Source organism: Acinetobacter sp. YH12021 (assembly GCF_013420145.1).
In the GTDB taxonomy this organism is placed as follows: domain Bacteria; phylum Pseudomonadota; class Gammaproteobacteria; order Pseudomonadales; family Moraxellaceae; genus Acinetobacter; species Acinetobacter towneri.
The window spans coordinates 1-83,715 of the sequence record NZ_VOYT01000011.1; the positions used below are offsets into that span (position 1 = coordinate 1).

An 83,715-nucleotide genomic window follows, 5' to 3' on the forward strand; every position below is an offset into this window, starting at 1 on the left:
TTGTGCTGGCGACCATAGCAAGAGTGAACCACCTGATCCCTTCCCGAACTCAGAAGTGAAACCTCTTCGCGCTGATGGTAGTGTGGGGTTACCCATGTGAGAGTAAGTCATCGCCAGCTCATTATTCAAACACCCTCAACTAGCGTTGGGGGTGTTTTTTATGTGGGAAAGAAAATATTAAGAAGAAAAGTAGAAAAAGAAAGGAAAATAAAACCATCTGAGGATGGCTTTAATTCAACGGGTATTGGCTACTTTATTAAGCTAGTAAGTCAAAATTAAAGTGCATCTTTTAAGTTTTTTTGGTGCTGTTTGACTTGTTTCGCGTAGCGTTTACCTTGCTTTTTCATTTTTCGATTACTATTGTAGCCAGTAGGTCCCACATTGTAATAGGCCAAAGCTTTAGGCCATTTACCCGACTGATTTTTATAATGATTTAAAATAAATGTACCACAGTTGATATTGGTATGTTCATGGAATAAATCGCCAGGACAAGTCTGCTGCCAATAACGTGGAATAATTTGTGTGAACCCAACTGCACCTGAAGGTGAAACAGCATAGGCACGATAATTCGATTCTTGTCTAATAACTGCAGCGACAAGCAGAGGATCAACATTATGTTGTTCTGCACTTTGTACAATGATTGGTGCTACACGATTTGCTGTATCAGGATGCACAGCATAAGCCTTTTGGATCCCTGTAGAAAGTTTAGCTGAGCGTTTTGCAAGAGAGCCACCTCCTAGTGGAGAGCAGGCTGCTAACGTTAAAACAGTACAACCAATACTGAATATTTTTATAGATGGATATTTTCTAAATGCATTAAAAATCATATTAAAACTATATCTGTCATTTTGGCGTATGTGAGTATATATACTGATTTTGAGGTGAGCGATTGGTTCAGTCAAGTGAACTGAAGATTTGAATTGTATCGTGTCAGCATAATACAGAGGTTTCGTTTTGTTTTATCGAATGATTGGATAAACCAATGGAGTCTGATCTATCCTTAGGTTTTAATAATATGTCAAATTGATGACAAGTTTTTTATTTAATATAAACTATTGGAATAGAACAAATAAACTGCAATTTTAAGATAAAAGTACGTACAATATCGGCTTTTTAGCACTTTGAAAATTGCTTATTGCACAGGGAGTAAGTGTGTTAGAAGTCTTTGTACAATTATGTGGTGGTATTGGCCTATTTTTGATTGGTATGACCATGATGACGGACAGCTTAAAAGATATGGCAGGGGAAACCTTGCGTATTTGGTTGTCTAAGTTCACAGGTTCACCCATTAAAGCTGTGCTTTCAGGCATCGGTTTAACTTTAATTGTACAGTCTTCTATGGCAACAACTTTAGCCACGATTGGTTTTGTTAGTGCGGGGATTCTTACTTTTGCTCAGGCAATTGGTGTCATTATTGGTGCGAATATTGGCACAACCAGTACGGGTTGGATGGTGGCATTTTTAGGTGTTAAATTTTCCATCACCAGTTTTGCATTACCTTTGCTGGGTTTGGGTGCAATGCTCAAATTATTTAGTCAGGGGCGAGTTGCATTATTTGGAATGACATTGGCAGGTTTTAGTCTGATTTTCCTTGGCATTGATATGTTGCAAGTTGCCATGTCAGGTTTTGCTGAACGTGTCGATTTATCAGTATTTTCAAGTAGATCTTTGATTGCGCAACTCAGTTTGGTTTTGGTCGGTATTATCATGACCATTCTGTTGCAATCTTCAAGTGCTGCAATTACCGCGACCTTAGCAGCATTGGCCAGTGGTGCGATTGATTTGCAACAGGCTTTAGGTTTGGTGATTGGACAGAATATTGGTACGGTGGCGACAGCCATTATTGCTGCAATTGGTTCAACTGCAAATGCCAAACGTACTGCAGCGGTTCATGTGATTTTTAACATCATTTCAGCCATTTTTGCTTTTATTATTTTAAAACCGTTATTTCTTGAGCTAACACAAAATCAACGTCTTATGGCAACATGGGACAATGTGGTGATTGTTGCTGCATTTCATACAGCATTCAGTATTTCTGGTACTTTGATTATTTTGCCTTTTATCCGTCAGTTCGAAAAACTGATTATGAAAATTATCCCAGATCAAACTCAATCGGTTTTATGTTATCTCGATCAAGCGAGTTTATCTGTGCCCGCCTTGGCTATTCATGCTGCATCTAAGGTGATTTACCATAGTTTGTATGACGTTTTGGTGATGCTAAAACTGGCTATCCAAGAGGGAAGATTACCTTCAAAAGTACGTTTATTACAGCTAGATGAAGTACTCATTCAAGTCCAACGCTATTTGGAAGAAATGTCGATTTCAGAAAATGAAGCCGATCAACAGCGTTTAATGGCGATGCTTCGTTTGATGGTGTATTTACGTGTTTTACGAAGTGATTTGGAAAATATTACTTTAGCAAAAGAAATACGCACCCAACCTGCAATTTATCAAGTTGGCTTAGATTTTGTACAAATTCTTGATGAACATCTAAAAGAAATGGATGATTTTGATGTGCATAAACATGTACTAAGTCTAAATACCGAATTATCTAATTTGAAAAAATGGACAGAAGATCAACGTGCCGAAAACCGTGAAAAAGTGCTGCAATATATTGCCGTGAATCAGCTCAATGCTGCGACAGGTTTAGAGTTGTTGGCGGCACAACGTTGGTTGGATCGCGTGATTGCGCATGCACAGCGCTTAGCTAACGTGTTGGTTGAAAATTCACGTAAACCAAGTTAATGATTTTAGGCTATTTTTTCGATAGTTACTTTTATATTTAAAAATAGCCTAAGCGAATTCACTTTTAATCTCAATCAAGCGTATAATTTGAGCATCGTTTTTTACAGTATTTTTTCAATGACTCCAGCAGCTAAACTTTTAAAAGCCAAGAAAATTCAATTTTCTATGCATGAATATGAACATGATCATAATGCTAAAAGTTTTGGTTTAGAAGCTGCGGAAAAGTTAGGTTTAGATGTCACAGAAGTATTTAAAACTTTATTGGTTAGTGATGATAAACATTTCTTTGTGGCGATTTTACCTGTCCATCACCAATTAAATCTAAAAAAAGTTGCGGCTGCTTTTCAGTGTAAAAAAGTACACATGGCTGATCCTAAAGATGCTGAGCGTTTGACAGGTTATTTGGTTGGAGGCATTAGTCCAATCGGGCAGAAGAAACAACTGAAAACAGTGATTGATGCATCCGCTCAACAGCTTGCAACTATGTATGTGAGTGGAGGGAAGCGTGGATTAGATATTGGTTTAACACCAAGCGATTTGGCAAAAGTTTTAAATGCTAATTTTGTAGATATCGTAGATGCATGATATGTTGCAATTTACATTGAATGGCGTCCAAATTAAGCAATAAATAGGGTAATTAAAAACTCGTATTGATGATTTTTTAACAAACTAAATTTTATGTTATATTAGTGAAAGTTAAGAAATTCTGAGAGGTGTAGTATGGGTAAGCGTCTTAAAGACTACACAATCGAAGATCGAAAAGCTCGTCCAATGTGTCCAGCTAAACCTATTGACTTTGGTGATGATGAGACTACCAATCGCATTATGTTAGATGCTGCTAAACGTGTAATTCGTCGGCATAAAAAAGAACTTATTGCGCTTGCTCACAAATGAGTCTAATGCCCTCAACTTTTGTCGTTGCTGTCTATTTTGATATATCTTTATTACGTTATGAGGCAGTCATTTAGAATGACTAAATTTTCTGCCTTATGACTTAATATCAGCCAAAAACTTGCGAAATCTCTCTCACATCGCAAACATAGACGAATAGTCAGATGAAGTTTACAAAACTTACAAGAGAATAGTTGAATAATAATTACAATAATATATTATAAAAACATATATTGTTTTGGGTGTTCAAAATGCATGATTATCTGCTGGCATTAATCGGTGGTGGATTGCTTGGTCTTGCAGTCGTGGGCTATTTATATGTTCATGGTCGTATTGCAGGCATTAGTGGTTTACTGGCTCAAGTATTAAATCCGCAAACGCTGTTCAAAACGCCTGCATTGTGGTTTGTGTTAGGTATTTTCATTGTGCCTTTTTTCTATGGCATCGTGGCTCAACCTAAAGTTGAATTGAATGCAAGCCCATTGATGATGATTGTGGCGGGATTGTTGGTTGGTTTCGGTACTCGTTTGGGTTCGGGTTGTACCAGTGGACATGGTATTTGTGGCATGAGTCGTTTATCTAAGCGCTCCATTGCAGCAACAGCTACCTTTATGTTAGCTGGCTTTATTACCGTTTATGTTATCCGCCATATCACAGGAGCATTCTAAATGAAAAATTTCTTAGCCTTTGTTTTCGGTGGTATTTTTTCAGCTGGATTGATTCTTTCTGGTATGTCGAATCCTGAAAAAGTTTTAAACTTCCTCGATCTTTTCGGTACATGGGATGCAAGTCTGGCATTTGTTATGATGGGTGCAATTGCGGTTGCCTTTATTCCATTCCAAAGAATTATGCGCCAAGCTGAACCAAAAACCATTTTAAATGAACCAATTGATTTGCCTAAACAAACTCAAATTGACTCTAAACTGATCACAGGTAGTTTTATTTTTGGTATCGGTTGGGGCGTTGCAGGAATTTGTCCAGCGCCAAGTCTAACCTTGATTGGTTTAGGTTATTATCAAGCAATCTATTTCATTGTTGCAATGTTGGTGGGGATTCTCATTCATCGTAAGGTTGCAGGAGCATAAGATGCACGCAGATATTCAGCATTTTTTTGATGAAAATACTAATACATTCAGTTATGTGGTAAGTGATCCTGTAACGCGTCAATGTGCCATTATTGACAGCGTGTTGGATTATGACCCTGCATCTGCGACTACTTCAACAATTCATGCCGATGAAATCATTGCTTACATCCAAAAAAATGAATTAACGGTTGAATGGATTTTAGAAACGCATGTGCATGCCGATCACCTGACAGCTTCTCAATATTTAAAAGAGCAGTTGGGTGGTAAAATTGCCATGAGCCATAAAATTTCGATTGTGCAAGAAACATTTAGTGCTATCTATAACTTGGATATCAAGTATTTCAATTCACATCAATCATTTGATTATCTGTTTGACGATCATGAAACTTTTACGATTGGTGAATTACAAGCCTATAACATCCCTACACCGGGGCATACGCCTGCTTGTTTAAGCTATGTGATCGGTGATGCTGTATTTGTAGGTGATACTTTGTTTATGCCTGATTATGGTACGGCACGTTGTGATTTCCCGAAAGGCAGTGCAGGGCAGTTGTACGATTCTGTGCAAACGCTATACGCATTGCCTGAAGAAACACGAGTGTTCTTATGCCATGATTATCTACCAGAATCACGTGAACAATATGAACATGAAACACTGCTCAAAACTCAAAAAGAGCAGAATATTCATATTCATACAGGGGTAAGCAAAGCTGAATTTATTGAGATGAGAACTCAGCGTGATGCTACTTTAACGATGCCTAAATTGATTCTGCCATCAATTCAAATCAATATGGACGCAGGTAAGTTCCCACAACCTGAGGCCAACGGCATTCGTTATTTGAAGTTGCCTTTGAATTATTTTAAATAAAATTTTAAGAAAAGTTCATCTTGTATGTTATTGCTTAGGCTCACACAAATAGCCTAAGTGATATTATAAGTTTCACCGTAAAAAGCACATATAAAATTTGATTTATAAACTCAAAACTCATTAAATAGATTAATCATTTGTATTCAAGTTTAGAGTCTATTTTATGTTATTAAATTATCAAATCACGCAAAATCAGCCTGAATCTACGTTGCCATCTTTGGTTTTTATTCATGGTTTATTTGGTAGTTTGAGTAATTTAGGCATGCTCGCACGTGCATTTCAAGAACAGCGCACCGTAATTCAATTAGATGTGCGCAATCATGGTAAGTCTGCGCATTGTGATGACATGAATTATGCAGCAATGGCACAAGATGTTTTAGAAACACTGAACAGCTTGAATATCGAACAGTTTTCTGTGGTTGGGCATTCAATGGGCGGTAAGGTTGCAATGACTTTGGCGCCTTTGGCTGCCGAGCGTTTACAGCAATTGGTTTTATTGGATATCTGTCCTTTTGCTTATCCTGAAAATCGTCACGATCAAATTTTTACAGCTTTGTTTGCTGTGCAAGATGCACAAGTTGAAAGTCGCCAAGCGGCGATGGAAATTATGCGTGAGCATCTTCAAGAAGAAATGGTCGTGCAATTTTTGATGAAGTCATTTAGCAAAGGGCAATGGTTATTTAACTTAAATGCATTACGTGAACATTATGCAGAAATTTTGTCATGGCAGACGGTGCAGAGTAATGTAGATACTTTGTTTATTCGTGGTGGTAATTCGCCTTACATTGAAGCGCCTGAGCATTATGCCGCTATTCAAGCACAGTTTCCTCACGCAAAAGTTGAAACAGTTGCTCATGCAGGGCATTGGTTGCATGCTGAAAAAACCGCAGAAGTATTGGCATTAATGACTGAGTTTTTAGATTAATCTTGTCTAGTATTTTGCATCATTCGATGATCTAAAATGATCTCAGTTTTTAAATCAATTTTTAAACCAATACTCCATTTGGAGTATTGGTTTTTTATTCATACTGATCTGCATAGATTAACGGTTTAGCTTTTATTCTCAACAATAAAAAAGAGCTGACGTTGAATCATCAGCTCTTTATTTTAAACTTAAGCAACCTTAATTACTTATGCTTTTTCTTCTTCATTGCCAGCAAGTTGCTTTAGCAAATGCTTTTCAAGATAGTGAATATCCATTGCTTGTTTGCAGAAGTTTTTATCTTGCAGAATCAAGTCTTTGTGCAAAGGAATGTTGGTTTTAATTCCTGTTAAGATAGTTTCATCCAAGGCTTGACGCATACGCGCAATACTGGTTTCACGATCTTTACCATGCACAATCAGTTTAGCAATCATTGAGTCGTAATACGGCGGAATGCTATAACCTTCGTAGATGTGTGAATCTACACGAACACCTGCACCACCTGGGGCATAGAAGTGTTCAATTTTACCCGGTGAAGGTACGAAGGTGGTTGGGTCTTCTGCGTTAATACGACATTCGATTGCGTGACCACGAATTTCAACCTGATCTTGCTCAATGTCTAAACCTAGACCTGCAGCAATACGCAATTGTTGTTCAATGATGTCAATGCCTGTCACCATTTCAGTTACAGGATGCTCAACCTGAACACGTGTATTCATTTCAATGAAGAAGTATTCATCATCTTCAAATAAGAATTCGAAAGTACCTGCACCACGGTATTGCATTAACTTACATGCATTAACACACGCTTCTAAAATATCGGCACGTGCTTGTTCTGGTAAGTTAGGTGCTGGCGCTTCTTCAAGAACTTTTTGGTGACGACGTTGTAAAGAACAGTCGCGGTCATAAAGGTGAATCGCGTGACCATTACCATCAGCCAATACTTGTACTTCTACGTGACGTGGCTTTTGTAAGAAACGTTCCATATAGACCGTGTCATCACCAAACCACATTTCTGCATCACGTTGAGCCGCTTGAACTGATTCAAGCAGGGTGTCTACGCGCTCTACAATACGCATACCACGACCACCACCACCAGCAGCAGCTTTTACAATGAGCGGGAAACCAATTTCTTTGGCTTCAGCTAAAGCATTGTGCGGTGTAACGGCGTGTGCTGAACCTGGTACAGTTGGTACGCCAGCTTTACGCATTGCAGTAATTGCAGAAACTTTGTTACCCATTAAGCGAATATGCTCAGGGCGTGGACCAATGAAAATGAAACCTGAACTTTCTACAATTTCAGCAAATTCGGCATTTTCGGCAAGGAAACCATAACCAGGGTGAATGGCATCTGCACCTGTAATTTCTGCTGCAGTAATAATTGCAGGAATATTCAGGTAACTTTCACTGCTCGCACCCGGACCAATACACACGGCTTCATCACAAAAGCGTAAGTGCATCAGGTCTTTATCGGCATCTGAATAGATACCCACGGTTTTGATCCCTAAAGTTTTGCAAGCTCGGGTGATGCGCAGGGCAATCTCACCACGGTTTGCAATTAAAACTTTTTGCAACATTGTGAATCCCCGAGGTCTTAAGCGCGGTAGCGGAAGAGTGGTTGACCAAATTGAATCACTTCGCCATTTTTAACTAGAATTTCTTCAATCACGCCACTTTGAGTTGCTTCAATTGGGTTCATGATTTTCATTGCTTCGATAATGCCAAGCGTTTCACCAGCAGAAACAGTTTGACCCACTTTAATAAATGGTGCTTCACCTGGGCTTGGTGCTGCATAGAACACGCCAACCATTGGAGAAGTTTCAACAGCACCACGTGGTGAAGATTTAGGTGCAGATGGTACTTCTGCAGAAGGTGCAGGCATTGCAGGAACTGCTGCCGCTACTACTGGACTGCGACGAGTTAATGCAATCGACTGATCGCCTTCTTTAACTTCAATCGCTTGTAAGTCAGATTCAATCATCAAGTCGATGAGTTTCTTGATTTTACGAATATCCATGGACAGTATTCCTAGTTTAAGATTGTGTAGTAGGTTGAATTTTTTCAAGAACAAAGTCGAGTGCTGCGGCATAGCCTTTTGCGCCTAAACCGCAAATCACACCAATGGCTTTGTCTGATAAATATGAATGATGTCTAAACGCCTCACGTGCATGCACATTCGACAAATGGACTTCAAGAAATGGAATAGCGACCCCTAACAAGGCATCACGTACCGCAACAGAGGTATGCGTTAATGCAGCAGGGTTAATAATGATATATTGTGTGCCATCTAACGCGGCTTGATGAATTCGGTCTACAATTGCGCCTTCCCAATTACTTTGGAAAGTATCTATAGAAATTGATGCTTTTTGCGCTTGTGAAATGAGCTGTTGATTTATATCCTCAAGAGTGAGGTAACCATAAACTTCGGGTTCACGCTTTCCTAGCAAATTTAGATTCGGTCCATGAATAACCAAAATGGTCGAACTCATTCCGCTTGCTCCAATAAATAATTGCAATAATACTTTGCAAGATGTCTGCAAAGTTTGCTAATTATGGCATAAAATTCCACATTTTTTTTGTAATTTGTTTAATTTGACGTAGAAAGCGTGTGCCAAAATGAGGCTCTATAATGAAAACTTTGCAGGGAATTCGCAATGTTAAAAAATTACATTTTTAGTTTTTTTTGCTGATTTTTATATTCTAAAACAACTGACCAAATCTATTCATTTGTTTTCTGTAACGACTGATCAAGCGAGTGACTTGAACTGGTTTGATTCGGAATGTCAAAGCCAGAAAACAACCAACATCAATATCGCATTTCTTTATAGCATGATATTTCGTTGCTGTTTATAAAAAATGGCGATTCCATTTTTTCAGTTCATTCAAAGTAGATGACCACACAAACTGCAGTGGATCATCTAATACGTTTTGTGATCATCGTTCAAGTGGTTATGGATTCGATAGAAAGATCATTTCGATAATAAGATATTTTAAAAATTCAACTTTATTTAAATAAAACATGAGCTTAAATGGAATGCTTTGATTGATATATTTATCTATATTTTAGTCTGGAATAGATGCTCCTACGCTGCGTATTATATTTTGAGTGGGGTGCTGTTGGTTTTATGTACACTTTAATTAAGTTGTAGATTGATCACAAGACCAAGCACATGCACGATCTGCACGGATATCTACCTCATTTAAAAATATGACGTGGTATCGAACAAAAAAACGGTGATGAAAGTTTCAGCAATTTTTTTCTAGCCAATGTTCTTCTACTCAATAGCCCGCAGCATCTACATCATAGATAAAATTTTAGAACGCATTGACCTTTTATTTCAAAAATCACCTTAAAAATGGCGTTATCGTAAAGTAGAGCAATATGTTCGGTATTGGCAAAAGTTAAGTGATCTTGTTCTGAATCTTGCTTTATTTGCTGTTAAAGCTCAGAAAAGCTTAATCCGTCTGTTGTTTCTCTGTTGCAGAAGGTGCTGCATCAAAACTGACAATCACTTTTAAACCTTGCGGTTGGTTAGCCTGAAATTGAAGTAGGTAGCCATATTGCTCTAATAATACTTTGACTAGAGTTAGACCTAAGCCATAGCCTTGTTTATGCGCAGATTTACGCCAAAAACGCTGAGTCAGAATGGTAAAATCATCTTCATTCAGGCTTTTGCCTTGGTCTGCAATGATCAATTGCAGGTCTTGCATATAAATTTGAATGTTTGGCGCATCCTCTGCATGCAAATAAGCATTTTGAATCAAGTTTTTCAGTACCATGTGCAACGCAGGCGCTGGAATATTAATGTGTTGTGCTACCAAACTCGCCCAATCAATCTGTAATTTCGCTGATAGATTGGGATATTCCACAGTCAGTTCCGACAAGACTGTTTCTAATACGCTACGCATATCTGCATGGCTATGTGCCGCTTGAATACCTGCTTCAGTTTGACTGAGCAATAACAGTTGTTCCAAAAGTTGTTGATAACGTTGGATGCTGCGTTCTGCGTGTTTTAAATTGTCGATGACTTTGGCTGTATCTTGGGCAGATGCGGTTTGATTCAACATCAATTGGCTCAGTTGCACATGCGTTTTAATAGCCGTTAACGGCGTGCGCAGTTCATGCGCAGCAAATGCACTAAAGTTTTTTTCGTGTTCCAGACTTTTATGTAGGCGTTCAATCAGCATCAATAAGTTATCGACAAAAGGCTGAATTTCTTTAGGAATTTTTTGTGATCTCAGTTCAATTAAATAACGAGAAGCTTCATCTAAAGATTGTTTTTTCTGAATTAAGTGGCGGGTGATGTGATCGAGCGGTAAAAACTCCAGACGGATAATCCACAAAATTAGCAAAATACAAATAATCAAAGTAAGCAGTAAAGGAATCAGTACCGACTGTAAAATTTGTTTAAGTAGGTTTTGCCGTAACTGAATTTTTTCAGCCACCACCACCTGAACTTCACCTTCACGCAGTACATAACTACGCCATTGCAGTCCATTTTCTGTCCATGTGCTGAAACCGACTTGTTGGTTTTTTAAATTTTTCGGTGCGCCTTGAGTGCGTGCAATCACATGCTGTGGTAATGAAACATCGGCACGGAAAATAGAGACTTCACAAGCAATTAAACTATGTAGCAAGCCATTTTCTGATTCGGCATGCAAACTTTCTGTGAGTTGTTCTAGGGGCAGTTGCTGAATCAGGCGGGCGACCATACGGGCTGAGGTAGAAAGTCGTTCATCCAGCGTATTTTGTAAGCGTTGTTCCAAGTCATGGTAGAGCCATGCAAAGACAATCACCCACAGCAAAATAAATGCACAGCTGATGGTCGATACCAAACGCCATTTCAGACTGTAGTTTTTCATGTCAGCAGCTCAGGTTTAAAGATGTAGCCGACACCACGCACCGTTTGAATAAAATCGGGGTGGATTTTATGCCGTAAATGGTAGATATGCACATTTAAGGCATTGCTTTCGATACTGTCTTGAAAGCCATACACTTTATCTATCAGTTCTTCATTTTTTAAGATTTGGTTCGGATGCCGTAAAAAGGTTTCCAATAGGCTATATTCACGGCGTGAAAGCTGAATGTTTTGTGAATGCCAACTGACTTCTTGTGTATCGAGGTTCATGTGTAACTGACCACTTTGCAGTTGGTTCGATGAATAACCACGATGACGGCGGCTTAATGCATATACACGGGCAATCAGTTCATTTAATTCAAAAGGTTTAGTTAGGTAGTCATCTGCTCCTAAGTTGAGCGCCTGTACGCAGTCTTGAGTATGATTCCGCGCGGTTAATACCAATACTGGAATATGAATGGCATCTTTACGCCAGTTTTCGAGTAACTGTAAACCATCTTGGTCAGGCAGACCTAAATCGAGCAGGCACAGATCTACCGCACTATGACGTATGAAGTAATCGGCATCGCGCGCGTTATTCACGTGTTCGACTGAAATACTTAAAAATTCGAGTGCTGCCACAATACTTTGGGCAATATAAGGATCATCTTCCACCAAAACGACGAACATATTTGCTCCTATACCACAGTCAGCCCAATATATGACACATCTCGATCACGCCACAAATTTAGATTAGGCACCTACAATGCTCAAGTTTACAAAGAAAAATCTTTATTAATGTTCTCTTAATCTACACTTACCGATAATACAGTCAGTTTTTTAATTTTTAGTATAAATACATGATTTTTATTCGCGTCATTGCTTATTTTGTGTTGAGTCTGTGTGCGGTGTGGGTCAATGCTGCCAATGAATTTTTAGCGTCCGATCAAGCTTTTAAGTTTCAGGCGACGTCATTGTCTGAACAAACGGTTGAACTGAAATGGGATGTCGTACCGCATTACTATTTATATCACGATCAATTCAAAGTCAGTCAGGCTCAAAAGCCGCTTGCTTTTAAATTGCCTGCAGGGCAGGAAAAAGATGATCCGACTTTCGGGCTGACACGTGTGCATTATGGGCAAGTGACAACACAGATTCAGGTGAAGCCTAATCAGCAATATCAAATTACTTGGCAAGGCTGCGCTGAAGATGGTTTGTGTTATCCCGTACAGCGTAAAACGATTCAAACCGATGCCGATGGTTTATTGCCACAGCATAATTTAAGTGCGGGCAAAGGTAATTTACTTCAGCAACTCAATCAGAATAATCAGGCTGCTTTAAACACTAACTTAAATGATGCAGATAAGCATCAAGCCAATGGTTCTAGTACACAAAAACAAGTTACGACAACTGCAAATACTGTAACGACAAAAGAACTCAAACTTGAACAGCAAACGCTAGAAAACAAAGCACAGCTTGCTGAAAATGCGGTTGCTGTAACACAAGCTGATCCTAAACTTACCCCTGAACCAGTAGAAAACGTTGATTTAGCAAATTCCTTAGAGATTGAAAATACAGATACGGCGTTGACAGACAATACATTCGCTGCATCAGCCAATTCAAGCAATACGGAAACAGCCAGTAGTACGAGTCTGAATCAGCAATGGAACAATGATCAATTTTTCCTGAATTTATTGTCTGGGCAAGGGTTGTTACTGAATGCGTTTATCTTTTTAGGTTTTGGGGTATTACTGGCTTTTTTACCGTGTTCATTGCCGCTGATTCCAATTCTTTCTGGCATTTTGGTGCAGCGCAATACAGGCTATAAAGCTGCAGCAATTGCGATCACCTTTATCGTCAGTATGGCGCTAGTCTATGGCTTGATGGGCGTTGTTGCGTCACACATTGGTTATAGCGTACAGCGTTGGTTCCAAAATCCCGTAGTGATTGCAGTTTTTGCTATGTTGTTTGTGCTCTTTGCTTTAAACCTGTTTGGACTGTATCAGTTGTCATTACCACAAGCAGTGTTACAGCGTTTAGATCGTATTCAGCAATATCAAAAAGGCGGTACTTTATTGGGTGCGGGCGTTATGGGGGTGATTTCTGCACTGATTGTCGGGCCATGTATGAGTGCGCCTTTAGCGGGAGCATTGCTGTACGTCTCACATTTGGATCAAGCAGCATTGGGTGGTTTATATTTGTTCCTGCTTGGTTTAGGTATGGGAATTCCTTTACTTATTGCCAGCGTGTTTGGCGCGAAATATTTGCCAAAGCCAGGTTTGTGGATGGAACGGCTAAAATTTAGCTTTGGTTTTATCATGTTGGCAATGGCTTTGTATTTTGCTCGTCCGCTATTTTCTGTGACTTGGTACTATGTTGCTTTTGCTGTGGTGTTATTTGCCTTCGCTGCATATTTAATTGCAATTTTGCGCCACGTGTTACATCGTCCACAGCGTTTTTCGTTATTGGCTTTGGCGGCAGTAATCGCCAGTAGTGGAATTTGGCATGTCAATCAGAGTATTGCCAGTGTCAATGCGCAGGTACAAGCAGACCAATTACAGCCATGGATCAAAGTACGCACAGAACAAGAGTTGAATGCAGCTTTGGCCGCACATGCTCATCAAAAGATTGTGATTGATGTCTATGCCGATTGGTGTGTGGCGTGTCAGCCGATTGAGCGTGATGTGATTCCTCGTACCGATGTGCAAGATGCTTTAAAGCATGTGGTGCGGATTAAACTCGACTTAACCGAACAGCATCCTTCACAAGATGCCTTATTGAAAAAATGGCAGATTTTAGGGCCGCCAACGTTGTTATTTTTGGCAGATCCACAACGGGAACAACGTGAATTGCGTCTAACAGGTGCTTATAACGCAGCGCAATTGATTCAAAATATTCATCAACTGCAAGAGGCTGCGCCATGATTCAATCCGCAGTCTTGCAGTTAGGCATGTTGATGATTCCATGGCCATTGGTGTTTTTATTGCTAGGACTGATTGTCGTCTTTGCAATGGGTAAATTTTTTCAGCGTCGTTATACATGGAATGCACAGACTTGGACAGGTTATCAGGATGCATTATGGAATGCGCTGTGGATTGGTGCTTTAGTTGGGCGGGCAGTTTTTGTGTTGCAGCATTATGAGCTGTACTTTGCCAACCCGATTGATATTTTAAAAATTCAGGACAAAGGCTTTCATCTGATTGTCGCAGTTATGGCAGGTGTGGCGTGGTTTGTCTGGAAAAATCGCGCTATTCAACGTGTTGTTCTGGCATGGGCAGTTGCGCTCTTTATTACAGTACAAGTTGTAGGTTGGAGTCTTATCCAACCTTTGCAGACGCAGCATGCCTATCCCAATCTAGTATTGCACAACCTAGCGCAACAACCTCAAGATTTAGCTCAATTTTCAGGGCAGCCCACGGTGATTAATCTCTGGGCGACTTGGTGTCCAGTTTGTCATCGTGAAATGCCTGTTATGCAACAAGCACAGCAAGATTTCCCTGAGGTCAATTTTGTATTTGCCAATCAAGGCGAATTTGCAGCAGAGATTCAAGCCTATTTACAGAAACATCGATTTCAGTTTGAACACGTGTTATTAGACCCTGCAGCTCGTTTAGGACAACACTTCAATATGTTCGGTTTGCCAAGTACTTTGTTTTTTAATGCACAAGGAGAATTGGTCGATCATCACATGGGTGAATTGACTAAGCCGATGCTGCAGCATTATCTGAAAAAAATACAAGCGAATCCATAAACGCGCTCTTAACGATTTGAAAGAAAACCCGCCGTGAAGCCAAAATTAAGGACAATCAATATGACATCAAACATCAAAAATAACATGCTGAAACTGGCGATAGGTATGAGTCTTGCCAGTAGTGTGAGTATGCTGCAAGCACAGGACAACCTCAAACAGCACATTGAAAAAGAAGGTTTTAAGTTTGTGCAACAAATTCAAGCACCTGCACAAATGACAGGTTGGGCAGGGCATATTGAACAAAGTCCTGCGACAGTGTTTATTTCCAATGATCAGAAAATACTATATTGTAGGCACTTTGTTTGATGCACAAGGCAATAATTTAACCGTCGATGCTTTAGACCGTTATGTGAAAAAGTCGGTACTTGAAGATGTGTGGCAAAGTCTGGAACACGCTACTTGGATTCAGGATGGGCAAACCAGTGCTGAAAAAATTGTCTACGTGTTTTCAGACCCGAATTGTCCGTATTGCCATACCTTTTGGAAGCAGGCACGTCCGTGGGTAGAATCTGGCAAAGTTCAGTTAAGACATATTATTGTGGCGGTGATCCGACCTGAAAGCAAAGGGCAGGCCGCGACTTTATTAATGGCGAAAAACCCACAGCAGACCTTTAATGCGTTCCATCGTCAATACGGACAAAAAAAGCTGATCGAGCAAAAAACTGTGCCTGTACATGTAGAAAAAACCTTAGAACAGAATCAGGCACTGATGGATAAATACGAGTTCTTTGCCACACCTGTTGTGCTTTGGAAAAATAAACAGGGCGAATTACAGTCGGTACAAGGAATGCCAAAATCTATGAAAGATGTGTTTGAGTGATTTTAAAAATTTCCGAGCAAATATCTAACTGAATATTCAAATCTAAAGCGCAAAAAAGCTTGCTCTAATTGCATTGGAGCAAGCTTTTTGATGTAAAAGATTCAGTCTTTTATTTCTGTATACGAATCGCAAATTGAATGACGTGGGATTTGCCCTGATGCAGTTTGCCTTCTGAGCGTTCTACATCGCCCACAAAGAAATGAATCAGATGATCGTGTTTAAAATGGCTTAAAAACTCGATAGGATCGTACAGCATTTCTACTGCACGTGGGCCGCCCGTTTTATATTCTAGCTGACGAGTAGAATACAGCTCACCAACAAATAAACCACCGTTAACCAAAGTTTCGCGCACGCCATTTAACACTTTTTGCTGTGTTTCAGGGTTAAAGTGACCAAATACGCAAATCACGTTGTCATATTGATTCGCTGGCCAATTCACCTGACTTAAATCTTGCTTTCGTGTATTTAAACTTAAACCACGTTGCTGTGCATAGCCTTGAGCCTTATCTAAAGCAACTTGCGAGTAGTCCCACAAATCTGCTTCAAATGCTTGCTCATTGGCTTGTGCCAAAGCGGCCAAATATAACAAGTTACGACCTTCACCTTCGGCCAAGCCCAAAGTTTTGCCGTGAATAGACAGTTTTTGCGTAATGTCCTGAATGAACGCATTGGCTTGTTCACCATAAATATGGTCATGTTGGCTGTAGCGTTCATCCCATTCATTATGGATATTTGACATAGTTTCGACTCGGTAAATAATTTGATGCTGTTATTCGGCTGTAGATGGAGAAAACTCTTTAAATGCTGCCACGGCGTTTGCGGCATACATGAGTGATGGGCCACCGCCCATATAAACAGCAATACCTAAAATTTCATTCAATTCTTCAAAAGTCATACCCATTTTGACCAAAGTTCTGACGTGAAAACCGATACAACCATCACAGCGTTGTGCCACGCCAATTGCCAGTGCAATAAATTCTTTGGTTTTGGCATCAATTACGCCGTCTTTCATCGCAACTTGTGACAGGGCATTAAAACTTTTAAGTAAATCGGGAGATTGTTCTTTAATGGATTTGATGTTAGACGAAATTTCAGCAGTGAGTTCGGTATATTTCATGTTGTTTCACCATTAAGCAGATTAGAACCTAAAGACAATATAACATATATTTAAATATATTATGTTTGTATATATTAATTAGCAACTTTGCTTAAATTCAGTAAATCTGTATTTATAGCATTATCAATTCACCCAAATCACTTTATAATGTTGCCGCATATTCTGGAGTCGCTGTTAAATAGTTGCGATGACTTCAAACCTCATTTTTTAAGTCTTATTCTCCCTCTTGATTCGGCTTATAAATCAATATTTTATAATTTTGTGTCTGAGTAGGCACATACAATAGGTGCCTGCATGGAAATTAAAGTCAATTATTTAGACAACTTGCGTCTTGAAGCTAAATTTGACGATTTTACCGTCATTGCCGATCAGCCCATCCGTTATAAAGGCGATGGTTCTGCGCCAGGCCCATTTGATTATTTCCTTGCGTCATCTGCATTGTGTGCTGCGTATTTCGTGAAGGTTTATTGCCAATCACGTGATATTCCAACCGATAATATCCGCTTATCTCAAAACAATATTGTCGATCCTGAAAACCGTTATAAACAGATTTTTAAAATTCAGGTGGAATTGCCTGCAGATATTTCTGAAAAAGACCGTCAGGGGATTTTACGTTCTATTGACCGTTGTACCGTAAAGAAAGTCGTGCAAACAGGCCCTGAGTTTGTGATTGAGCAAGTTGAAAGTATTGATGCCGATGCACAAGCTTTGCTGATGCCGAACTTGACTTCATCTCAAGCGACCTTTATTGCAGGTAAAGATTTACCGCTTGAAGAAACCATTGCCAATATGTCAGGTATTTTGGCAGGTTTGGGCATGAAAATTGAGATTGCCTCATGGCGTAATATCGTACCCAATGTCTGGTCATTGCATATTCGTGATGCGCAATCGCCAATGTGTTTTACCAATGGTAAAGGCGCAACTAAAGAAAGTGCATTAGCATCTGCTTTGGGTGAATTCATCGAGCGTTTGAACTGTAACTTCTTCTATAACGATCAGTTCTGGGGCGAAGAGATTGCCAATGCCGAGTTTGTGCATTATCCAAATGAAAAATGGTTTAAACCTGGCCCAAATGGTGAATTGCCTAAAGAAATTTTAGATGAGTATTGCCTAGAAATTTATGATCCTGAAGATGAGTTGCTGGGCACACATTTATATGACACCAACTCAGGCAATACTGAACGTGGTATTTGTTCATTGCCATTTGTGCGTCAATCCGATGGTGAAACGGTATATTTCCCATCAAATTTAATTGAAAACTTATATTTAAGTAACGGGATGAGTGCAGGTAACACGCTTGCAGAAGCTCAAGTGCAGTGTTTATCTGAAATTTTTGAACGTGCAGTGAAGCGTGAAATTATTCAGGAAGAAATGAGCCTGCCTGATGTACCGCAAGAAGTTTTGGCAAAATATCCAAGTATTGTGGCAGGTATTCAGGCTTTAGAAGAACAAGGTTTCCCAGTATTGGTGAAAGATGCGTCTTTAGGCGGTCAATTCCCTGTCATGTGTGTGACCTTAATGAACCCGCGTACAGGCGGTGTTTTTGCTTCGTTTGGTGCACATCCAAACTTTAAAGTCGCTTTAGAGCGCAGCTTAACTGAACTATTGCAAGGGCGTAGTTTTGAAGGTTTAAATGATTTACCACAGCCGACCTTTAGCACGAATGCGGTAACTGAGCCGAATAACTATGTTGAACACTTTATTGATTCTAGTGGTGTAGTGTCTTGGCGTTTCTTTAGCGCGCAGGCAGACCATGAATTTGTAGAGTGGGATTTCACCAACAATGGTCAATATAGCAATGTCGAAGAAGCTGAGGCTTTATTTGCGATTTTAGAAGAAATGGGCAAAGAATCCTATATGGCGATTTATGAACATTTAGGTGCAACTGCTTGCCGAATTTTAGTCCCTGATTATTCAGAAGTGTATTTGGTGGAAGACCTGATTTGGGATAATACCAATAAAGCTTTGCTGTACCGTGAAGACATTTTAAATCTGCACCGTTTGGATGATGTACAACTTGAAGCTTTAGTTGAGCGTTTGGAAGAATGTGAGCTAGATGACTATACTGAAATCAAAACCTTAATTGGCATTGAATTTGATGACAATACCGTTTGGGGACAGCTCACTATCCTTGAATTAAAATTGTTGATTTATTTGGCATTAGAACAGTTTGAAGAAGCTAAAGATTTAGTCGAAGCATTCTTACAATACAACACCAATACCGTAGAACGTGGCTTGTTCTATCAATGTATGAATGTCGTGCTTGAAGTTATTTTAGATGACGAAATGGATATTGCCGATTATGCTGTCAATTTCCGCCGTATGTTTGGCAATGAACGTATGGATGCAGTCATGGGTTCTGTTGAAGGCACAGTACGTTTCTATGGTCTAACCGAAACCAATATGCAGCTTGAAGGTTTAGATCGTCATTTACGTTTAATCGACAGCTACAAAAAACTGCATAAAGCACGTGCCAAGTTTGTTGGGCTGAATAAAGACTAATCTTGCAGAAGTAGAACGCTGTTCTGATTTGAATCACCGTCCAAGAAAAAGACTCGGCTTTAAAAGTCCGAGTCAGGTATTATGGCAACAACATGGTGTTGCATTTCAAATGCTATCTAAGATTTGCTGTTGCTATAGGAAAGGCAAAATAATAACCCTCGTTGTTGAGGGCTATTTCATTTAAGCGAGATGGTCACGAACAAATTGAGGATCTAAAATAAACAATTTAATCAGTGATTGAGCTGCTCCTGAAGGTCTTCTAACACCTTGCTCCCAAGATTCCAATGTACGTTTAGAGATACCTAAAATTTTAGCAAATTGATCTTGAGTGAGTTCAGACTTTCTTCGTGCTAAAGCAACATCTGTTTCATTGATCACAGTTTTTCTTGCTGCGTTATTAGCAAGCATTTGTTTAACGCCTTCTAATAATTCAACATTTAAGTCTCGTTTTGCTTCTCGAGCTTCCAATTCTTTGTCACTTAATAAACGACTCATTTCAGTAACTCCGCTAATTGTCTAAGTGTCTTTTTCTCAAGTTGGGTAATTGTGTCTTTACTATATAAGGTCAATAACCAAATTTCGCCATTTGCTAAACGGTTGTAATAAATTACACGAACACCACCTTGTTTACCTTTACTCTTTCCACCCCATCGAATTTTACGAACGCCGCCAGTACCAGGTTCTACATCTCCTGCTGTAGGGTTCTCGGCAATGAAAATTTTAAAGTCATTGTATTGTTCTTCAGTCCAATAGTAGGGATATTCATTGGTAAAAAAAGTAGTCTCACAGATGGTATACATCAAACACCTTTATACTACTTTGTAGTGTTTAATTGTATACTACTTTGTAGTACTTTTAAGCATTAAATTAGGTCTCATATTGTGAGCTTTTTTAGCCCAATCAAATAACTGCTAATCACCAAGCGCCAATAAACCTTCCCAGCTAAAATAATTCGGGCTTAAATGGCTGCGCTGCATCGCCCAAGTTCGATCTTGCAATTTACATGCTCCAATGGCGAGTTTTTGCACACCAAATTTATTTTTCACGGTATCCAACACTTGCTGTAATTGTTCCTGTTTTTCAATGGCGTCAGTATCTGTAAGCAGGTCGTGAATATAGCTTTGTTTGGGTTCAAGTCCCGTTAAAATCACACCACATTTTTTAAAGGCAATCCCTTCCTGAAATAGCGTTGTCACATGCTTCATCATGGCTTTGTTCATGAGCAAAGCAGAATCTGTTGGCTCATTGAAAGCAATAGTGACCGATTGATTGTAAAAAACTTGGCGCGGATCAAAATGGTTAGATTGCGCAAAAATGATCATACAACCACATAAACTTTTTTCAGCTCTGAGCCTTTGCACAGCAGATTGTAAATAATCGCTCAAAGCTTCTGAAAGCGCATGAATATCTGTTACACGCTGCCCAAAAGAACGTGAGCTGATGATTTGCTGCTTACTTACGGTATTGTGCTCCAGTTCAATACATGCTGTACCTGTGAGTTCAAGAATGGTTTTTTTCATTAAAATTGAAAATTTACGTTGCATTTGCTCAGGATCACTAATTGCTAAATCAAATACAGAATGAATCTTTAAAGCATGCAGTTTTTTGGCAAGTTTTCGACCCACACCCCAGACTTCAGCAACATCAATGTGTTGAAATAAGGCTTCTTTGCTACATAAGTCCATATGGAGTAAATTACACACGCCGTTGAAATAGCTATTTTTCTTGGCGATATGATTGGCCAGTTTGGCTTCAGTTTTACTGTGACCAATACCGACACACACAGGCAGAGCCAGCCATTGCCATAAAGTTGCTTTAATTTCTTGTGCCAATTCATTTAAGTCGGTCTGAGAATATGAACTCAGTTCAATAAAGGTTTCATCAATTGAATAAATTTCAATGTCTTTGGCACTAACAAATTCTTGAATCGTATTATTAAAACGTCTGGACATTTCCGCATAGAGGGCATAGTTACTTGAAAAGACAGCAACATCATGTTGTTGAATCAATTCTTGAACTTGGTAAAAGGGCACAGCCATTTTAATGCCAAGTTGTTTGGCTTCTTCGGAACGTGATACCACGCAACCATCGTTATTGGAGAGCACCACCACAGGACGATTATTCAAATGTGGTTGAAACAGCCGCTCACAGCTCACATAACAATTATTGATGTCAATTAGCGCAAAAATTTGCTTTAAAGGTTTCATGACTATTCTACTTATTCGGCTTTTTTATGCGTTATTGTGGGTTTAAACCATCAGGTTTTTTAAATTCCACGTGACCACAGCAAACACTTCAAAAGTTTGCCCATCTTTCAGGTAAATGCTGTCGTAGTCGGGACTTTCTGCTTTAAGCCAAGCTTCAGGCAAAGTGGCAGGGTCATAGTCTTCACCAAAATGTTCGGCCAATTCACTTTTGGACATTTTGGCTGTAATCATCAGGCGTTTAATAGTCAGGTCTTTTTGGTCAATTAATGCGACCACAATACTGCGGTGTTTGGCTTCTTTGCTGCGATCTACCAGTACAATATCGCCGTATTCAAGCCCAGCATTCACCATAGAGGTGGTGCGTACCACATTTAAAAAGGTCGCATTTTCATTGGAAATGAGATATTCATTCAGATCAATATTTTTATCAATATAGTCTTGAGCAGGCGAAGGAAAACCTGCAGGAATGGATTCTATTGTTACGGGAAGATGCAGTGTTTTTCTTTTAGAAAGTGCTTGAAAATCATGCTGATTCAGCAATTCAATTTGTTCAAGCAGGGCATTCAGGCTAGGGCTGGGTTTACCATCCGCACCCATGATTTTTTGTAATGACGCCCAAGCAGCGTCAGAGAAGTAAATAGGTAACTTCTTAGACATGAGATTACTCCTACGCAACGAGGCGTGTTTGAAGTGAAATTTGATGTGTTGATAGCATAGCTGAAAATATGATTAAGATTCAATCTACGTGGATAATTGATTGCTAGATATAGATCACACTCTACGATTGCATAGCTATACAAACACAAGCCTTTCCGTTAGGATTTTTCTATCGCAGCAGCATATTTAGAGATTGGCATGCATATTGTTGAAGACATTTATTTAACGAAAGAAGAAGTTGAATCTTTACTGTTGGGATTAATTAATTCACAACTTGAACCTGAGTTTTTAATGCAGGATTTCATTAAACATCAGGTTTGGTCTTTGGCTGAATATTTTAAGCAAAATACTGAACATGAAATTGACTTTGCGCAAATCAGTTGCCCGATTAAAGTCAAAGCAGAATATCAAAATCATCGTTTGAAACGTCATTTGCTGGTTGAATTTCATCTGACCACCACACCTTTTTTTAATTATGAGCCAGAAGAAAATAGCGTGGCTTACTCCTACATGATGAAAGATTTTTATCTGACCGATATTATTTTTTATGATGCCTATACGGGTGAAAATTTGCAGGCTTGGATGCAAAGAAGATTCGTGATTTTGCAGGGTGAACGTGAAATAGAAGTGAATTCATTGTCATGGTATGCAGATTACAATTTACCGCAAGTTACGCAAAATATGGTGTCTTTTGTGAGTGAAGCCGCTTATGACACGGGTTTAGATCAGATTGTAGATGAAGTCAATTTACGTTTACGACAAGCCAAAACAGTTAATTAAATAGCTATCATCTATCTAAAAAATGGTTGTTTGAGATAGATGATGGGGAATATACGATTACACAATACTGATCAAGTTAAGGAATATCTAAAATGACCACAATCACACATGATTTAGGTCATGGCATGGGGAATGACTGGGAACATAAAGATTGGGCACATCTGACTGTCTCAGAATTACACAACCTGCAACCGTATTACCCATGTTTGCAAGGGAATATTCAAATTTTGTGGTGCAGTCCGCGCCCATTTTCATCTGCCGCAGTGATTGAAGTCACGCAGGATGCAGCCAGTACAGATAAAATAGGAAGTCGCTCGTATTTCATTAAACGCAGTCATCGTTCATTTCGTAATGCGCAAGATATTTTGCAAGAGCATGCTTTTTTGCGACATTTAGCCAGTAAAAACATTCCTGTTGCGACATTAATTGCCTCGAATTGCGGACTGACCGCTTTAGAAATGGGCGACTGGACTTATGAAGTCTACGAAAAAGCAGCAGGTTTTGACTTATATGTCGATCAGCAATCTTGGACGCCGTTTTTCTATACAGAACATGCTGCAAAAGTGGGAAGTTTGCTTGCCAAATTGCATGTCGCCATGCAGGATTTTCCTGAGTTACATGGCAGATCGGCGCGATATTTAGTATCAAATCAGCAGCTTTTAGAAAGTGAAAATATTGTAACGGCTATTCAGCAACGTATTCAAAATAGCCCTGAATTGAGCCGTTATTTTGCCGATAAAAACTTAGACGCCGTTTTTTTAGAGCGTGTATCTCAGACGCATCATAAAATTAAGCATGTATTGCAGCAGGTCACTAAAATTTGGACGCATAATGATTTGCATGCTTCTAATCTGTTTTGGTCTACGCAAAGTGCCGATGCCAATATTACCGCGGTGATTGATTTTGGCTTATCGGATCGAAATTCAGCGCTTTATGACCTTGCGGTCACGATTGAGCGTAACTTTATAGATTGGCTGGCTTTAGAACATACATCACAAATCAATATTGACGAAGCGGGTTTAAGCGCGTTTTTACAAGCGTATTTTGCAGAGATACATCCACAACAAGACTTTAGCATTTTGCCCGAATTGCTAAAAATTGTGCATTTGGATTTCGCATTTTCAGAGCTTGAATATTTTGTCGGAATTACCCAAAACCTGAAACATGCCGATGCTGCTTATTATGATTGGATTGTTGGGCATGTAAATTGGTTTTTTGCAGAGCAAGGACAGCAATTTACCCAGACTTTTACTCGATTAATTCAACGCGAATTGTCATAATCTGCACAGCTAAATGCAGGGTGCTGTCTTCAGATATCTTATTTAACATAATATAGATTATACGCAATTGAATTGTAACTCCAAAATAGAAATGTCCGGTTTCTCCAAAGTAAAAATGTCCGCTTTTAGAATACGCACTTTTGCGATTTTCTTAGCGGACGGTTTGTTATGTTGGTATCTATGTCGGATAAAGAACTTAAAAGATTGTCGGTCTTGCAGGAAATCTGTGATCAACGCATAACCCAGTCCCAGGCTGCTCAGTTATTACATATCTCAGAACGTCAGATCAGACGCTTATTGCAAAAATATAAAGCTCAAGGTCCTGCTGCATTAGCACATGCTGCTCGTGGTTTCGGTCCCACTTTAGCACATGAAAAGCTGACTACCATTCATGGATTTGATATTTCGGTAGAAACCCTGCGTTCTTGGATGATTGCAGCCAATTTATGGATTCCTCGTCATAAACGTCTGAAACGCCCGTATCAGCCTCGTTATAATCGAGACTGTTATGGTGAATTGGTCCAAATCGATGGCTCACATCATGACTGGTTTGAAGGACGAGCACCTAAGTGCTGTTTGCTGGTATTTATCGATGATGCAACTGGTAAATTGCAGCATTTACGCTTCTGTGAATCAGAATCAGCCTTTGACTATATGATTTCAACACGCCTGTATGTCGAACAGCATGGTAAACCTTTAGCATTTTACAGTGATAAGCACTCAGTTTTTAGAGTCAATCAAAGCAGCAAGAAAGACACCAAGATTACGCAATTTGGACGCGTACTCAGTAGTCTCACTATTGATATTATCTTTGCCAACTCACCACAGGCCAAAGGACGTGTGGAACGCGCCAACAGAACTCTGCAGGATCGCCTGATCAAGGAAATGCGTTTGGAAGGCATCTGCTCAATTACCGAGGCCAATGCTTGGCTGCCCTGCTTCATTGAGCAGTTCAATCAGAAGTTTGCCAAGTGTGCGAGAAACTCGAAGAACTTGCATCGACCTTTAACGGAATCTGATGCTGAGCTAGAGGATATTTTTACCTGGCAGGAACCGCGTAAGGTCACGAAGAATCTGACTATCACGTATGACAAGTGTATTTATATGCTTGAGCCAACACCACTGAACCACAAACTTGTTGGGCAATACATAACATTTTTAGAGTATCCAGATGGTACTGTGGCCATCATGCACGAAGGACGGAAGATCAACTACAGTATTTTCAATAAACTGGCTAGACTGCAGCAGAATGAAGTAGTTAAGAATAAAAGATTAGGTGCGGTTCTGGCCCATATCCAGCAACAACATGAAGAGTTGGAAAAACAAAATAAAAGTTCCCGTGCCAAGAAAAGTATGCCGAGTCGTAAAGCTCAGAAAGTTGTTATTGAACAAAGAAATTTAAATCCTGTTCTTGACTCTTGCAGTTAAAAACAGGCCATTTTAAATGGTTTATCGCATAGACATTTTAATTGGTGAATAACATGAATATATTAAGCAATTGATATATATGGATTTATTTTGAGTGTTCGGTGTCTCAATTTATCTTATCATTCACAAAAAGACAAAAAGCTACTCAATCTTTCAATCAAGTAGCTTCAAAAATACGCCGTACAATCTGTTAAAGTTTTTTCCAAGTCATCGTGCTAATCGCATTCGCGCTCTTGGCTTTGCCATATACTTTCATTTGATTATTCGCCGCATTTAATTGAGCATCAATTTTATAGACATAACCATCTTTCGGGTTAATCCATTGTCCTTGCGAAAATTGTTTTGGATTTGAATTTGCTACCAAGCCTTCTAATGCCTGCATGCCTTTTATGGGCTGATTCTTTAAGTTGCCTTGGCATTTACTGCATACCTCTAATTGAATTGTGCCTACCGATAACAAATTTCGAGTAATTACAGCACTATATTCCGAAGTTTTAGAGTTCTTACGAATCACAATTTCTGCAACATAATGCCCTGTATGATCATCAATGACTTTCCATGTACCAATCAATGGATCAAATGGCATGGCTTGAGCAGGAAAAATAAATCCCAAATATAGTGCAATTGCACCTAAAAAATTACGCATCATAAAAATATCAACTTAAAACCAATTTACAGCACGGTTGTGCTAAAAATGGGCGTGATTATAGCAATCAATGTTGAATTTAAATTAATTTTTTCATTAAAATTAAATGTTTATATGCTATTGGCTCGATGAAATATCATTAAAAATGTGAACCAATACGCTTTTTGTGGATGGATAATTTTTGATGTGTTGCAGCTTTATGTATAAAAGTGAATCTATAACGTGATTTTGTATGCAAATTAATCATCTATATTTCTATTTTCAACATTTGCTGTGTTATGGCGTAAACTAGACCTACAAGCTGTATCACTATAAGTTAAGAAATATTCACAGGAATGCTCTTAACTTTATCCTAAGTTTTTTGTTTTTACTGTCTTAAATTTATCTATCTTTAAATTTAGGTTTAGTCATCAAGGTAACATCGTATGCTCAAGTGGTTCGAGAAACTTATAGATCCTTATCCAAATAAAGGTTTGACCGAACCCTTGCCAACCACGTTTTTTGCCTTTGTTTGGCAAGCAGCTTCAGGTGTACGTCCATATTTATTGTTATTGGTTTTATGTACTGCAGGCGCTGCCAGCTTTGAAGCTTTGCTATATGCAAAAATTGGCGATTTAGTCACATGGCTTAGTCAAAGTCAGCCAGATACTTTCCTTGCGCAACATCAGCAGAACCTTACTTTGCTGTTTTGTATTTTATTGGCCAATATCTTTTTTGCCAGTGCGCAGTCAATTGTGAAGCATCAAATGTTATACAGTGGTTTTCCAATGCGTTTGCGTTGGGGTTTCCACAATTTAATGTTGCAACAAAGTCTGGATTTTTTCCATAATGATTTTGCAGGAAGACTCTCTGCCAAAGTCATGCAAACCGCCTTAGCAGTACGTGAGTTTTGGGTCATTTTGGGCGATATGCTTGCCTATGTATTCATTTACTTTATTACGATTAGTCTGGTATTGGGCGCAATTTCTCCAATGCTCATTTTGCCGTTATTGCTATGGTTGGCTTTATTTATTCTTGCAGCAGCTTATTTTATTCCGCGTTTGAGCAAAGTATCTAATGAACAAGCCGATGCACGTGCGGTGATGACAGGACGCGTGACCGATGCTTATACCAATATTCAAACCGTAAAATTATTTGCGCATGCAGGTCGCGAAAGCCAATATGCCAAAGCGTCGATGCAAGAATTTATGTTGACGGTTTATAAACAAATGCGTTTGGGCGCTCAATATGAAATCAGCATCAATTTATTAAGCGTGGTGTTGTATGTGGGCGTTTTAGGTACAGCAATTTGGCTCTGGTTAAATGGCCGTGCAGAATTGGGGATTATTGCTGCCACTACAGCCATGATTCTTAAACTCAACAGTATTGCCGAGTTTATGATGTGGCAGACCTCTGCCCTGTTTGAAAATGTCGGCACCATTCAAGATGGTATGAAAACTCTCGGACGTCCAATTGCGATTCAAGACAAAGCCGATGCAAAACCATTACAAGTTGCTCAGGGCGAAATTCAGTTTAAAGATGTCAGTTTTGCTTATAACAGTAAAAACGTGATTGATCAGTTTAATCTGCATATTCGTGCAGGCGAAAAAATTGGTATCGTGGGACGTTCAGGCGCAGGTAAATCGACCTTAATTCAATTGCTTTTACATTTTTATGAGCTTAAACACGGCTCAATTATGATTGATGGGCAAAATATTGAAGATGTGACCCAAGACAGTTTGCGTAAAAATATTGCACTTGTGACTCAAGATACTTCGCTATTACACCGTACTGTGGCTGAAAATATTAAATATGGTCGCCCTGACGCGACTGATGCAGAAATGTTTGAAGCTGTACGCAAAGCCAAAGCCGAAGAATTTATTCCACAATTGACCGATTTACGTGGCAAAAAAGGCTATGAAGCCTACGTGGGCGAACGGGGTGTTAAACTTTCAGGTGGACAACGTCAACGTATTGCCATTGCCCGTGTTTTCTTAAAAGATGCACCTATTTTAATTTTAGATGAAGCCACCAGTGCGCTCGACTCTGAGGTTGAAGCGGCAATTCAATCGAGCCTCGATGAACTCATGCAAGGTAAAACTGTAATCGCGATTGCACACAGACTATCTACCATTGCACAAATGGATCGTTTAATTGTGCTCGATCAAGGACGTATTGCAGAACAAGGTACGCATGATGAACTGGTGGCTATGAACGGAATTTATGCACAACTTTGGCAGCGTCAAACAGGTGGTTTTTTAATTGAACAAGATAAAATCGTAAAACCATCGACTGATAAAAATTAGCATCTCCAGCAACTTTGCTGTAACTCAGGCTTTGATGAAATGCAGATTTATCGCATATAGTCAAAGCCTGTTTTGTCTAACAATTTCCATAGAATTTCTTTAATTTTCATGCCAAGATGCAATATGTCATCTACGTTCTTATGTCGCCGTTTGGCAAACTAAGATATGCATAGATGACAGTCGCTAAGGCAAATTAAAATAAAATTAGCAAATGCAATGGAACATGCATGAAAACAATATCAGCACGTCAGGAACAAGGTGTTCCAGGGGTTTATGGCTTATTGGTTTTGGATGTTGTATCCCGTTGGGGTTATAACGCAGATACCTTATTTGCACCATTTCAACTCAATAGCGAAATGTTGGCAGACCCAGAATGTCGTATTCCTACACCTATTGCCAATGAGTTGGTTAAACATGCTTTAAAACTTACAGGCGAATCGACGCTCGGTTATCATCTTGGTACGCAAATGCGCATTTCCATTCATGGCTTTATTGGCTATGCGATTATGACTGCGCATGAAATTAGTGATGCGTTGATTTTAGCCAATCGTTTTATTCAACTGCGTATGCCCTTTTTACAATTGTTTTTCTCAACTTTTGGTGAAAAAGCCAGTCTGCAATTGCAGTGTGATATTCACATGGAACCTTTACGCACAGAAATTGCCATCGCTTTAATTATTGGCATGATTACCATGAGTAAAGCCATGACAGGTACCGAACACTTTACAGGTGAAGTCGATTTTGACTTTCCTAAACCTGCAGGTTTTGATCAGTATTTTTCGAAATTTCCTTATCATCAATTCCGTTTTGATCAGCCGTATTTAGGTTTAAGTTTTGACAAGCAATATCTAGGCTTAAAAATGATTAATGCCGATCCTATTGCCAGTCAAATTGCGATTAATCAATGTGAAGCCGAACTTTCTGCTTTAGGTGAACGTCGCCGCATTTCTATGCGAGTACGTGATATTTTAACCCACGCAGAACAGCATTATTTAAGCATTGAAAATGTTGCCGACTATCTACACATGTCCGACCGCACACTCAAACGTCAACTGGCTGCAGAAGGTACTTCATTTTCAAACTTGGTCGATGAAGTACGTTATCGGCATGCAACTTCCCTGCTTTCCCGTACAGACTACACGCTAGAACAAATTGCCGATGAATTGGGTTATAGCGATGTGGCAAATTTTAGTCGTGCTTTTAAACGCTGGAGTGGACGCAGTCCGAGCAATTGGCGTAAAGATCCGTATTTATAAACTTTTGTTTTTGGCAAAAAGCATGTATAAAACATGGCAAAAAGATTCGATACAATTTAAGGAGTTATCAAATGAATCACCCAGCGGAATTAAAATATGCAAGAACACATGAATGGGTGCGTATTGAAGGTGATTTGGTCGTCACAGGCATTTCAGACCACGCACAAGATGCTTTAGGCGATTTGGTCTATGTAGAAGCACCTGAAGTTGGTCAAAAAGTAATTGCGGGTGAACAAGCAGGTGTGGTTGAGTCTGTTAAAACAGCTTCAGATATTCACGCCCCTGTTTCAGGCGAAGTAGTTGAAGTAAATAGCAATTTAGACGATGACCCTGACTTTGTAAATGATGAACCGTATGGCAAAGGCTGGATTTATAAAATCAAGCCAGACAATATGGCAGATGTGGAACAGCTTTTATCAAGTGCGGACTATGAATCTGGCTTATAAGCCTTAAATTTGTAGTGTTTAATCGCTCAAATTCAAAGAAATCAGCTTCGGCTGATTTTTTTTGCATTGCAATTTGCGAAATAAATAAAATTATCTTTATTTGATAAAACAATTAAAAAAATAGAATTAAAATCTAATTTTAGTTTTAATTTTATTAAATAACTATACTTTTCACATAAATAGGTTTATTATTTTTTGCATGATCTTACTGTGTGATGACTTCCAATAACAAAGCATCTGTATAACAAAGTACACATTGCACGCTACTCCACTCACCATATATAGGTTTAAGTTATGTCAGCTATAAATGTCGAACATTTATGGAATAAGTCGTTTATTCTCTGCTTATTCAATAACTTGTTCTTATTCATATTTTATTTTGCGCAAACGACAATTTTGCCTATTTATATTGTGAATGAGTTGGGTGGTAGCTTGTCACAGGCAGGTTTAGCCATGACTTTGTTTATGTTATCTGCAATCGCGATTCGCCCATTTAGCGGTTTGATTATTGAAAAATTTGGTGTAAAGAAAACCTTATATGTTTCTGAAATCATGTTTTGTCTGTGTAGCGTGGCATACATTTTTGTAGATAGTTTACTGTTTCTACTCGTACTGCGTTTTTTACATGGGATTTGGTTCAGCATTGTCACCACAGTTACCGTCCCTATTGCCAATAACTTTATTCCAGACAGTCGCAAAGGTGAAGGTATGGGCTATTTTTTGGTGTCAGTAAATTTAGGGATTGTATTGGGACCTTTAATTGGTTTAAGTCTGATTCAAAGTGTTTCTTATGCCAGTATTTCTACCTTACTATCCGTCAGTGTTTGGGTAGGTTTCGCCTTCTGTTTAATGATTCCAATTGCGACCCAAAAAGTAAAAACTGAAACAACACCTAAACGTAAATTAGGGCTTCAAGATTTTGTAGAGAAAAAAGCAATTCCTGTATCACTCATGGCGATGATGGTTTCTTTCGCGTATGCCAGTATTATGTCATTTATTTCCACCTTTGCAGAATCACGCAATATGCTGTCTTATGCGAGTTTATTCTTCGTGATATTTGCAGTTTCGATGATGATTTTGCGCCCAATTACAGGCAAAATTTATGATCGTAAAGGGGCGAGTTATGTGATTTATCCTGCAATTATATTATTTGCTTTAGGATTAATTGTCTTGAGTCAGGTACACAGTGTATTCGGTTTTATGTTGGCTGCTGCATTAATTGGTGTAGGGTTCGGGTCTGCCCAACCTTGCCTGCAAACCATTTCAATTCAACGCTCCCCTAAAGATCGTATTGGTCATGCCACATCTACGTATTTTTGTTGTTACGATATTGGTATCGCCTTAGGCGCGTTAATTCTAGGTTGGATTATTGCGGGTTATGACTATACCGCAGCGTATTTGCTCTGTGCTGTTGTGACCTTAATCAGTTTAATTTTCTATAAATTTGTTGTGGCTAAACAACCTAATGCAGATATTCAGGCTTAGTTTTTAATAGCAGCAAAAGAATTGTTATTTTAAAAACTAATCTAAGAAGAGTTGATTTTTAAATACTCTCCCACCCAAAAAACCTGAAATTTCAGGTTTTTTGGGTTTCTGGAGTTTTATTTTTTATGCAGTTTTAGCCAAAACCTGACGATTTAAGCTTTCAGCGACCTCAATAAGCAGTTGTTCAGTCTTATCCCAACCCAAGCAGCCATCGGTAACAGATTGACCATAAGTCATCTCGCAAGAAATCTTTTGATTTCCATCCACCAAATGACTTTCTAACATGATGCCACGGACTTGCGTCTGTTCACGTTCTGCCACAATGGTACGCAAGACTTGCAGTTGTTGTTGTGGGTCTTTATGGCTGTTACCGTGACTACAGTCAATAATCAATGCAGGCAACTGCCCTTTGGCTTTGTGCTGAATTTTCTCAATTTCTGCCAATTGATAATTTGGCCCTGAATTTGCACCACGTAAAATTAAATGCGCGTGTGGATTACCTTGTGATGACAAAATAGCAGGTAAACCCGACTGGCTCATTCCCATGAATTGATGTGGATGACTTGCCGATTGAATTGCATCTAATGCAATTTGAATTGAGCCATCAGTTCCGTTTTTGAAACCAATGCTATACGGCATGGCGCTAGAAATTTCACGGTGAATTTGTGATTCACTGGTACGTGCGCCAATTGCACCCCAAGCCAGTACATCATCAAAATATCCCGTTGCCATTGGGCTTAAAATTTCAGAAGCAATTGGTAAACCCATTTCTATAATTTGTAGATACAGTTCACGTGATTTTTCTAAGCCTAATTGCATGTTTGCAGAGCCATCTAAGTCTGGGTCATACAAAAAGCCTTTCCAGCCTACCGTAGTACGTGGCTTTTCGATATAGGCGCGCATCACCAAGAAAATTTGATCTGAAACTTGGCTTTGTAATTGTTTTAATTTTTCTGCGTATTCGAGTGCTGCTTGCGGATCATGAATTGAACAAGGTCCTGTAATGACCAATAAGCGAGGGTCTGTGCCCGCTAAAATGTTCTGAATAATCTGTCGATGTTGTGCGATTTGTTGTTTTAGCGCAGATGAAAGTGGGAGTTGCGCTTTGAGTTGATGCGGTAAACTTAAACTAATTTCAGTATTGTTGGTCTGTTGTTGTAAAGCAGTATTTAAAGCATTCATTGGTCTGTTCCTTTGGACTGTTTCTCTTTTTTACAGTCCGATCATTTATTTCAGCGTTATGGGTCTAATGGATTGCAAGGTTTGAGTCATAGATTGACTAAAGTAAAACCAATAAAAGTTGCTAAAGTATGAATAATTAACGTTGTACATGATTAAATCTCCGAAAAACCTATAAAATTCAAAACACCAGACATAAAAAAACCTGATCAGGGTTGCCGATCAGGTATCAACTGGTGGGCAACCTTTTGCCCGAACGCGACTCAGGCAATCATTGAAACTGCCAAAAGTAATAGTAAGCGTTTGCGATTAAAGGTTGCTTTAACATCTTGTTTTCATCAAAAAATGAGCTGTTAAAATTAAAATACGCTGTATTGTTCCGTTTGGCAATCCTTTTTGTAAAATAATTTTTATTGGATGTATTTATTAAAATTAAGCTGCTGTTTTAGCGAATCCAGGGGTTAAAAAAACCAAGCCGAAGCTTGGTTTTTGTTGGGTCTTTATTTAAGCGCGTTACTCATCATTGATCAAAATGAATCACACTACGAATAGATTTACCCTCATGCATTAAATCAAAGGCTTCATTAATTTGGTCTAGCCCCATGGTGTGCGTTACAAATGGTTCGAGTTGAATATCACCCTTCATGGCTTCTTCAACCATGCCTGGCAATTGCGAACGACCTTTTACACCACCAAACGCAGTTCCTTTCCAAGTACGACCTGTCACCAATTGGAATGGACGAGTTGAAATTTCCTGACCTGCACCTGCAACACCAATAATAATGGATTGTCCCCAACCACGATGCGCACATTCCAAAGCGGAACGCATCACATTGGTATTTCCAATACATTCAAAAGAATGATCTACGCCCCAACCTGTTTTTTCCACAATGACTTCCTGAATTGGGCGGTCATAATCTTTTGGATTTAAGAATTCGGTTGCACCAAATTGTTCTGCCAATTTGAATTTCTCTGGGTTGGTATCAATGGCGATAATACGGCTGGCTTTGGCTTTATGCGCACCTTGCACAACTGCTAAACCAATACCACCTAAGCCAAATACCGCAACGGTATCGCCTTCTTGGACTTTTGCAGTATTTTTAACTGCACCTAAACCAGTTGTAACACCGCAACCTAATAAGCAAACTTGCTCATGATTGGCTTCAGGATTAATTTTTGCTAAAGATACTTCAGCAACTACCGTATATTCACTAAAGGTTGAACAGCCCATGTAGTGATAAATCGGTTGTCCATTATAAGAAAAACGTGTCGTGCCATCAGGCATTAAACCTTTACCTTGTGTCGCACGTACGGAAACGCATAGGTTGGTTTTACCAGATTTACAGAATAAACATTCGCCACATTCTGCTGTGTAAAGCGGAATCACATGATCGCCTGGTTGAACACTGGTCACACCCTCACCAACTTCAACCACAATACCTGCACCTTCATGGCCAAGAACTGCAGGGAAAACACCTTCAGGATCTTCACCCGATAAGGTAAATGCATCGGTATGGCATACCCCTGTGTGGGTAATTTTGACCAAGACTTCTCCAGCCTGCGGCGGTGCAACATCAATTTCAACAATTTCAAGCGGCTGACCTGGGCCGAATGCGACGGCTGCACGTGATTTCATGAGCAAATTATCCCTAAAAAATACATTAACAGATGATAAGGGGCTGCTGACAATTCGTCTATGTTTGCGATGTGAGAGAGATATCTCGCAAGCTATTTATAAAATATCAACAGACTCTCACAATACCCTCTTTCTATTCAGAGTTTCAAGCATTAACATGAGGATAATCTCCATGTATAAATACAGAATGACTTAAGAATAATCATGAAGATCCAAAGACCTTGTTACTGGCTTGGAATGTTGGCTTTTTTCGCTATTTTACTGACAGGATGCAGTTTACCGATGAATCAAGCGAGCAAAGATAGCCCTGTTGAGCATTATGTAGATCATTGGCTGAATGGTCAGGAAATTGATGCACATTTATCCCAAAATTTAACAGCGTATCTTTCTCTAAATGATGCCTTTAGTAGCATCGCCTCGCGTTTATATTTGATTCAAAAAGCACAGCACCATTTAGATTTACAATATTACATTTGGGAAGATGATTTAATTGGTCAGTTGATGTTGGCTGAACTGCTCAAAGCAGCAGATCGTGGTGTAAAAGTTCGTTTATTAATTGATGATCAAAATGGTACGCAACTTGATCCAACCTTAAAACGGCTTGCTCAGCATCCTAATTTTGAAATAAAAATTTTCAATCCGTACAAATATCGGCATTTTCGTGTGATGGATTATTTGTTTCGTTTTAAACAAATCAATCGCCGTATGCACAATAAACTAATTATTGCCGATGGGGCGATTGCCGTGACAGGTGGGCGTAATATTAGCCGTGAATATTTTGATGCCAGTGAAAATTTTCAATTTACTGATATGGATATTCTATTCTATGGCAGTGCTGTCCCCCAAGCCAATGCCGTGTTTTTAGAGTTTTGGAATGACGAACTAAGCTATTCAGTAAAGCAATTATTAGGCACAGGCAACGCGTTGCAATTGAGAGAATTGCGTAATCGCTATGAATTAAATGCCAAATATAAAGATAAAATTCGTGAACGTGTGGCTAACGCGCAAGAAAAAGTCAGCATCAAATTAGAACAACATCCTGTACAGTGGGTATGTGCGCATTTTGTGGCAGATTCTCAGAATAAAATTCGGGGTACAGCTCAAGGCGAGCAACTGATTTACAAACAAATGTTAAAGTTAATGGGTGAGCCCAAACAACATTTAGAACTGGTTTCTGCCTATTTTGTCCCAACAGAAGATGGTCTTAAAACACTCACTCAACTGGCTGAAAAAGGAATACAGATACGTGTATTGACCAATTCATTTTTAGCCAATGATGTGCCTTTGGTACATGCATTTTATCAGCAGTATCGCGTAGATTTACTTAAATCAGGTATTCGTTTATATGAATTTAAGCCTTATATTGAACGAAAAAAGCGTACTTGGTATGAAGTTGCAACGGGTAACGTAATTCCTGCCAAAGGCAAAAACGCCTCGAGTTTACATGCCAAATTCTTTGATATAGATGGCATGGTCTTTGTAGGTTCTTTTAACCTTGATCCTCGTTCTGCAAAATTAAATACCGAAGTTGGCTTGGTGTTAGAGTCTGAACAATTGCAAAACGATGTTTCTCAATCTTTAGACCGCTATTTGCCACAAATTGCGTATGAACTGCAATTAGACGAAAACGGTCAAATTATTTGGTTAGATCATCAGGCAGATGGCAGTATTCAAACGTATCATCATGATCCTGAAACCACACAGTTTCAGCGTTTTATGATGAAAACAGTTTCATTATTCCCTATTGAATGGATGATGTAATGACAATAGATAGACATTAATTATGGAAGCGTATTTTTCTTTCTCTGCCATCACTGTCTACAATTATTCAAAGTTACTTATAGTAAGCCTATTTCTTTAAATAAGTTAAAATACGCTTCTGCCTTTTTCTCTAAAGCTAAAGGATAGGCTCGTGAAGATGAAGGCATCCGATATAAATGCAGCTCACGCTTGGCAAAATAGCAATGTGTCGCCTGCCCAATTTGAGGTTTTTCGGCAGATTCAGGCATAGATAACATGAGTGTATCAGTCGCTTTATCGCCTGTGGTCATAATGCTTTGACATAAAGGTATCTTGCTTAAAAGTGCTGCAATATCCATTGGTTTTTCAATCTGTAAAAATTTGTCTGATGCATTGCCTTTTAAGCGAATCACCTGCTGCGCCGTATCTGAAATAGCAATGCCAGTGGTGTTTAAAAAATCAATAATTTTATGAAGATGAAAATTTTTAGCTTCTAAATCTAAAAAGTAGTTTTTATCTTGAAAAAAGCATAAGCCCAAAATTCGCCACATATCATTTTGATAATTCGGATAATAAAAATCCATTTTCCAACGGCTTTTAGGGGGTGGAAAACTCCCAAGCATTAACAGCTTGGCATTGGCTGGTAAAAAGGGTTCGAGTGGATGGGTTTCTATTTTAGAATCAGACATTTATAGATTGAACCTTTGGTCTTTAAATTAAGCTAAGACATTGCAGTACGAGCAACTTCATAATGATTTTTATGTAACTTCCCTTGATTGAATAACCATGTCGCAACTTCTGGCCAAAAATACATTGCAGATCTAGATGCAAGTCCATACATCGGACGTGGAAAGTTTCCGTCACCACGTTTATTTTGCGCATATAAAGATAATGCTTGACGAGTCATTCCAGCACGTTCAGCCATTACTGCCAAAGTTGAATAACCTTGCTCTTCTACTATCAGATCATGAAATCCTAATGAGCGAATATTGTCTAATGCTGAGTGAATCGCTTGTTCTGCATTTTCAGCTTCACGGTCAAACTCAAGATAAATTGTATCGTTATAACTGCAAACTAATGCATCATCACAACCCGCTTCAAAGAACTTATCTTCTAGCACAGACAGATCAGAACGTGCGTCACGTACCACAACAGTAAAGTGATAGTTATTCATAGTTCATCTCTATGACATTGCTTTACTTTACGCAAGATTTGTTTTGCATGTGCTGATTTACCTGAATCGACAACATCCCAGCCGTTTTCAATCGCATATTCAATTGCTTCGCGAATATGTTTATTGGGATGTTTCTTCATATTTTCATTCTGCTTGATGATTTAATTATAATTTAGTGTTGACGATTGTTAACACTATACCATTATTTAAGTTAATTTACCTAAAACCACTCCAAAATCCTATCCGAGACTTCTTTCCCCCAAATCTGGTAAATTTCTTTACTTGGATGAAAACCATCTTTTGCCATTTCTAAATTCATGGATTGATATTTTCGAATATCATATTCAATCCACTGCATATCTTCTTGTTGTGCAATCATTTTTTCTAATTGTAAGTTCATTTGTTTTGCGTATTGTCCAAATAGCCAAGACAAGGGATTAGGTAATGCAGGAAATAAATGCATTGGTGGAACCCCCGTAGCAATGATTAATTCAGGTTGGAATTTCGCTTGAATAAGTTGATAAAAATGTTGCTGTTGTTTAATCCAAGTCTGTGCCGACATTAAGCGTGTTACATCGTTGACACCAACAGAAGTAACCACAACATCATATTTTTGATTTACCAGTTTTTTAGTTTTTTGAATGACTTGTGAGGTAGTATCTCCAGACTGCGCCTCTAAACGCCAATGTACTTGGTACTGATGCTGCAAAGCAGAAATCACCGCACCTAAAAGCGCATCATTTTGATGTGCTACCCCAACGCCTGCAGCGGCAGAATCGCCTAAAATCAATAATGACAGCGTTTGCCCTTGCCCTGTAATACCTTCTCGTGCGCCTTCGGCTTCAGGCAATCGGATCGTGTTCTTTTTAACACGACTTCCCTGAATCACCAAAGCGGGAATTAAGGCAAGGGTTGCTGTTCTAAGCCACATCACATTTCACTCTTAAATACGAAAACCGAAAATACAAATTTTAAACCCAAACAAAAGTAGAGACTCAAATATAAAAATAGCATCGTGTCATTTAAAAGTGATTGCATTCATCATCAGCTTTAAATTTCAGGATGCTATTCAAATACTATGATATCGCTGCTATTTAGCCGAGTTTATTGACCAATTTTAATGGTAAAACTTTCATAGCTAAGCCCAATGGCAACCATGGCCATTTAGGTACATAGGCTTTAATTGGCGCTTTTTCAATTTCTGCAGCAAGTAAGCGTGAACCTGTTTTTTCATCAACTTCAAAAGGCAGTTTTTTTGCACCTTCGTTGATTTCGGTACGAATATAACCAGGGAAAATAGTCGTAACTTGAATAGGTGTATCAATTAATTCTGCACGAATTCCTTCTGCTAAATGTGCTACTGCAGCTTTACTTGCACCGTAAGCAGTAAGATGTTTTGGCATACCACGAATGGCACTCATAGATGAAATCATCACCAAATGCCCTGAGTTTTGCTCACGGAAAATTTCAACCGCGGCTTCACACTGCGCCAAAGCTGAAATAAAGTTGGTTTCTACTGTGGCTTTGTTGATGGCAAAATTACCTTTACCAATGCGACGTCCTTCGCCCACGCCTGCATTGACAATAATGCGGTCAATTTGTCCAAAATCTTGTTTAAATTCACGAAACACCTGAAACACCTGATCATAATTGGTGACATCCAGCGTTTTTGCAATAACACGAATACCAAACTGGCTTTCCAGTTCTTGTTTCAGCGTTTCCAAACGCTCTAAACGTCGGGCGCAAATTGCAAGGTTATAACCCATTTGAGCAAATTCACGTGCCATACCCGCACCAATACCTGAACTTGCACCTGTAATTAGAATTGTTTTTGTCATGGTTTGATCCTTAAATCCAAGTCAATAAATTTGAGTTTTCAGCTTTAATAAAATGATGTTCATTCAAGCTTAACAGTTGTGGTTCACTGCCGACCAAACGTAAAGTGGTGATACTTGAGTTAGTAATTGCCCAGTTCAATGCAAAGGTTTTATTGGGCGTTAAGCCTAAAATTTTACCTGCAGCCACAGAAATCACACCACCAGAAGTAAATACCACAGCATATCGTGGTTGTTTTTGGGCTAAGTCATCACATAAATGCTGCAATGCATCTTCGACACGCTGTTTAAAATGCGGCCAAGATTCTTCATATTCATGGTGATATTCACCGCCCGTCCAGCGTTCTATCGCACCTTCAAAAATTTTTGCCAAATATGCACGAGGATTGACCTCTTTGGCGACATCTTCTTTCATCAATTCAGGTTGATTAAAACGCGGTTCATACTGCGCGAAAACCTGTTGATGATTAAACTCGTTCCATACACTGTCGGTATGAATTTCGACCTCAGGAAAACATTCTGCCAAAGCCAGTTGTGCAGTTTGCTGATGGCGCTGCATTGAACCAGCCACCACATAGGGTGCTTCTTTTAAAATGCGATCAAAATAACGTCCGAGCAATTTGGCTTGTAACTCACCATTAGGCGAAAGTTGATCATAACTTTCTGCCCCAAAAGATGCTTGCCCATGACGAATTAAATAAATGGTGGTCATTTCGGCATCAATTCCTTAAATTTGGCGATATATTTTTGTGCTAGTTCATTTGCTTCCAGTTTTTGTAAACCAATTAACTTTAAGGCACGAATATGCAAAGCATGAATGACAATCCAGAAATCCTTAAATGCAGGATTATTGGTTTGCTTGTGGAAATAACGATAATAAATTTGCTGAGCGATCACCGCTAAACGGAAAATTCCAAACACTTCATAGAATGTCCAGTTATCGGTGCTCAAGCCTGTTTTTTGCAAATAATAGTCCACCACTTGCTGACGTGTGAACATGCCTTTTAAGTGCGTTGGTTGACGACGGGTGGCTTTAAAAATTTGATTATCGGTATCTTCAACCCAATATGCCAAAGCCGAGCCTAAATCCATGAGTGGATCGCCCAGTGTTGCCATTTCCCAGTCCAAAACGCCAATCACTTGAGTCGGATGTTTCGGGTCTAAAATCACATTATCAAAACGCCAGTCGTTATGAATAATGCAGGTTTTTGAATCTGCAGGAATATGGTCTAACAACCATTTACGCACATATTTAAAAGATGGCACGTTGATGGTATGTGCTTTGGCATAGCGTGCATCCCAACCTTCTACCTGACGTCGGCAATAACCATCACCTTTCCCTAATTTTTCTAGCTCAGTTCCTGCATAAGGTACTTGATGCAGCTCAATCAGTTTATCAATGACATTTACACAAAGTTCATGTACTTGAGTTTCGCTAAAATCAAGCTCTGGTGGCAATTTTGCACGTGGGATAATGCCTTCAATACGTTGCATCACGTAAAAATCGCAGCCAATTACAGCTTCATCCTGACACAACGCCACCATTTCAGGTAACACAGGATAAAACGGGGCTAAATTCTTTTGCACATGATATTCACGCGCCATGTCATGTGCAGATTTAGCTTTAGTACCTTTGGGCGGACGACGCAAAATTAAATCAGCATTGCTGTACTTAAGGCGATATGTCCAGTTCGATGCACCGCCTGAATATTGTGTGACTTCTACAGGTTCTACGACATCGACATTTTGTTGTTTTAACCATGCTGTCACTGCCTGAATATCGAGTTCTTCGCCTTCGCGTACTGTGCCGCCTACATCAATAACTGACATTATTTTTCCCTAATTTTCCAATTTTTTTAATCTAACATAGATTTTCTGTGTTCTCTTGAGATGTATCGGCAATATCAGAAATATTGCCGAATACACTACCAAGTGACACAATAAAAAATTCGCAACTGACTTATTTTTTGCGGCTGCTACGATAACCACGTTTAGCCAACTCAAGTTTGGCAATCATGCCTTTGTGTACTTCGTCTGGTCCATCGGCAAGACGTAAACTACGCGCTTGGGCAAAGAAACCTGTCAACGGTGTATCTCTAGATACGCCTGCACCACCATGAATCTGCATCGCCATATCAACTACTTTTTCCAAGACACTTGGTGCAACCACTTTAATGGCAGAAATTTCGGTAAGTGCTGCCATATTGCCTAAAGTATCCATTTTATAGGCTGCATAGAGAGTTAATAAACGTGCTTGGTCAATCGCCACACGTGCTTCCGCTACACGCTCCAAATTGCCACCGAGTTTCAGAATTTCCTTGCCAAATGCGGTACGACTCATGCCACGGTCAATCATCAACTCCAAAGATTTTTCGGCTGCACCAATACAACGCATACAATGGTGAATACGCCCCGGACCTAAACGACCTTGTGCAATTTCAAAACCTTGTCCTGCACCGCCAATAAAGTTGGCAACAGGCACACGCACGTTATCAAAACTGACTTCGCCATGACCGTGTGGCGCGTCGTAATCACCAAATACAGGTAACATGCGTTGAATTTTAACGCCCGCAGTATCCACAGGGACTAAAACCATAGAGTGTTGATGATGACGGTCTTTGGTTTCATCGGGTGTATGCGCCATAAAAATAATAATTTTGGCATTTGGATCGCCCAAACCTGAAGACCACCATTTACGACCATTCAAGACAATTTCATCGCCGTCTACGACTGCTGTTGCCTGCATATTGGTCGCATCACTTGAAGCCACTGCAGGTTCAGTCATACAAAACACAGAACGAATTTTACCTTCAAGCAGCGGTGTCAGCCATTCTGCCTTTTGTGCTTCAGAACCATAGCGCCATAAAACTTCCATGTTGCCGCTGTCGGGTGCATTACAGTTAAATACGGTTGGCGCAATCAAACTGCGTCCACTCAACTCTGCAATGTGTGCATATTCTTGTACCGACAAACCTTGTCCTAATTCTGGACAAGGTAAAAACATATTCCATAAACCTGCAGCTTTGGCTTTGGCTTTTAATTGTTCTAATTGTGCTGGCCATTGCCATTTAGTCCAGTCACCACCCTGATTTAATTCGTGAACTTCTGCCCAGAATTCAGCTTCAATCGGCTCAATTTCTTTGGCAATAAAGGCTTTGGTACGTTCTATATAGTCTTTGGCGCGTGCAGATAGCTCAAACATGGTTCAAATCCCTTAAAATATTGTATTCATTGCTTTACAACACCTTAACTTGAAAAGTAATATGAACAAAATGATTTAATTCAATAAAACACTATGAATCATGTTCATAACAATGCAAAAGTTGATCTTGCCGTTTTTCATCGTTTAGACATCAATTTATACCCGATGTTTGTTGCAATTTATGAGCAGCGCAGTATTTCCAAAGCTGCACAAATTTTGTGTATTAGCCAATCTGCCGCCAGTCATGCTTTGCAGCGTTTAAGACAACATTTACAAGATGATTTACTGGTGCGAAGTGGCAATAAAATGCTGCCTACGCCTTTTGCCGAGCAAATTTATCCGACTATTAAAAATGCCTTGTTGGCGATTCAAAGTATTGCAATACAGAAACAGCAATTTGAGCCGAATATGTTGCAATCGCTCAAAATTGCTATCCATGATGAAATTGAACCGATTATTTTTCCTAAATTGGTGGCACATTTTCAAAAGTTGAACTTGGATATTCAATTTCTGAGCCACAAATTAGACCGCAAAACGGTTTTGGCAGATTTAGCAACACAACAAATTGATTTTGTAATTGATTTAGAACAAAACTTTGGCGATAAAATTCAGTTTCAATCCTTAGTTCAAGACCAATTTGTGGTCTGTAGTTCACAACAAGAAATGAATACTGCACTTTATTTATCTTCTGCACATATTGGGGTTTCATCACGGCGTACTGGTATGTTGCTAGAAGATATTTATTTGCATCAAAAGCAATTATCACGGCAGGTTTTTTTACGTTGTCAGCACTATTCTACGGCGTTACAGATTTTACAGCAGCATCCTCAAGCCATACTAACTATTCCTAAAATGATTTTAAAGCATTTGAATATGAGCCAAAAATTGAATATTTTTGATGTGCCTGTAGACTTGCCTGTAATTAATATGGGGATGTATTGGCATAAAGATTTACAGGAAAATTCAAGGCATTATTTCTTAAGAGAGGAAATTTCTAAAATCTTTGCTTAGGCTATTTTGAGTTAATCTTGAATTTGCAAGTGGTTGCTAATCGTCTTGTATGATTCTATAAAAAATAAAAGCCGCCGAGACAGCTTTTTAATATGGGTTTGTTCTTAAAACTTCGCTTCCAATACTTTTGTAGATACTTTGCCTTTCCATAAATCACGCAAAATTGGCAAATAGAACTTTTCACCTACTTCTACCAATTCAGCATCAATTAAGGCATGTGTTTCATGCATAAATAAGTAATCTAGCTCCACAGTTTGTAATTGTTGTTGTGCTTTCGCGAAATCTTTACGTTTTTGTTGGGCTTGTTTCACTAACTGATCTGCAAATGTCTTGCCCTTGAACTGACTGAGCGCATTTAAACGTAATTCAATCACGCCCCACCCACTGAGCAGCAATTTAAATAACTCTAAATCTGCAGTGGTTGATTCCCACGTCATTTCTTCCAGATTTTCATTTTCAGGCAATACAGGTAGTAAAAGCTCCATTACACTTGGAAAAATCTTTTTAAAATTCAAGATAAATTTAACAGGCTGCTCACCCGGGTAATCTTTAAATTGCACGTGTTGCTGAACATCTGTTAAATAAATTGAGAGCATTGAAAATTTCCGTAGTTAAGATATTGAGTTGCTTATAAAAAAATTAAATTTTGCAAAATAAATGCAAAACTTTAGCAAAACAGTATTTTGAAGTATTGCGTATTCTAGCAATTATGGCAGCTTAATCAATGTAAGTTGAATAAGGAACGGACATAAAAGAAAGCATCTAAAAGTGGTTAATGCGACTAAATGACGGGTTTTTAACTATTACATTTAGATAGCACCTTGTAGCAGCCTATTCTGCCGTTATGCAAATTATGTCTTTAAACCAACACATAAATTTAAAATCGTATTAGGATGAATTACCCCACTGCATTCAAATTAGGTGCAATAGAAAACCCAGCATTTAGGCTGGGTTTAGTATATTTTACTTGATTAATGCAACGCCATTTCCGCGCTTTTAGCTAAGAATGCCGAACGGCTTAAATGTTGTTTTTTTGCAACAGCATCAATACGTTTCACTAAAGCTTCTGGCATGCTGATATTAATACGAATAGACTTTGTATTTACTTTTGTTGTATCAATATCAACTAACAACCAAAAACCCCCCTCAAATCGCTCATCACCTAACCATTGCTCTGGGCTTGATGGTTCTGGTAACGGAATATCTTCACCATCAAAGTGAACTTCAACCGCTTCCTGTGCCATGCGCTGAATATCTTGCATCTCATCTGCTGCGCTAAAGCATCCATCAAAGTCAGGAAAGGTTAAACCGTATGCGCTATCTTCATCTTTGTGAACATATACTGGATATAACATTTTTACCTCCACTCCCAACCAGCCTGTTTATATATATTGCGTAGAGTTCCTATTGGCATATCTTTACGTGGATGTGGTACCACAACATGTCCAGGCTTTTCAGGATGCTTATACTTTTCATGGTCGCCTTTACCACCCACTTTGTACCAGCCTTCCTGCTCAAGACGCTTAATAATGTCTTTGCTGTTCATTGTGTAATTATACACAACATAATTTTAATAAGGAAGGATGCCCAAAATTTTCCCTGATTTTCATAAACAAAGTCTGTGTCTACCTCGCATCATGTGCAGACAAACACAGACCTTGAATTTGTTTAAAACTGATTACTTGGTATTCGGTGCAATCATTTGTTCAGGACGTACCACTTCATCAAACTGCTCTGCTGTGACCATATTCAGCTCTACTGCAACTTGCTTTAAGGTTTTATTTTCCTTATAAGCTGTTTTAGCCACCTTCGCTGCATTCTCATAACCAATTACAGGATTCAAAGCGGTCACTAACATGAGTGAATCATGCAAAAAGTGATCTATTTTTTCACGGTTTGCTTGAATGCCAACGGCACAATGCTCATTAAAGCTATTGCAGGCATCACCCAAGAGTTGAATAGATTGCAATAAGTTATATGCGATCACTGGCATAAATACATTCAGCTCAAAATTGCCCGATGCACCTGCCACGTTAATCGTGGTGTCATTGCCCAATACCTGTGCAACTACCATGGTCATCGCTTCGCTTTGTGTTGGATTAACCTTACCCGGCATAATACTTGAACCAGGTTCATTTTCTGGAATACGCAACTCACCAAAACCACAACGCGGGCCACTGGCTAACCAGCGAATATCATTGGCAATTTTATTTAAACTCACCGCCAAAGTTTTTAATGCACCCGAAGCAAATACTGCAGCATCACGCCCTGCCAAAGCCTCAAACTTATTTGGTGCAGTCACAAAAGCTAAGCCTGTAAGCTGTGCCAATTGCTCCGCTGCCTGTACCGCATAATCAGGATGTGCATTTAAGCCTGTACCGACTGCTGTACCACCAAGCGGCAACTCATACAAGCCTGTTAAAGCCTGTTCCAAACGCTTTAAACTATGATCTAATTGAGATACATAGCCACTAAATTCCTGCCCTAAAGTTAATGGCGTTGCATCTTGTAAATGTGTACGTCCAATTTTGACAATTTCAGAAAATTCTTCACTTTTCGCATGCAACGTATCGCGCAAACTCTTTACTGCAGGAATGAGCAGTTCATTAATTTGCAAACTCGCTGCCACATGAATTGCAGTTGGAAAAGAATCATTGGTCGATTGGGCGCGGTTGACATGATCATTCGGATGTACAGGCTTTTGTGCACCTAAAGGATTCCCCAGTTTTTGATTGGCGATATTGGCAATCACTTCATTACAGTTCATGTTACTTTGCGTACCCGAACCTGTTTGCCACACCACCAAAGGAAATTGACTGTCCCACTGCCCTGCAATGACTTCATCTGCTGCACCGACAATGTACTGCGCCAACTCTTGAGGGATTTGCCCTAAGTTTGCATTGGTTATTGCCGCAGCTTTTTTAACCAAACCCATAGCGCGAATCATGGCGCGTGGTAAACGCTCATTGCCGATTTTAAAATTTTGTAAGGTGCGCTGAGTTTGTGCGCCCCAAAGCGCGTCATTCGGAACTTCAACCTCACCCATGGTGTCATGTTCAATACGTGTTTGCATGTTCAGCCTCATTCCTTCGTGATTTCAATGATGTCATGTGCTCTTATCTCGATCTTATAAAAAACAGACAGCCTAGTAAATGATAATTATTATCAATAATTCCGTTGCATTGTATCTGTTTCAGCTATGAGGCTTCGTGAATCGCATCTCAACGAATTTTATAGCGCTTACTTTTAATGCTTAAGCGTATTTTGATAAAAACGCCATTCATCCTCTAGCATTTTTTCCAGACTACGTTTTGGCTGCCAGTGTAAATATTGTTGTGCCTTATCTACGACTGCACCTAACTGATCTAACTCAGGATATTCATAATGAATTGCAGGAACTGTAGCAATTTCAGTGTCAGTGACTTCACTAATACGTGCAAGTAATTGTTGAATTGAAACCACTTCTCCCGCAATATTAAAAGCTTCACAGCTATGCGTTTGCTCAAATAACCAATGCAGGCTTGCAATCACAGCATCACAGGCATCGAGTACGTGCACAAAGCTACGTTCTACAGTTTGATCTGCAGTATTAGCTTGCTGACGTAATTCAATCGCTTCACGCTGCTGTACTGCGACTTGCATCGCCAAAGGAATAATATTTTTAGGTAACGGAGCAACGACTTCACCTAAAATGCCGTGTTCAAATGCACCTGCTATATTACTCAAGCGCAAAATAGCAATATTCCATTCATTATCGGTTCTAAAAGTATCTTGGATGATTTCTTCAACCATCTGCTGAGATTTCACATACGGATTGGCATAGGTGTAATTAAAACTCTGGCTTTCTTCCAGATTCAATCCTGACTTGCCATAGACCGCTATACTTGAAAGATGCACTAAACGACGCACACCTGTACGTTGCATGGAACGCAATAAACTCATAATACAACTGACGTTATCGTTATAATATTCCAGTGGTTTAAGCACCGATTCTTCTAAAGATTTAAACCCTGCACAATGCACCACCGCAATAATCGAATATTGTTCAAAAACTTTGTTCAGCGCAGGCGTATTTCTTACATCCAGTTTGGCAAAAGGCACATAACGCCCTGCAATATATTCAAGTCGCTCTAAAGTCTGCATACTTGCATTGGATAAATTATCTACAATAATGACCTCTTGCCCTTGAGCCATTAGGCTTAATGCAATGTGTGAGCCTATAAAGCCTAAACCACCAGTCACTAAAATCATTTATACTACCTTTTTTTATAAAGTCTGAATGCGCCTTGGCACATTGCATTAGTGAATTTTGATGAGCACCTTATTACTAATAACCTCCGCACCAACCTCTATTCATGCATGGCATGCACTCGGTCTTGCTCAAGCCTTACAACAGAAAAATGAGGCTTTTCGTGTGTTTTTTTATCAAGATGGCGTTGCTGTAGCGAATGAGTTGCAATGGGTACCCGATGATCAACGCAACCTCAAAACAGAATGGCAAAAATTGTCTATTCGTTTACCCGTATGTGTAAGTGCCGCACTGGCACGTGGTATTAGCGATGCAGACAATGCCAAACGCCATCAACTGAGCCAACACAATTTAGCCGCAGGCTTTGAATTGGTTGGCTTGGGCGAACTGGCCGATGCAGTGCAAAGCACAGAACGCCTGATTCAATTTTAAGCGATTCATTTTGTAAATCTGTTGCATTTAAAAGGTAAATTGTGTGAAAACTGTACTCGTGGTTTTACGTCAGGCCAATTTAAACAGCTTACAAGTGCATGAAAGCTTGTCTGCAACAATGGTACTGGCAACTTTTGGTTGTGAAGTCAAAGTGTTATTACAAGATGCGGCATTAAGCCTATTACAGTCGGAACTGGCATTTGATTCACTAAAACATGCTTTTAAAGTGGCATCCAATTTGGTCGATAGCTTTGAGTTTTATGACCTCAGCCCAATTTTGATTGAAAATAAACATGCTAACTCGCCGTTTATCAAAAATACGGTACATGAAATTGAATGGGTGGAACTGAATCGGGAGCTGATTCAAACCTTTGATCGAGTTTTATATTGGTAGGTTGATCGGTGGTTTAACAATATGATTGATCATTTGACCATATCTAAACATCTAAAGAGAAAAGCATGTCTGACGCAAATTTATATTTAATCCAAGCGAGCTTTGATAGCACCGCAACAATTTTAGCAGAGCTAAATGCCTTGTATGCTCCGCAAGACAGCGTTGTACTTATGGGTGATGCGGTATTGCATCAGCAACATCCACTCTGTGCCCAGCTAGACAAAATATATGTACTGGAAAATGATGCAGAAATATTGAATGGTCATTTGGCGGAAAATGTACAGCCGATTAATTATGCAGCTTTTGCAACGCTGTGTTTAGCACATCAGCGCTGTATCAGCTTAAAATAGCAAGCCGTAATGATATGAAACCAATGCAAAGCATTTTTAAGGGTGAATGAAACAAGAGATGACACTAGAATTAGATCAAGATGGACATTTGCTGGATTACACTGTCTGGAATGAACAAGTGGCGCAAGAATTGGCGCAAAGTTTAGAGCTTGAACTCACAGCTTGGCATTTTGAAGTTTTGCACGCTGTACGCCAATTTTATCAGCAATTTGGACACTCACCTGCAACCCGTCCTTTAATCAAATTTTTAATGAAAACTGTAAGCCCAGAGATTAACAACGCTGTTTTGCAGGAAAAATTTAATACAGGTTTGGTGGCACGGCATTTAAGTCGTTTAGCGGGTATTCCTAAACCAGCCAACTGCTTATAGACAAACTGTTGCTGATTAATACAGCACTGATTTAGGCTTGTTTTAAATTCTGCTGTGCTTGGATGTACTGATAATACACTGGGGTAAAATGTGGTTTTACTTGCTTGGCATGCAGTTCTTCACCACATTCCGAACATACCACGACAGGTTGAAACGTCTTAGCACAATTTTTATGGATGTATTCCACAGGCTTACCTAAACCTTGATCCATCCATTTATCTGCCCAATTTGCCATAGACAGCATTAAGGGATAAAGCTCCAAGCCCTTCTCTGTCAATTTATATTCAAAACGTTCTTGGCGCTCTACATAAGGCACTTTGACTAAAATTTCATGTTCCACCAAACGCTTTAAACGATCTGACAATACATGCCGCGTTACGCCCAAATGTTGTTGAAAATCATCAAAGCGACGCATGCCCATAAAGGCATTACGAATAATCAGCATCGTCCAACGGTCACCAATCACCGACAAGGTTCGTGCAATCGAACAAGGCTGCTCGCCAATTTCATCCCATTTCATCTATGTCGCCTATCCCTCAGTTCACTACCTGCAAGTTAAAAGATTCTACAGTCTTTGCAAAGTTAGTTTTGCATGAAAATTGATAAAAAATGAAGTATGACTTCACAATCTGCTTAAAAGGAATCCCCAGTTTTTGGGGTTTTATACGCCTGCATCTTCAATCTTTAAATTTGCTATTCACTTATAAGGCAGATCACACTATTTAGATGTAGCTCCTGCACAAAAAACTTGTTCAGTCATACCTGAAGCCGTGAAACTGTTGTGCTGCTGTTCTAAATAACGCTTTGCCACCATTAACATCACAGGTGCAGGATACAAGTTTGGATTGTACTCGGAAATTTCAGCAATATTTTTATAGGCGTGATAGCGTGCACAAAATGCCTGTTTTTGTTGTTCTGCCGTTGCTTGGCTCGTAGGATCATCCAATATTTTTTTGCTGTCATTCACAATTTGCGTGTATTGATTTAACAAATCTTGATATTGTGTTTGGGTCAACCCATTGGCTGTATGTGGAATTGTAATAGGTGTAGATGATGCTTCAAGTGCCAACTGCTGCGCTTGAATACCTTGTGCCATTACGCTCAGACTTTGCAGTCCAAGCATAATGCTCACCGATATTTTTGCCATGTTCGACATGCGCATAAGCTTAAGACTCATCGCCTTCTTTCCAGACATCTTCATAGTCATCAGCATCAATCATAAAGCGGTAGCCTTGTTCTAAAGCCAGATATGGAAGCACGTCAGGCAAAATATCTTGCAACTCGCGCACAGGCATGGTTTCAAAGTTCACTTCATCTTCACCCAATTCACCGCCATAAATGTACCACGCGACTTTTTCTTCACCTTCTGGCGCTTTACGCAAGCCCACAATTGGGTCTTTATTTAAGGTCTGGACTGCAACTGCGACAACATCATCGCCACTCACTGCAATATAGGCTGAACCAAATTCTTCACAGAGCAGTTTTTGTTCTTCTATCAATTCTGCCAAGGCTGAGTTTTTTTGCTTTTGCTGTGGTTTAGACATGACAATTCTCTAAGATAAGCTGTGAGTATTCTAACGAGATTGTACGGATAGAAAATCTTTATTTTTATATTTCTGAGATGCTCAAATGAAGTGCAACGGATATGACATGAATTTGAAATTACTTAGCTTTGAAATATGATGCTACGCCCAAATAACCAACATTGCCGCAAGCACGACCAATCCCAATCCCCAATGATCGGTACGAGCAAGTTTTTCTTTAAAGAAATACGCTGAAATAAGTAAGCTGAATAATATTTCAATTTGTCCGAGTGTTTTCACAATCGCCACAGTTTGCATACTCATGGCATTAAACCAGCCCAATGATGCTAAAAAACTGCAGACGCTCACTTTAAAAGTTAATCCAACCCGCTGCCACATGGCATATAAGGTATGTCGTTTAAATATGCCTAAAAAAGCCAATAAGATAAAACATTGTAAGCCAATAACCCACACCAAAACCCATGCAGCACGATGAATAAACGGTAAGAAATCGAGTTCTAGACTGGCTTCACGCACCAATAAAGAAGTCACCGCGAAGCTGAGTCCACTACCGATTCCAATGGCTAAAGTCGTGAATGAAAAATCACTGCGTTGATTGCCTTTACTGAGTAGAAATACCGCAATACCGCCTATCGCAACGCCGAACCACGCCAATGCACTTAAATGTTCTTGTAAGAAAATCACGCCTACAATTGCGGCTAAAACTGCTTCACTTTTGGCAAGCCCGACACCTACTGCGTAATTTTTTTGTTGAAACAGTTTTACCATTAAAGCCGTGGCTAAAATCTGACACACTGCTGCAATAATGATATACAGCCAAAACACCGAACTAAAATGTAGTTTGGCTTGAACAGGCTGCTGCCATTGTAAAATGCTTAAATACGCCAATGCAAAAGGCAAGGCAAAAATAAAACGTGCCAAAGTCACGCCATAAACATCTACACTTGTGCTGAGTTGTTTTTGAAAGGCATTGCGCCATGCCTGCATAAATGCAGCCATTAAGGTAAAGAGCACCCAACTCGAAATCATTGCAACCACAAATGCTTTACTGATAAAGTTATAATTTACGCCTATTCCGTTATTTTTGCGATCTTTATTGCTTTTGAGTTATGCGCTTACGATCTCTTTTATAAACAAAAAAAACATTCATTAAAATTCAAATGAATGTTTTTCATATCTTGAAGCGATTATAGGTGTGCTGTTATTCAAAAACTGTTTAGAACTTATCTAAATTCACCACAACAGCCACGCCGATACAAAATAAAGCTACATACACGGTAAACCAAATAATCATGTGCTTAAATGCTTTGTCTGAAATACTGCTATCGGCATATTTCTGTGGTTTGCGTGAGTTATCTTCTTGCATATCGACTCCAATCTAGCCAGATTATGGGGATATACAGATTATGTAAAATTCTAAAGCATTGCTGTAGATACAAAATATTCATTAAAAACTATAACAGTTGATTTTAGATACATGCCAATCTGTTATAAAAACAGAAATTATTTAATGTTTTAAACCTAAAAATAGATCAAAATAAGTAACAGCTGCAAAAAATGCTTGAGTCATACCATGTATAAATCTGAACAATTGGCGTTGAACATTCGGCAACTCATTGAAAATGGTGCATGGAAAGCACATAGCAAGTTACCTTCGTTAAGAGAACAATCACAAATCAGTGGTTATAGCTTAATGACCGTGCTAAACGCTTATCAAGAACTTGAAGCTCAGGGATTGGTTTACGCTAAACAAAAGTCGGGGTTTTATGTCGCAGAACGTCTCAATCAAACTGAACGACCTGTACCAAGCAGTTTGAGTTTAAATGCACATATTCAAATGAACTCTTTGGTCTTTGGCTATTTAAAATCAATTCAGTCTGCAGATGTCAGTCCTTTAGGCTCTGCCTTTCCCAATGCAGAATTACTGTTTAACCCAAAGTTAATGCAAATTTTAGCGCAGCACGCCAAGCGAAAAAGCAGTTATTTTAGCCACGACCACATGCCACCGGGCAATTATGAATTAAGAACCATAATTGCAAATCGCTACTGTTTACAAGGCATACCCACCCATGCAAATGACATTGTCATTACATCTGGCGCATTAGATGCGCTCAATTTGTCATTACAAGCTTTGACCAAACCTGGAGATTTTATTCTATTACAAGAAACTATTTTTTATGGTGCATGGCAAGCGGCTGAACGTCTTGGTTTACAGGTGATTACCATTCCAGAACACCCTGTTTCAGGTTTCGATTTAGACTCATTTGAACAAGCCTTAAAACAATACCCAATTAAAGTCTGCTGGTTGATGTTGAATATTCATAACCCTATTGGCTTTAGTGTCAGAGATGAAATTAAGCAACGTATTGCGAGTTTGCTTGAAGAATATCAAGTGTATTTAATTGAAGATGATGTCTATCAAGAATTGTATTACGGAACGCAAAAACCGCTACCCATGAAGTATTTTGACCGACAACAACGGGTACTGCACTGCGCTTCTTTTTCTAAAACTTTGGGTTCTGCTGTGCGGGTTGGTTGGGTTTATGCAGGACAATTTTCCAATGCTATTCAGCATTTGCAACTCATGAGCACGGTTTCTGCAAGTCCCTTACTGCAAAACACTTTGGTCGATTTTCTGTCACATCATCATTATGAAAAACATTTGCGTCAATTACGCAAGCAATTAGAAAAACACAAAAAAGTGTTTTATCAGCAGTTGAAACAACGCTTAAACCCAACCTGCAAAATTCACTACTATTCTAGTGGATACTTTTTATGGATTGAACTGCCTGCATATATAGATGGCTATACGATTTATCAGCTATTGATTCAAAACAAGATTGGCATTGCGCCAAGTCAGTTATTCCGTTCTGAACAGGTCAGCCAGAACTTTATCCGTTTAAACTGCTCTTTTGCTTGGAACAGTGATATTGCTGCTGCATTGGATGTTTTGTCTGAGGTGATACAACAGCACATCACGCAATATACTCATGCCTAATTGCCAAGCCGATCACCCGGCAATAAAAAAAGAGCTGAGTTTTTGGCTCAGCTCTTTTGTGGTTTACAGTACAATTTTAGAAGTTATAAATTGCGACTGCATTGATTCGGTTATCTTCACCTGTTTTGCTGCCATTTGCTGCTTCACCAAATGCTTCACGCTCACCATAAACATATTCTAAACCAAAGCTTAACGGTTTACGTGGGCTATAGAATACGTTTGCCCAAGCTTGCCATAAGTCTTTGTTAATCGTGGTTGTGTCTTTCGTTGCTGCAATGTAGTTAGGGTCTTTGTCAAAACTCATATAACCATAACCCAAAGTGCCATGCACTTTGTCACCAAACTTTTGTGTAATACCGACCATAATTGAATCGAATTCACTTTGCGCTGCGATAGCACTCGTTGCAGTAATCGCACCTTTGTCATCAAGGTTAGTAACAGCAACACCTTTGTTGGTAAATGATACAAAGCTGCTATCACCTTTTACATGGTAATAATCGGCTTTTAAAGTCGTGCCCGGTACAACATCGTATTTAGCACCTACACCGACACCCCATGCCATTTCTTCATCAGAATTGACACGTTTTTCATGTCCCATCGCACGTACGCTGACATTTAAATTATCTGCAAATTGATGATTTAAACGCGCAGTTAATGCAGGTAAACGCTGGTTGATTGAACTGTCTTTAGGGTCTTCAGCTGCAACCACCAAATTGGTTTGTGGGCTAAACTTTGTTGTATAGCGTACTTGTGGTGTACGTTTCACCGCACCACCAACATACGCCAAAGCATCAATGGTTTCTGGCATATAGTCTGGAATCGCAAAGTTTGACCAAGTTTGACCAATTAACCAGTTGCCGTAGTTCAAGTAAGCATGACGAATACGTAAGTTATCAAGATTTGCTCCACCCAAGAAGTCAACTTCAAGTTTACCTTTTACGTCTTGTTCACCCACAGGGCTTTTAAAATCTAAACCTAAACGGGTTGCAGAAAGTGTTGATCTTAAACGATCACTTTGTTCTTTATTGCCTTCAAGTGGTACACCGTTAATTTGGTTATACGGCATATCTTTAGCGCCACCTTCTACCTGATAAGAAGCATCTAAACGCACATTACCATATAGATTAAATTCGGCACCTTTGGCAGTTTTTAACACAGGATTAGCAACTGGCGCTGCTGCAGTACGTTGCACATTGGCAATTGCTGTTGCAGTTTGTGCATTTTGTACTTTTTGCTGCTCAATCAAACCACGTAAAGCCTGAACTTCTTGTCTAAGTTGTTCAATTTCTTTTTGCTGTTGAGTTTGCGCTTGTGCTGCAACACTCATACCGCCCATGCTCAATGCAATCATGCTCATCATGAGCGTACGCTGCATTGTTGGTCGAACCGTTGTAGATTGAAAATGTGTAGATTGGGTTAATTTTTTCGCGTTCATCCTAAACTCGCTTGTTATTGTGCCATCAAATTCTAGCAACAGATCACCATCTCTTACGATGGCGATCTATATCATTGATGACTGTAGATTAATGGAAAGGTAAAGAAATTATTGGGTTGCTTTTTGTGCGACTGGATTGCTTTCTACAGCAGGCTCCGCAGCGGCTTTAGCTTCTACAGACGTTTTTAAATTCACCATGAAGATTGCTAAGGCAGCAATTACACCTGGAATCGCAATAGCAAAGAAGTTCATTTGGTGCGGTAAATTCATGGTTAATAGTGCACCTGTGAGTACTGGCCCAACGATTGCACCGATGCGACCAATACCTGACGCCCAGCCCATACCTGTAGAACGTACAGTAGATGGGTAATATTGTGCGACGAAAGTATAAAGCAAGATTTGTGAACCAATTGTCGCTGCACCTGCAACTGCAATTAAGGTATACAACACGATTTGCGGGCTGTTGAAACCAAGTAGAATTAACGCTGCTGCACCACAGATAAACATAATGGTCAGTACTTTTTTGATATGGAAACGGTCAGCCAGCGCACCACCACCAATCGCGCCAATCATCCCACCAATGTTCAAGGCGAATAAGAAGATCATACTTGCACCAAGTGAGTAACCTGCTTGGATCATCAATTTTGGTAACCAGCTGCCCAAAGCATAAACCATTAACAAGCACATGAAGAATGCGATCCAGAACATGAACGTACTGAACATACGGCCTTGCTGGAACAATGCTTTTACAGGTGCTTCATCGCCTTTAGTCACTTCATTCAGTACAAACTCAGTGTCACCATTTAATTGTTGGCTTGGTGAAATTTTTTGCACAATGCTGCGAGTTTGCTCAATTTCTTTCTTGTTGGTCAAATACATGAGTGACTCAGGCAAGAATTTCCAAATTAATGGTAAAGCCACCAATGGAATAATTGCGATGTAAAACATGATTTTCCAACCAAACTCTGGCACTAACCATGCACCCAACAATGCTGATGTCATACCACCAATCGCATAACCACTGAACATAAGTGCAACTAAAGTACTACGAATACGCTTTGGCGCATATTCAGTCATTAATGCCACTACGTTTGGCATTACACCGCCAATACCTAAGCCTGCAAGGAAACGTAAAATACCAAATTCAACAGGGTTAGTCGCAAATGCGCCAAAGAAGGTAAAGCCACTAAAAATAGCCACACAGATCATAATGGTTTTTTTACGACCCAACTTGTCCGATAACGTACCGAAGGTCATGGCACCAAACATCATGCCAAACAATGCCGTACTGGCCAGTAAACCTGCTTGTACCGCACTGAGCGCCCACTCTTGCATAAGTAATGGTAATGCAACCCCATAAATGACCAAATCGTAACCGTCAAAAATAATGATCATCAAACACCAAAACAATACGCCCCAATGGAATGGCGTGAACTTGGCCTCGTCAATCAAGGTATTAATATTAATTTTATTGCTTTGCATCTTGCTTCACCTCCTAATTGTGAAGTCCGTTACTCCAACTCAGATGCACACAATGAATAATAAGTTAAAATTTGTCCAAAACTGAATAGGCATGGATACATACCTAAAAAGTCTATAATTTGTAAGATATTGATTTTAAAATAGATAAAAATAACAAGGCGAAAAAAATACTGTAATGTGATGCTTAAAAAAGTTTTTTCAGGCAATTCACATAACAGTATTTTGTTAAAAATATCTGTGCTTTTATATAAAAAATATAGTTATAAATATTTGTTTTATATGGCTTTACTAGAATACATTGCGATCATAAGTAAATGCTTCCAAATCATAAACTTGATAAATGCAGTCAAACAAAGATCGAATGTCTTCACTTTCATCCATATTACGAATTGCCATAAACACAGGACTTACAGCCGAGTCATCTAATAAAGGTATAAAGTGCAAATGTGCCAAATGAATACTTTGTGCGCTTTCTGGCACGATACACAAGCCCTCACCTGCAGCAACAAAACCCAACGCCAATTGTAATTCACGCACTTCACGAATTTTGCGAGGTTCTAAACCATACTCAGAAAACACGCCACGAATTTGGGTAGAGAAGTTTGGCTTGTTGTGATTTGGATATAAAAATACTTGTTGATCAACAACATCCGCCAAATATACACCTTCTTTTTGTGCCGCAAATGGGTGGCTCGAATGTACTGCAACCATCAAGCGTTCTTCACGTAATAAGATACGTTTAACTGCAGGATCAGAAATTCTTAAGCGTCCAAATCCAACATCTATGCGCCCTTCTTTAAGTGCCTGAATTTGGTCATTGGTGGTCATTTCCACCATTTCTATTTTTAAATGCGGATGCTGCTGCTTAAACAAATACACAATTCTTGACAATAATCCGAACAATAAAGAACCAACGAAGCCAATAGTCACAGTACGACCAGCAATACCGACACGTTTTGTCATCGACTTGATTTCTTCCGCATTAGACAAAAGTTTAACGGCATGTTGGTAAAAGAATTGGCCTGCTTCGGTGGTCTTAAGCGGTCTACTTCCACGCTCAAATAGTTGAATTCCAAGCTCTTGTTCTAAATTTTGGATCTGTCTGCTCAAAGGTGGTTGAGCAATAAAGAGTTTTTCTGCTGCCTTGGTGAAACTTTGCTCTTCTACAACAGCAACAAAATAACGTAAATGTCTGAGTTCCATAGCTCAAAATACCTTTTAAGTATAAAAAAATGCATATTTGATCTTCGACCAATGCAATTTATTCTTTTAAGGTATATCACATAACTGTAATAAAGCAATGATATGAAGGGCAAACCATGTATAAGTCAGTAGAAACTTTGCTGGTGGAAATACCAACCATCCGTCCACACAAGATGGCGGTTGCAACCATGCAAACCCAAACCCTTGTATTAGTCAAAATCACCACTGAAGATGGTTTTGTTGGCTGGGGCGAAGCAACCACGATTGGCGGCTTGGGCTATGGTGAAGAAAGCCCAGAAAGCGTAAAAACCAATATCGAAACATATTTCGCATCATTGCTAAAAACTTTAGCTGGCTTGAATGTTGCGCAAACTTTACAGGTCATTAAAAAGAATATCAATGGCAACCGTTTCGCGAAATGTGCCATTCAAACTGCTTTATTAGATATTCAAGCGCAGCGCTTAAACCAACCTTTAAGTGAAATTTTAGGTGGTCGCCTACGCAACTCGGTTCCTGTGTTATGGGTACTTGCATCTGGCGATACAGAAAAAGACATCGCTGAAGCACAAAAAATGATTGCGGCTAAACGCCACAACACATTCAAGCTCAAAATCGGTTCACGCCCAGTAGAGCAAGATGTAGAACACGTATTGGCAATCAAACAAGCATTGGGTAAAGACGTTTCTATTCGTGTAGACGTAAACCGTGCTTGGTCAGAACTTGAAGCAATTAAAGGCATCCAGCTTTTACAAGATGGTGGTGTCGATTTAATTGAACAACCATGTGCAATTGACAACATTGATGCCATGGAGCGTTTAACACGTAAATTTGATATTGCCATCATGGCAGATGAATCATTGATGGGCCCACAAAGCGCTTATCAATTGGCAAAACGTAATGCTGCATCTGTATTTGCAGTTAAAGTTGCCCAATCTGCGGGTCTAATCGAAGGTTGTGAAGTTGCAACAATTGCACAGTTGGCAGGCATCGACCTATATGGCGGCACAATGCTTGAAGGCCCTGTCGGCACGATTGCATCTGCGCATGTGTTCTCGACCTTCCAGAATTTAGCTTATGGCACAGAATTATTTGGTCCGTTATTGCTGACCGAAGAAATTTTAAAAACTCCACTTCAGTACCAAGACTTTGAATTACACCTTCCAACAGGTGCAGGTTTAGGTATTGAGTTGGATGAAGACAAAATTGACAACTTGCGTCGTCAGTAATTAGGAGAAACCCATGCTTTTCCACGTACGTATGGATGTAAACATTCCATTGGATATGCCAGCAGAAACTGCTAACGAAATTAAAGCCGTTGAAAAAGCATATTCGCAGGAATTACAGCGTCAAGGCAAGTGGCGTCATATTTGGCGTATTACTGGCCAGTATTCAAACATCAGTATTTTTGATGTTGAGAGCAATGAAGAACTGCACAACATTCTGCAAGGTCTTCCGCTCTACCCTTACATGAATATTGAAGTGATGGCATTGAACCGCCACCCTTCATCAATTCGTGAAGATGACACCTGATTTAATTCGGAAACTGGAGTAAGCACCTTACTCCAGCACCAAAGTAAACATTTAGCAAACCAAGTAAACAAGGAAAGTGGCAGCCAATTATCTCGTTTTTAGTCCAGAGATATTCGCCACCAAAGCACACCTCCAAGGAGAATGAAAATGAATCGCCAAGAAATTGATGCATTAGTTAAGCAAATGAACGTTGATACAGCGACAGGCCCTGTAGATGAACGTGTACAACAAGTTGTTGTGCGTTTATTGGGTGACCTTTTCCAAGCGATCGAAGATCTTGATATTTCTCAGTCAGAACTGTGGAAAGGTCTGGAATACTTTACTGATGCCGGTCAAGCGAACGAATTAGGTTTATTGGCTGCAGGTTTGGGTCTGGAACACTACCTAGACTTACGTGCTGATGAAGCGGATGCTAAAGCAGGCATTACTGGCGGTACGCCACGTACGATTGAAGGTCCACTTTATGTCTCTGGCGCACCTGAAACAGTAAGCTTTGCGCGTATGGACGATGGTTCTGAAGAAGGCAAAATCCCGACGCTGATCATTGAAGGTACAGTGACTGATACTGACGGCAACCGTGTTGAAGGTGCTAAAGTTGAAATCTGGCATGCCAACAGCCTAGGCAACTACTCATTCTTTGACAAGTCACAGTCAGACTTTAACCTGCGTCGCAGCATCATTACCGCTGCCGATGGTCAATATACTGCATTGACGACAATGCCAGTGGGTTATGGCTGCCCTCCAGAAGGTACAACTCAGTTTGTACTGGACAAGCTAGGCCGTCACGGTAACCGTCCATCGCACGTACATTACTTCGTATCTGCACCAGGTTACCGCAAGCTGACTACTCAATTCAATATTGAAGGCGACCAATACCTGTGGGATGACTTTGCATTCGCGACTCGTGAAGGTCTGGTGGCAACTGCGGTTGACGTGACTGATGAAGCTGAAATTGCAAAACGTGGTCTGAAAGGTCCTTTCAAACACATCCAGTTCAACATTGTTCTTCAGAAAGATCAAGCTGGCGTTCCTTCTACTGAAGTTGAACGTCGCCGCGCAAGCGCATAATTTGAAATGGAATCGGGATGTGGTCGTTGCCCCATCCCGATGACTGCCCTCCTTGGAAAGTCGGAGAAAGGACATGCCTCGTATTCCTGTTATCAATACTAGCCACTTAGACCGTATTGACGAATTATTGGTTGATGATTTTGAATCTGGTGAATTTAAATTACACCGTTCAGTATTCACAGACCAAGCCCTGTTTGACCTAGAAATGAAATACATTTTTGAAGGCAACTGGGTTTATTTGGCACATGAAAGCCAAATTCCAAACAACAATGACTACTACACCACTTACATTGGTCGTCAGCCAATCATCATTGCGCGTAACCGCAATGGCGAATTGAATGCCATGATCAACTCGTGTTCACACCGTGGTGCACAATTATGTCGTTACAAGCGTGGTAACAAAGCAACTTATACTTGCCCATTCCACGGTTGGACTTTCAACAACTCTGGTAAGTTGTTAAAAGTGAAAGACCCAGCAGATGCAGGTTATTCAGATTGCTTTAACAAAGACGGTTCACACGACTTGAAAAAAGTTGCCCGCTTTGAAAGCTATAAAGGTTTCTTGTTTGGTAGCTTAAACCCAGATGTTCCTTCTTTAGAAGAATACCTAGGCGAAGCGACTAAAATCATTGACATGATTGTGGGTCAATCTCAACAAGGTCTTGAAGTTTTACGTGGTTCTTCGACTTACACCTATGAAGGTAACTGGAAGTTAACTGCTGAAAACGGTGCCGATGGTTACCACGTGTCTGCAGTACACTGGAACTACGCTGCAACAACTCAGCAACGTAAAGAAAAAGAAGCTGGCGATAACATCCGTGCAATGAGCGCAGGTTCATGGGGCAAACAAGGCGGTGGTTCTTACGGCTTTGAAAATGGTCACATGCTCCTTTGGACTCAATGGGCTAACCCAGAAGACCGTCCTAACTTTGCCAAGAAAGATGAATACACCGAGCAATTCGGTGAAGCAATGGCGAAATGGATGATCGAGCGTTCACGTAACTTGTGTATCTATCCAAACGTGTACTTCATGGATCAGTTCGGTTCACAAATTCGTGTGTTACGTCCTCTTTCTGTCGATAAGACTGAAGTGACAATTTACTGTATCGCACCTGTAGGTGAAGAGCCAGAAGCACGCGCACGCCGTATTCGTCAGTACGAAGACTTCTTTAACGCATCAGGTATGGCTACACCAGACGATCTTGAAGAATTCCGTGCATGTCAAGTTGGCTACGCAGGTATCGCACTTGAGTGGAACGATATGTGCCGTGGTTCTAAGCATTGGATCCAAGGTCCAGACGATGCTGCAAACGAAATCGGTTTAAAACCAAAACTTTCAGGTATTAAAACTGAAGACGAAGGTTTATACCTTGCTCAGCACCAACACTGGTTAGAACTCATCAAACAAGGCATCGCAACTGAAAAAGAAATTGCGGCATCTACTGAAGGAGAAAACGCATGAGCGACATCACTTTAGAAAAAGTTGCGCAGTTCCTTTATCAAGAAGCTCGCTTTTTAGATGATGAGCAATGGGATGAGTGGTTACAGTGCTACGCTCCTACTGCTTCTTTCTGGATGCCAGCTTGGGATGACGATGACCGTTTAACTCAAGATCCACAGTCTGAAATCTCTTTGATTTACTATCCAGACCGTCAAGGTTTAGAAGACCGTGTGTTCCGTATCAAAACTGAGCGTTCATCTGCAACCATGCCAGATACACGCACAAGCCACAACATCAGCAACATTGAAATTGTTGAACGTGATGGCGATAAAGTCACTGTACGTTTTAACTGGAACACTTTAAGTTTCCGTTACAAAACTAACTACAGCTACTTTGGTATGTCACGCTATGAAATCGATTTTTCTGGCGACAAACCGCAAATTTTAAGCAAGTACGTGGTGCTGAAAAACGATTACATCAACCAAGTAATCGATATCTACCACCTCTAAGACTGTATTCATTTACAGCAAGGTAAAAACCTTTCAGCCAGATGGAATCTTAGCTGAAAGGTCTAGTTTCAAAGATTTATATAGGATATTCAGCCATGTCAAACCACAATGTTGCACTTCAATTTGAAGATGGCGTTACACGTTTTATTTCTGTTACAGATGGTGAAACACTGTCAGACGCAGCTTACCGTCAAAAGATCAATATTCCTTTGGACTGCCGTGACGGTGCATGTGGAACGTGCCGTGCGTTTTGTGAATCAGGTTCGTATGACATGCCTGAAGAAACTTATATTGAAGATGCATTGACACCAGAAGAAGCTGAACAAGGCTACATTCTTGCATGCCAATGTAAACCAACTTCTGACGCAGTATTCCAAATTCAAGCAACTTCTGATGTATGTAAAACTGAAATTCATGCATTTGAAGGTACTTTGGCTCGTGTAGAAAACTTATCTGACTCGACCATTACTTTTGACATTCAGTTAGATGAAGGTCAACCAGACATTCACTTCCTTGCAGGTCAATACGTGAATGTGGGTATTCCTGGTACAACAGAAACCCGTTCTTATTCATTCAGCTCTAAACCAGGCAACCGCTTAACGAGCTTTGTTGTACGTAACGTACCAAACGGCAAAATGAGCGAATTCTTAAGCCAAAATGCCAAAGCTGGCGAAAAAATGACCTTTACGGGTCCATTTGGTAGCTTCTACTTACGTAATGTAGCACGCCCTGTAGTGATGTTAGCAGGTGGTACAGGTATCGCACCATTTATGTCTATGCTGCAAGTACTTGAAGAAAAAGGTTCTGAGCACCCTGTACGTTTAGTTTTTGGTGTGACCAATGACTTTGACTTGGTTGCAATTGAAAAATTAAACGAACTACAAGAAAAATTCTCTTGGTTCGAGTACCGTACTGTAGTGGCAAATCCAGAATCTGCACACGAGCGTAAAGGTTACGTGACTGGCCATATCGAAAACGAATGGCTCAACGGTGGTGATGTAGACATCTACCTATGTGGTCCAGTGCCAATGGTAGAAGCGGTACGTGGCTGGTTAGACGCAGAAGGTGTTAAACCTGCAAGCTTCCTATTTGAAAAATTCTCTGCCAACTAAGTTTGTTAGACATTCAATAAACGCAGTCGGAGAATAAAATGAATCGCACAAAAAGATTTGAAAACAAAGTTGTAATCGTGACTGGTGCCGCTCAAGGCATTGGTCGCGGTGTGGCTTTACAAGTGGCGAGTGAGGGTGCCCAAGTGGTTATGGCAGACCTTTCTCCCTATGTAGAAGAAGTGTTGGCCGAAATTGAAGAACACGGTGGCGATGCAGTAACCGTAAAAGCCAACCTTGAAACTTTTGCAGGTGCAGAATCTGTGGTTGCTAAAGCACTTGAAACCTATGGTCGTGTTGATGTGCTCATCAACAACGTAGGCGGTGCAATTTGGATGAAACCTTTTGAAGAATTTTCTGAAGAAGAAATTATCAAAGAAGTGAATCGTTCATTGTTCCCTACTATGTGGTGCTGCCGCGCAGTATTGCCTGAAATGGTGAAAAACCAGAAAGGTACCATTGTAAACGTATCTTCAATTGCAACACGTGGTATTAACCGCGTGCCATATTCGGCGTCTAAAGGTGGTGTAAACGGTTTAACCGCTTCCCTCGCCTTTGAACATGCCAAAGATGGTATTCGTGTGAATGCTATTGCAACTGGCGGTACAGAAGCGCCACCACGTAAAGTGCCACGTAATGCCAACCCACTTTCAGAATCTGAAAAAGAGTGGATGCAACAAGTGGTCGATCAAACCATTGATCGTACCTTCTTGGGTCGCTATGGCACCATTCAGGAACAAGTGAATGCGATTCTGTTCCTTGCTTCTGATGAGTCATCGTACATGACAGGTACCGTTGTACCTGTAGGTGGTGGTGATCAGGGCTAAGCCAAGATCATGACCAACTTCAACAGGATCATTGCTTGACGCAAGGAGGCAAATCGTCAATGAGTCACCTGTTCCAAACTTTAAAAAATGACTGGTCAATTTCAGCCACTGTTGCAGGATTCTTAGCAGTGCTGATCTCCTATTCAGGGCCATTGATCATCTTTTTCCAAGCAGCACAGCAAGCCCAAGTTTCCCCAGACATGATGATTTCATGGATTTGGGGAATTTCTATTGGTGCTGCTGTCGCAGGTATCTTTTTATCAATTAAGTATAAAGTGCCTGTGGTGACCGCTTGGTCTGCACCGGGTACAGCCTTACTGGTCACACTGTTTCCAGATATTTCTTTGAATGAAGCCGTTGCAGCCTACATCACCTCTGCTGTAATGATTTTTTTGATTGGAATCACAGGTTATTTTGACAAACTCCTGTCTTGGATTCCGCAAGAAGTCGCAGCAGGCATGATGGCAGGTATTTTGGTTCAATTTGGCTTAGGCTTATTTACTGCAACCGATACCCTGCCATACATTGTATTTGGGATGCTGGCGGTATTTTTATTGGCAAAGCGTTTTAGTCCACGTTATGCCATGATTTGGGTGCTTGCTGCAGGCATTATACTCAGCTTAATGCTCGGTAAAATTAACCCTGTCACCACCAATTTTAGTTTGGCAATTCCACAGTTTATTGCACCTGAATGGACGTGGAATTCAACCTTAAACTTGGCATTACCTTTAATTTTAGTCAGCTTGTCTGGGCAGTTTTTACCGGGTATGGCAATTATTAAAATTAGCGGTTATGACATGCCTGCTAAGCCTATTATTAGTGCGACCAGTATCGCTTCTCTTGCCGTTGCGTGTGTGGGAGGAATTACCATTGTACTTGCCTCTATTACTGCAGCATTATGCTTAGGTAAAGATGCGCACGAACTGAAAGAAAAGCGATATATTGCAGGTGTTGCAAACGGTATTTTCTATATTTTAGGTGGGTTATTTGCGGGTAGCATCGTCATGCTATTTAGCCTATTGCCCAAAGAACTGATTGCAGCTTTGGCTGGACTTGCACTTTTGGGTGCAATTGCCACCAATATTTCAGTTGCAATGAGTAAAGAATCACAGCGTGATGCAGCCCTCATCACCTTTTTAGCAACTGCCTCTGGCATGCAGTTTTTAGGGCTAAGTTCTGTATTTTGGGGCATCTGTATTGGTTTGATCGCACATTGGGTATTAACCAAACGCGACAACTCAGCAGCACCCCTACCTTCAACTCAAAGTTCCAAAAGTTAATGGACAGGCAATTGTCTAGGACACATTATGATTGATAAAAGTCAAACTTCTTTAACAGAAGTCCTTTCGCAAATTAAAGATGGTTCAACCATCATGATTGGTGGTTTTGGTACCGCAGGTCAGCCAGCGGAACTCATTGATGGTTTGATTGAACTTGGCATCAAAGATTTAATTATTGTAAACAACAACGCAGGTAATGGTGACTACGGTTTAGCGAAACTGCTAAAAGCTGGCGCGGTACGTAAAATTATCTGTTCATTCCCACGTCAGTCTGACTCTTGGGTATTTGATGAACTTTACCGCGCAGGCAAAATCGAGCTTGAACTGGTGCCGCAAGGTAACTTGGCATGCCGTATTCAGGCTGCAGGTATGGGTCTAGGTCCAATCTATACCCCTACAGGTTTTGGTACTTTACTTGCAGAAGGCAAACCAACCTTAAATTATGAAGGTAAAGACTACGTACTAGAAAACCCAATCCGCGCAGACTTTGCTTTAATTAAAGCACAGCAAGGCGACCGTTGGGGTAACTTGGTGTACCGTAAATCTGCACGTAACTTTGGCCCAATCATGGCGATGGCTGCCGATGTGACAATTGCACAGGTTTCTGAAGTGGTTGAGTTAGGCGCGTTAGATCCTGAACACATCATCACTCCGGGTATTTTCGTTCAGCACGTTGTTGCCGTTGGCGCAAAACAACCTGAACAATCTGCATAACTGTCACGTGAAGGAGAACATCATGAGCTATACCAAATTAACACGTGATCAAATCGCTGAACGTGTGGCACAAGACATTCCAGACGGTGCTTATGTCAACCTCGGCATTGGCTTACCAACTAAAATTTCAAACTACCTGCCTTCAGACAAAGACGTATTCTTACACTCTGAAAACGGTTTATTGGCTTTCGGTCCACCACCTCCTGCAGGTGAAGAAGACCCTGAGTTAATCAACGCAGGTAAAGAATTCGTGACCATGCTAACAGGCGGCTCATTCTTCCATCATGGTGACTCTTTTGCCATGATGCGTGGCGGTCACTTAGACATCGCAGTATTGGGTGCATTCCAAGTGGCTGAAAATGGCGACTTGGCAAACTGGCACACAGGTGCGCCAGATGCGATTCCTGCTGTTGGTGGCGCAATGGACTTAGCCGTTGGTGCGAAAAAAGTCTTTATCACAACCGATCACATCACCAAAAAAGGTGAACCAAAAATCGTGGCTGAATTGACTTACCCAGCAACTGGCTTGAAATGTGTAGACCGCATTTACACTGACTTATGTGTGATTGACGTAACTCCTGAAGGCATGAAAGTTCTTGAAAAAGTTGAAGGCTTGAGCTTTGAAGAATTACAGTCATTGACTGGTGCAAAGCTGATTGATGCGACTCAGGCTTAATCGTCTTTAAATATAATTTTTAATCCCCCTAAATCCCCCTTTTTCAAAGGGGGACTTCCATCAAGTAATTTTAGGTGGGAATCTCCTCCCTTTTTTAAAGGGAGGTTGGGAGAGATTAAGATATTTGGAAAATAAAATATGAAAAACGCATATATCGTCGATGCCATCCGTACCCCATTTGGTCGTTATGCAGGTGGTTTAGCTCCAGTCCGTGCTGATGACTTAGGCGCATTACCGATCAAAGCACTTATGCAACGCAATCCATCTGTAAACTGGGAACAAGTTGATGACGTGATTTACGGCTGTGCCAACCAAGCAGGTGAAGACAACCGTAACGTGGGTCGTATGTCTGCACTTTTAGCAGGTTTACCGTACCAAGTGCCTGCAACCACTGTGAACCGTTTATGTGGCTCATCGCTTGACGCTATTGCAATGGCTGCACGTGCAATTAAAGCAGGTGAAGCCAACTTAATTATTGCAGGCGGTGTAGAATCAATGAGCCGCGCACCATTTGTAATGGGCAAATCAGAATCTGCTTATGGTCGTAGTCAGAAAATTGAAGACACCACTATGGGCTGGCGTTTCATTAACCCAAAACTTAAAGAAATGTACGGCGTAGAAACTATGCCGCAAACCGCTGAAAACGTAGCGGAACAGTTCAATATTAACCGTGCCGATCAAGACTTGTTTGCTTTAACTAGCCAGCAACGTACAGCAGCTGCACAAGCACGTGGTTTCTTTGATAAAGAAATTATTGCGGTGGAAATTCCACAACGTAAAGGTGAACCTGTAGTTGTATCTACAGACGAGCACCCGCGTGCATCAACCACAGCAGAAGCTTTGGCAAAATTGAAGCCTGTAGTAAAAGCTGAAGGTACTGTAACTGCGGGTAATGCGTCAGGCATTAACGATGGTGCAGCTGCCCTACTCATTGCATCTGAAGAAGCGGTAGCACAACACGGTTTAAAACCACGTGCCAAAATTATTGGTTCGACTGTTGTGGGTGTTGAACCACGCATTATGGGTTTTGGTCCTGCACCTGCCATTAAAAAATTATTGGCACAAACAGGTTTGAGCCTTGAGCAAATGGATGTGATTGAACTGAACGAAGCCTTTGCAGCACAAGCTTTGGCTTGTACCCGTGATTTGGGTATTGAAGATGGTTCAGAAAAAGTCAATCCAAATGGTGGCGCAATTGCTCTAGGTCACCCACTAGGTGCATCAGGTGCGCGTCTGGTGACGACTGCACTGAACCAACTTGAACAAACAGGCGGTAAATACGGTCTATGTTCAATGTGTATTGGTGTCGGTCAAGGTATTGCTTTGATCATTGAACGTGTTTAATCGCTGAATGCTCTTTCCTCCCTCCTTTTTTTAAAGGAGGGATCGAGAGAGGATTAAAAAGCCTAGGATATAAAAAATGCCAACATTTACATCAAATGATGCACAAATCAATTACCAAACTTTTGGTGATGCTGCAAAACCTGCACTGATTTTTTCAAACTCGCTCGGAACCAACTTCAAAATGTGGCAAGCACAGATTGATTTTTTCCAGCAAGATTTCTTTGTGATTTGTTATGACACCCGTGGTCATGGTGCTTCATCTGCGCCACAAGGCCCATATAGCATTGATCAATTGGGGCAAGATGTTGTAAATCTACTTGACCACTTGAATATTGAAAAAGCGGCTTTCTGTGGTATTTCCATGGGTGGTTTAACAGGTCAATGGTTAGCGATTCATCGTCCAGAGCGCTTTAATCAGGTGGTGGTGTGTAATACTGCAGCAAAAATTGGTCAGGAACAGGCTTGGAACGACCGCGCTGCATTAGTACGTGAACAAGGTTTACAACCGATTGCATCTACTGCAGCATCACGCTGGTTTACTGAACCCTTTATCCAAAGCAACGCGACAGTGGTCAACAATCTTCAAAACGACTTGGCAGCTGGCAGCGCCGAAGGTTATGCGAGCTGTTGCGAAGCTTTGGCTAAAGCGGATGTACGTGAACAACTTAAAGACATTACTGTACCTGTTTTAGTGGTTGCTGGTCAGCAAGATCCTGTCACTACAGTTGCAGATGGTCAGTTTATGGTTGAACGTATTACCAACAGCCAATTGTTTGAAATCAATGCATCACACATTTCTAATGTGGAATTGCCAAACGAATTTAACCAAGCGGTGAAGCAATTTATCCAATAATTGCAGCTTTAAAAAATATAGATTATTCAAAATAGAGCTCTTTCGAGAGCTCTATTTTTTATAGATGAATCCGCAGTTAGACGAGCTGGACTTAAACTAGCTCCACAGCAATTGCTGTTGCTTCACCACCACCAATACACAATGACGCAATGCCTTTTTTCGCACCAATTCGTTTAAGTGCATGAATGAGCGTCACAATAATACGTGAGCCTGAAGAACCCAAAGGATGCCCTAAAGCACATGCACCACCCTGAATATTCACTTTGGCAGGGTCTAAATCAAAAGCATCTATCGCAAGCATGGTTACCATGGCAAAGGCTTCATTAATTTCCCACAAATCTACATCGGCAACCGACCACCCTGCTTTATCTAGCACTTTTTGAATCGCCCCTACAGGAGCAAGAGTAAACTCAGAAGGATGTTGTGAATGTGTCGCGTATGCCACAACTTTTGCAAGCGGTTTTAAGCCACGCTCTGCCGCAACCACATCTGATGTAATCACCAGAGCAGATGCGCCATCTGAAATAGAGCTGGCATTGGCGGCTGTAATCGTGCCATCTTTTTTAAATGCGGGACGCAAACTGCTAATTTTATCGACTTTGGCATTTAACGGTTGTTCATCCTGATCGACAATCACATCACCTTTACGTGAATGAACAGTGACAGGCACGATTTCATTTTTAAAATAACCGTTTTGAATGGCTTCTACCGCGCGGTTTAAAGAGCGAATTGCGTATTCATCCTGCTGCTCACGGGTATAGTTTTTCTTGTCTGCCATGTCTTGCGCCAGCACGCCCATCGACAAGCCTGTTTCAGCATCTTCTAAACCTTCCTGAAACATGTGGTCTGTGACTTTGCCGTGTCCCATACGGAAACCTGCACGTGCTTTATCTAGCAAATACGGCGCATTCGACATAGATTCCATACCGCCAGCGACCACAATCTGCGCTGAACCTGCCTGAATAGCATCGGCTGCCTGCATAACAGCTTTCATGCCAGAGCCACAAATTTTATTGATGGTGGTTGCACCTGTACTATCGGGTAAACCCGCTTGACGCATCGCCTGACGTGCAGGGCCTTGCTTCAAACCTGCAGGCAATACACAACCAAAAATTACTTCATCAATGTCAGCCCCACTTAAACCTGCACGTGCAACTGCGTGTTGAATTGCAACCGCGCCTAAATCGGGTGCTGTACAACTTGCCAGTGAACCTTGAAAGCCGCCCATTGCGGTACGTACAGCATCTACAATTACAATCATTTTTAGTCCCTTATTACCGTCTTTTTAAAGTGATTACCGTAAAACCCATGCTTTTTAAAATTACAAATAACATCCCTGTGAGTTAGCAAGTAATTCACGTTAAATGTAAATCAAAAGATGAGCATTGCAATCTCGCAAAGTGCTGAATTGCTATGCTTGATTGATCTTAGACTTTTAGGCCTTGCTTATGAAAAATAGAATAAAAGTTTTAGAAATCCAATTTTATTTCACTAAAATGACCTGTTTGGTTCAGTTTTATTGACAACCGATTTGGCTTATGGATTGTGCTATTTTTCACATGATATTTTTTAAATTCATTGGTTCACTGATGAACATACGTTAAAACTTACCTTTTCAAGACCTTGGTGCTATTTTCAAGTTGCTCAAACTGCACTAGACTCCAACATGCTTAATTGGTTGTAATTGGAATATTGATTGATGACGACTCTACGCCAAGAAAATTTCCGACGTCGTAAAGAGAAAATTTTGGCAATGGCTGAGGTTTTATTACTGGAAAATCATAATGATATTACATTAAGTGAGTTGGCTGCAGAGTTAGATATTGCCAAAGGCACAATTTATAAATATTTCAAAAGTAAAAATCAGCTCTATTTAGAGTTAATTATTTTAAATGAACAGCGTTTATTGGATATTTCCAAACAGTATCACCATAACTTTCAAACTTATGTTTCGCAGTACATGCTGTATAACATGCTTAATTCCAACCGTACGATTTTGCTGCACTCGATTGAAGAACGCTTAACCAATAATGAACGTAAACTAAATGAATTGTTTGAACAGTTATACGATATTCGTGAGCAGCGTATTTTAGAAATTAAGGACATCACCCAAGCCTATTTAGAGTCCTTTAACAGCGCGATGTCGATCCGTGATTATCTGTCTTATATTTGGACAGTAACTTATGGTGCGTCGTTATTACTCAATTCTACCCATTATCAAAAAGCTATTGGGTCACGTGAACGCTTAATCAAGCTATATATTAATCAAGCACTGATGACGCCAGATAAAGTATCTGCGATTGTTTGATTTTTACATAGTTAGCTTCGTTGGATTCATTGCTGATCCCGCTAAATATTAGCGTCTAAGTAGAAAGAAATTTGCTTTTCAGAACGTATTAACTCACCTCATAAATTTATTCTCTAAATAAAAAATCCCAAAGTTCAAACTTTGGGATTTTTCAAATTCTTTTGACTGTCTAAAGACACATCATTCTGCACTAATATCTTCAAATAATACTGAAGATAAATAACGCTCACCACTGTCAGGTAAAATCACCACAATATTTTTACCTGCATTTTCAGGACGTGCCGCCAATTTTGCAGCAGCAGCCATTGCTGCACCACTTGAAATACCGACTAAAATACCTTCTTGGGTTGCTGTTTTACGCGCCCAGTCAATTGCTTCAGCACTTTCAATCGCAATCACTTCATCCACCAAATCTAAATCTAGGTTTTTTGGAATAAAGTTAGCGCCAATCCCCTGAATTTTATGTGGTGCAGGCGTAATGGCTTCACCACGCTTGGCCTGAGCGATAATTGGAGATTCAGCAGGCTCGACTGCAACAGTATGCAATGCCTGACCTTTTACCTTTTTGAAATAACGCGAAATACCAGAAATCGTACCGCCTGTACCTACACCTGCAACAAGAATATCGACCTTGCCGCCTGTTGCTGCCCAAATTTCTGGGCCTGTGGTTTCTTCATGAATTTGCGGATTGGCAGGGTTATTAAACTGCTGCGGCAAATAATAAGTTTCAGGATGTTCGGTTGCCAAACGCTCTGCTTCATCCACCGCGCCTTTCATACCTTTTGCAGGCTCAGTCAGCACCAAATTTGCACCCAACGCTTTCAACACCTTACGGCGCTCAATACTCATGCTTGCAGGCATCGTTAGTGTAATCTCATAACCTTTTGCTGCAGCTACAAATGCCAAAGCGATTCCTGTATTACCACTGGTCGGTTCTACAATATGCATACCTGCTTTTAACACGCCACGTTTTTCAGCATCGGCAATTAAAGCAGCACCAATACGGCATTTCACAGAAAATGCAGGGTTACGGCTTTCCACTTTGGCTAAAACCGTTGCATCGCCAGAAATTAAACGGTTAATGCGTACCAATGGCGTGTTACCAATCGCTTCTGCATTATTGCTATATACGGCAATCCCTAAATTTGCTGGTGTTGAAAAAGCTGCATCTGTGGTCATGATTATTCCCTAAGTTATATCTATATAAACAAAATTTAAATTATCATACCTTTTTATAAAATTTTTGCCGATGTTTCACGAAAATTGTTTTATACAAAAATATGATTAGCTTTCAACAAAATGCGAATTAGAATAAAGAGATGACGACCTCAGTTTAATTGTCGATTTTCTCGGCACTTGGGTTTGAAATTCGCTATTTATTTTTTGACAATAGCAACACATAACAAAATGTAGGGAATGCAATGTCTAATAAACGTTACAGTCAGCTTTATCGTAATTTCACTAAAAAAATCTTAGATAAGATTGTGACGCCACAAGTATTAGGCACGACTGCAGAATTAGAACATCGTGTTGCACAAAGCTCTGAAAAAACACAATTTTGTTATGTGCTGCAAGATGCCTCTCTCAGCAATACCGTATTGATTGATCAGCAGACGCAATCTCGTGGTTTACCTTCTGTGTATGCGCCTTTAAACATTGCCGAGCATCAGGAAGACGATTCCATTTTGGTCTTGCGTGAGAAAAACCCACAGCACAGTGCTTATCACTACTCTGCTAAATTGATTCGACTCATTGAAACCTTAGAGCAACATCCTGAACATGATGTGTTGTTAGTTCCCGTAACTGTACTTTGGGGACGTTCACCCGAATACGAAGACTCTTGGTTTAAAGCATTATTTGCCGATGCATGGTCTACGCCAAACAAGCTTAAACAAACCATTAATATTTCGCTCTATTCACGTGATAACTACATCGAGTTTCATAAAGCAATTTCCTTACGTCAGCTTATTGAACAAGCCACACAACAACAACCACACTTATCGCCTGCGCACTTTATTGAGCAACATCTGGAACACAATTTTAATCAACACAAAGAAGCGATTTTAGGCCCAGACTTATCTGACCGCCGTAATTTGATTCATGCGTTGATGAAAAGTGACGCAGTACAACAAGCTATTCGTAAAGAAAGTATCGAACAAAAAGTCAGTATGTTTGAAGCAGAAAACCGTGCTAAAAGCTATTTAACTGAAATTGTATCGGACTTTTCTTATTCGACTTTGCGTTTTGCTGAACTGGCACTGACCAAGCTTTGGACACAGCTCTATGATGGCATTGAAGTGCATCACTTTGACACGGTACGCGAACTCGCCAAAGACTATGAAATCGTCTATACCCCTTGTCATCGTAGCCACATCGACTATTTGTTGCTGTCTTATGTGATTTTTAATCGTGGCTTGATGGTGCCGCATATTGCAGCAGGTATTAATTTAAATTTACCAATTGTGGGTCAATTAATGCGTGGTGCAGGTGCGTATTTTATTCGCCGTACTTTCAGCGGCAATGAATTATACACCTCGGTATTTAAAGAATATTTACACAGTTTATTGTCACGCAACACCCCACTCGAATACTTCATTGAAGGTGGACGCTCACGTACAGGTTTATTGTTACCGCCGAAAAAAGGCATGTTGTCGATGACCATTCAAAGCCATTTACGCGGAGCAACCAAACCAATTGCATTTATTCCAACGTATTTTGGTTATGAAAAACTGATTGAAGGCACATCTTATTTAAATGAATTAAACGGCAAACCGAAAGAAGCCGAATCTTTATGGGGTATTTTAAACTCTGCCCGTAAAATTGAAAAAGTCTTTGGTCAGGTCTATGTCAACTTTGGCGAACCTGTATTTTTAGATGATGTTTTAACTGCCAACCAAGCACGCGATGTAAAACTGAACATAAATGATGAACTACCGACCTCTGTGATTCACACGGTAGATCATACTGCGCATGCAATCTTGGAAAATATCAATAAAGCGGTGGTGATTAACCCAATCGCCCTCATCTCTCTGATTTTATTAAATGCCGATCAGCATGCATTGAAACAAGATGAGCTGCTCGCCCGAATTGAACAATATCGACGTTTGCTCAAACAATTGTGCTACGACCCACGTATGATTATTACGGGTTTAAATCCACAAGAAATTATTGAATATGCGCTAAAACTTAAACAAGTTGAGCGTTATAACCAAGATGGTGTAGAACAGATTCGAGTCGCAGAAAGCCAAAAAATCTTATTGAGCTATTTTAGCAATAATATTTTGCACTGCTTTATTTTGCCTGCGTGTGTAGCATTAATTGTGCAGCAGTTTAATGAACAAAATTTAGCATTATCATGCGCAGATTTAATGCAAAAACTGCAGGCGATTTATCCATATTTGAAGCAAGAGTTTTTCTTGGCATGGACGGCGCAAGAACTTTCTCAAGAAATCGAAAAAATTGTGGCGTACTTTATTCAGCAAAATTGGGTTACAGAAGCAAATCTGCAATTACAGCCGAACCCAGCTACACAGCATGAACTCTATGCCTTAGCTGAACTGGCAAAACCAAGTTTAAATAATTTCGTATTGATTCAAGGGCTTTTGCAGCGTTATAGCGCACACATCCCTTTAAATCTGAAAGTTTTGGAAAAAATGACCAAAACCGTATTACAACGCGCTGCAGATTCTGCACAATTTAAGTCTGCATATTATTTTGATAGTGCCACCTTAAAAAGTTTTATCAGCAGTTTAGATCAGCAAGCCTTGTTGCAACACAATGCTACGCAGATAAGCCTAGATGATACTTTTAGTGCAAAAATGTCGGAATACTTTGCTTGGTATAACCCAGAAATTCACGAATTGTTAGCTGCATCGAGTGAATTTAGTGAGAAAGAATTAAAAAGTTTTGAACAAGTGAAAAAATAGGTTTTATTGTAACTCAGCCACTTTTTTATCAATTTTTTGATTAGAATATCAGCCCATTATTTATGATTGGCTGATATCTTTTCTTAAATGATACTTGTTCTCATATATAAATAATGATTTATGTTATATAATTTATCTTCCACTCCCGCCTAATATATATTGGGTTAGCTGTAAATTAAGAGAATAAAACAATGAACGATGGTCTTGAAATCACATCAATGCGTGAATCTGCGGATACCGTTGTTGGAATTTTAAAATCTTTGGCGAATAGTGACCGTCTTTTAATTCTTTGTCATTTATCTCAACAAGAATTAAACGTATCGCAAATTGAAGAAATAACTCAAATTCATCAGCCTACTTTATCGCAACAATTAATGATGCTGCGTAAAAGTGATGTAGTGAATACCCGCCGTGATGGCAAGCAAATTTTTTATTCAATTAAAGATGAAAAAATGGTGCAGGTACTTAATACCCTCTATGCACTTTATTGCCCGCAGGTCTAAATGATAATGCCTGTATTATCAGGCATCACCATAAAACTTGAATACTCTCCTGCTATTTCAAAGACTTCTTAGCATTTTTTGTTCATAATATATCTAAATTTATGATTTAGATTTCAGTATGTCAGATTTCAATTCACGTTTGGCTCGTGTACTGCCTGCTTGGCAATGGCTGCGAAAATACAATGCAGAAACATTGAAATCTGATCTGCTGTCTGCGTTTATCGTCATTGCCATGCTTGTACCTCAAGGGATGGCTTATGCCATGCTTGCAGGTTTACCTCCTGTCATGGGTTTATATGCCAGCGTGATCCCCATGATCATGTACGCCTTGGTTGGTGGCAGTCCAACCTTGTCCATTGGCCCAGTCGCCATTATTTCCATGATGACCTTTGCGACGCTCAATCCATTATTTGAAGTCGGCTCGGCAGCTTATATTCAAGCAGCCTGTTTACTTGCTGTGATGGTCGGCATTATTTCGCTACTTTTAGGGATTTTTCGCTTCGGTTTTTTAATTCAACTCATTAGCCATCCTGTTATTAAAAGCTTCATTATTGCCTCTGCATTAATGATTGCGATTGGACAGCTTAAATTTGTGTTAGACATCCCCCTTAAAGCCAATAACTTACCTGAGTTCTTATACAGCTTTTGGAAATATGTGGGACAAACCCATTTTTATAGCGTGCTCTTGGGTGTTGCTGCCATTTTATTTCTAATTTATGCCCCTAAAATCATCAACAGTAATGCCATTCGTGAGCGTGTTCGAGGTAGCGGCTTTATCTTAAAAGCCTTGCCATTGGTATTGGTGATCGGTTCAATTGCTTTGGTTTATTCATTGCATTTGCAACAAATCGGCATTAAAACAGTCGGAGAAATTCCTTCAGGATTTCCGCCTATTCAATTCCCTGAATGGAATGCACAACTTGTTCTACAACTCCTTCCTGGCGCAGCCATGATTGCCATGATCAGTTTTGTGGAATCTCTGTCTATTGCGCAAGCCACCGCCTTACAACAACGTAGTCACTTAAATAGCAATCAGGAACTGATTGCACTCGGTTTAGCCAATTTTGGCGCAGGTGTTAGCTCCTCTTTTCCCGTCACAGGCAGTTTGTCGCGTACCGTGGTCAATGCCGATGCAGGTGCAAAAACACCAATGGCAGGTGTATTTACCTCCATCGTGATTGTTATTGTCAGTTTATACTTCACGGGATTTTTCCAAGACTTACCACTGGCTGTTTTGGCTGCAACCATTATTGTTTCAATTTGGAAACTGGTCGAGTTCCAATCTTTTAAAGAAACTTGGCGTTATTCCAAAGCCGATGGTCTGGCCATGTGGGTGACGTTCTTTGGTGTCATATTGATTGATATTTCGACAGGTTTAATTATTGGAATTGTATCTACCTTTATTCTAATGTTGTGGCGTATTAGCCGACCACATATTGCGGTGATCGGTTTACTTGAAGGCACACAACATTTTCGTAATATTCAGCGGCATCAAGTGCGTACCGCGCCACACGTACTTTCCATGCGAATTGACGAAAATCTAACCTTTTTAAATGCCAATACTTTAAAAGGCTTTTTTATTAATCAAGTCAGTCAAAACCCTCAGTTAAAGCATGTAGTGGTGAATTGTTCGAGTATTAGCAGTATTGATTTAAGCGCACTCGAAATGCTGGAAGATTTAAATCTTGAACTAAAAAAATTGAATATTTGTCTGCATTTTTCTGAAATTAAAGGCCCGGTAATGGACAAATTACAACACTCAAAACTTTTGCAGCATTTAAATGGAAAAGTTTTTTTTTCACATTATTTAGCCATGCAAGAGCTTGCGCCTGAACTGACTTAAAGATCAAGAAATTGATCTTTAATTTTATCTTTAAAACTGGATGTTCAACACACATACTTTTTGATCAATGAGTACTTTTATCTTGCTGAAATTTAAACAGTTTAATAAATATCACTTTTAAAAATATAGACTTAACTTTTATATCAAAATTATTTTTAAGCACATGGACATTTCAGTATAAAATAGCCGCTTTTCTTTTACCTTATTTTCGTATGTTTTCAGCTTTTTTGCGTTTGAGTTTAGTCTCCCGAATTATGATTGCAATTGTACTCGGTGTGGCTGTTGCAATTTTATTTCCAGAATCTGCGCCCTATTTAAGCCTTTTGGGTGATATATTTATTAAAGCCCTGAAGTCTGTTGCGCCAATTTTAGTCTTTATTTTGGTCATGGCATCGATTGCCAATTTTAAAATTGGAAGCAGCAATGCCTATATCAAACCGATTATGCTGATGTATGCGATTGGTATGTTCTTGGCTGCGCTCAGTGCAGTTATTGCAAGTACGCTTTTCCCAAGTACATTATTTTTAGATGTTGCAACACAGTCAGAATTAACCCCGCCGGGCAGTCTTGCTGAAATTTTGAAAAATCTTTTACTTAGTTTTGTTGCTAACCCTGTAGTTGCCATTGCCGAAGCCAACTTTATTGGTATTTTGGCTTGGGCTGTGGCTTTAGGGATTGCCTTCCGCCATGCTACAGAGTCCACCAAAGCATTGTTGAATGATGCAGCCAATGCAGTCAATCGCGTTATTCGCTTGGTGATTAACTTTGCGCCTTTCGGTATTTTTGGCTTGGTTGCCGTGACATTTGCCGATGCAGGCTTGAGCACCTTAGCCAGTTATGCTCAATTATTGGCAGTCTTGTTAGGTACGATGTTCTTTGTCGCGTTGGTCATCAACCCAATCATGGTGGCATTTGTGACCCGCAGCAATCCTTATCCTTTAGTTTTTCAATGCTTACGCGAAAGTGGCATTACTGCTTTCTTTACCCGTAGTTCTGCAGCCAATATCCCTGTCAATTTAGACTTAGCCAAGCGTTTAGGCGTACAGGAATCAACCGCGAGTGTTGCAATTCCGTTAGGTGCAGTAATTAACATGGCAGGCGCATCAGTCACCATTACCGTTTTGACCTTAGCTGCAGTAAATACCTTAGGGATTTCTGTCGATTTTAGCACCATGCTGATTTTATCTGTGGTTGCAACGGTGTCGGCCTGTGGTGCTTCAGGCGTTGCGGGCGGCTCGTTACTGCTGATTCCTGTAGCGTGTGGCTTATTTGGTATTTCTTCAGATATTGCCATGCAAGTTGTTGCAATTGGTATGGTCATTAGCGTATTGCAAGATTCAACCGAAACTGCACTTAACTCATCTACCGATGTGCTATTTACTACTGCGGTTGACCGTGGTTTGAGTTAAGATACAATGCGTTAGGAAACTTACGCAATCATCCATTATGCCTTTTCAAACTTTACCCCTTTGGGTGCAATTTGGTGCTTTTTTTCTAGCCGTCAATGCTGGAATTATTAACGTACTCGGATTGGTGACCGTATTGCACCAGTCCGTTTCGCACATGACTGGTAACGTTAGTATCTTGGCGATGGCGCTAATCGACTGGAAACCAGAAGCCATGATTTTCTTGTTTCTGGTGATTTTGTGCTATGTGATTGGCTCATTTTATAGCGGCGTCATTTTAGGAAATAGCAATTTTCGCTTAGGGCGTCGCTATGGTTTTCCCATGAGTTTGGTGGCTTTTTTTATTTTAATCTGCTGGGTATTATTGCCTTATTTCCCACGTTATGCCCTGCTTTGGGCGTCAGTTGCCATGGGCATACAAAATGCCATGATCAGCTACTATAAAGGCACCATCATCCGCACCACACATTTATCTGGGGTATTGACCGATTTAGGCTTAGCCCTCGGTTATCGAGTGCGGGGCTTACAAGTTGAAAAAAGACGTATTGTTTTACACCTACTGATTTTAATTGGTTTCTTTGTGGGTGGATTACTCGCTGCAGCCATTTATCCTACATTTAAACTGAATTCTTTTCTGGTACCTGCAGGACTCAGCCTAAGTTTGAGTTTGGTGTATTGGATTATTTATTTTCGCTATCGACATCTTCAACATTAAGTTTCGGAAATTATCATGGTTAAAAATGCACTACAGGCACAATTGCTCAAAGCGGGTTTAGTGGATAATAAAAAAGCAAAAAAACTGTCTAAACAAACCTTACACGAACAGCGCACAGGTGAAAGTAAAGATGCTGAAGTGAAAGCCAAAATTGCACAGGCACAGCAAGAAAAACTCGCCAAAGACCAAGCTATTGAGCAAGAAAAGAAAGCCGCTTTACAGGAAAAAGAACTGAAAGCAGCAATTATGCAAATGATTCAGCAGCATAAAATTCGTGATACCGATGGTGAAGTGGCTTATCAGTTTTTAGATGGCAAGATTAAAAAAGTGTATATCAATCAACAAATTTACAATGCACTCGTGGCAGGTAGTTTGGTGATTGCCAAAGAAAATGACAGTTATGCGTTCCTGCCTAAAGCTTTAGCTGAACGTATTAATAGCAAAATGGAAGGCTTTATTATTGTCAATAATGCCGAGAAAAATGAAGCCACGACAGATGAAGAAGATCCATACGCAGCCTATGTGATTCCAGATGATTTAATGTGGTAGATCACGCAAGTATTTATGCAAATATTTATGCTAGGTATCTATTCAAAGCCAGTATCTGTACTGGCTTTTTTATTATGACTGCAACTTGATTGAAAACTTTCAGTAAAAACAAATAATTGAAATGTAGCAAAAAGTTACTCAGCCTTCAAATTTAAACTTTAGTCGATACACTATCTAACAATTTCATACATCAATGAAGAATTAAGGTGAATTGCAGGCCAAAATTCTAAGTGCCGTGCAGACGAAAATCAGCAACCTTAAAGCGAGGACCTTTTGCAAGAATTTAATTTTATTCAAAATATTCAGGAATGGTATAACCAATACCCTTGGTTAGAAATGCTGACCTCACTCAGTATTGTGATTCTACTGGCAATTTTAGCCAACTTTATTGCCAAGCAAATTGTAGTGCGCGGGATTCGCAAACTGATTTCTAAAATGACCTTTGCCAATAGTGAAATTATTTCACAGCATAGTGTCATCCGACGTATTGCCAACATTGTCCCAGCTGTCGTGATTATGAACGGCATCACCACCGTACCGCATTTGTCAGATAAAGTAGAAAGCTTTGTGCAAATGGGTGCGCAAGCCTTTATATTCCTGACCATTGCATTGGCAATTTCTGAATTTTTAAATATTTTTAACCTGTTCTATCAACGCAACCCTAAGTCACGCAACAAGCCAATTAAGGGCTATTTGCAGTTAGTTAAACTCATTATTTATGTGGTCTGTGCCCTCATGATTTTAGGCACTTTCCTGAAAAAAGATGTGTTTACCTTACTCGCAGGTTTTGGTGCGATGGCTGCTGTTTTGATGTTGGTTTTCCAAAATACCATTTTATCTCTAGTGGCTTCGGTACAAATTTCTTCCTACGATATGGTACGGATTGGTGACTGGATTGAAATGCCTTCTTTAAATGCCGATGGTGATGTCATTGATATGTCATTACATACAGTCACCGTGCAAAACTGGGATAAAACCCTGACCACTATTCCAACCAATAAACTCATTACCGATACCTTTAAAAACTGGCGTGGCATGCAGGAAGCTGGTGCCCGACGTATTAAACGTGCCATTTTAATTGATCAAAGTTCTGTGCACTTTATGACTGAACATGAACAAAGCAAACTTAAAGAGTTTTTGTTATTGGATCAATATTTACATAGCAAAAATGAAGAAATTGAGCAGTTTAATCAGCAGTTAGCAAATCAATCACAATACAACCAACGCCGTTTAACCAATTTAGGGACGTTCCGTGCCTATGTTGAATTTTATCTGAAACAGCATCCTGGCATTAATCAATCTCAGTCATTGATTATTCGCCAACTACAGCCAAGCAGTGAAGGTTTACCGCTAGAAATTTATGCCTTTACCAAAACCACTGCATGGAAAGATTATGAAAGTATTCAATCCGATATTTTTGATCATTTGCTGGCGATTATTCCTGAGTTTGGCTTAAAAGTGTATCAAGCACCATCAGGTTCAGATTTAAAGCAAATTGGCGCACCATTTAAAGCAAGCTCTGCCAAAAGTCTAAATCCTGTAGAAATTGACGAGGCATAATTGTGAATTTACTACCGAGCCATGTGTTGCAAAAATTCTTGCATGGCTCGGTAGTTGTTTTATTTTTAACCAAACGATAAAATAATTTTATAAATTAAAATACATTTGTATATATAAAATAAGTGAAAAATAAAGTTTTCTTTCTGAAAGAGTTAGCGTTTCTGTATTTATCTAACAAATATGAAAAGTAGTGTATTTTAATAACTTAATGGAAAACTATACTGTTTTACAGGGTTTTATTTGCGCATTTATCATTTATATAATTTGTATTTCAATTCCAATGACGGTTCAATCTATCTGAGTATAGATTTTTTTATTATGAAAAATATTTTACCTTTAAGTATATTCTCCTGTCTTTTACTAACAGCCTGTGGCGGTGGTGGTTCATCTTCTTCACCTGTAACACAAGCAGCTCCAACAGTTGTGGATTCGCCTATTTCAACATTCACCGCACCTACCCCAACTACATCATAATGAGGAACAGAAATGCTTGCGCAAGCCAAACTTGCTGCAACCGTTGAAACCGAGCTTGATGCCACTGACTTTAAAAAAGATGCAGATTTAAGCTTTGCTGGTGGTTTAGGGAAACTGGCATACAAAGACTTTTTAGATTCGCCTGAGCAACGCAAAACCTATATTGCTAATGTCGTTTTGTGTAATGGTGTTTGTTACCAAGATGATACTGCGATCAAAACTGCTCAAATTCAGTTCAATATTGTGCCAAAAGCCAATGGCTGTTGAAAACTTGCAGTACCGAAAATTAGATGAAAACAGCCTAAATCTATACGCACTCCAACAGCCCCTAAAATCATTACTCACAAGCAACCGAGTACTAGAAAGCCGTATTGACTTGCCTACTTCATTTGAAATGTTAGATGAAAGTCATCGTATTTTTGAGTTTTCTATTTATGGCGACCCTATAAAAGATGAGCTACAAATTTCAAAACTCAAACTCGCCTTTTCTCCACATGGACAATGGTTCACGTCATTAAGCCAAGATGTTTTAGTTGCAGGTACACGTGTACAAGATGAAGCGGCTTTTGAAGAAAGCACCGCATTTAATAAGACATCTTTTAGGGGTGTTTCGTTTAACTTAACGCAAAAAATGCAGGAGCAAATTTACGACTTTAGCTTTGAAAGTTATAAATATACTTATATGCAACCTAAAAAATTCAAAAGTATGTTTAATAGATCTCTTGCATAAATCAAAAAACAACCAATTTAGTGATTATTTTTCGTACCGATCAATAAGCCATATTCGGTTATCATTGTTGCATGAACTACTCAAAAGTAAAAACATTGCCAAGCCAG

84 protein-coding genes, 1 rRNA gene and 1 pseudogene are annotated in these 83,715 nt (G+C 39.8%); 48 read left to right on the plus strand and 38 right to left on the minus strand.

The window, feature by feature from the left end; all coding sequences use genetic code 11:
- The first annotated feature begins 4 nt into the window (after positions 1-4).
- A 5S ribosomal RNA gene (gene rrf, locus FTT91_RS09545) occupies positions 5-119 on the plus strand.
- A 156-nt stretch (positions 120-275) separates the two neighbouring features.
- Here rrf and FTT91_RS09550 read toward each other — a convergent pair.
- On the minus strand, positions 276-827 hold the full coding sequence (locus FTT91_RS09550) for a lytic transglycosylase domain-containing protein (RefSeq protein ID WP_004973862.1): 552 nt from the start codon (positions 825-827) through the stop codon (positions 276-278).
- Between the two features lie 325 nt (positions 828-1,152).
- Here FTT91_RS09550 and FTT91_RS09555 point away from each other — a divergent pair, with 325 nt between their 5' ends.
- The 7 genes from FTT91_RS09555 (at position 1,153) to FTT91_RS09585 (ending at position 6,514) form a co-directional block, all read left to right on the plus strand.
- On the plus strand, positions 1,153-2,745 hold the full coding sequence (locus FTT91_RS09555) for a Na/Pi cotransporter family protein (RefSeq protein WP_154320759.1): 1,593 nt from the start codon (positions 1,153-1,155) through the stop codon (positions 2,743-2,745).
- A 117-nt stretch (positions 2,746-2,862) separates the two neighbouring features.
- On the plus strand, positions 2,863-3,330 hold the full coding sequence (gene ybaK / locus FTT91_RS09560; protein WP_180169317.1) for a Cys-tRNA(Pro) deacylase: 468 nt from the start codon (positions 2,863-2,865) through the stop codon (positions 3,328-3,330).
- A 135-nt stretch (positions 3,331-3,465) separates the two neighbouring features.
- Positions 3,466-3,639 carry a hypothetical protein gene (locus FTT91_RS09565; protein WP_004973856.1) on the plus strand — a complete coding sequence of 58 codons (174 nt, stop codon included), beginning with the start codon at positions 3,466-3,468 and terminating at the stop codon, positions 3,637-3,639.
- A gap of 248 nt (positions 3,640-3,887) precedes the next feature.
- A complete protein-coding gene (locus FTT91_RS09570; RefSeq protein ID WP_004973854.1) occupies positions 3,888-4,304 on the plus strand; it encodes a YeeE/YedE family protein in 417 nt (138 codons plus the stop codon).
- A complete protein-coding gene (locus FTT91_RS09575; protein WP_004973852.1) occupies positions 4,305-4,721 on the plus strand; it encodes a DUF6691 family protein in 417 nt (138 codons plus the stop codon).
- Position 4,722: 1 nt separating this feature from the next.
- On the plus strand, positions 4,723-5,589 hold the full coding sequence (locus FTT91_RS09580) for an MBL fold metallo-hydrolase (RefSeq protein ID WP_004973849.1): 867 nt from the start codon (positions 4,723-4,725) through the stop codon (positions 5,587-5,589).
- A gap of 163 nt (positions 5,590-5,752) precedes the next feature.
- Entirely contained in the window at positions 5,753-6,514 is a 762-nt protein-coding gene (locus tag FTT91_RS09585) for an alpha/beta fold hydrolase (protein WP_180169318.1), read from the plus strand.
- A gap of 206 nt (positions 6,515-6,720) precedes the next feature.
- Here FTT91_RS09585 and accC read toward each other — a convergent pair whose 3' ends face one another.
- The 5 genes from accC to FTT91_RS09610 form a co-directional block, all read right to left on the minus strand.
- On the minus strand, positions 6,721-8,088 hold the full coding sequence (gene accC / locus FTT91_RS09590) for an acetyl-CoA carboxylase biotin carboxylase subunit (RefSeq protein ID WP_004973841.1): 1,368 nt from the start codon (positions 8,086-8,088) through the stop codon (positions 6,721-6,723).
- Between the two features lie 17 nt (positions 8,089-8,105).
- Positions 8,106-8,528, minus strand: coding sequence for an acetyl-CoA carboxylase biotin carboxyl carrier protein (accB, locus tag FTT91_RS09595; RefSeq protein WP_004973838.1), 423 nt, complete (start codon positions 8,526-8,528; stop codon positions 8,106-8,108).
- 16 nt (positions 8,529-8,544) lie between these two features.
- Entirely contained in the window at positions 8,545-9,000 is a 456-nt protein-coding gene (aroQ, locus tag FTT91_RS09600; protein WP_096902340.1) for a type II 3-dehydroquinate dehydratase, read from the minus strand.
- Positions 9,001-9,967: 967 nt separating this feature from the next.
- Positions 9,968-11,374: an ATP-binding protein gene (locus tag FTT91_RS09605; RefSeq protein WP_179995607.1), complete on the minus strand. Its 1,407-nt coding sequence runs from the start codon at positions 11,372-11,374 to the stop codon at positions 9,968-9,970.
- The gene (locus tag FTT91_RS09610) at positions 11,371-12,039 is read right to left on the minus strand and encodes a response regulator transcription factor (protein WP_104851944.1); all 669 of its coding nucleotides are present in this window, start codon (positions 12,037-12,039) and stop codon (positions 11,371-11,373) included. The genes FTT91_RS09605 and FTT91_RS09610 overlap by 4 nt, the downstream gene beginning before the upstream one ends.
- Before the next feature lie 170 nt (positions 12,040-12,209).
- Between FTT91_RS09610 and dsbD the strand changes: the two genes are divergently transcribed.
- From dsbD to dsbG, 3 genes and pseudogenes are all read left to right on the plus strand, one after another.
- The gene (gene dsbD, locus FTT91_RS09615) at positions 12,210-14,273 is read left to right on the plus strand and encodes a protein-disulfide reductase DsbD (protein ID WP_179995608.1); all 2,064 of its coding nucleotides are present in this window, start codon (positions 12,210-12,212) and stop codon (positions 14,271-14,273) included.
- Entirely contained in the window at positions 14,270-15,100 is an 831-nt protein-coding gene (locus FTT91_RS09620; RefSeq protein ID WP_180169319.1) for a TlpA disulfide reductase family protein, read from the plus strand. The genes dsbD and FTT91_RS09620 overlap by 4 nt, the downstream gene beginning before the upstream one ends.
- A 60-nt stretch (positions 15,101-15,160) precedes the next feature.
- Positions 15,161-15,920 (plus strand): annotated as a pseudogene (gene dsbG / locus FTT91_RS09625) (thiol:disulfide interchange protein DsbG).
- Positions 15,921-16,029: 109 nt separating this feature from the next.
- Here the strand turns inward: dsbG and FTT91_RS09630 are convergent.
- Together FTT91_RS09630 and FTT91_RS09635 are read right to left on the minus strand one after the other, a co-directional pair.
- Positions 16,030-16,659, minus strand: a complete 630-nt coding sequence (locus tag FTT91_RS09630; protein WP_131261986.1) for a class I SAM-dependent methyltransferase — start codon at positions 16,657-16,659, stop codon at positions 16,030-16,032.
- Positions 16,660-16,689: 30 nt separating this feature from the next.
- Complete coding sequence (locus FTT91_RS09635; RefSeq protein WP_004973824.1) at positions 16,690-17,037, minus strand: carboxymuconolactone decarboxylase family protein; 348 nt, start codon at positions 17,035-17,037, stop codon at positions 16,690-16,692.
- Between the two features lie 294 nt (positions 17,038-17,331).
- Here FTT91_RS09635 and FTT91_RS09640 point away from each other — a divergent pair, with 294 nt between their 5' ends.
- On the plus strand, positions 17,332-19,539 hold the full coding sequence (locus FTT91_RS09640) for an OsmC domain/YcaO domain-containing protein (RefSeq protein ID WP_180169320.1): 2,208 nt from the start codon (positions 17,332-17,334) through the stop codon (positions 19,537-19,539).
- Between the two features lie 180 nt (positions 19,540-19,719).
- Here FTT91_RS09640 and FTT91_RS09645 read toward each other — a convergent pair whose 3' ends face one another.
- The 4 genes from FTT91_RS09645 to FTT91_RS09660 form a co-directional block, all read right to left on the minus strand.
- Positions 19,720-20,034: a DNA-binding transcriptional regulator gene (locus tag FTT91_RS09645; protein WP_004973819.1), complete on the minus strand. Its 315-nt coding sequence runs from the start codon at positions 20,032-20,034 to the stop codon at positions 19,720-19,722.
- The gene (locus tag FTT91_RS09650) at positions 20,031-20,339 is read right to left on the minus strand and encodes a transcriptional regulator (protein ID WP_096902348.1); all 309 of its coding nucleotides are present in this window, start codon (positions 20,337-20,339) and stop codon (positions 20,031-20,033) included. Before FTT91_RS09650 ends, FTT91_RS09645 begins: the two co-directional genes overlap by 4 nt.
- Before the next feature lie 111 nt (positions 20,340-20,450).
- Complete coding sequence (locus FTT91_RS09655) at positions 20,451-21,746, minus strand: Y-family DNA polymerase (protein WP_180169321.1); 1,296 nt, start codon at positions 21,744-21,746, stop codon at positions 20,451-20,453.
- Between the two features lie 42 nt (positions 21,747-21,788).
- Positions 21,789-22,403, minus strand: coding sequence for a LexA family transcriptional regulator (locus tag FTT91_RS09660; RefSeq protein WP_180169322.1), 615 nt, complete (start codon positions 22,401-22,403; stop codon positions 21,789-21,791).
- Positions 22,404-22,601: 198 nt separating this feature from the next.
- Between FTT91_RS09660 and FTT91_RS09665 the strand changes: the two genes are divergently transcribed.
- From FTT91_RS09665 to FTT91_RS09675, 3 genes are all read left to right on the plus strand, one after another.
- Positions 22,602-23,183, plus strand: a complete 582-nt coding sequence (locus FTT91_RS09665; protein ID WP_180169323.1) for a hypothetical protein — start codon at positions 22,602-22,604, stop codon at positions 23,181-23,183.
- A 92-nt stretch (positions 23,184-23,275) separates the two neighbouring features.
- Positions 23,276-24,463, plus strand: a complete 1,188-nt coding sequence (locus FTT91_RS09670; protein WP_180169324.1) for a phosphotransferase enzyme family protein — start codon at positions 23,276-23,278, stop codon at positions 24,461-24,463.
- A 180-nt stretch (positions 24,464-24,643) separates the two neighbouring features.
- The gene (locus FTT91_RS09675; RefSeq protein ID WP_179988969.1) at positions 24,644-25,891 is read left to right on the plus strand and encodes an ISNCY family transposase; all 1,248 of its coding nucleotides are present in this window, start codon (positions 24,644-24,646) and stop codon (positions 25,889-25,891) included.
- Positions 25,892-26,081: 190 nt separating this feature from the next.
- Here the strand turns inward: FTT91_RS09675 and FTT91_RS09680 are convergent, their stop codons facing one another.
- Positions 26,082-26,540, minus strand: coding sequence for a DUF2147 domain-containing protein (locus tag FTT91_RS09680; protein ID WP_004973733.1), 459 nt, complete (start codon positions 26,538-26,540; stop codon positions 26,082-26,084).
- Between the two features lie 422 nt (positions 26,541-26,962).
- Here FTT91_RS09680 and FTT91_RS09685 point away from each other — a divergent pair, with 422 nt between their 5' ends.
- The 4 genes from FTT91_RS09685 to FTT91_RS09700 all read left to right on the plus strand — a co-directional run bounded on the left by FTT91_RS09685 (position 26,963) and on the right by FTT91_RS09700 (position 32,009).
- Positions 26,963-28,822 carry an ABC transporter ATP-binding protein gene (locus tag FTT91_RS09685; RefSeq protein WP_180169325.1) on the plus strand — a complete coding sequence of 620 codons (1,860 nt, stop codon included), beginning with the start codon at positions 26,963-26,965 and terminating at the stop codon, positions 28,820-28,822.
- 227 nt (positions 28,823-29,049) lie between these two features.
- Positions 29,050-30,078 carry an AraC family transcriptional regulator gene (locus FTT91_RS09690; RefSeq protein ID WP_004973729.1) on the plus strand — a complete coding sequence of 343 codons (1,029 nt, stop codon included), beginning with the start codon at positions 29,050-29,052 and terminating at the stop codon, positions 30,076-30,078.
- A 71-nt stretch (positions 30,079-30,149) separates the two neighbouring features.
- A complete protein-coding gene (gcvH, locus tag FTT91_RS09695) occupies positions 30,150-30,524 on the plus strand; it encodes a glycine cleavage system protein GcvH (protein WP_096902550.1) in 375 nt (124 codons plus the stop codon).
- Between the two features lie 294 nt (positions 30,525-30,818).
- Positions 30,819-32,009, plus strand: a complete 1,191-nt coding sequence (locus FTT91_RS09700; protein ID WP_131261381.1) for an MFS transporter — start codon at positions 30,819-30,821, stop codon at positions 32,007-32,009.
- Positions 32,010-32,132: 123 nt separating this feature from the next.
- Here FTT91_RS09700 and FTT91_RS09705 read toward each other — a convergent pair whose 3' ends face one another.
- Together FTT91_RS09705 and FTT91_RS09710 are read right to left on the minus strand one after the other, a co-directional pair.
- Positions 32,133-33,191: a 3-deoxy-7-phosphoheptulonate synthase gene (locus tag FTT91_RS09705; protein WP_180169326.1), complete on the minus strand. Its 1,059-nt coding sequence runs from the start codon at positions 33,189-33,191 to the stop codon at positions 32,133-32,135.
- Between the two features lie 517 nt (positions 33,192-33,708).
- Positions 33,709-34,824, minus strand: coding sequence for an S-(hydroxymethyl)glutathione dehydrogenase/class III alcohol dehydrogenase (locus tag FTT91_RS09710; protein WP_004973720.1), 1,116 nt, complete (start codon positions 34,822-34,824; stop codon positions 33,709-33,711).
- Positions 34,825-35,061: 237 nt separating this feature from the next.
- On the opposite strand from FTT91_RS09710, the gene FTT91_RS09715 reads away from it, so the two are divergent.
- Complete coding sequence (locus FTT91_RS09715) at positions 35,062-36,585, plus strand: phospholipase D family protein (protein WP_180169340.1); 1,524 nt, start codon at positions 35,062-35,064, stop codon at positions 36,583-36,585.
- A 77-nt stretch (positions 36,586-36,662) separates the two neighbouring features.
- On the opposite strand, the gene FTT91_RS09720 is transcribed toward FTT91_RS09715, so the two are convergent.
- The 8 genes from FTT91_RS09720 to FTT91_RS09755 form a co-directional block, all read right to left on the minus strand.
- Positions 36,663-37,253, minus strand: coding sequence for a uracil-DNA glycosylase family protein (locus tag FTT91_RS09720; RefSeq protein WP_104851964.1), 591 nt, complete (start codon positions 37,251-37,253; stop codon positions 36,663-36,665).
- A gap of 32 nt (positions 37,254-37,285) precedes the next feature.
- Complete coding sequence (locus tag FTT91_RS09725) at positions 37,286-37,738, minus strand: XRE family transcriptional regulator (protein ID WP_154320746.1); 453 nt, start codon at positions 37,736-37,738, stop codon at positions 37,286-37,288.
- A complete protein-coding gene (locus FTT91_RS09730) occupies positions 37,735-37,878 on the minus strand; it encodes a hypothetical protein (protein ID WP_179994187.1) in 144 nt (47 codons plus the stop codon). The genes FTT91_RS09725 and FTT91_RS09730 overlap by 4 nt, the downstream gene beginning before the upstream one ends.
- 80 nt (positions 37,879-37,958) lie before the next feature.
- The gene (locus tag FTT91_RS09735) at positions 37,959-38,669 is read right to left on the minus strand and encodes an SGNH/GDSL hydrolase family protein (RefSeq protein WP_004973578.1); all 711 of its coding nucleotides are present in this window, start codon (positions 38,667-38,669) and stop codon (positions 37,959-37,961) included.
- A gap of 163 nt (positions 38,670-38,832) precedes the next feature.
- Positions 38,833-39,576, minus strand: coding sequence for an SDR family oxidoreductase (locus FTT91_RS09740; protein ID WP_004973576.1), 744 nt, complete (start codon positions 39,574-39,576; stop codon positions 38,833-38,835).
- A gap of 10 nt (positions 39,577-39,586) precedes the next feature.
- The gene (locus tag FTT91_RS09745; protein WP_180169327.1) at positions 39,587-40,285 is read right to left on the minus strand and encodes a histidine phosphatase family protein; all 699 of its coding nucleotides are present in this window, start codon (positions 40,283-40,285) and stop codon (positions 39,587-39,589) included.
- Positions 40,282-41,403, minus strand: coding sequence for a phosphotransferase family protein (locus FTT91_RS09750; protein ID WP_004973572.1), 1,122 nt, complete (start codon positions 41,401-41,403; stop codon positions 40,282-40,284). Before FTT91_RS09750 ends, FTT91_RS09745 begins: the two co-directional genes overlap by 4 nt.
- Before the next feature lie 130 nt (positions 41,404-41,533).
- Positions 41,534-42,775 (minus strand): acyl-CoA dehydrogenase family protein, encoded by a 1,242-nt coding sequence (locus tag FTT91_RS09755; protein ID WP_004973568.1) that lies wholly within the window; start codon positions 42,773-42,775, stop codon positions 41,534-41,536.
- Positions 42,776-42,868: 93 nt separating this feature from the next.
- Here FTT91_RS09755 and FTT91_RS09760 point away from each other — a divergent pair, with 93 nt between their 5' ends.
- Entirely contained in the window at positions 42,869-43,786 is a 918-nt protein-coding gene (locus FTT91_RS09760) for a LysR family transcriptional regulator (protein ID WP_178866655.1), read from the plus strand.
- Between the two features lie 104 nt (positions 43,787-43,890).
- Here the strand turns inward: FTT91_RS09760 and FTT91_RS09765 are convergent, their stop codons facing one another.
- The 5 genes from FTT91_RS09765 to FTT91_RS09785 form a co-directional block, all read right to left on the minus strand.
- The gene (locus FTT91_RS09765; protein ID WP_004973565.1) at positions 43,891-44,382 is read right to left on the minus strand and encodes a hypothetical protein; all 492 of its coding nucleotides are present in this window, start codon (positions 44,380-44,382) and stop codon (positions 43,891-43,893) included.
- Positions 44,383-44,757: 375 nt separating this feature from the next.
- Positions 44,758-45,141 (minus strand): type II toxin-antitoxin system HicB family antitoxin, encoded by a 384-nt coding sequence (locus FTT91_RS09770; protein WP_004973564.1) that lies wholly within the window; start codon positions 45,139-45,141, stop codon positions 44,758-44,760.
- A 2-nt stretch (positions 45,142-45,143) separates the two neighbouring features.
- Entirely contained in the window at positions 45,144-45,332 is a 189-nt protein-coding gene (locus tag FTT91_RS09775; protein ID WP_004973562.1) for a type II toxin-antitoxin system HicA family toxin, read from the minus strand.
- A 132-nt stretch (positions 45,333-45,464) separates the two neighbouring features.
- Entirely contained in the window at positions 45,465-46,859 is a 1,395-nt protein-coding gene (gene fumC / locus FTT91_RS09780; protein ID WP_180169328.1) for a class II fumarate hydratase, read from the minus strand.
- Between the two features lie 173 nt (positions 46,860-47,032).
- On the minus strand, positions 47,033-48,037 hold the full coding sequence (locus FTT91_RS09785) for an SDR family NAD(P)-dependent oxidoreductase (RefSeq protein WP_180169329.1): 1,005 nt from the start codon (positions 48,035-48,037) through the stop codon (positions 47,033-47,035).
- A 61-nt stretch (positions 48,038-48,098) separates the two neighbouring features.
- Between FTT91_RS09785 and tusD the strand changes: the two genes are divergently transcribed.
- The 4 genes from tusD to FTT91_RS09805 all read left to right on the plus strand — a co-directional run bounded on the left by tusD (position 48,099) and on the right by FTT91_RS09805 (position 49,581).
- Positions 48,099-48,467: a sulfurtransferase complex subunit TusD gene (tusD, locus tag FTT91_RS09790; RefSeq protein WP_154320742.1), complete on the plus strand. Its 369-nt coding sequence runs from the start codon at positions 48,099-48,101 to the stop codon at positions 48,465-48,467.
- Between the two features lie 43 nt (positions 48,468-48,510).
- On the plus strand, positions 48,511-48,861 hold the full coding sequence (locus FTT91_RS09795) for a hypothetical protein (RefSeq protein WP_004973555.1): 351 nt from the start codon (positions 48,511-48,513) through the stop codon (positions 48,859-48,861).
- A gap of 65 nt (positions 48,862-48,926) precedes the next feature.
- On the plus strand, positions 48,927-49,211 hold the full coding sequence (locus FTT91_RS09800; protein ID WP_004973553.1) for a DsrH/TusB family sulfur metabolism protein: 285 nt from the start codon (positions 48,927-48,929) through the stop codon (positions 49,209-49,211).
- Positions 49,212-49,269: 58 nt separating this feature from the next.
- Positions 49,270-49,581, plus strand: a complete 312-nt coding sequence (locus FTT91_RS09805) for a TusE/DsrC/DsvC family sulfur relay protein (RefSeq protein ID WP_026438386.1) — start codon at positions 49,270-49,272, stop codon at positions 49,579-49,581.
- A gap of 31 nt (positions 49,582-49,612) precedes the next feature.
- Here the strand turns inward: FTT91_RS09805 and FTT91_RS09810 are convergent, their stop codons facing one another.
- The 5 genes from FTT91_RS09810 to FTT91_RS09830 all read right to left on the minus strand — a co-directional run bounded on the left by FTT91_RS09810 (position 49,613) and on the right by FTT91_RS09830 (position 52,491).
- Positions 49,613-50,101: a helix-turn-helix domain-containing protein gene (locus tag FTT91_RS09810; protein WP_004973550.1), complete on the minus strand. Its 489-nt coding sequence runs from the start codon at positions 50,099-50,101 to the stop codon at positions 49,613-49,615.
- Positions 50,102-50,299: 198 nt separating this feature from the next.
- A complete protein-coding gene (locus tag FTT91_RS09815) occupies positions 50,300-50,758 on the minus strand; it encodes a hypothetical protein (protein WP_026438387.1) in 459 nt (152 codons plus the stop codon).
- Positions 50,748-51,125: a hypothetical protein gene (locus FTT91_RS09820; RefSeq protein WP_096902818.1), complete on the minus strand. Its 378-nt coding sequence runs from the start codon at positions 51,123-51,125 to the stop codon at positions 50,748-50,750. The genes FTT91_RS09815 and FTT91_RS09820 overlap by 11 nt, the downstream gene beginning before the upstream one ends.
- 141 nt (positions 51,126-51,266) lie before the next feature.
- Positions 51,267-52,154 (minus strand): DMT family transporter, encoded by an 888-nt coding sequence (locus FTT91_RS09825; RefSeq protein ID WP_131261930.1) that lies wholly within the window; start codon positions 52,152-52,154, stop codon positions 51,267-51,269.
- Between the two features lie 187 nt (positions 52,155-52,341).
- Complete coding sequence (locus FTT91_RS09830) at positions 52,342-52,491, minus strand: hypothetical protein (protein WP_004973540.1); 150 nt, start codon at positions 52,489-52,491, stop codon at positions 52,342-52,344.
- A gap of 207 nt (positions 52,492-52,698) precedes the next feature.
- On the opposite strand from FTT91_RS09830, the gene FTT91_RS09835 reads away from it, so the two are divergent.
- A complete protein-coding gene (locus tag FTT91_RS09835) occupies positions 52,699-54,123 on the plus strand; it encodes a PLP-dependent aminotransferase family protein (protein ID WP_179988976.1) in 1,425 nt (474 codons plus the stop codon).
- Between the two features lie 76 nt (positions 54,124-54,199).
- On the opposite strand, the gene FTT91_RS09840 is transcribed toward FTT91_RS09835, so the two are convergent.
- The 3 genes from FTT91_RS09840 to FTT91_RS09850 all read right to left on the minus strand — a co-directional run bounded on the left by FTT91_RS09840 (position 54,200) and on the right by FTT91_RS09850 (position 58,243).
- Positions 54,200-55,558 carry a DcaP family trimeric outer membrane transporter gene (locus FTT91_RS09840; RefSeq protein ID WP_180169330.1) on the minus strand — a complete coding sequence of 453 codons (1,359 nt, stop codon included), beginning with the start codon at positions 55,556-55,558 and terminating at the stop codon, positions 54,200-54,202.
- A gap of 108 nt (positions 55,559-55,666) precedes the next feature.
- Positions 55,667-57,040 carry an MFS transporter gene (locus tag FTT91_RS09845; RefSeq protein ID WP_163145796.1) on the minus strand — a complete coding sequence of 458 codons (1,374 nt, stop codon included), beginning with the start codon at positions 57,038-57,040 and terminating at the stop codon, positions 55,667-55,669.
- A gap of 288 nt (positions 57,041-57,328) precedes the next feature.
- On the minus strand, positions 57,329-58,243 hold the full coding sequence (locus tag FTT91_RS09850; protein ID WP_179988978.1) for a LysR family transcriptional regulator: 915 nt from the start codon (positions 58,241-58,243) through the stop codon (positions 57,329-57,331).
- Between the two features lie 116 nt (positions 58,244-58,359).
- Here FTT91_RS09850 and FTT91_RS09855 point away from each other — a divergent pair, with 116 nt between their 5' ends.
- The 12 genes from FTT91_RS09855 (at position 58,360) to pcaD (ending at position 69,594) form a co-directional block, all read left to right on the plus strand.
- Positions 58,360-59,469, plus strand: a complete 1,110-nt coding sequence (locus FTT91_RS09855; protein WP_004973532.1) for a muconate/chloromuconate family cycloisomerase — start codon at positions 58,360-58,362, stop codon at positions 59,467-59,469.
- 13 nt (positions 59,470-59,482) lie between these two features.
- Positions 59,483-59,773: a muconolactone Delta-isomerase gene (gene catC / locus FTT91_RS09860; RefSeq protein ID WP_096901615.1), complete on the plus strand. Its 291-nt coding sequence runs from the start codon at positions 59,483-59,485 to the stop codon at positions 59,771-59,773.
- Positions 59,774-59,920: 147 nt separating this feature from the next.
- A complete protein-coding gene (gene catA / locus FTT91_RS09865) occupies positions 59,921-60,841 on the plus strand; it encodes a catechol 1,2-dioxygenase (RefSeq protein WP_004973528.1) in 921 nt (306 codons plus the stop codon).
- A 73-nt stretch (positions 60,842-60,914) separates the two neighbouring features.
- Positions 60,915-62,303, plus strand: coding sequence for a benzoate 1,2-dioxygenase large subunit (gene benA / locus FTT91_RS09870; RefSeq protein WP_167846022.1), 1,389 nt, complete (start codon positions 60,915-60,917; stop codon positions 62,301-62,303).
- Positions 62,300-62,791, plus strand: coding sequence for a benzoate 1,2-dioxygenase small subunit (gene benB / locus FTT91_RS09875; protein ID WP_178319048.1), 492 nt, complete (start codon positions 62,300-62,302; stop codon positions 62,789-62,791). The genes benA and benB overlap by 4 nt, the downstream gene beginning before the upstream one ends.
- A gap of 95 nt (positions 62,792-62,886) precedes the next feature.
- Entirely contained in the window at positions 62,887-63,903 is a 1,017-nt protein-coding gene (benC, locus tag FTT91_RS09880; RefSeq protein WP_180169331.1) for a benzoate 1,2-dioxygenase electron transfer component BenC, read from the plus strand.
- A gap of 38 nt (positions 63,904-63,941) precedes the next feature.
- Complete coding sequence (gene benD / locus FTT91_RS09885; RefSeq protein ID WP_004973522.1) at positions 63,942-64,727, plus strand: benzoate diol dehydrogenase BenD; 786 nt, start codon at positions 63,942-63,944, stop codon at positions 64,725-64,727.
- Positions 64,728-64,786: 59 nt separating this feature from the next.
- Positions 64,787-66,007: a benzoate/H(+) symporter BenE gene (benE, locus tag FTT91_RS09890; protein WP_180169332.1), complete on the plus strand. Its 1,221-nt coding sequence runs from the start codon at positions 64,787-64,789 to the stop codon at positions 66,005-66,007.
- 27 nt (positions 66,008-66,034) lie between these two features.
- Complete coding sequence (locus tag FTT91_RS09895) at positions 66,035-66,721, plus strand: 3-oxoacid CoA-transferase subunit A (protein WP_104851986.1); 687 nt, start codon at positions 66,035-66,037, stop codon at positions 66,719-66,721.
- Positions 66,722-66,743: 22 nt separating this feature from the next.
- Positions 66,744-67,397, plus strand: coding sequence for a 3-oxoacid CoA-transferase subunit B (locus FTT91_RS09900; protein WP_180169333.1), 654 nt, complete (start codon positions 66,744-66,746; stop codon positions 67,395-67,397).
- Positions 67,398-67,535: 138 nt separating this feature from the next.
- Positions 67,536-68,741 carry a 3-oxoadipyl-CoA thiolase gene (gene pcaF, locus FTT91_RS09905; protein ID WP_180169334.1) on the plus strand — a complete coding sequence of 402 codons (1,206 nt, stop codon included), beginning with the start codon at positions 67,536-67,538 and terminating at the stop codon, positions 68,739-68,741.
- Positions 68,742-68,817: 76 nt separating this feature from the next.
- A complete protein-coding gene (gene pcaD, locus FTT91_RS09910) occupies positions 68,818-69,594 on the plus strand; it encodes a 3-oxoadipate enol-lactonase (protein WP_168418269.1) in 777 nt (258 codons plus the stop codon).
- A gap of 91 nt (positions 69,595-69,685) precedes the next feature.
- Here pcaD and FTT91_RS09915 read toward each other — a convergent pair whose 3' ends face one another.
- Positions 69,686-70,855 (minus strand): thiolase family protein, encoded by a 1,170-nt coding sequence (locus FTT91_RS09915; protein WP_180169335.1) that lies wholly within the window; start codon positions 70,853-70,855, stop codon positions 69,686-69,688.
- Between the two features lie 438 nt (positions 70,856-71,293).
- Here FTT91_RS09915 and FTT91_RS09920 point away from each other — a divergent pair, with 438 nt between their 5' ends.
- On the plus strand, positions 71,294-71,902 hold the full coding sequence (locus FTT91_RS09920; RefSeq protein WP_004973506.1) for a TetR/AcrR family transcriptional regulator: 609 nt from the start codon (positions 71,294-71,296) through the stop codon (positions 71,900-71,902).
- Between the two features lie 180 nt (positions 71,903-72,082).
- Here the strand turns inward: FTT91_RS09920 and cysK are convergent, their stop codons facing one another.
- Positions 72,083-73,081 (minus strand): cysteine synthase A, encoded by a 999-nt coding sequence (gene cysK / locus FTT91_RS09925; protein ID WP_004973505.1) that lies wholly within the window; start codon positions 73,079-73,081, stop codon positions 72,083-72,085.
- Positions 73,082-73,323: 242 nt separating this feature from the next.
- On the opposite strand from cysK, the gene plsB reads away from it, so the two are divergent.
- The 9 genes from plsB (at position 73,324) to FTT91_RS09970 (ending at position 83,608) form a co-directional block, all read left to right on the plus strand.
- The gene (plsB, locus tag FTT91_RS09930; RefSeq protein ID WP_180169336.1) at positions 73,324-75,828 is read left to right on the plus strand and encodes a glycerol-3-phosphate 1-O-acyltransferase PlsB; all 2,505 of its coding nucleotides are present in this window, start codon (positions 73,324-73,326) and stop codon (positions 75,826-75,828) included.
- 191 nt (positions 75,829-76,019) lie between these two features.
- Positions 76,020-76,331, plus strand: coding sequence for a metalloregulator ArsR/SmtB family transcription factor (locus tag FTT91_RS09935; RefSeq protein WP_004973501.1), 312 nt, complete (start codon positions 76,020-76,022; stop codon positions 76,329-76,331).
- 118 nt (positions 76,332-76,449) lie between these two features.
- Positions 76,450-78,174 (plus strand): SulP family inorganic anion transporter, encoded by a 1,725-nt coding sequence (locus FTT91_RS09940; RefSeq protein WP_180169337.1) that lies wholly within the window; start codon positions 76,450-76,452, stop codon positions 78,172-78,174.
- A 212-nt stretch (positions 78,175-78,386) separates the two neighbouring features.
- Entirely contained in the window at positions 78,387-79,583 is a 1,197-nt protein-coding gene (gene sstT / locus FTT91_RS09945; RefSeq protein ID WP_179994194.1) for a serine/threonine transporter SstT, read from the plus strand.
- Positions 79,584-79,620: 37 nt separating this feature from the next.
- Entirely contained in the window at positions 79,621-80,295 is a 675-nt protein-coding gene (locus tag FTT91_RS09950) for a YoaK family protein (protein WP_004973496.1), read from the plus strand.
- A gap of 15 nt (positions 80,296-80,310) precedes the next feature.
- The gene (locus FTT91_RS09955; protein WP_004973493.1) at positions 80,311-80,844 is read left to right on the plus strand and encodes a DUF2058 domain-containing protein; all 534 of its coding nucleotides are present in this window, start codon (positions 80,311-80,313) and stop codon (positions 80,842-80,844) included.
- Positions 80,845-81,117: 273 nt separating this feature from the next.
- Positions 81,118-82,404: a mechanosensitive ion channel family protein gene (locus tag FTT91_RS09960; protein WP_180009210.1), complete on the plus strand. Its 1,287-nt coding sequence runs from the start codon at positions 81,118-81,120 to the stop codon at positions 82,402-82,404.
- A 486-nt stretch (positions 82,405-82,890) separates the two neighbouring features.
- Positions 82,891-83,145: a hypothetical protein gene (locus FTT91_RS09965; RefSeq protein ID WP_180169338.1), complete on the plus strand. Its 255-nt coding sequence runs from the start codon at positions 82,891-82,893 to the stop codon at positions 83,143-83,145.
- Positions 83,135-83,608 carry a hypothetical protein gene (locus tag FTT91_RS09970; protein WP_180169339.1) on the plus strand — a complete coding sequence of 158 codons (474 nt, stop codon included), beginning with the start codon at positions 83,135-83,137 and terminating at the stop codon, positions 83,606-83,608. Before FTT91_RS09965 ends, FTT91_RS09970 begins: the two co-directional genes overlap by 11 nt.
- Positions 83,609-83,715: the final 107 nt, after the last annotated feature.

Coding starts and splice junctions, on each gene's coding strand:
- FTT91_RS09550 (WP_004973862.1), bottom strand. CDS start 827: ATGATTTTTAATGCATTTAGAAAATATCCATCTATAAAAATATTCAGT.
- ybaK (WP_180169317.1), top strand. CDS start 2,863: ATGACTCCAGCAGCTAAACTTTTAAAAGCCAAGAAAATTCAATTTTCT.
- FTT91_RS09565 (WP_004973856.1), top strand. CDS start 3,466: ATGGGTAAGCGTCTTAAAGACTACACAATCGAAGATCGAAAAGCTCGT.
- FTT91_RS09570 (WP_004973854.1), top strand. CDS start 3,888: ATGCATGATTATCTGCTGGCATTAATCGGTGGTGGATTGCTTGGTCTT.
- FTT91_RS09575 (WP_004973852.1), top strand. CDS start 4,305: ATGAAAAATTTCTTAGCCTTTGTTTTCGGTGGTATTTTTTCAGCTGGA.
- FTT91_RS09580 (WP_004973849.1), top strand. CDS start 4,723: ATGCACGCAGATATTCAGCATTTTTTTGATGAAAATACTAATACATTC.
- FTT91_RS09585 (WP_180169318.1), top strand. CDS start 5,753: ATGTTATTAAATTATCAAATCACGCAAAATCAGCCTGAATCTACGTTG.
- accC (WP_004973841.1), bottom strand. CDS start 8,088: ATGTTGCAAAAAGTTTTAATTGCAAACCGTGGTGAGATTGCCCTGCGC.
- accB (WP_004973838.1), bottom strand. CDS start 8,528: ATGGATATTCGTAAAATCAAGAAACTCATCGACTTGATGATTGAATCT.
- aroQ (WP_096902340.1), bottom strand. CDS start 9,000: ATGAGTTCGACCATTTTGGTTATTCATGGACCGAATCTAAATTTGCTA.
- FTT91_RS09605 (WP_179995607.1), bottom strand. CDS start 11,374: ATGAAAAACTACAGTCTGAAATGGCGTTTGGTATCGACCATCAGCTGT.
- FTT91_RS09610 (WP_104851944.1), bottom strand. CDS start 12,039: ATGTTCGTCGTTTTGGTGGAAGATGATCCTTATATTGCCCAAAGTATT.
- dsbD (WP_179995608.1), top strand. CDS start 12,210: ATGATTTTTATTCGCGTCATTGCTTATTTTGTGTTGAGTCTGTGTGCG.
- FTT91_RS09620 (WP_180169319.1), top strand. CDS start 14,270: ATGATTCAATCCGCAGTCTTGCAGTTAGGCATGTTGATGATTCCATGG.
- FTT91_RS09630 (WP_131261986.1), bottom strand. CDS start 16,659: ATGTCAAATATCCATAATGAATGGGATGAACGCTACAGCCAACATGAC.
- FTT91_RS09635 (WP_004973824.1), bottom strand. CDS start 17,037: ATGAAATATACCGAACTCACTGCTGAAATTTCGTCTAACATCAAATCC.
- FTT91_RS09640 (WP_180169320.1), top strand. CDS start 17,332: ATGGAAATTAAAGTCAATTATTTAGACAACTTGCGTCTTGAAGCTAAA.
- FTT91_RS09645 (WP_004973819.1), bottom strand. CDS start 20,034: ATGAGTCGTTTATTAAGTGACAAAGAATTGGAAGCTCGAGAAGCAAAA.
- FTT91_RS09650 (WP_096902348.1), bottom strand. CDS start 20,339: ATGTATACCATCTGTGAGACTACTTTTTTTACCAATGAATATCCCTAC.
- FTT91_RS09655 (WP_180169321.1), bottom strand. CDS start 21,746: ATGAAACCTTTAAAGCAAATTTTTGCGCTAATTGACATCAATAATTGT.
- FTT91_RS09660 (WP_180169322.1), bottom strand. CDS start 22,403: ATGTCTAAGAAGTTACCTATTTACTTCTCTGACGCTGCTTGGGCGTCA.
- FTT91_RS09665 (WP_180169323.1), top strand. CDS start 22,602: ATGCATATTGTTGAAGACATTTATTTAACGAAAGAAGAAGTTGAATCT.
- FTT91_RS09670 (WP_180169324.1), top strand. CDS start 23,276: ATGACCACAATCACACATGATTTAGGTCATGGCATGGGGAATGACTGG.
- FTT91_RS09675 (WP_179988969.1), top strand. CDS start 24,644: ATGTCGGATAAAGAACTTAAAAGATTGTCGGTCTTGCAGGAAATCTGT.
- FTT91_RS09680 (WP_004973733.1), bottom strand. CDS start 26,540: ATGATGCGTAATTTTTTAGGTGCAATTGCACTATATTTGGGATTTATT.
- FTT91_RS09685 (WP_180169325.1), top strand. CDS start 26,963: ATGCTCAAGTGGTTCGAGAAACTTATAGATCCTTATCCAAATAAAGGT.
- FTT91_RS09690 (WP_004973729.1), top strand. CDS start 29,050: ATGAAAACAATATCAGCACGTCAGGAACAAGGTGTTCCAGGGGTTTAT.
- gcvH (WP_096902550.1), top strand. CDS start 30,150: ATGAATCACCCAGCGGAATTAAAATATGCAAGAACACATGAATGGGTG.
- FTT91_RS09700 (WP_131261381.1), top strand. CDS start 30,819: ATGTCAGCTATAAATGTCGAACATTTATGGAATAAGTCGTTTATTCTC.
- FTT91_RS09705 (WP_180169326.1), bottom strand. CDS start 33,191: ATGAATGCTTTAAATACTGCTTTACAACAACAGACCAACAATACTGAA.
- FTT91_RS09710 (WP_004973720.1), bottom strand. CDS start 34,824: ATGAAATCACGTGCAGCCGTCGCATTCGGCCCAGGTCAGCCGCTTGAA.
- FTT91_RS09715 (WP_180169340.1), top strand. CDS start 35,062: ATGTTGGCTTTTTTCGCTATTTTACTGACAGGATGCAGTTTACCGATG.
- FTT91_RS09720 (WP_104851964.1), bottom strand. CDS start 37,253: ATGTCTGATTCTAAAATAGAAACCCATCCACTCGAACCCTTTTTACCA.
- FTT91_RS09725 (WP_154320746.1), bottom strand. CDS start 37,738: ATGAATAACTATCACTTTACTGTTGTGGTACGTGACGCACGTTCTGAT.
- FTT91_RS09730 (WP_179994187.1), bottom strand. CDS start 37,878: ATGAAGAAACATCCCAATAAACATATTCGCGAAGCAATTGAATATGCG.
- FTT91_RS09735 (WP_004973578.1), bottom strand. CDS start 38,669: ATGTGGCTTAGAACAGCAACCCTTGCCTTAATTCCCGCTTTGGTGATT.
- FTT91_RS09740 (WP_004973576.1), bottom strand. CDS start 39,576: ATGACAAAAACAATTCTAATTACAGGTGCAAGTTCAGGTATTGGTGCG.
- FTT91_RS09745 (WP_180169327.1), bottom strand. CDS start 40,285: ATGACCACCATTTATTTAATTCGTCATGGGCAAGCATCTTTTGGGGCA.
- FTT91_RS09750 (WP_004973572.1), bottom strand. CDS start 41,403: ATGTCAGTTATTGATGTAGGCGGCACAGTACGCGAAGGCGAAGAACTC.
- FTT91_RS09755 (WP_004973568.1), bottom strand. CDS start 42,775: ATGTTTGAGCTATCTGCACGCGCCAAAGACTATATAGAACGTACCAAA.
- FTT91_RS09760 (WP_178866655.1), top strand. CDS start 42,869: ATGAATCATGTTCATAACAATGCAAAAGTTGATCTTGCCGTTTTTCAT.
- FTT91_RS09765 (WP_004973565.1), bottom strand. CDS start 44,382: ATGCTCTCAATTTATTTAACAGATGTTCAGCAACACGTGCAATTTAAA.
- FTT91_RS09770 (WP_004973564.1), bottom strand. CDS start 45,141: ATGTTATATCCAGTATATGTTCACAAAGATGAAGATAGCGCATACGGT.
- FTT91_RS09775 (WP_004973562.1), bottom strand. CDS start 45,332: ATGAACAGCAAAGACATTATTAAGCGTCTTGAGCAGGAAGGCTGGTAC.
- fumC (WP_180169328.1), bottom strand. CDS start 46,859: ATGCAAACACGTATTGAACATGACACCATGGGTGAGGTTGAAGTTCCG.
- FTT91_RS09785 (WP_180169329.1), bottom strand. CDS start 48,037: ATGATTTTAGTGACTGGTGGTTTAGGCTTTATAGGCTCACACATTGCA.
- tusD (WP_154320742.1), top strand. CDS start 48,099: ATGAGCACCTTATTACTAATAACCTCCGCACCAACCTCTATTCATGCA.
- FTT91_RS09800 (WP_004973553.1), top strand. CDS start 48,927: ATGTCTGACGCAAATTTATATTTAATCCAAGCGAGCTTTGATAGCACC.
- FTT91_RS09805 (WP_026438386.1), top strand. CDS start 49,270: ATGACACTAGAATTAGATCAAGATGGACATTTGCTGGATTACACTGTC.
- FTT91_RS09810 (WP_004973550.1), bottom strand. CDS start 50,101: ATGAAATGGGATGAAATTGGCGAGCAGCCTTGTTCGATTGCACGAACC.
- FTT91_RS09815 (WP_026438387.1), bottom strand. CDS start 50,758: ATGAGTCTTAAGCTTATGCGCATGTCGAACATGGCAAAAATATCGGTG.
- FTT91_RS09820 (WP_096902818.1), bottom strand. CDS start 51,125: ATGTCTAAACCACAGCAAAAGCAAAAAAACTCAGCCTTGGCAGAATTG.
- FTT91_RS09825 (WP_131261930.1), bottom strand. CDS start 52,154: ATGATTTCGAGTTGGGTGCTCTTTACCTTAATGGCTGCATTTATGCAG.
- FTT91_RS09830 (WP_004973540.1), bottom strand. CDS start 52,491: ATGCAAGAAGATAACTCACGCAAACCACAGAAATATGCCGATAGCAGT.
- FTT91_RS09835 (WP_179988976.1), top strand. CDS start 52,699: ATGTATAAATCTGAACAATTGGCGTTGAACATTCGGCAACTCATTGAA.
- FTT91_RS09840 (WP_180169330.1), bottom strand. CDS start 55,558: ATGAACGCGAAAAAATTAACCCAATCTACACATTTTCAATCTACAACG.
- FTT91_RS09845 (WP_163145796.1), bottom strand. CDS start 57,040: ATGCAAAGCAATAAAATTAATATTAATACCTTGATTGACGAGGCCAAG.
- FTT91_RS09850 (WP_179988978.1), bottom strand. CDS start 58,243: ATGGAACTCAGACATTTACGTTATTTTGTTGCTGTTGTAGAAGAGCAA.
- FTT91_RS09855 (WP_004973532.1), top strand. CDS start 58,360: ATGTATAAGTCAGTAGAAACTTTGCTGGTGGAAATACCAACCATCCGT.
- catC (WP_096901615.1), top strand. CDS start 59,483: ATGCTTTTCCACGTACGTATGGATGTAAACATTCCATTGGATATGCCA.
- catA (WP_004973528.1), top strand. CDS start 59,921: ATGAATCGCCAAGAAATTGATGCATTAGTTAAGCAAATGAACGTTGAT.
- benA (WP_167846022.1), top strand. CDS start 60,915: ATGCCTCGTATTCCTGTTATCAATACTAGCCACTTAGACCGTATTGAC.
- benB (WP_178319048.1), top strand. CDS start 62,300: ATGAGCGACATCACTTTAGAAAAAGTTGCGCAGTTCCTTTATCAAGAA.
- benC (WP_180169331.1), top strand. CDS start 62,887: ATGTCAAACCACAATGTTGCACTTCAATTTGAAGATGGCGTTACACGT.
- benD (WP_004973522.1), top strand. CDS start 63,942: ATGAATCGCACAAAAAGATTTGAAAACAAAGTTGTAATCGTGACTGGT.
- benE (WP_180169332.1), top strand. CDS start 64,787: ATGAGTCACCTGTTCCAAACTTTAAAAAATGACTGGTCAATTTCAGCC.
- FTT91_RS09895 (WP_104851986.1), top strand. CDS start 66,035: ATGATTGATAAAAGTCAAACTTCTTTAACAGAAGTCCTTTCGCAAATT.
- FTT91_RS09900 (WP_180169333.1), top strand. CDS start 66,744: ATGAGCTATACCAAATTAACACGTGATCAAATCGCTGAACGTGTGGCA.
- pcaF (WP_180169334.1), top strand. CDS start 67,536: ATGAAAAACGCATATATCGTCGATGCCATCCGTACCCCATTTGGTCGT.
- pcaD (WP_168418269.1), top strand. CDS start 68,818: ATGCCAACATTTACATCAAATGATGCACAAATCAATTACCAAACTTTT.
- FTT91_RS09915 (WP_180169335.1), bottom strand. CDS start 70,855: ATGATTGTAATTGTAGATGCTGTACGTACCGCAATGGGCGGCTTTCAA.
- FTT91_RS09920 (WP_004973506.1), top strand. CDS start 71,294: ATGACGACTCTACGCCAAGAAAATTTCCGACGTCGTAAAGAGAAAATT.
- cysK (WP_004973505.1), bottom strand. CDS start 73,081: ATGACCACAGATGCAGCTTTTTCAACACCAGCAAATTTAGGGATTGCC.
- plsB (WP_180169336.1), top strand. CDS start 73,324: ATGTCTAATAAACGTTACAGTCAGCTTTATCGTAATTTCACTAAAAAA.
- FTT91_RS09935 (WP_004973501.1), top strand. CDS start 76,020: ATGAACGATGGTCTTGAAATCACATCAATGCGTGAATCTGCGGATACC.
- FTT91_RS09940 (WP_180169337.1), top strand. CDS start 76,450: ATGTCAGATTTCAATTCACGTTTGGCTCGTGTACTGCCTGCTTGGCAA.
- sstT (WP_179994194.1), top strand. CDS start 78,387: ATGTTTTCAGCTTTTTTGCGTTTGAGTTTAGTCTCCCGAATTATGATT.
- FTT91_RS09950 (WP_004973496.1), top strand. CDS start 79,621: ATGCCTTTTCAAACTTTACCCCTTTGGGTGCAATTTGGTGCTTTTTTT.
- FTT91_RS09955 (WP_004973493.1), top strand. CDS start 80,311: ATGGTTAAAAATGCACTACAGGCACAATTGCTCAAAGCGGGTTTAGTG.
- FTT91_RS09965 (WP_180169338.1), top strand. CDS start 82,891: ATGCTTGCGCAAGCCAAACTTGCTGCAACCGTTGAAACCGAGCTTGAT.
- FTT91_RS09970 (WP_180169339.1), top strand. CDS start 83,135: ATGGCTGTTGAAAACTTGCAGTACCGAAAATTAGATGAAAACAGCCTA.